This window comes from Salinicola acroporae (genome assembly GCF_003206615.1).
Lineage (GTDB): Bacteria > Pseudomonadota > Gammaproteobacteria > Pseudomonadales > Halomonadaceae > Salinicola > Salinicola acroporae.
This window is the reverse complement of sequence record NZ_PZJW01000004.1, coordinates 168019-283361: the sequence shown is the minus strand read 5'-3', so window position 1 is coordinate 283361 and position 115343 is coordinate 168019. Positions and strand designations below refer to the sequence as shown.

General features: G+C 63.5%; 98 protein-coding genes, 2 tRNA genes, 1 other RNA gene and 1 pseudogene (2 of these 102 only partly in view). 35 read left to right on the top strand and 67 right to left on the bottom strand.

Features of this window, described 5'->3' with window-relative positions; translation table 11 throughout:
* The 21 genes from DOM54_RS06770 to rlmE all read right to left on the bottom strand — a co-directional run.
* A protein-coding gene (locus DOM54_RS06770) for an aryl-sulfate sulfotransferase (RefSeq protein WP_110715595.1) crosses the window boundary here: on the bottom strand, positions 1-486 show its start. It extends 885 nt beyond the left edge of the window; only the first 486 of its 1371 coding nucleotides appear in the window; its start codon is at positions 484-486; its stop codon lies off the left edge, out of view.
* Positions 487-649: 163 nt separating this feature from the next.
* Complete coding sequence (locus DOM54_RS06765; protein ID WP_110715594.1) at positions 650-1282, bottom strand: cysteine hydrolase family protein; 633 nt, start codon at positions 1280-1282, stop codon at positions 650-652.
* A 77-nt stretch (positions 1283-1359) separates the two neighbouring features.
* Positions 1360-2949 (bottom strand): ABC-F family ATPase, encoded by a 1590-nt coding sequence (locus tag DOM54_RS06760; protein WP_110715593.1) that lies wholly within the window; start codon positions 2947-2949, stop codon positions 1360-1362.
* Between the two features lie 181 nt (positions 2950-3130).
* Entirely contained in the window at positions 3131-4645 is a 1515-nt protein-coding gene (gene betC, locus DOM54_RS06755; protein ID WP_110715592.1) for a choline-sulfatase, read from the bottom strand.
* Between the two features lie 287 nt (positions 4646-4932).
* Positions 4933-5754, bottom strand: a complete 822-nt coding sequence (gene eutC / locus DOM54_RS06750; RefSeq protein WP_110715591.1) for an ethanolamine ammonia-lyase subunit EutC — start codon at positions 5752-5754, stop codon at positions 4933-4935.
* Positions 5751-7160, bottom strand: a complete 1410-nt coding sequence (locus DOM54_RS06745; RefSeq protein WP_110715590.1) for an ethanolamine ammonia-lyase subunit EutB — start codon at positions 7158-7160, stop codon at positions 5751-5753. Before DOM54_RS06745 ends, eutC begins: the two co-directional genes overlap by 4 nt.
* Before the next feature lie 109 nt (positions 7161-7269).
* The gene (gene yiaK / locus DOM54_RS06740; RefSeq protein ID WP_110715589.1) at positions 7270-8280 is read right to left on the bottom strand and encodes a 3-dehydro-L-gulonate 2-dehydrogenase; all 1011 of its coding nucleotides are present in this window, start codon (positions 8278-8280) and stop codon (positions 7270-7272) included.
* Between the two features lie 285 nt (positions 8281-8565).
* Positions 8566-8835: a 30S ribosomal protein S15 gene (rpsO, locus tag DOM54_RS06735; RefSeq protein ID WP_071230933.1), complete on the bottom strand. Its 270-nt coding sequence runs from the start codon at positions 8833-8835 to the stop codon at positions 8566-8568.
* A 122-nt stretch (positions 8836-8957) separates the two neighbouring features.
* Positions 8958-9917, bottom strand: a complete 960-nt coding sequence (truB, locus tag DOM54_RS06730; protein WP_110715588.1) for a tRNA pseudouridine(55) synthase TruB — start codon at positions 9915-9917, stop codon at positions 8958-8960.
* Positions 9917-10372 (bottom strand): 30S ribosome-binding factor RbfA, encoded by a 456-nt coding sequence (rbfA, locus tag DOM54_RS06725; protein ID WP_110715587.1) that lies wholly within the window; start codon positions 10370-10372, stop codon positions 9917-9919. The genes truB and rbfA overlap by 1 nt, the downstream gene beginning before the upstream one ends.
* Positions 10373-10439: 67 nt before the next feature.
* Entirely contained in the window at positions 10440-12974 is a 2535-nt protein-coding gene (infB, locus tag DOM54_RS06720; RefSeq protein ID WP_110715586.1) for a translation initiation factor IF-2, read from the bottom strand.
* 27 nt (positions 12975-13001) lie between these two features.
* Positions 13002-14495: a transcription termination factor NusA gene (gene nusA / locus DOM54_RS06715; protein WP_110597716.1), complete on the bottom strand. Its 1494-nt coding sequence runs from the start codon at positions 14493-14495 to the stop codon at positions 13002-13004.
* 84 nt (positions 14496-14579) lie between these two features.
* Entirely contained in the window at positions 14580-15041 is a 462-nt protein-coding gene (gene rimP / locus DOM54_RS06710; RefSeq protein WP_110715585.1) for a ribosome maturation factor RimP, read from the bottom strand.
* 174 nt (positions 15042-15215) lie between these two features.
* A tRNA-Met gene (locus DOM54_RS06705) sits at positions 15216-15292 on the bottom strand.
* A 134-nt stretch (positions 15293-15426) separates the two neighbouring features.
* Positions 15427-15513, bottom strand: a tRNA-Leu gene (locus DOM54_RS06700).
* A gap of 84 nt (positions 15514-15597) precedes the next feature.
* The gene (secG, locus tag DOM54_RS06695) at positions 15598-15978 is read right to left on the bottom strand and encodes a preprotein translocase subunit SecG (protein WP_110715584.1); all 381 of its coding nucleotides are present in this window, start codon (positions 15976-15978) and stop codon (positions 15598-15600) included.
* A gap of 4 nt (positions 15979-15982) precedes the next feature.
* Positions 15983-16732, bottom strand: a complete 750-nt coding sequence (tpiA, locus tag DOM54_RS06690; RefSeq protein WP_110715583.1) for a triose-phosphate isomerase — start codon at positions 16730-16732, stop codon at positions 15983-15985.
* Between the two features lie 79 nt (positions 16733-16811).
* The gene (gene glmM / locus DOM54_RS06685) at positions 16812-18197 is read right to left on the bottom strand and encodes a phosphoglucosamine mutase (protein ID WP_110715582.1); all 1386 of its coding nucleotides are present in this window, start codon (positions 18195-18197) and stop codon (positions 16812-16814) included.
* The gene (folP, locus tag DOM54_RS06680; RefSeq protein WP_476748603.1) at positions 18190-19059 is read right to left on the bottom strand and encodes a dihydropteroate synthase; all 870 of its coding nucleotides are present in this window, start codon (positions 19057-19059) and stop codon (positions 18190-18192) included. Before folP ends, glmM begins: the two co-directional genes overlap by 8 nt.
* A gap of 150 nt (positions 19060-19209) precedes the next feature.
* Positions 19210-21177: an ATP-dependent zinc metalloprotease FtsH gene (gene ftsH / locus DOM54_RS06675; protein WP_110597721.1), complete on the bottom strand. Its 1968-nt coding sequence runs from the start codon at positions 21175-21177 to the stop codon at positions 19210-19212.
* 90 nt (positions 21178-21267) lie between these two features.
* Complete coding sequence (gene rlmE, locus DOM54_RS06670; protein ID WP_110715580.1) at positions 21268-21933, bottom strand: 23S rRNA (uridine(2552)-2'-O)-methyltransferase RlmE; 666 nt, start codon at positions 21931-21933, stop codon at positions 21268-21270.
* Positions 21934-22164: 231 nt separating this feature from the next.
* Here rlmE and DOM54_RS06665 point away from each other — a divergent pair, with 231 nt between their 5' ends.
* Positions 22165-22491 (top strand): YhbY family RNA-binding protein, encoded by a 327-nt coding sequence (locus DOM54_RS06665; RefSeq protein WP_110707090.1) that lies wholly within the window; start codon positions 22165-22167, stop codon positions 22489-22491.
* 208 nt (positions 22492-22699) lie between these two features.
* Here the strand turns inward: DOM54_RS06665 and greA are convergent, their stop codons facing one another.
* The 4 genes from greA to dapB all read right to left on the bottom strand — a co-directional run bounded on the left by greA (position 22700) and on the right by dapB (position 28792).
* A complete protein-coding gene (greA, locus tag DOM54_RS06660; RefSeq protein WP_110715579.1) occupies positions 22700-23176 on the bottom strand; it encodes a transcription elongation factor GreA in 477 nt (158 codons plus the stop codon).
* Complete coding sequence (carB, locus tag DOM54_RS06655; protein ID WP_110715578.1) at positions 23169-26402, bottom strand: carbamoyl-phosphate synthase large subunit; 3234 nt, start codon at positions 26400-26402, stop codon at positions 23169-23171. The genes greA and carB overlap by 8 nt, the downstream gene beginning before the upstream one ends.
* 99 nt (positions 26403-26501) lie before the next feature.
* Entirely contained in the window at positions 26502-27659 is a 1158-nt protein-coding gene (gene carA, locus DOM54_RS06650) for a glutamine-hydrolyzing carbamoyl-phosphate synthase small subunit (protein WP_110715577.1), read from the bottom strand.
* A gap of 311 nt (positions 27660-27970) precedes the next feature.
* A complete protein-coding gene (gene dapB, locus DOM54_RS06645; RefSeq protein ID WP_110715576.1) occupies positions 27971-28792 on the bottom strand; it encodes a 4-hydroxy-tetrahydrodipicolinate reductase in 822 nt (273 codons plus the stop codon).
* 251 nt (positions 28793-29043) lie between these two features.
* On the opposite strand from dapB, the gene DOM54_RS06640 reads away from it, so the two are divergent.
* The 3 genes from DOM54_RS06640 to DOM54_RS06630 are packed head-to-tail and all read left to right on the top strand — an operon-like array spanning position 29044 to position 31980.
* Positions 29044-30144, top strand: coding sequence for an ABC transporter substrate-binding protein (locus DOM54_RS06640; RefSeq protein WP_110715851.1), 1101 nt, complete (start codon positions 29044-29046; stop codon positions 30142-30144).
* Positions 30134-31237, top strand: coding sequence for a FecCD family ABC transporter permease (locus DOM54_RS06635; protein WP_110715575.1), 1104 nt, complete (start codon positions 30134-30136; stop codon positions 31235-31237). Before DOM54_RS06640 ends, DOM54_RS06635 begins: the two co-directional genes overlap by 11 nt.
* The gene (locus DOM54_RS06630) at positions 31231-31980 is read left to right on the top strand and encodes an ABC transporter ATP-binding protein (protein ID WP_110715574.1); all 750 of its coding nucleotides are present in this window, start codon (positions 31231-31233) and stop codon (positions 31978-31980) included. The genes DOM54_RS06635 and DOM54_RS06630 overlap by 7 nt, the downstream gene beginning before the upstream one ends.
* Before the next feature lie 46 nt (positions 31981-32026).
* On the opposite strand, the gene DOM54_RS06625 is transcribed toward DOM54_RS06630, so the two are convergent.
* Complete coding sequence (locus tag DOM54_RS06625) at positions 32027-32956, bottom strand: DMT family transporter (protein WP_110715573.1); 930 nt, start codon at positions 32954-32956, stop codon at positions 32027-32029.
* A 143-nt stretch (positions 32957-33099) separates the two neighbouring features.
* Between DOM54_RS06625 and DOM54_RS06620 the strand changes: the two genes are divergently transcribed.
* Together DOM54_RS06620 and DOM54_RS06615 are read left to right on the top strand one after the other, a co-directional pair.
* Positions 33100-34113: an esterase-like activity of phytase family protein gene (locus DOM54_RS06620; protein ID WP_110715572.1), complete on the top strand. Its 1014-nt coding sequence runs from the start codon at positions 33100-33102 to the stop codon at positions 34111-34113.
* A 303-nt stretch (positions 34114-34416) separates the two neighbouring features.
* Positions 34417-36072: an OFA family MFS transporter gene (locus tag DOM54_RS06615; protein WP_110715571.1), complete on the top strand. Its 1656-nt coding sequence runs from the start codon at positions 34417-34419 to the stop codon at positions 36070-36072.
* Between the two features lie 51 nt (positions 36073-36123).
* On the opposite strand, the gene DOM54_RS06610 is transcribed toward DOM54_RS06615, so the two are convergent.
* Entirely contained in the window at positions 36124-37182 is a 1059-nt protein-coding gene (locus tag DOM54_RS06610; RefSeq protein WP_240613797.1) for a substrate-binding domain-containing protein, read from the bottom strand.
* 191 nt (positions 37183-37373) lie between these two features.
* Here DOM54_RS06610 and DOM54_RS06605 point away from each other — a divergent pair, with 191 nt between their 5' ends.
* From DOM54_RS06605 to DOM54_RS06590, 4 genes are read left to right on the top strand one after another with little or no spacing between them, the layout of a single operon-like run.
* Positions 37374-37880, top strand: a complete 507-nt coding sequence (locus tag DOM54_RS06605) for a formate dehydrogenase subunit gamma (RefSeq protein ID WP_110715850.1) — start codon at positions 37374-37376, stop codon at positions 37878-37880.
* Positions 37880-39436, top strand: coding sequence for a formate dehydrogenase beta subunit (locus DOM54_RS06600; RefSeq protein WP_110715569.1), 1557 nt, complete (start codon positions 37880-37882; stop codon positions 39434-39436). Before DOM54_RS06605 ends, DOM54_RS06600 begins: the two co-directional genes overlap by 1 nt.
* Before the next feature lie 2 nt (positions 39437-39438).
* Positions 39439-42318, top strand: coding sequence for a formate dehydrogenase subunit alpha (gene fdhF / locus DOM54_RS06595; protein ID WP_110715568.1), 2880 nt, complete (start codon positions 39439-39441; stop codon positions 42316-42318).
* Positions 42315-42650, top strand: a complete 336-nt coding sequence (locus DOM54_RS06590) for a formate dehydrogenase subunit delta (RefSeq protein ID WP_240613796.1) — start codon at positions 42315-42317, stop codon at positions 42648-42650. Before fdhF ends, DOM54_RS06590 begins: the two co-directional genes overlap by 4 nt.
* Here the strand turns inward: DOM54_RS06590 and DOM54_RS06585 are convergent.
* The 4 genes from DOM54_RS06585 to grpE form a co-directional block, all read right to left on the bottom strand.
* Positions 42647-43270: a LysE family translocator gene (locus tag DOM54_RS06585; RefSeq protein WP_110715567.1), complete on the bottom strand. Its 624-nt coding sequence runs from the start codon at positions 43268-43270 to the stop codon at positions 42647-42649. The genes DOM54_RS06590 and DOM54_RS06585 overlap by 4 nt on opposite strands.
* Positions 43271-43381: 111 nt before the next feature.
* The gene (dnaJ, locus tag DOM54_RS06580) at positions 43382-44527 is read right to left on the bottom strand and encodes a molecular chaperone DnaJ (RefSeq protein ID WP_110715566.1); all 1146 of its coding nucleotides are present in this window, start codon (positions 44525-44527) and stop codon (positions 43382-43384) included.
* 98 nt (positions 44528-44625) lie between these two features.
* The gene (dnaK, locus tag DOM54_RS06575) at positions 44626-46566 is read right to left on the bottom strand and encodes a molecular chaperone DnaK (RefSeq protein ID WP_110715565.1); all 1941 of its coding nucleotides are present in this window, start codon (positions 46564-46566) and stop codon (positions 44626-44628) included.
* Between the two features lie 153 nt (positions 46567-46719).
* On the bottom strand, positions 46720-47352 hold the full coding sequence (gene grpE, locus DOM54_RS06570; protein ID WP_110715564.1) for a nucleotide exchange factor GrpE: 633 nt from the start codon (positions 47350-47352) through the stop codon (positions 46720-46722).
* 221 nt (positions 47353-47573) lie between these two features.
* Here grpE and recN point away from each other — a divergent pair, with 221 nt between their 5' ends.
* A complete protein-coding gene (gene recN, locus DOM54_RS06565; RefSeq protein WP_110715563.1) occupies positions 47574-49247 on the top strand; it encodes a DNA repair protein RecN in 1674 nt (557 codons plus the stop codon).
* Positions 49248-49330: 83 nt separating this feature from the next.
* On the opposite strand, the gene fur is transcribed toward recN, so the two are convergent.
* Complete coding sequence (fur, locus tag DOM54_RS06560) at positions 49331-49780, bottom strand: ferric iron uptake transcriptional regulator (RefSeq protein WP_071230959.1); 450 nt, start codon at positions 49778-49780, stop codon at positions 49331-49333.
* Between the two features lie 72 nt (positions 49781-49852).
* Between fur and DOM54_RS06555 the strand changes: the two genes are divergently transcribed.
* Positions 49853-50275: an outer membrane protein assembly factor BamE gene (locus DOM54_RS06555; protein ID WP_110715562.1), complete on the top strand. Its 423-nt coding sequence runs from the start codon at positions 49853-49855 to the stop codon at positions 50273-50275.
* Between the two features lie 31 nt (positions 50276-50306).
* Here the strand turns inward: DOM54_RS06555 and DOM54_RS06550 are convergent, their stop codons facing one another.
* Positions 50307-50600 carry an RnfH family protein gene (locus DOM54_RS06550; RefSeq protein ID WP_110715848.1) on the bottom strand — a complete coding sequence of 98 codons (294 nt, stop codon included), beginning with the start codon at positions 50598-50600 and terminating at the stop codon, positions 50307-50309.
* A gap of 11 nt (positions 50601-50611) precedes the next feature.
* Positions 50612-51046: a type II toxin-antitoxin system RatA family toxin gene (locus DOM54_RS06545; protein WP_110715561.1), complete on the bottom strand. Its 435-nt coding sequence runs from the start codon at positions 51044-51046 to the stop codon at positions 50612-50614.
* A 224-nt stretch (positions 51047-51270) separates the two neighbouring features.
* On the opposite strand from DOM54_RS06545, the gene smpB reads away from it, so the two are divergent.
* The 7 genes from smpB (at position 51271) to DOM54_RS06510 (ending at position 62644) form a co-directional block, all read left to right on the top strand.
* The gene (smpB, locus tag DOM54_RS06540; RefSeq protein ID WP_110597749.1) at positions 51271-51750 is read left to right on the top strand and encodes an SsrA-binding protein SmpB; all 480 of its coding nucleotides are present in this window, start codon (positions 51271-51273) and stop codon (positions 51748-51750) included.
* Positions 51751-51826: 76 nt separating this feature from the next.
* Positions 51827-52206, top strand: a transfer-messenger RNA (tmRNA) gene (gene ssrA, locus DOM54_RS06535).
* Between the two features lie 662 nt (positions 52207-52868).
* A complete protein-coding gene (locus DOM54_RS06530; RefSeq protein WP_110715560.1) occupies positions 52869-53066 on the top strand; it encodes a type II toxin-antitoxin system antitoxin in 198 nt (65 codons plus the stop codon).
* Positions 53063-56188: an anti-phage-associated DUF499 domain-containing protein gene (locus DOM54_RS06525; RefSeq protein WP_110715559.1), complete on the top strand. Its 3126-nt coding sequence runs from the start codon at positions 53063-53065 to the stop codon at positions 56186-56188. The genes DOM54_RS06530 and DOM54_RS06525 overlap by 4 nt, the downstream gene beginning before the upstream one ends.
* A 4-nt stretch (positions 56189-56192) precedes the next feature.
* Positions 56193-56825 (top strand): anti-phage-associated DUF3780 domain-containing protein, encoded by a 633-nt coding sequence (locus DOM54_RS06520; RefSeq protein WP_110715558.1) that lies wholly within the window; start codon positions 56193-56195, stop codon positions 56823-56825.
* A gap of 3 nt (positions 56826-56828) precedes the next feature.
* Positions 56829-59876, top strand: coding sequence for an anti-phage-associated DUF1156 domain-containing protein (locus tag DOM54_RS06515; RefSeq protein WP_206019028.1), 3048 nt, complete (start codon positions 56829-56831; stop codon positions 59874-59876).
* Positions 59877-59899: 23 nt separating this feature from the next.
* A complete protein-coding gene (locus DOM54_RS06510; protein ID WP_110715557.1) occupies positions 59900-62644 on the top strand; it encodes a phospholipase D-like domain-containing anti-phage protein in 2745 nt (914 codons plus the stop codon).
* 21 nt (positions 62645-62665) lie between these two features.
* On the opposite strand, the gene DOM54_RS06505 is transcribed toward DOM54_RS06510, so the two are convergent.
* The 6 genes from DOM54_RS06505 to DOM54_RS06490 form a co-directional block, all read right to left on the bottom strand.
* Entirely contained in the window at positions 62666-65056 is a 2391-nt protein-coding gene (locus tag DOM54_RS06505; protein ID WP_240613795.1) for a S8 family peptidase, read from the bottom strand.
* Positions 65057-65208: 152 nt separating this feature from the next.
* On the bottom strand, positions 65209-66195 hold the full coding sequence (locus DOM54_RS06500; protein ID WP_110715555.1) for an AAA family ATPase: 987 nt from the start codon (positions 66193-66195) through the stop codon (positions 65209-65211).
* A gap of 63 nt (positions 66196-66258) precedes the next feature.
* Positions 66259-66360, bottom strand: coding sequence for a glycoside hydrolase family protein (locus DOM54_RS20590; protein ID WP_420852734.1), 102 nt, complete (start codon positions 66358-66360; stop codon positions 66259-66261).
* 20 nt (positions 66361-66380) lie between these two features.
* Positions 66381-66593, bottom strand: a complete 213-nt coding sequence (locus tag DOM54_RS20585; RefSeq protein ID WP_420852736.1) for a glycoside hydrolase family protein — start codon at positions 66591-66593, stop codon at positions 66381-66383.
* Between the two features lie 109 nt (positions 66594-66702).
* Entirely contained in the window at positions 66703-66834 is a 132-nt protein-coding gene (locus tag DOM54_RS20520; RefSeq protein ID WP_276309667.1) for a hypothetical protein, read from the bottom strand.
* An 872-nt stretch (positions 66835-67706) separates the two neighbouring features.
* On the bottom strand, positions 67707-69473 hold the full coding sequence (locus DOM54_RS06490) for an alginate O-acetyltransferase AlgX-related protein (RefSeq protein WP_110715554.1): 1767 nt from the start codon (positions 69471-69473) through the stop codon (positions 67707-67709).
* A gap of 446 nt (positions 69474-69919) precedes the next feature.
* On the opposite strand from DOM54_RS06490, the gene DOM54_RS06485 reads away from it, so the two are divergent.
* Positions 69920-72403, top strand: a complete 2484-nt coding sequence (locus tag DOM54_RS06485) for a mechanosensitive ion channel domain-containing protein (protein WP_110715553.1) — start codon at positions 69920-69922, stop codon at positions 72401-72403.
* A gap of 44 nt (positions 72404-72447) precedes the next feature.
* Here the strand turns inward: DOM54_RS06485 and DOM54_RS06480 are convergent, their stop codons facing one another.
* The 5 genes from DOM54_RS06480 to hemC all read right to left on the bottom strand — a co-directional run bounded on the left by DOM54_RS06480 (position 72448) and on the right by hemC (position 78053).
* Positions 72448-73377 carry an ROK family protein gene (locus DOM54_RS06480; RefSeq protein ID WP_110715552.1) on the bottom strand — a complete coding sequence of 310 codons (930 nt, stop codon included), beginning with the start codon at positions 73375-73377 and terminating at the stop codon, positions 72448-72450.
* Positions 73378-73498: 121 nt separating this feature from the next.
* A complete protein-coding gene (locus DOM54_RS06475) occupies positions 73499-74722 on the bottom strand; it encodes a heme biosynthesis HemY N-terminal domain-containing protein (protein WP_110715551.1) in 1224 nt (407 codons plus the stop codon).
* Positions 74719-76308 carry a uroporphyrinogen-III C-methyltransferase gene (locus tag DOM54_RS06470; protein ID WP_110715550.1) on the bottom strand — a complete coding sequence of 530 codons (1590 nt, stop codon included), beginning with the start codon at positions 76306-76308 and terminating at the stop codon, positions 74719-74721. The genes DOM54_RS06475 and DOM54_RS06470 overlap by 4 nt, the downstream gene beginning before the upstream one ends.
* Before the next feature lie 6 nt (positions 76309-76314).
* A complete protein-coding gene (locus DOM54_RS06465; protein WP_110715549.1) occupies positions 76315-77103 on the bottom strand; it encodes a uroporphyrinogen-III synthase in 789 nt (262 codons plus the stop codon).
* Complete coding sequence (hemC, locus tag DOM54_RS06460; protein ID WP_110715548.1) at positions 77103-78053, bottom strand: hydroxymethylbilane synthase; 951 nt, start codon at positions 78051-78053, stop codon at positions 77103-77105. The genes DOM54_RS06465 and hemC overlap by 1 nt, the downstream gene beginning before the upstream one ends.
* Before the next feature lie 270 nt (positions 78054-78323).
* On the opposite strand from hemC, the gene argH reads away from it, so the two are divergent.
* From argH to DOM54_RS06425, 7 genes and pseudogenes are all read left to right on the top strand, one after another.
* Entirely contained in the window at positions 78324-79736 is a 1413-nt protein-coding gene (gene argH / locus DOM54_RS06455) for an argininosuccinate lyase (RefSeq protein WP_110715547.1), read from the top strand.
* Positions 79726-79833 (top strand): annotated as a pseudogene (gene lptM, locus DOM54_RS20580) (LPS translocon maturation chaperone LptM); the annotation flags it as partial. The gene argH and the pseudogene lptM, both read left to right, overlap by 11 nt.
* A 158-nt stretch (positions 79834-79991) precedes the next feature.
* Complete coding sequence (lysA, locus tag DOM54_RS06445) at positions 79992-81254, top strand: diaminopimelate decarboxylase (protein WP_110715545.1); 1263 nt, start codon at positions 79992-79994, stop codon at positions 81252-81254.
* Entirely contained in the window at positions 81254-82087 is an 834-nt protein-coding gene (gene dapF, locus DOM54_RS06440; protein ID WP_110715544.1) for a diaminopimelate epimerase, read from the top strand. The genes lysA and dapF overlap by 1 nt, the downstream gene beginning before the upstream one ends.
* Positions 82088-82146: 59 nt before the next feature.
* Positions 82147-82887 (top strand): DUF484 family protein, encoded by a 741-nt coding sequence (locus tag DOM54_RS06435; RefSeq protein WP_110715543.1) that lies wholly within the window; start codon positions 82147-82149, stop codon positions 82885-82887.
* Entirely contained in the window at positions 82871-83785 is a 915-nt protein-coding gene (locus DOM54_RS06430) for a tyrosine recombinase XerC (protein WP_240613794.1), read from the top strand. The genes DOM54_RS06435 and DOM54_RS06430 overlap by 17 nt, the downstream gene beginning before the upstream one ends.
* Before the next feature lie 12 nt (positions 83786-83797).
* Positions 83798-84532, top strand: coding sequence for an HAD family hydrolase (locus tag DOM54_RS06425; RefSeq protein ID WP_110715541.1), 735 nt, complete (start codon positions 83798-83800; stop codon positions 84530-84532).
* Positions 84533-84868: 336 nt separating this feature from the next.
* Here DOM54_RS06425 and yihA read toward each other — a convergent pair whose 3' ends face one another.
* Entirely contained in the window at positions 84869-85501 is a 633-nt protein-coding gene (gene yihA, locus DOM54_RS06420; protein WP_110715540.1) for a ribosome biogenesis GTP-binding protein YihA/YsxC, read from the bottom strand.
* 302 nt (positions 85502-85803) lie between these two features.
* Between yihA and DOM54_RS06415 the strand changes: the two genes are divergently transcribed.
* Positions 85804-86442 carry a thiol:disulfide interchange protein DsbA/DsbL gene (locus tag DOM54_RS06415; RefSeq protein ID WP_110597765.1) on the top strand — a complete coding sequence of 213 codons (639 nt, stop codon included), beginning with the start codon at positions 85804-85806 and terminating at the stop codon, positions 86440-86442.
* A 4-nt stretch (positions 86443-86446) separates the two neighbouring features.
* On the top strand, positions 86447-87256 hold the full coding sequence (locus tag DOM54_RS06410; protein ID WP_110715539.1) for an endonuclease/exonuclease/phosphatase family protein: 810 nt from the start codon (positions 86447-86449) through the stop codon (positions 87254-87256).
* Positions 87257-87331: 75 nt separating this feature from the next.
* On the opposite strand, the gene nuoN is transcribed toward DOM54_RS06410, so the two are convergent.
* The 13 genes from nuoN to ndhC form a co-directional block, all read right to left on the bottom strand.
* Positions 87332-88801 carry an NADH-quinone oxidoreductase subunit NuoN gene (gene nuoN / locus DOM54_RS06405; RefSeq protein ID WP_110715538.1) on the bottom strand — a complete coding sequence of 490 codons (1470 nt, stop codon included), beginning with the start codon at positions 88799-88801 and terminating at the stop codon, positions 87332-87334.
* Positions 88798-90324, bottom strand: coding sequence for an NADH-quinone oxidoreductase subunit M (gene nuoM / locus DOM54_RS06400; protein WP_110715537.1), 1527 nt, complete (start codon positions 90322-90324; stop codon positions 88798-88800). The genes nuoN and nuoM overlap by 4 nt, the downstream gene beginning before the upstream one ends.
* A 93-nt stretch (positions 90325-90417) precedes the next feature.
* Positions 90418-92283 carry an NADH-quinone oxidoreductase subunit L gene (nuoL, locus tag DOM54_RS06395; protein ID WP_110715536.1) on the bottom strand — a complete coding sequence of 622 codons (1866 nt, stop codon included), beginning with the start codon at positions 92281-92283 and terminating at the stop codon, positions 90418-90420.
* Positions 92280-92588, bottom strand: a complete 309-nt coding sequence (gene nuoK, locus DOM54_RS06390; RefSeq protein WP_110597770.1) for an NADH-quinone oxidoreductase subunit NuoK — start codon at positions 92586-92588, stop codon at positions 92280-92282. Before nuoK ends, nuoL begins: the two co-directional genes overlap by 4 nt.
* Positions 92585-93196 (bottom strand): NADH-quinone oxidoreductase subunit J, encoded by a 612-nt coding sequence (gene nuoJ / locus DOM54_RS06385; protein WP_110707130.1) that lies wholly within the window; start codon positions 93194-93196, stop codon positions 92585-92587. Before nuoJ ends, nuoK begins: the two co-directional genes overlap by 4 nt.
* Before the next feature lie 253 nt (positions 93197-93449).
* Positions 93450-93998 carry an NADH-quinone oxidoreductase subunit NuoI gene (gene nuoI, locus DOM54_RS06380; protein ID WP_110707131.1) on the bottom strand — a complete coding sequence of 183 codons (549 nt, stop codon included), beginning with the start codon at positions 93996-93998 and terminating at the stop codon, positions 93450-93452.
* Positions 93999-94010: 12 nt separating this feature from the next.
* Entirely contained in the window at positions 94011-94994 is a 984-nt protein-coding gene (gene nuoH, locus DOM54_RS06375) for an NADH-quinone oxidoreductase subunit NuoH (RefSeq protein ID WP_110715535.1), read from the bottom strand.
* Entirely contained in the window at positions 94991-97765 is a 2775-nt protein-coding gene (nuoG, locus tag DOM54_RS06370) for an NADH-quinone oxidoreductase subunit NuoG (RefSeq protein ID WP_110715534.1), read from the bottom strand. Before nuoG ends, nuoH begins: the two co-directional genes overlap by 4 nt.
* A gap of 15 nt (positions 97766-97780) precedes the next feature.
* Positions 97781-99121, bottom strand: coding sequence for an NADH-quinone oxidoreductase subunit NuoF (gene nuoF / locus DOM54_RS06365; protein WP_110715533.1), 1341 nt, complete (start codon positions 99119-99121; stop codon positions 97781-97783).
* Positions 99122-99152: 31 nt separating this feature from the next.
* Positions 99153-99665, bottom strand: coding sequence for an NADH-quinone oxidoreductase subunit NuoE (gene nuoE, locus DOM54_RS06360; RefSeq protein ID WP_110707135.1), 513 nt, complete (start codon positions 99663-99665; stop codon positions 99153-99155).
* A gap of 10 nt (positions 99666-99675) precedes the next feature.
* Positions 99676-101478 (bottom strand): NADH-quinone oxidoreductase subunit C/D, encoded by a 1803-nt coding sequence (nuoC, locus tag DOM54_RS06355; protein WP_110715532.1) that lies wholly within the window; start codon positions 101476-101478, stop codon positions 99676-99678.
* A gap of 85 nt (positions 101479-101563) precedes the next feature.
* Positions 101564-102241 (bottom strand): NuoB/complex I 20 kDa subunit family protein, encoded by a 678-nt coding sequence (locus tag DOM54_RS06350; RefSeq protein ID WP_110715531.1) that lies wholly within the window; start codon positions 102239-102241, stop codon positions 101564-101566.
* 140 nt (positions 102242-102381) lie between these two features.
* Entirely contained in the window at positions 102382-102837 is a 456-nt protein-coding gene (gene ndhC, locus DOM54_RS06345) for an NADH-quinone oxidoreductase subunit A (RefSeq protein WP_110715530.1), read from the bottom strand.
* A 263-nt stretch (positions 102838-103100) separates the two neighbouring features.
* On the opposite strand from ndhC, the gene thiD reads away from it, so the two are divergent.
* Complete coding sequence (thiD, locus tag DOM54_RS06340) at positions 103101-103922, top strand: bifunctional hydroxymethylpyrimidine kinase/phosphomethylpyrimidine kinase (protein ID WP_110715529.1); 822 nt, start codon at positions 103101-103103, stop codon at positions 103920-103922.
* 82 nt (positions 103923-104004) lie between these two features.
* Here thiD and ehuA read toward each other — a convergent pair whose 3' ends face one another.
* The 4 genes from ehuA to ehuB form a co-directional block, all read right to left on the bottom strand.
* The gene (gene ehuA, locus DOM54_RS06335) at positions 104005-104802 is read right to left on the bottom strand and encodes an ectoine/hydroxyectoine ABC transporter ATP-binding protein EhuA (protein ID WP_110715528.1); all 798 of its coding nucleotides are present in this window, start codon (positions 104800-104802) and stop codon (positions 104005-104007) included.
* Entirely contained in the window at positions 104799-105491 is a 693-nt protein-coding gene (gene ehuD, locus DOM54_RS06330; RefSeq protein ID WP_110597782.1) for an ectoine/hydroxyectoine ABC transporter permease subunit EhuD, read from the bottom strand. The genes ehuA and ehuD overlap by 4 nt, the downstream gene beginning before the upstream one ends.
* A 3-nt stretch (positions 105492-105494) precedes the next feature.
* Complete coding sequence (gene ehuC, locus DOM54_RS06325) at positions 105495-106166, bottom strand: ectoine/hydroxyectoine ABC transporter permease subunit EhuC (protein ID WP_110715527.1); 672 nt, start codon at positions 106164-106166, stop codon at positions 105495-105497.
* Between the two features lie 130 nt (positions 106167-106296).
* The gene (gene ehuB, locus DOM54_RS06320) at positions 106297-107166 is read right to left on the bottom strand and encodes an ectoine/hydroxyectoine ABC transporter substrate-binding protein EhuB (protein WP_110715526.1); all 870 of its coding nucleotides are present in this window, start codon (positions 107164-107166) and stop codon (positions 106297-106299) included.
* A gap of 489 nt (positions 107167-107655) precedes the next feature.
* Between ehuB and dtd the strand changes: the two genes are divergently transcribed.
* Complete coding sequence (gene dtd / locus DOM54_RS06315) at positions 107656-108093, top strand: D-aminoacyl-tRNA deacylase (RefSeq protein WP_110715525.1); 438 nt, start codon at positions 107656-107658, stop codon at positions 108091-108093.
* A gap of 105 nt (positions 108094-108198) precedes the next feature.
* On the top strand, positions 108199-108975 hold the full coding sequence (locus DOM54_RS06310; protein WP_110715524.1) for an SDR family oxidoreductase: 777 nt from the start codon (positions 108199-108201) through the stop codon (positions 108973-108975).
* Between the two features lie 185 nt (positions 108976-109160).
* Here the strand turns inward: DOM54_RS06310 and chaB are convergent, their stop codons facing one another.
* Together chaB and DOM54_RS06300 are read right to left on the bottom strand one after the other, a co-directional pair.
* Positions 109161-109391: a putative cation transport regulator ChaB gene (gene chaB, locus DOM54_RS06305; protein WP_110715523.1), complete on the bottom strand. Its 231-nt coding sequence runs from the start codon at positions 109389-109391 to the stop codon at positions 109161-109163.
* Positions 109392-109457: 66 nt separating this feature from the next.
* Complete coding sequence (locus DOM54_RS06300; RefSeq protein ID WP_110715522.1) at positions 109458-111386, bottom strand: ABC-F family ATP-binding cassette domain-containing protein; 1929 nt, start codon at positions 111384-111386, stop codon at positions 109458-109460.
* A 67-nt stretch (positions 111387-111453) separates the two neighbouring features.
* On the opposite strand from DOM54_RS06300, the gene DOM54_RS06295 reads away from it, so the two are divergent.
* Both DOM54_RS06295 and DOM54_RS06290 read left to right on the top strand, forming a co-directional pair.
* Entirely contained in the window at positions 111454-111966 is a 513-nt protein-coding gene (locus DOM54_RS06295) for a TIGR02444 family protein (RefSeq protein WP_162619776.1), read from the top strand.
* Between the two features lie 86 nt (positions 111967-112052).
* The gene (locus DOM54_RS06290) at positions 112053-112802 is read left to right on the top strand and encodes a BamJ family beta-barrel-assembly machinery protein (protein ID WP_110715521.1); all 750 of its coding nucleotides are present in this window, start codon (positions 112053-112055) and stop codon (positions 112800-112802) included.
* 53 nt (positions 112803-112855) lie between these two features.
* Here the strand turns inward: DOM54_RS06290 and DOM54_RS06285 are convergent, their stop codons facing one another.
* A complete protein-coding gene (locus DOM54_RS06285; RefSeq protein WP_110715520.1) occupies positions 112856-113392 on the bottom strand; it encodes a hypothetical protein in 537 nt (178 codons plus the stop codon).
* Between the two features lie 92 nt (positions 113393-113484).
* Here DOM54_RS06285 and DOM54_RS06280 point away from each other — a divergent pair, with 92 nt between their 5' ends.
* On the top strand, positions 113485-114405 hold the full coding sequence (locus DOM54_RS06280; RefSeq protein ID WP_110715519.1) for an AEC family transporter: 921 nt from the start codon (positions 113485-113487) through the stop codon (positions 114403-114405).
* A 181-nt stretch (positions 114406-114586) separates the two neighbouring features.
* On the opposite strand, the gene DOM54_RS06275 is transcribed toward DOM54_RS06280, so the two are convergent.
* Positions 114587-115343, bottom strand: the 3' portion of a protein-coding gene (locus DOM54_RS06275) for a LysR family transcriptional regulator (RefSeq protein WP_110715845.1). 179 nt of this gene lie beyond the right edge of the window; only the last 757 of its 936 coding nucleotides appear in the window; its start codon lies beyond the right edge, outside the window — the gene reads right to left on this strand; the stop codon is at positions 114587-114589.

The window sequence follows — 115343 nt, the reverse complement described above, 5'->3', positions numbered from 1 at the left end:
CCCGTTGAGCTCGCGCATCTCGGCGGTCATCACCAGGTTGTTGCCGTTGGACAGCCGGCGCATGTCGTGATGCTGGTAGACCGGATCCTGCTGGCTGCCCCAATGCCACTGCACCTCGCCGTCCCAGTTCACCTCCGCCACGGCGGCGTTGGTGAGACCGTTGCCGGGGCTGGCGTGCTCGGGGAGCTTGTCGGCCCTCGCCAGCTGCACCAGCAGATGCCCTTTCTCGCCACCGGCCTGCTCGGCGGAGAGCGGGATGGGCGGGAAGCTCTCGTAGTCCCAACGGTGCACTTCGTTGCCGTTCATGTCGATCAGATGGGTCTTGCGGTCGCCGCCGGGGAACAGCACGAAGCCGTTGTAGGCCCGCTCGGGATCGTAGTAGGTCGTACCGGTGGGAAAGCTGCTGGGCAAGGCCAACGCCGTGGTCGCCGTGGCCATCAACCAGGCGCCCAGCAGTACCGCAACGGATCCTCTCCGTGACATCATCGCCCGTCGCTCCTTCGTCGAGTGCCGCCCTGTGCGGGCCTGGCCGGCATGGCAGCATGCCGGCAATCCTTGCCTGACCGATGATAGACATGATTCATGGCCATCGGCTTTCCGATAGACCCTCGCCACACCATTTCTATCCCCGCCCGCCAATGTTTAGCGCCTAGGCGGCGTCCGGCAGCCGTCCGGTAAACTCGGCGATCGTCATCGGCTTGGAGAACATGGGGTAGTCGTAGCGGATCGCGGCATCGTGCTCGGCCTCGCTGGTCGCGGCGACACCGTCGGTCAGCGTCAGCACCTCGAAGCCTTTCTCGTAGCCCGAGCGCATGGTGGATTCCACGCAGCAATTGGTCAGGAATCCGGCCAGCGCGATGGTTTCGATACCCTTGCTGCGCAGAATGAAATCGAGGTTGGTCGAGGCAAAGGTATCCAGCCCGCGCTTGCCCTCGATGACGATGTCACCGGCCTGTGGCGTCAGCGCATCGCAGATCTCCGCACCCCACTCGCCCTTGACGAAGGCGTTGCCGTCGACGACACCCGCGAGGATGCCGTAGGGCTGGGCGGTGATCTCGCCATAGCCGGGTGCGAAGTGAATTGGCGCGTGCAGCACGCTGACACCCGCCGCGCGTGCCGTGGCAACGAGGCGCTGGGTCTTGGTCAGCATGTCGTCACGCGCCATGACGGCCTTGACGGCCTCGTGGAGTACGCCACCGGGCGTGGTGAAGTCGTTCTGGAATTCGATCAGGACCAAGGCGGTCTTGACCGGATCGATGCGCTGGGAGAGGACAGATGTCATGGCGGGAAGCTCCTGGCAGGGATGGGCTCGCTGTCGTTCAGCTTAGTCCATCCCGGGCCACGGAGCGGCGGTAGTGCTCAGCCGTAGACCCCCTGGCTGCGCAGATAGTCATCGTAGTTGCCACTGAAGTCGACGATGCCATCCTCTTTCATTTCGATGATGCGGGTCGCCAGCGAGCCGACGAACTCGCGGTCGTGACTGACGAAGATCAACGTGCCGGGATAGTTGTCCAGCGCCAGGTTGAGCGCCTCGATCGACTCCATGTCGAGGTGGTTGGTGGGCTCGTCCATCACCAGCACATTGGGCTTTTGCAGGATCAGCTTGCCGAACAGCATGCGCCCCTGCTCGCCGCCGGAGATCACCTTCACCGACTTGCCGATGTCGTCGTTGGAGAACAGCATGCGGCCCAGCGCACCGCGCACGGTCTGCTCGCCTTCGGTGGTCCACTGGCGCATCCACTCGAACAGCGTCTCGCCGCTCTCGAAATCGGCGGCGTGATCCTGGGCGAAATAGCCCACTTCCGCCGCATCGGTCCACTTCACTTCTCCGGCGTCCGGGACCATCGTGCCCACCAGGCAGTTGAGCAATGTGGTCTTGCCGATGCCGTTGGGGCCGATGATGGCGATCCGCTCGCCAGCCTCGACCTGCAGCCCGAAACGCTCGAACAGCACGTTGTCGCCCCACGCCTTGGAGAGCTTCTCCACGGTCAGCGCATGGCGGTGGATCTTCTTGCTCTGCTCGAAACGGATGAACGGGCTCACGCGCGAGGAGGGCTTGACCTCCTCGAGCTGGATCTTGTCGATCTTGCGCTGGCGCGAGGTGGCCTGCTTGGCCTTGGACGCATTGGCCGAGAAGCGGCTGACGAACTGCTGCAGCTCGGCGATCTCGGCCTTCTTCTTGGCGTTGTCGGCGTGCAGCCGCTCCCGCGCCTGGGTGGCAGCGATCATGTATTCATCGTAGTTGCCCGGGAACAGCCGCAACTCGCCGTAATCGAGATCCGCCATGTGGGTGCAGACGCTGTTCAGGAAGTGGCGGTCGTGGGAGATGATGATCATCGTCGAGCTGCGCGCCCGCAGGATCTCCTCCAGCCAGCGGATGGTGTTGATATCCAGGTGGTTGGTGGGCTCGTCGAGCAGCAGCACGTCGGGGTCGGAGAACAGCGCCTGGGCCAGCAGCACGCGCAGCTTCCAGCCCGGGGCGACCACGCTCATCGGCTGGGTGTGCTGTTCGAGAGGAATGCCCAGTCCCAGCAGCAGCTCGCCGGCACGCGCCTCGGCGGTATAGCCCTCGAGTTCGGCGAAGCGCACCTCCAGGTCGGCGACCTTCATGCCGTCCTCGTCGCTCATCTCCGCCTGGGAGTAGATGCGCTCACGTTCCGCGGTGACTTCCCACAGCTCCTCGTGGCCCATGATCACGGTGTCGATCACCCGCTCATCCTCGAACGCGAACTGATCCTGGCGCAGTTTACCCAGCCGCGTGGTGACGTCCTTCATCACCTGACCGCCGGTTGGCTCCAGATCCCCACCCAGGATCTTCATGAAGGTGGACTTGCCGCAGCCGTTGGCGCCGATCAGGCCGTAGCGATGGCCACCGCCGAACTTGACGGAAACATTCTCGAACAGCGGCTTGGGGCCAAACTGCATGGTGATATTGGCAGTAGAGAGCACAGCGGGGAATCTCGCGGAAACGGCGTGAATGAAACGACGACAGAGGGAACGGAACGACGACAGCCGAGGCAGGCTCGACTTTCGTCTTGGACGTTCGTCTCATGCGGATTGTACGCGCATGCGGCGCCCGCTCATACGCCGCATGCCGACAGATTGCGCAGAGCGCCCCGTGTTCGGGCTTTCACTCGCCACGAGGGAAGCGCTGGGACTCCTCGACGATGTTGAGATCCATGTGGTTGCGCATGTAGCGCTGCGAGGCGTCCTGCAACGGTTGATGATCCCACGGGTAATAGTGGCCGTTGCGCAGCGCTTCATAGACGATCAGCCGCTGGGCCTGGCTTTCGCGGACTTCGGCATCGAAGCGCTGCATGTCCCAGCGCTCGCGGACCTTGGCCTGGAACGCCGCCAGCGTCTCGGCGTGGTCCGGATCGTCGGCCAGGTTGCGGGTCTCGCGCGGGTCCGCCTCGAGATCGAACAGCTGCGGCGGATCGAGCTCGCAGTGGTTGAATTTCCAGCGCCCTTCGCGAATCGTGACCAGCGGTGCCTGGGTGCCCTCGGCGGCGTACTCCATGTAGACCGGCGCCTCGCGGGTGCCGCCACGGGCCAGCGGCAGCAGCGACTGGCCATCGGTCCAGGGTGCCACCTCGGAGAGGTCGATTCCCACCAGATCGGCCAGGGTGGCGTTGATATCGATCGTGGACACCGGCGTCTCCACCGAACGCGGCTCCAGTCCCGGCGCGGCGATCATCAACGGGACTCTGGAGGAGCCCTCGAACGGACTCATTTTGAACCACAACCCTTTCTCGCCGATCATGTCGCCGTGGTCGGAGCAGACCACGATGATAGTGTTCTCGAGCATCCGGGTCCGTTCCAGCACGTCCAGAATCGAGCCGACCTTGTCGTCGATATAGGAGATATTGGCGAAATAACCGCGCCGTGCCCGGCGCACGTGCTCGGGCTGGATATCGAATTGGGTGTAGTCGTTGGCTTCGAAGACCCGCCGACTGTGCGGATCGAGCTCGTCGAAGGGCACCACATCCTGCTCTGGATCGAGGTGCTCGCAATCCTCGTAGAGGTCCCAGAACCGGCGACGAGCGACATAGGGGTCGTGGGGGTGGGTAAAGCTCACGCACATCGCCCAGGGCCGCGAGTCGTGTCCGCGGGAGAGATCGAACAGCTTCTGCTCGGCGTGGAAAGCGACCTCGTCGTCGTACTCCATCTGGTTGGAGATTTCCGCCACCCCGGCACCAGTCACCGAGCCCAGGTTGTGGTACCACCAGTCGATGCGCTCGCCGGGCTTGCGATAGTCCGGCGTCCAGCCGAAATCGGCGGGATAGACATCGGTGGTCAGCCGGGTTTCAAAGCCGTGCAACTGGTCCGGCCCCACGAAGTGCATCTTGCCGGAGAGGCAGGTCGAATAGCCGGCGCGACGCAGATGGTGGGCCCAGGTCGGCACGGCGGAGCGAAATTCCGCAGCGTTGTCGTAGACGCCGGTGCGCGACGGCAGTTGGCCCGACATGAACGCGGCGCGACCCGGCGCACATAGGTAGCTCGGGGTGTAGGCGTTGTTGAAGTTGACCGCACGCCTGGCCAGCTTCTTCAGGTTCGGCGCGTGCAGGAAATCCGCCGGCCCGTTCTCGAACAGCGTGCCATTCACCTGATCGGCCATCAGCACCAGAATATTCGGTCGCGTCATGCTTCCCCCTGCGTCGTTGTCTTGGCGTTCGAATTACCACCAGCTTGCGCCTCGCGGAAGGATCGGCGCAAACGATCAATTCGACGCCTGAGGCCAAGTGGGGCTTGGGCTAGGCGGTAGGCCGTCAAGCTCCGCTGTCGGAACCTTTCCAACCCCAGTGAATGGCGACGCCGCTTCGGCAACGGCCCGGCACAGCCACCCGCACCGACGGCATCGATGCCGCCAGCCTCGGCAACCTGCAAGGCCACTCTTCCCTGAACGAAGTCGACCGGGCTCGAATGCCAGCGTTACTCAGGCAGCAGCAAGAAATTGCCTTGGCGACCGTCACCGAGCTGCGAGTCCCCTTCGCTGTCGTCCTTGAGTGCGATCCCGGAAGCGCCCAATGCCTGCGCCTCGCGCATCAGGTAGGCCAGCAGCCTGGCGGCGTTGGCATACTTCAGTCCTCGCGGGCGGATATTGGAGATGCAGTTGCGTTCGCTGTCGCGTCGGCCTGTCCGGGGCGCCCAGGTAAAATAGAGCCCCAGGCTATCCGGCGAACTGAGTCCGGGCCGCTCACCGATCATGACGATGCTCATGCGCGCCTTGAGCGCCTCGCCGATGGGGTCGCCGATCGCGACCCGGCCCTGCTCCACCAGCGCCACCGGCCCCAGCGACAGTCCCAGCCGGTCGATCTCCGGCAGCGCGGCATCGAGAAACGGGATGGCCTGCTCATGAATCGCCCGCGCGGAGAGGCCGTCGACCACGCAGATCGAGACATCGCAGGGTTCGGACGTGATGGCCGCAAGCTCCTGCTCGGCGTCTGCGGAAAGTTGTCGGCCGAGATCCGGCCGGCGCAGATATTCGTCGCGGTCGATGGCGCGGCTGTGCAGCCGCAGCGCCAAGGGAAAGCGACGGTCCAGCGCCGGCATCAGGCGTTCGGTATCCAGCGTCATGTGCACCGCGTCGCGGGCCCGGGCGTGGTCGAGTTGAAAGGCCAGTTGGGCCGACGTTGGCAGGCTGCCGCCGACGCGTCCCAGGCCGATTCTGGCATCGGTGAGTTCGCGGAGCCGCTGCCAAGGATTGGTGACCGTGAGCGCTTCACCGGCCGCGGATGGTTGACTCTCCTTCATGACGGCAGCTCCGTGGTGCCCCTCGACCCCAGTACATGCTGGAAACGCGGCGGCAACTCACGATCAAAGGCGATGCCTTGAGCGTGGCGGTAGATGCCGCTGCTCTCCAGCCACTGCTCGAACTCCGGCGCCGGACGCAGCCCCAGCACCTGGCGCAGGTAGAGCGCGTCATGGAACGACGTGGTCTGGTAGTTGAGCATGATGTCGTCGGAGCCGGGAATGCCCATGATGTAGTGGCATCCCGCCGCACCCAGCAGCGTCAGCAGCATGTCCATGTCGTCCTGGTCGGCCTCGGCGTGGTTGGTGTAGCAGACATCGCAGCCCATCGGCACGCCGAGCAGTTTGCCGCAGAAGTGATCCTCCAGCCCGGCGCGGATGATCTGCTTGCCGTCGAACAGATACTCGGGGCCGATGAAGCCGACCACGGTGTTGACCAGCAGCGGCTCGAACTCCCGCGCGACCGCGTAGGCGCGCGCCTCCAGCGTCTGCTGGTCGAGCCCGTGATGGGCATTGGCGGAAAGCGCGCTGCCCTGACCAGTCTCGAAATACATCACGTTGTTGCCGAGGGGGCCGCGATTCAACGACAGTGCCGCTTCGCGCCCCTCCCGCAGCAGGGCCAGGTCGATGCCGAATCCGCGATTGGCCGCCTCGGTGCCGGCAATCGACTGGAACACCAGATCCGTCGGCGCGCCGCGCTCGATCGCCTCGATCGCGGTAGTGACATGGGTCAATACGCAGCTCTGGGTGGGGATTTCGTAACGGGAAATGACCTCGTCGAGCATCTTCAACAGCGTCACCACCGTGGAGGTGTTGTCGGTGGCGGGATTGATGCCGATCACGGCGTCGCCACTGGCGTAGAGCAGGCCATCGAGAATGCTGGCCGCGATGCCGGAAGCGTCGTCGGTGGGATGATTGGGCTGCAGCCGCGTCGACAGCCGGCCCGGCAGGCCGATGGTGTTGCGAAAGCGCGTGACGACCTCGCACTTGCGTCCCACCAGCACCAGGTCCTGAACGCGCATCAGCTTGGAGACCGCCGCGACCATCTCCGGCGTCAGGCCAGGGGCCAGCCGTCCGAGCGACTCGCCGTCGGCGCGTTCGGAGAGCAACCAGTTGCGGAATTCGCCGACGCTCAGCGAGGCAACCGGTGCGAACGCGGCACGATCATGACGGTCGAGGATCAGCCGCGTGATCTCGTCCTCCTCGTAGGGAATCAGCGGCTCTTCCAGGAACGTGGCGAGAGGCAGCTCCGCCAGCGCCATCTGGGCAACGGCTCGCTCCTCGGCGCTGGCAGCCGCAATCCCGGCCAGGGCATCTCCGGAACGGTGAGGCGTGGCGGCGGCCAGCAGCGCGCCAAGACCATCGAACCGATACCGCCGGCCGTCGAGATCGAAAACATGCTCACTCATGGCATCACACCTGTTGTCGTTGTTCGAGTACAAGGAGTGACCTTCAGTTTATGCCATAAACGCCCTAACGCCTGCGAGCGGCATGTCGTCGCCTTCGCGTGGCTTGCGGCTAGCTCTTCGCCAGCGCCAGGACCTCCTGCCAGAGGCCGTCGTCCAGCGTCAGCGGCGCCTGGCTGCGACGCCGGCGCCAGGTCGAAGCCCCTGGCCAGCGCACCGCCCGGCCGGGCTCGTCGGGCGTGGCGCTCGCCAGATGGTGCTGGATACCCTCGACGATGGCGTCACAGGCGGCTCGCCCGCCGAGCTGCGCGGGGTCGAACAGCATGAATATCTGGCAACTCCCTCCCCCACTGCCGCGTTCGACCCGATCGATACCGTGGCTCGGCCGGCCCTGTGCCAGCAGCGCAGCCAGAGCGTCGAGCAGTATGGACAGTCCAGACCCTTTCCAGTAACCGGTCGGAAGAAGGCGACGCGTCGCCTCGATCGCCGCCGGATCCCGCGTCAGTTCGCCGTCCGTATCGAAGCCACCGTCGACGGGAAGCTGCTCGCCGTTGAGTCGCATGGTCTGCAGCTTGCCGTAGGAGAATTGGGACATCGCCATGTCCAGCACCAGTGGACCGTCGTGATGGGGAACGGCCATGACCAGAGGATTGTTGCCGATCGACTGGGTGGCGGCACCCCAGGCCGGCATGCACGACTCCGTGTTGGTCCACATGATCGCCGCAAACCCCCGTTCGGCTGCGTGCCACCCGTAGCTGCCTCCCCGCATCCAGTGGGTCGTGTCACGCAGCGCGACCAGCCCCATGCCGTGCTCGCGCGCCAGGGCCATACCCCTTTCGGTGGCCTGGATCGCATTGCGAATGCCGATGCCGAAGTGGCCGTCGAGCACCTCGATGGCGCCGAGTCGCTGGACGGATTCCAGCGAGGCGTCGATGTCGACCCAACCCCGGCGGACGTAGTCGACGAAGCGGGGAATGCGTCCGATACCGTGAGAGTGCACCCCCTCCCGCGTGCTCTCGGCATGAATACGTGCACAGAGCGCAGCATCGTCGGGGCCCAGCCCCGCCTCGAGCAGGACCCGGTGCAGGGTGGCTTGCAATGTTGCGAAATCGACCGTCGCCATTGGACATCCTTTAGTAATACATCATACATATATCCAGCGACCATAGCGGCCGCGGTCACTCCTGCGTATTCGCCTTTAGTGGGGGGATGGGACATCGCCAGTCTTCCAACGACGGCGATGGGTTGGGCGACGAGCCTTGGCACCGGAATGCGGAGAGACACGGGATCACCCGCTTCGAGGCCATGAAAAAAGCCCTGCCGATGAATCGACAGGGCTTCTCGACGATGACGAGGCGTCACCGGCTTTCGCTGATACCAGGGCCGCCGTTGCTGGCGACCGGGCGACTCAGCGACGCAGGCCGAGCTTCTTGATCAGCGATTGATAGCGATCGAAGTCCTTGCCCTTCAGGTAGTCCAGCAGCTTACGGCGCTGGTTGACCATGCGGATCAGACCGCGACGGGAGTGGTGATCCTGCTTGTGATCCTTGAAGTGGCTCTGCAGGCCGTCGATGTTGGCGCTCAGCAGCGCAACCTGAACTTCCGGGGATCCGGTGTCGCTCTCGCCCTGACCGAACTCTTTGACGATCTCGGCTTTCTTTTCAGCGGTTAGTGCCATGAAAAACTCTCCAGCAAGCAATATGCCTGAATGATGAATATCTCGGAGACCACGCATATTTGCAGCCTCCCGTTTAACCGTCACGGGGACGGGTGCATCGAATCGATGCCGCCAGCTTGGGCTCAGGCGCCTGTCGAAACCTGCCTCGACTCGACAGGATCCGAGCCCAGTGCTGTCGTGTCGACCAGACGCCGGGGAGCGATTTCCCCCGGCGCGGTCAATTCGACCAATCCCAGAAAGGATTCGTCGCGATACAGTCTTGCCGTCGCGCCCGGCGCCAGCTCGGTGTCCGACACCGCCGCCCGCTGCCCCAGCAGCAGTCGCCGGGCCACGGTTTCCGTCACGCTGAGCGTCGGCAGATGCTCGAGCATGACATCGACCGGGAGCAGTTGCGCCAGCCGTTCCTCGCCGCTCATCGCCTCGAGCGTCTCGAAGGATAAGCGCCTTTCGCTGTCGAAGGGCCCGGTTTCCAGACGCTCCAACGCCGTGATGTGGGCGCCAAGCCCAACCGCGGCGCCGATATCCTCGGCCAGGGTCCGAATGTAGGTGCCCTTGCTGCAGCGAACCTGCAGCCAGACGCCATCGGGCTCCCATTCGAGCGGGCGCATATCATATATCGTTACGCGGCGCGGCGCACGCGCTACCGTCTCGCCCTGACGCGCCAGCTCGTAGAGCTTGCGCCCCTGATGCTTGAGCGCCGAATACATCGGCGGGATCTGTTCGATCTCACCGCGGAACCGCTCGAGCGCAGCTTCGACGATGTCACGATCCAGCGTGGCGGGCAGCGCCTGGCGCGCGATCACCTCGCCTTCGGCGTCCCCGGTCTCGGTCACGGCCCCGAACTGGATTCGGGTCCGATAGACCTTGTCGGCCTCGAGCAGGTGAGCGGAGAACTTGGTCGCCTCGCCCAGGCAAACCGGCAACAACCCGGTCGCCATCGGATCCAGCGTCCCGGTGTGACCCGCCTTGCGCGCCTGGAACAACCGTCGGGCGCGCTGCAGCGCGTGATTGCTCGACATCCCTTTGGGCTTGTCGAGCAGCAGCACACCGTTGATGGGCAGCCCCTTGCGACGCCGTGCCATCAGCGGGACTCTCCATCTCCGTGCCGGGTATCGCTCTGCCGGGATTCGTCGTCCTGGCTCGCGCCATCCGCAGCCGCCGCTTCGTCACTCTCCTGCGGGCGGTTGCTGGCAACGGCTTCGTCGATCAGCGCCGACAGCTTGTGCCCGCGCACGACGCTCTCGTCATAGTGAAAGCGTAGCTCGGGTACATGGCGAAGCTTGATACGGCGCGCGATCTGCGAGCGCAGGAAACCGGCGGCCCGCTTGAGCACAGCCAGGTTTTCCTTGACCCGAGCCGAATCGTTTTCGCCCAGCAACGTCACGTAGATGTCGGCGTAACCGAGATCCCGACTGACCTTGACCGAGCTGACCGTGACCATGCCCAGGCGCGGATCCTTGATCTCGCGTTGAATCAGCACGGCCAGCTCCTGTTGCAGCTGGTCGGCGACCCGGTCGGTTCGTTTGAATTCGCGCATCGTTGCCTCTCGAGATTCCGCCGGCGCCTATTCCGTAGAAACCTGGGCGCCGGCGGGATCCTGTCACTTACAGGGTACGCTCGACCTTGACCTGGTCGAAGACCTCGATCTTGTCGCCGATCTGGACGTCGTTGTAGTTCTTGACGCCGATACCGCACTCCATGCCGTTGCGCACTTCGTTGACGTCATCCTTGAAGCGACGCAGGGATTCCAGCTCGCCTTCGTAGATGACCACGTTGTCGCGCAGGACGCGGATCTTCTTGTTGCGGTGGACGGAGCCCTCGACGACCATGCAGCCCGCGATCGCCCCGATCTTCGGCGCCTTGAACACGTCGCGCACTTCGGCGATACCGACGATCTCTTCCTTCCACTCCGGTGCCAGCATGCCGCTCATGGCCTGCTTGACCTCGTCGATCAGCTGGTAGATGACGCTGTAGTAGCGCAGATCCAGCCCTTCACGCTCGACGATCTCCCGTGCGGAGGCATCGGCACGCACGTTGAAGCCGACCAGAATCGCTTCACTGGCCAGTGCCAGGTTGGCGTCGGTACCGGTGATACCACCGACCCCGGAGGAAACCACGGCGACCTGGACTTCGTCGGTGGAGAGCTCTTCCAGTGCGCCACGGATCGCTTCCAGCGAGCCCTGGACGTCGGCCTTGAGCACGACGTTGACCTTGGCCACCTCGTCCTGGCCCATCTGGCTGAACATGTTCTCCAGCTTGGCCTTCTGCTGACGCGCCAGACGCACCTCGCGGTATTTGCCCTGACGGAAGTTGGCGATTTCACGCGCCTTCTTCTCATCGGTCAGCACCATGAAGTCTTCACCGGCTTCCGGCGTGCCGTCGAGCCCCTGGATCTCCACCGGCATCGACGGGCCCACCGACTCGACCTGCTTGCCGAGCTCGTTGGTCAGCGCACGCACGCGGCCGTAGTGCAGGCCAGCGAGGACGATGTCGCCACGCTTGAGCGTACCGTTCTGGACCAGCACGGTCGCTACCGGACCACGGCCCTTGTCGAGGCGAGACTCGACCACGACGCCTTTGCCCGGCGCTTCCGGCACGGCCTTGAGCTCGAGCACTTCGGAAACCAGCAGCACCGATTCCAGCAGTTGGTCGATACCTTCGCCGGTCTTCGCGGAGACCGAGACGAACTGGGTATCGCCGCCCCACTCCTCGGAGATCACACCGTGCTGAGAGAGCTCGTTGCGAATCCGGTCGAGATCGGCGCCTTCCTTGTCGATCTTGTTGATCGCCACGACCAGTTGCACCCCGGCGGCCTTGGCGTGCTCTACCGCCTCGACCGTCTGCGGCATGACGCCATCGTCGGCGGCAACCACCAGGATGACGACGTCGGTGGCCTGGGCACCACGAGCACGCATGGCGGTAAAGGCCGCGTGGCCAGGCGTATCCAGGAAGGTGACCCCACCATGTTCGCCTTCGACGTGGTAGGCGCCGATGTGCTGGGTGATACCGCCGGCTTCGCCGGTCGCGACCTTGGTGCGACGAATGAAGTCGAGCAGCGAGGTCTTGCCGTGGTCGACGTGCCCCATGACGGTGACGACCGGCGAGCGGGTAATCTCGTCGCCTTCATAGGAGATGCCTTCGAGCACTTCGGTCTCGAGCGCATCTTCCTTGACCAGCTTCGGCTTGTGGCCCATCTCCTCGACCACGATCGCGGCAGTGTCCTGATCGATGGTCTGGTTGATGGTCACCGCCGCGCCCATGTTGAACATGGCCTTGATCACTTCGTTGGCCTTGACCGACATCTTGTCCGCCAATTCCGCGACGCTGATCGATTCCGGCAGCGCGACTTCACGCACGATCGGCTGGGTCGGCTTCTGGAATCCGTGCTGGTTGTCGCCGCGACCGCGACGGCTACCCCGACGCTCGGCCCGCTTGACCTTCTTGGCACCGCCACCGCGACGACGCTCGGAACGGTCGTCGTCGTCGTCTCGACGGCCACGACGGCCCTGATCGCGCTCCTTGTCCTTCTTCGGATGGGCGCGACGGTTCTCCGTCCGCGGCTCCTTGGGCGGTGGCTCGACGAACGGCTGGCTGCTGGACGTCGGCTCCTCGTCTTCCACCTGCGGCTCCTGGGGAATGTCATCCCCCGGTGCCTGAGGCTCGGGCGCGGGAGCGGCCGCCTTGTTGGAGCTCTCCTGGCCGGCGGTCAGATCCGACGTCGGCGCGTTGGCCGCCGCTTCCGCCGTGGCCGCAGCCTGCTCGGACTGCTGCTGCGCCTGATCGGCCATGTCGCCGACGAGCTGACGCGGGCCCGCATCCTCGGCCGGTGCTTCCTCGACCGGCTCCGCATCCCGCTTGACGTAGGTGCGTTTCTTGCGCACCTGCACCTCGATGGTCTTGCCACGCTCGCCCGAACGGATCTTGCTGCGGGTATTGCGTGTCAAGGTGATGCGATTGCGCGGGCCGCGGCCACCACCATGACTCTTGGTCAGGTGATCGAGCAGACGTTGCTTGTCCTCTTCGGAGACCGCGTCGCTTTCCTTCTGATGCGGCAGACCCGCATCCTTCATCTGTTCAAGCAGACGGGACACATCGCGTCCCACCTTGCCGGCAAACTCTTTTACGGTCATGTCTGACATTACGACCCTCCTGAACCCGTGACCACGTTACTCTTCGCTCTGAAACCAAGGCGCACGGGCAGTCATGATCAGTGCCGCTGCGCGCTCCTCGTCCACGTCGTCGATATCCTTCAGATCCTCGATGGACTGTTCTGCGAGGTCCTCCATGGTGACGATGCCACGGCTGGCAAGAATGAAAGCCAGGTGGCGGTCCATGCCGTCCATCGTGAGAAGGTCTTCGGCGGGCTGAGCGCCATCCAGTTGCTCTTCCGATGCGATGGCCAGGTTGAGAAGCTCATCCTTGGCCCTTGCACGAAGTTCCTCGACCAGATCCTCATCGAACTCTTCGATCTCCAGCATCTCTTCGACCGGCACGTAGGCCAGTTCTTCGATCGTCGTGAACCCTTCCTCGACCAGGATGCGGGCGACGTCTTCGTCGATCTCGAGATGGTTGATGAAATATTCGACCAGGCTGTCGACTTCCTGCTCGCGTTTACCCTCGGCTTCATCGATGGTCATGACGTTGAGCGTCCAGCCCGTCAACTCGCTGGCGAGCCTCACGTTCTGACCGCTACGACCAATGGCCTGAGCGAGGTTGTCCTCGCCGACGGCGACGTCCATCGAGTGGGCGTCCTCGTCAACGAGGATGGAGGCGACTTCCGCCGGCGCCATGGCGTTGATCACCAGTTGCGCGGGGTTGTCGTCCCATAAAATGATATCCACGCGCTCGTTGCGCAGCTCGTTGGATACCGCCTGCACGCGCGACCCGCGCATGCCGACACAGGCGCCGACTGGATCGATCCGCCTGTCGTTGGTCTTGACCGCGATCTTGGCCCGCGCACCGGGGTCGCGAGCCGCGCCCTTGATCTCGATCAGCTGCTCGGCGATCTCCGGCACCTCGATCTTGAACAGCTCGACCAGCATGCCCGGCTTGGTCCGCGACAGGATCAACTGGGAGCCACGCGCCTCCGCGTCGACTTTCCACAGCAGCGCGCGCACACGCTCGTTCATGCGGTAGCGCTCGCCGGGGATCATCTCGCCACGGGGCAGGAAGCCCTCGGCGTTCTCGCCGAGATCGATGATCAGCCCGTCACGTGTCGTTTTCTTGACGATACCCGCAACCAGTTCGCCTTCCCGCTCGGAGTACTGCTTGACGATCTGGGCACGTTCGGCCTCGCGCACCTTCTGCACGATCACCTGCTTGGCGGTCTGCGCGGCGATACGGCCGAAGGCCACCGACTCGACCTGCTCTTCGACCACGTCGCCGACGGCCAAGGGAGGCTCGCGCGTTTCCGCTTCGGAGAGCGGAATCTCGCGATCTTCGCTGAGATAGTCTTCGTCTTCGACCACCACCCAGCGACGGAAAGTATCGTACTCGCCGGTGCGGCGATCAATCTGGACCCGGACGCTGACGTCCTGTCCCTCGAAGCGCTTGCGCGATGCGCTAGCCAGTGCCGCCTCGACAGCCTCGAAAATGACGTCTCGGGGCACGCTCTTCTCGTTGGAGATGGCGTCAACGACCAGCAGTATCTCTTTGCTCATGCCTATGCCTCGCCGAAAAACCGGTTCTTGGTTTCGAATTCTTGGTCTCGAATTACTGAGTCATCGAACAACAGGTGATGGAATTCAGTCGTCGAACTGCGGGACGACGCGAGCCTGATCGATGCTTTCGATGGGAAAGCAGTACTCTTCCGAATCGATGTGCAGCAGCACCTCGTCGCCATCGATGCCGGCCAGGCGCCCCTGGAACTTGCGACGCCCATCGAAGGCGGTGCGTAGCTTGAGCTGCACCACATGACCGCTGAAGCGCGAAAAATGATCGAGCGTGTAGAGCGGGCGATCGAGACCTGGAGAGGAAACTTCCAGGCTGTAGTTGCCCGAGATCGGATCTTCGACATCCAGCACGCCGCTGACCTGACGGCTGACACTCGCGCAGTCGTCGACCGAGATTCCATCGGGGCTGTCGATGTAGATCATCAGCTTGGAATGCTTGCCCTGAGCCAGATAGTCGAGGCCCCACAACTCGAAACCCATGGCGGTGACCACAGGTTCGATGATCGCATACAGTGCTGCGTCCTTGGTGACCACAAACGACTCCTACAGCAGTTGCATCAGGCACCTGACCGGGAGTTGAGAGAAATGCAAGGTGCTAGGTGGCTGACTGGCATTGACGTCGGCAGCGCCATCAACGGCGACGAGCGCTGGCATCGACAAGGCTGCTAACAAAAAGCCCCTTCTCAGGAAGGGGCCTTTCAAAAAACTTGGTAGCGGGGGCCGGATTTGAACCGACGACCTTCGGGTTATGAGCCCGACGAGCTACCAGACTGCTCCACCCCGCAACATCAGGTTGGCGATTATAGGAACGGCCTTGAGATGGGTCAAGGAAGGCCGCGATATCGCCGAATCCTCAGCAACAAGAATTCATCAGTACCGTCCAGCGGTTCAAGTCGAAAAGACCGGAAAAACTTGACGATGGTGCCGAAGGCGGGACTTGAACCCGCACGACCGTAAGGTCACTACCCCCTCAAGATAGCGTGTCTACCAATTCCACCACTTCGGCATCAGGGGCGTGCAACGCCTGCGCGCCACACTCAATTCGCTGCATTCATAGCTTTCATCGAAGGCAGCGAATTTTCCTTTCCACTCAAGGATTTGACGATTCCTGATCGCCACCTTCCTCGAGTGCTGGCGCAGCATTATTCCCGCTTTGGGCACCATCGTCAAGGGTCGGAGCACCATTATGTTGCTGCTCGATCACCTGGGCATCCGGAATACCGCTCTGCGGCGCGCTGCCGGCATTGGCGGCGAAGTACGCCAGGCCCAGCGAGGTCACGAAGAAAAGCGCCGCCAGGCCACCCGTCAGCTTGGACAGGAACCCGCCGCTGCCGCGAGAGCCGAACACCGTCTGCGAGGAGCCGCCGCCGAATGCGGCGCCCGCTTCGGCGCCCTTGCCCTGCTGAAGCAGGACCAGAACCACCAGCGCAATGGCGACGAGAACGTGTAACAACAAAACTGCTATCTGCATGAAATCAACCTGCTGACTGACAAATCGCTTTGAAATCGGCGACCTTGAGCGAAGCTCCACCGATCAGGCCGCCGTCGATATCTTCCTGGGCGAGCAACTCCGGTGCATTGCTCGCGTTCATGCTACCGCCATACAGCAGGCGTAGCGCATCGGCCAACCCCGAGTCGTAGCTTGCCTGATAGCCGCGAATCGCAGCCATCATCTGCTGGGCCTGCTCCGGCGTGGCAGTGCGCCCGGTCCCGATCGCCCACACCGGCTCGTAGGCAATCGTCATCATTCGACGCTGTCCGGGCTCAAGCCGGGCCATGACATGGCCGACCTGACGCAGCACGACCTCCTCGGATCGACCGGCGTCGCGCTCCTCGAGGGTCTCTCCCACGCAGAGAATCGGCTTGAGCCCCGCGGTGAGCGCAGCAAGGACCCGCTCGTAAACCTGTTCGTCGCTTTCGTGGTAGAGCTGGCGACGCTCGGAGTGGCCGGCCAACACGTACTCGACACCGAACTCGACGAGCATCTGACCACTCACCTCGCCGGTGCGAGCCCCGGAGGGCAGCGGATTCAGCGTCTGGGCGCCCAGCGCGAGAGGCGTGCCCGCAAAAGCGCTGCGCGCCGCATCGAGATAGGGAAACGGGGGATGGATCACCACATCGACCGGCGACGAAAACTCAATCCCGGCAAACGTCCGACCGAACGTCTCGATCAATTCTGCCGAGCCGTTCATCTTCCAGTTACCTGCGATCAGCGGCTTGCGCATGCTACCTCCCATCGGTGGAGCGACATGGTATAAGAGCCTTGACAACAAGACAACAATTGCTGTCGGCGACCCGATCAGCTCAGGCGATCAAGGTTTCGACACTATCGGCGATCCGCCGTGCCAGTGCCTGGACATCGAATCTCGGCCGGCCTTCGACCATGACCCTGATCAACGGCTCGGTGCCCGAGGGCCGCAGCAGCACTCGACCACCGCCGCCCAGCTCCTCTTCGACCGACTTCACGCTCCGGCACAACGCCTGGTTCTCCAACAGCGCCCGGGCATCGGAACCCGGGGGCAGGCGAACGTTGACAAGTGCCTGTGGCGCCTTCTCGAACCCTTCGAGCAACTGATCCAGAGGCACCCCCTCTCGCACCATGACCGCCAGCACCTGCAGCGCGGAGACGATGCCGTCGCCAGTGGTCTGCACGTGACGGCAGACGATATGCCCCGAGGCCTCTCCGCCCAGCAGCCAGTCGTTGGCCAGCAGCCGCTCGACGACGTAGCGATCTCCCACCTTGGCCCGCTCGAAAGGAATCCCCTGCTTCTCGAACGCCGCGGCCAGCCCGAAATTGGTCATCAGCGTGCCTACGACGCCGCCATTGAGCTTGCCTCGCGCATGGAGGTCCCGCGCGATGATGTAGAGAATCTCATCGCCGTCCACCGCCTCGCCCCGACGGTCGATCATCAGTACGCGATCGCCGTCGCCATCGAACGCAATGCCCAGGTCGGCCTGACACGACAGGACAGCCTCGCGCAAACGCTCGGAGTGGGTCGACCCCACGTCGCGGTTGATATTGAGGCCATCCGGCTCTCCACCGATCACGCTGACATCGGCGCCGAGCTCCCGAAAGACATTGGGGGCGATGTGATAGGTCGCGCCGTGTGCGCAATCCAGGACGACGCGCAGGCCGTGCAGCTCGAGACGATTATGGACCGTGGACTTGCAGAACTCGATGTAGCGACCGGCCGCATCGTTGATTCTCACCGCCCTGCCAAGCTGGTTCGGCGCCATGGTCTCCAGCGGTTTCTCGAGTTCGTCCTCGATCTCCGCCTCGACCTCGTCGGCTAGCTTCAGCCCTTCCGCCGAGAAGAACTTGATGCCGTTGTCCTGATAGGGGTTGTGCGAAGCGGAGATCACGATGCCGGCGTCGGCACGAAAGGTTCGGGTCAGGTAAGCGATACCCGGGGTCGGCATCGGCCCCAACAAGGAGACATCGGCCCCTGCGGCCGATAGCCCCGCCTCCAGCGCAGACTCGAACATGTAGCCCGAGATACGAGTGTCCTTGCCGATGATCACCTTGGGCCGCGGCGACTGGGAAGATCGCTGCCGGGTCTGATGGGAGGATAGCTTGCGAGACAGCACGCGCCCCATCGCCCACCCCAGCTTGAGCATGAAATCGGCGGTGATCGGATACTCGCCGACGGTGCCGCGAATACCGTCGGTACCAAAATAACGTCTACTCATGATCGCTCCGTTCCTGAAGCACAGCCCAAGCCATGCCGATCGCGTCGACCGTGGCTGCCACATCGTGCACTCTGACTATTCTAGCGCCACGCTCGACCGCCATCACGCTCAACGCGAGACCTCCAGCCAGGCGCTGATCGACCGACCGGCCCAGCGCCTGGCCGATCATGCGCTTGCGCGACATCCCGACCAGCAGCGGCAGATCGAGCGCTTCGAGCGCACTCAGCCGGTTGAGCAGTTGAAGGTTGTGTTCCAGCGTCTTGGCGAAGCCGAAGCCCGGATCGATCAGCAGCCGCTCACGCGGAACACCCGCCTGCTCGCAGGCGGCGACGCGCTGGCGCAGGAAGTCGATCACCGCCACCTCGATCGGCTCGGCGTAGTACGGCGCCTGCTGCATCGTGCCCGGCTCTCCGCGCATGTGCATGAGACACACGGGCAATTCGGTGGCCGCCGCCGCCGCCAGCGCTCCGGGTCGCGTCAGCGCGCGCACGTCGTTGAGCATCCCCGCCCCGGCCGCAGCGGCTTCGCGAATCAGCTCCGGGGTACTGGTGTCGACCGAGACCAACGCGCCGAACTCCCGCACCAGCGCCTCGACCACCGGCAGCACCCGATCACGCTCCTCTTCCAGAGGCACAGGTTCGGCGCCGGGGCGCGTCGACTCCCCGCCGACATCGATGATATTGGCCCCCTCCCGCAGCAGCCGTTCGGCATGACGGCGCGCATCGTCCAGCTCTCGATGCCGGTTGCCATCGGAGAAGGAGTCGGGCGTCACGTTCAGAATGCCCATGACGCGCGGGCGCGAAAGATCGAGATCGTGATGGCCGCAGCGCAATCGAACGCCGATAGAGGAAGAATCAGTCATGGAAGGTCGTCGCTGGCAAAAGCGCCCACTCTAGGTAGGCCGGTACGGTTTCGCAACCGCCTCACAACGCAGCAGGGCGCCATATCTGACGCCCTGCTGGTTGATGCCGAGTCGTTCGAACCCGAATCGGCTGCGAACCGCCGGATCACCTCAAAGCCCTGACGGCCCGCCCAGAGGATCCGAAGGGCGGCGGTTACCAGGCTCGTCATCCGACGTGCCTTCATCGCCTGGCTGCGGCTCAGGATCGCTGACCGGCCGGCCAGAACCCGAACTCGGGCCATCGTCACCCCAATCCTTCGGCGGACGCGGCGGGCGACCTTCCATGATGTCCTTGAGCTGGGCAGCGTCGATGGTCTCGTACTGCATCAGCGCTTCGGCCATGAGGTCGAGCTTGTCGCGATTGTCCTCGAGAATCTTGCGCGCCATGGCATAGCATTCGTCGATGATGCGACGCACCTCCTTGTCGAGGCGGGTCGAAGTCTCACCAGAACTCAGTTTGCCGCCACCCTGACCGGGACCACCGAGGAACTGGTGGGACTCGTCCTCGTCGTACATCAGCGGCCCCATCTCCTCGGAGAGCCCCCACTTGGCCACCATGCTGTGTGCGAGTTCGGTTGCCCGCTTGATGTCGTTGGAGGCACCGGTGGTGACCCCATTCGGCCCAAGCGTCATCTCTTCGGCGATCCGGCCACCGAACAGCGAGCAGAGCTGGCTGATGATCTGCTGACGGGAATAGCTGTAGCGGTCTTCCTCGGGGAGGAACATGGTCACGCCCAGCGCACGCCCACGCGGGATGATGGTGACCTTGTAGACCGGGTCGTGCTCGGGCATCACCAGACCGATGATGGCATGACCGGCTTCATGATAGGCCGTGTTGAGCTTGTCCTTCTCGGACATCACCATGGACCGACGTTCGGCGCCCATCATGATCTTGTCCTTGGCCAGCTCCAGCTCTTCCATACCCACGGTGCGTCGATTGCGTCGTGCCGCGAACAGCGCCGCCTCGTTGACCAGGTTGGCCAGGTCGGCCCCCGAGAAACCCGGTGTGCCACGAGCGATGATGCTGGCCTGGACACCGTCGGCCATCGGCACCTTGCGCAGATGTACGTTGAGGATGTGCTCACGGCCCCGAATGTCGGGCAGCGGCACGGTGACCTGACGGTCGAAGCGGCCCGGACGCAGCAGCGCCGGATCCAGCACGTCGGGACGGTTGGTGGCGGCAATGACGATGATGCCGTCGTTGGCCTCGAAGCCATCCATCTCGACCAGCAACTGGTTCAGGGTCTGCTCGCGCTCGTCATGACCGCCGCCCATGCCGGAGCCACGATGGCGACCGACGGCATCGATCTCGTCGATGAAGATGATGCACGGCGCCTGCTTCTTGGCCTGCTCGAACATGTCACGGACGCGGGAGGCACCCACACCGACGAACATCTCGACGAAGTCGGACCCGGAGATGCTGAAGAACGGCACCTTGGCCTCACCGGCGATCGCCTTCGCCAGCAACGTCTTGCCGGTACCCGGGGGGCCCACCATCAACACGCCACGGGGTATCTGGCCACCCAGGCGCTGAAACTTCGAAGGATCCTTGAGGAAGTCGACCAGCTCGACCACCTCCTCCTTGGCCTCGTCACAGCCGGCGACGTCGGCAAAGGTGGACTTGATCTGATCCTGGCTCAGCAGCTTCGCCTTTGACTTGCCGAAGCTCATCGGGCCGCCCCGGCCACTGCCACCACCCTGCATCTGCCGCATGAAGAAGATAAAGATGCCCAGAATCAACAGGATCGGGAAGCTGGCGATCAGCAAGCGCGTCCACAAGCTCTGTTCCTCGGGCTTCTGGCCGACGACCGTGACATCATGCGCCAACAGATCGTCCATCAGCTTGGGATCCTGGGCGGCGGGGCGAATGGTCTGGAATTGCGTGCCATCCTTGCGCTCACCGTTGATGGTGTAGCCGTCGATGGTCACGCTGCGCACTTGGTCGTTCTGGACCTGCTGCACAAACTGCGAATAGCTCGTCGTGTGCGGCGAGCTATCGACGCTAAAGTTGTTGAACACCGTCAGCAGCACGGCTGCGATGACCAACCAGAGAATTAGATTCTTCGCCATGTCGTTCAAGACACCACCCTCGTAGTACGAATCTTGCTGCCTGCGCTTGCCGTGATCTGACACTACACCAGATGGGGGCGTTCAACCACGCTTGCAAGCCTAGCCATGAAATCCCTGCGCCAGCAGGTAGACTTCTCGGGATCGAGCCCGGGAAGCCTCCGGCTTGCGCGTGACCACCTTGCGGAAACTGCCGCGCAGCTCTCGCAGGTAGTCATCGAATCCTTCGCCCTGAAATACCTTGGCCAGAAAATGACCGCCGGGTGCCAAGGTCTGCCGCGCCAGATCGAGCGCCAACTCGACCAGATACATCGCCTGGGGCTGGTCTATCGCCGCCATGCCGCTCATGTTCGGGGCCATGTCGGACAACACCAGGTCGACGGAGCGCCCCCCTAGCGTAGCCAAAATCGCCTCCAGTACCGACGCTTCGGTAAAGTCGCCCTGGATGAAGTCGACGCCGGCCAGCGCATCCATCTCCAGGATGTCCGACGCGATCACCACCCCGTCGCTGCCGACCTTCTCGGCGGCGACCTGGCTCCACCCTCCCGGCGCAGCCCCCAGGTCGATCACCGCCATGCCGGACCGGAGTAACTTGTCACGCTCGTCGAGCTCCAGCAACTTATAGCTTGCACGCGAACGATAACCATCCTTCCAGGACTGCTGGACATAACGGTCGTCGAAATGCTCTTTCAGCCAGCCCGCGCTGCTCTTGCTCTGGCGCGTCGAGGAACCGGCGTTGTCGGGACTGGGCCTGGAGGAGCGCGCCACTGGAGATCACCTGAAAAAAGCTCGAAGAAAGGATGGAGATGCGGACTGAAGACCGGTTGCGGGAGAGAAGATGCCGGCAGGGAATCACCATCACCGCTACAGGGGCCGCACGCCAACGACATCTTTCCCGCGGCGACCGAAACCCGTACCATGTCGCGTTTCGACAGTGCGGTGGTGAGACCGATTGCAGCACCGCTGTAAAATATCGCGAAGTCCAACGGTCAGACTACCATGAGCCTATCATCCGCACAAAAGAAAGCCTTTCGCAGCATCGGCCATCACCTGCAGCCGATCGTCACGGTGAGTGAAAACGGCTTGAGCGAGGGCGCTCAGCAGGAGCTCGAGCGCGCCCTGCGCGATCACGAGCTGATCAAGATCAAGCTGGCGATTCCCGAACGGGAAGAGCGCCAGGCCATGATCGAGGAGCTGATCGAGCTCTCCGGCGCGGAACTGGTCCAGTCGCTGGGCAAGACGGCGCTGCTCTACCGCCACAACCCGAAAGCCAATCCCAAGCTCTCCAACGTTCAACGCGCCGAGGAGCATCACGGACGGCACTGAGCAGCCGGGCTATGCCCGGAGCTGGAAGCTGGAAGCTGGAAGCTGGAAGCTGGAAGCTGGAAGCTGGAAGTCGACAGAATCCCGCGACCGTACAGACAAAAACACCCCGCAGCCAAATCACTGCGGGGTGTTTTTCTTCCAGCTTCAGGCTTCCAGGCGCGCAGCGCCGCTCTTCAAGCTAATCACTTTTCACTTCCGGCGCAGCCGGTCACAGATGCTCGACGCCGGAGATCTCGTACTCCACGTCCCCGCCCGGCGTGCGAACGTTGACCACGTCGCCCTCGCTCTTGCCGATCAGCGCACGGGCGATCGGCGAGGTGACCGAGATCTTGCCGGCCTTGATGTCGGCCTCGTCCTCGCCGACGATTCGGTAGCGCACCTCGTCGTCGGTCTCGAGATTGAGCAGTTCGACCGTCACGCCGAAGATCACCTTGCCGGTCTTCGGCATCTTGGTCACGTCGATGACCTGCGCCGCGGACAGCTTGCCCTCGATCTCCTGGATACGCCCCTCGATGAAACCCTGCTGCTCGCGGGCGGCGTGATACTCGGCGTTCTCCTTGAGATCGCCGTGCTCGCGAGCTTCCGCGATGTCGCTGATCACCCGGGGGCGATCGACGCCCTTCAACTGCTCCAGCTCCTGGCGCAAGGCCTGCTCGCCGTGGACGGTCATCGGGACTTTATTCATGGACTGCTCCTGCATGCTGTTCCTGCAGCCGCCGCACCGTGATCTCGTTGCCATACTCCAGCGCCATGCAGACGGCGCGCGCCCCGGCCAGCGTCGTGGCATAGGGGACCTTGCGCGCCAGTGCGGTGCGCCGGATGACCGAGGAATCATTGATCGCCTGACGGCCTTCCGTGGTATTCACGATATAGGCGATCTCGTCGTTCTTGAGCAGATCGACGATATGCGGACGGCCTTCAAAAACCTTGTTGACGACGGCAACGGACAGACCGGCCCCTTCCAGAGCCCTGGCCGTACCCCGCGTTGCCACTAAACTGAAACCCAAGGCTAGCAGAGATTGGGCCACCTCGATAACACCTTGCTTGTCCGGCTCGCGCACGGAGAGGAACGCCTTGCGCTCCCCGGTCAGTCTCGGAATCGCTTCGCCGGCGCCCAACTGCGCCTTGTAGAAGGCCTCGGCAAAGGTCGCGCCGCTGCCCATCACCTCGCCGGTGGACTTCATTTCCGGCGACAGGATCGGATCGACCCCCGGGAACTTGTTGAACGGGAAGACCGCTTCCTTGACGCTGTAGTAACCCGGAATGATCTCGCGGGTGAACTGCTGCTCGGCCAGGGTCGTGCCGGCCATGCAGCGCGCCGCCACCTGTGCCAGCGAGGTGCCGATGCACTTGGAGACGAACGGCACGGTGCGCGAGGCGCGTGGATTGACCTCGATGACGTAGATCTCGCCATCCTGCCACGCCAGCTGCACGTTCATCAGGCCGACCACGTTGAGCTCGACCGCCATCTGCTTGACCTGGTCGCGCATCGCGTCCTGAACCTCCGCCGGCAGCGAGTAAGGCGGCAACGAGCAGGCGGAGTCACCGGAGTGCACGCCGGCCTGTTCGATATGCTGCATGATGCCGCCGATCACCACCTGCTCGCCATCGCTGACCGCATCGATATCGATCTCGATCGCCGCGTTGAGGAAATGGTCCAGCAGCACCGGCGAGTCGTTGGAGACCTTGACCGCGTGGGTCATGTAGCGCTCCAGCTCCTCGGCGGTGTAGACGATCTCCATGGCGCGACCGCCGAGCACGTAGCTCGGTCGCACCACCAGCGGATAGCCGATCTTCTCGGCCTTGGCGAAGGCCTCATCGAAGCTGCGTGCAGTGGCGTTAGGCGGTTGCTTGAGGCCCAGCTTGTCGATCATCTGCTGGAAGCGCTCGCGATCCTCGGCGCGGTCGATCGCGTCCGGAGTGGTGCCGATGATCGGTACGCCGGCGGCTTCCAGCGCCCGTGCCAGTTTCAGCGGGGTCTGACCGCCGAACTGGACGATCACGCCGACCGGCTTCTCCTTGTCGGCGATCTCGAGCACGTCCTCCAGGGTCACCGGCTCGAAATAGAGCCGATCGCTGGTGTCGTAGTCGGTGGAGACGGTCTCCGGATTGCAGTTGACCATGATGGTCTCGTAACCGTCTTCGCGCATCGCCAGAGCCGCGTGCACGCAGCAGTAGTCGAACTCGATGCCCTGGCCGATCCGATTGGGTCCACCGCCCAGCACCATGATCTTCTGGCGATCGCTGACGTCGGCCTCGCACTCCTCTTCGTAGGTGGAGTACATGTAGGCGGTGTCGGAGGCGAATTCAGCGGCACAGGTATCGACCCGCTTGTAGACGGGACGAATGTCGAGCTGCTGACGACGGCTGCGGAACTCACCCTCCGAGACGCCGAGCAGCGACGCCAGCCGGGCATCGGAGAAACCCTTGCGCTTGAGACGATATAGCTCGTCGGCACTGAAATCGTGCAGCGAGCGCTGGATGATCGCCGCCTCGCTCAGGATCAGATCCTCGAGCTGGACCAGGAACCAGCGATCGATATTGGTCAGCGCGAACACCTCGTCCACGCTCATGCCGCTGCGCATGGCGTCGGCGATATAGAAGATGCGGTCGGCGCCGGCGGCCTGCAGCTCGCCCTTGATCAGCGCCATGTTCTCCGGACCGAAGTCGGCCACCTTGGGGTCGAGCCCGTCGACACCGATCTCGAGCCCGCGCAGCGCCTTGTGCATCGACTCCTGGAAGGTGCGGCCGATCGCCATCACCTCGCCGACAGACTTCATCTGGGTGGTCAGGCGGTCGTTGGCCTGGGGGAACTTTTCGAAGGTGAAGCGCGGGATCTTGGTGACCACGTAGTCGATCGACGGCTCGAACGAGGCCGGCGTGGCACCACCGGTGATGTCGTTCTGCAGCTCGTCCAGGGTGTAGCCCACCGCCAGCTTGGCGGCGATCTTGGCGATCGGGAAACCGGTGGCCTTGGATGCCAGCGCCGAGGAACGGGAGACGCGCGGGTTCATCTCGATCACGACCATGCGCCCGGTGTCGGGATCGACGCCGAACTGGACGTTGGAGCCGCCGGTCTCGACGCCGATCTCGCGCAGCACCGCAAGCGATGCGTTGCGCATGATCTGGTACTCCTTGTCGGTCAGCGTCTGCGCTGGCGCGACGGTGATGGAGTCGCCGGTATGCACCCCCATGGGGTCGAAGTTCTCGATCGCGCAGACGATGATGCAGTTGTCGTTCTTGTCACGAACGACCTCCATCTCGTACTCCTTCCAGCCGAGGAGGGACTCGTCGATCAGCAGCTCGTGGTTGTTGGAGAGTTCGAAGCCGCGATCGCAGATCTCCTCGAACTCCTCCTTGTTGTAGGCCACGCCGCCGCCGGAGCCGCCCATGGTGTAGGAAGGCCGGATGATCACCGGGAAACCGAGCGTGGCCTGGATCTCCCACGCCTCGTCCATGGTGTGCGCCACTTTCGCCTTGGGGCACTCCAGGCCGATGTTCTTCATCGCCTTGTCGAACAGGTCGCGATCTTCGGCCTTGTTGATGGCATCGGCATTGGCACCGATCATCTCGACCCCGTACTTCTCGAGCACGCCATGCTTGTCGAGGTCCAGCGCGCAGTTGAGCGCGGTCTGGCCACCCATGGTCGGCAGGATCGCCGACGGGCGCTCACGCTCGATGATCTGCTCCACTGCCTGCCAGGTGATCGGCTCGATATAGGTAGCGTCCGCCATCACCGGGTCGGTCATGATGGTCGCCGGGTTGGAGTTGACCAGAATGACGCGGTAGCCCTCTTCGCGCAGTGCCTTGCAGGCCTGGGCCCCGGAGTAGTCGAATTCGCACGCCTGCCCGATGACGATGGGGCCGGCGCCGATGATCAGAATGCTGTCGAGATCCGTACGTTTTGGCATGCGCTAACACTCGTCGAAAATGGTGGTGTCGGCGGCTGGCGCCGACCCAAGAAGACTGAATTCCAAACGGCCAAGGCCGTGCTGCGTTTCGCTGACGGCTTATACCGCATCCCGCTGGCGGGCCTGCATCATCGTCACGAAGCGATCGAACAGCGGCGAGACGTCCTGCGGCCCCGGGCTCGCCTCGGGGTGACCCTGGAAGCTGAACGCCGGCCGATCGGTCAGCTCGATGCCCTGCAGGGTGCCATCGAACAGCGAGCGATGAATCGCACGCACGTTATCGGGCAGGCTGGTCTCGTCCACCGCGAAACCGTGGTTCTGGCTGGTGATCATCACCTGCCCGCTGTCGAGATCCTGAACCGGGTGGTTGGCGCCGTGGTGACCATGATTCATCTTCACCGTCCTGGCGCCGGCGGCCAGCGCCAGCAGCTGGTGACCCAGGCAGATACCGAAGACCGGGACATCCGTCTCGAGCACTTCGCGGATTGCACTGATGGCGTAGTCGCAGGGCTCGGGATCACCCGGCCCGTTGGCCAGGAATACGCCGTCCGGATTCATCGCCAGCACCTCGCTGGCTGGCGTCTGCGCCGGCACCACGGTCAGGCGGCAGCCACGCGAGGCGAGCATGCGCAGGATGTTGTGCTTGATCCCGTAGTCGTAGGCGACCACGTGGTACGGGCGCTCACCCTGGGTGGTGTCAGCATAGCCCTGGCCCAGCGTCCACTCGCCCTCGGTCCACTCGTGGACCGACTCACAGGAGACCTCCCTGGCCAGATCCATCCCCTTGAGGCCCGGGAAGGCCTGGGCTTCCGCCAGCGCCCGCTCGACGGCGTCATCGCCCCGGGCAGCGTCGCCGGCCAGGATGGCCCCGTTGAGCGAGCCCTTGCTGCGCAGGATGCGCGTCAAGCGACGCGTGTCGATGTCGGCGATGCCGATGACGTTCTGCGAAGCCAGATACTCGGAGAGCGTGGTCGTGCTGCGGAAATTGCTGGCGATCAGCGGCAGGTCGCGAATGACCAAGCCGGCGGCACAGATGCGGTGCGACTCGACGTCCTCGACGTTGATGCCGGTATTGCCGATGTGGGGGTAGGTCAGGGTCACGATCTGGCGGGTATAGGAGGGGTCGGTGAGAATTTCCTGATAACCGGTCATGGCGGTATTGAAGACCACCTCCCCGCTGGTCTGCCCATCGGCTCCGATCGCGACGCCGTGAAATACACTGCCGTCTTCGAGAGCCAGTATCGCGGGTCTGTTCAAGGCAACATCCTCCTTAACTGGTCATCAACAAATTGCGTCGAGGTGTAGCATCACGCCCCTTCATTCACTGACCGGGAGCCGCCGCAAGGTCGTAAAAAAGCGGGACGAAATCCGGAAAACCGGTTTCATCCCGCTCATTGTCCTGTTGCTGCATCATCTGCGGCGAATCTCTACTGCCTGCGGCACTGGCCCGGCCAAATTGGCGAAATGATACCGGAAAGCGGCGACCGGCTCCAGTACCGATCGCGATTCGATCCTATGACACTCCGACCAGCACCCCGCCGGCAGCCGATCTCCGCCTCAACCGAGCGTCAATCCTTCAGGCCCAGCACGTCCTGCATGTCGTAGCGCCCGGCCTCGCGCGCGGCGAGCCAGCGCGCCGCGCGTACCGCGCCCTTGGCGAAGGTCATGCGGCTGGAGGCCTTGTGGGTGATCTCGATGCGCTCGCCCTCGGTGGCGAACATTACCGTGTGTTCACCGACGATATCGCCCGCCCGTACGGTGGCGAAGCCGATCTCCTTGTCGGTGCGCGGCCCACACTGCCCGACCCGCTCGAATACGCCGTACTCCTTGAGCGGGCGCGCCAGGGCACCGGCCATCACCTCGCCCATCTTCAGCGCGGTACCCGAAGGTGCATCGACCTTGTGGCGATGGTGGGCCTCGAGCACCTCGATGTCGTAGCCCTCGTCGCCCAGCGCGCGGGCGGCGGTGGCGAGCAGATTGAGGGTCAGGTTGACGCCGACGCTCATGTTGGGCGCGAAGACCATCGCCACGCGCTCGCGGTAGCCGTCGAGCTCGGCCAGTTGGGCCTCGTCGAGGCCGGTGGTGCCGATCACGATCGCCTTGCCGTGGTCGGCACAGAAGGCGAGGTTGGCCAGGGTGGTGGCGGGAGAGGTGAAGTCGATCAGCACATCGAAGTCGTCAGCGATGGCGGCCAGATCGTCCGTGGCGGCCACGCCCAGGCGCCCGAGGCCGGCGAGTTCGCCCAGGTCGGCACCGACCAGCGAGCTGCCGGCGGAGACGCTGCCGCCGGCCAGGCTGACACCGTCATCCTGCTGCACGGCACTGATCAGGGTGCGGCCCATGCGGCCGGCGGCGCCGACGATGGCGATACGGGGGGCGTGAGAAGGCATGCGGTCTCCAGCGGTGGGTGAGCGTCGCGGCAGTATAACAACTGCCGCCGGGGCCCGCGCCACGCCTGTCGGCGCCCCTGCCAAGCCCGAGCGCCGCGCTGGACGCCCCGCCCAACCCTGCGACATACTAGCGCGCCATCGCAAATAAGAATCATGCGTAACAAATTCATCTGCCCCACTGCCCGGATCTCATCGTGACTCAGCCACGCTCTCTCTTCGCCGGATATGCCGCAAGGCTCGCCCGTCTCGTCATCATCAGCCTCGCCCTCGGCGGTGCCGCCAGCGCCTGGGCCGGCCCGATCACGGTGACCGATATCGCCGGGCGCCAGGTGACCGTCGAGGCCCCGGTGCAGCGCGTCATCCTCGGCGAGGGCCGCCAGATCTACCTGCTCGCCGCGCTCGAGCCCGACAACCCGTTCGCCCATGTGGTGGGCTGGCGCCACGACCTCGCCGAGGCCGACCCGGACAACTACGCCGCCTACGCCGCCAAGTTTCCCGAGATGAAGCAGATCCCCACCTTCGGCGGCTTCAAGGATGGCACCTTCGATGTCGAACAGGCCGCCAGCCTGCATCCGGACGTGGTGCTGATGAACCTGGAGGCCAAGGCCGCCACCGAGGATGCCGGTTACGACACCAAGCTGGCCGCGCTGGGCATCCCGATCGTCTACGTCGACTTCCGCGAGAAGCCGCTCGAGCACACCATTCCCTCGATGCGCCTGATGGGCCGACTGCTCGGCGACAGCCAGCGCGCCGAGGCCTTCATCGGCTTCTCCCAGGCGCAGATGGCCCGGGTCACCGACAAGATCGCCGCCGCCGACCCGGCGCGACCCAAGGTGTTCATCGATCGCGCCGGCGGCTACTCCGACGATTGCTGCATGAGCTTCGGCCCCGGCAACTTCGGCGAATACGTCGAGCTGGCCGGCGGCCACAACATCGCCGACGGCATCATCCCCGCCACCTTTGGCACCCTCAACCCGGAGCAGATCATCGCCGCCAACCCCGATCAGGTGGTGGTCACCGGTGGCAACTGGGGCGCCTACGTGCCCGGCGGCAACTGGGTCGGCGTGGGCCCGGGCGCGGACATGCAGAAGGCCCGGGCCAAGCTCGAGAACCTGACCCATCGCACCGCCATGAGCGGCATCGCGGCGGTGAAGAACGGCCAGGTCCACGCCATCTGGCATCAGTTCTACAACAGCCCCTACTACTTCGTCGCCGTGCAGCGCCTGGCCAAGTGGTTCCACCCGGAACTCTTCGCCGATCTCGATCCCGAAGCCACCCTGCGCGAGCTGCACCAGCGCTTCCTGCCGGTGGACTACGCCCCCGGTTACTGGGTATCCCTGCATGACGACTGAGAGTTCCCGCGTGGCCGCCGCGCCGTCGCGTGCGGCGGCCTTCCCCCCGGCCGCGGCCGAAGACGCCAACCTCTATCGCCGGCTGGTGCTGCGGCGCCAGCTGATCCTGGCCGCGCTGACCCTGGCGCTGTTCGCCAGCCTGTGCGTCGACCTTGCCCTGGGGCCGGCACGCTTCGGTCTCGACCAGGTGATCGCGGCGCTGTTCACCCCGGGCTCGGTCGAGGATTCGCTGCGCGTGATCCTGTGGCAGATCCGCATGCCGGTGGCGCTGATGGCGCTGGTGGTGGGCGCCAGCCTGTCGATCGCCGGCGCGCAGATGCAGACCATCCTTAGCAATCCGCTGGCCAGCCCCTTCACCCTCGGCATCTCCGCCGGCGCCAGCTTCGGCGCCGCGCTGGCGCTGGCCTTCGGAGTGACCCTGGTGCCGGCGCTGGTCGACTACGCGATCCCGCTCAACGCCTTCATCATGGCGATGCTGACCGCGCTGGCGATCCACTTCCTGAGCATGCGCCGCGGGGTGACGATCGAGACCATCGTGCTGCTGGGCATCGCCATGGTGTTCATCTTCAACTCGCTGATGGCGCTGATCCAGTTCTTCGCCAGCCAGCAGGCGGTCTCCGCGCTGGTGTTCTGGACCATGGGCAGCCTGACCAAGGCGACCTGGCCCAAGCTCGGCATCGCCTTCGCCGTGCTCGCGATGGTGGTACCGCTGCTGGCCCGCCACGGCTGGGCGCTGACCGCCATGCGCCTGGGCGACGCCAAGGCCGAGAGCCTGGGCGTCAAGCCGCGGGCGCTGCGCCTGGAGGTGCTGATCATGGTCTCGCTGCTGGCGGCGATCGCCGTCTCCTTCGTCGGCACCATCGGCTTCGTCGGGTTGGTCGGGCCGCACATCGCGCGCCTGCTGCTGGGTGAGGATCAGCGCTTCTTCCTGCCCGGCTCGGCACTGTGCGGGGCGCTGATGCTCTCGGTGGGCTCGGTGCTGTCGAAGGTGATCATCCCCGGCACCATCATTCCGATCGGCATCATCACCTCGCTGGTGGGGATTCCGTTTTTCCTGTTCTTGATCCTCAACCACAAGAAGAACGCATGGTAACGCTGACGCTCGACCGCCTCTCGGCACGCTACGGCCGCCGCCAGATCCTCGCCGACATCTCCACGCCGACGCTGCACGGCGGCCAGGTGGTGGCCCTGCTCGGCCCCAACGCGGCGGGCAAGTCGACCCTGTTCCGGCGCATCCTGGGGCTGCTCGAAGGGGATGGCGAAGTGCGCATCACCGGCACCCGCAGCGAGCGTCCGATCGCCTACATGCCCCAGGACAACGGCGCCACCGCGGTGCTGACGGTCTACGAAGCGGTCCTGCTGGCGCGCATGCAGGGGCGTCGTCTCAAGGTGGCGGATGCCGATCTCGCCGAGGTCGACAAGGCACTGGCGGCGCTCGGCATCGATACCCTGGCCGGGCGCGACATCGGCAACCTGAGCGGCGGCCAGCGGCAACTGGTGGGCGCGGCCCAGGCGCTGGTGCAGTCCCCCGACATCCTGCTGCTGGACGAGCCCACCTCGGCGCTCGACCTCCACCGCCAGATCAGCCTGCTCGGTATCTTGCGCCGGCTGGCCCAGGAGCGGAACATGCTGATCATCGCCGCGCTCCACGATCTCGGCCACGCCCTGCGCTTCGCCGATCAGGCACTGGTGATCGAAAGCGGGCGGCTGGTCGACTGCGGCCCCTGCAAGCAGGTGGTGACACCGCCGATGCTGCGCCGCACCTTCCAGGTCGAGGCGCGCATCGAGCCCTGTTCCCAGGGAAGACCGCAGCTGATCGTCGAAGCCGCCATCTAGCTACTGCCCGGAAACTGCCTACCCGCGGCGACTTCTCGTACACGACCTAGTCCCCCGCGCCCTGCTCACTGGTGCCCAGGCGGCGCCGTGGCCACCCCAGCCGCCGCCCCTCCAGCGCCGCCAGCATGGCACCTCCCAGCACCAGCGGCAGGGCCAGCACGAAACCGCTCGAGAGCGGCTGCCCGAACAACCACAGATCCGCCAGCAGCGGCCAGATCAGCGCCACGTACTCGAACGGCGCCAGCTTCGACACCTCGGTCATGCGCAGCGCCAGCGTCATGCAGATATGCGCCGCGCCGCCGAACAGCCCCGCCAGCACCAGCAGCGCTAGCGTCGGCCAGGCAACCGAGACCCAACCCAGGGTGGCGGTGGCGAGCCCCGCCAGCGTGGTCACCAGCACGAAATAGAACGCGATCGAGGCGGGCGTCTCGGTGCGTGAGATGCGCCGTACCGTGAGCAGCGCCCCGGCGGTGAGCAGCGCGGCGGCGATGCCCAGGGCATAACCAGTGACGCGCGCCGGGGTCGGACCGCCGCGCAACTCGGGCAGGATCAGAACCCCCACCCCGACCAGCACCAGCGTCAGTGCCGCCAGCCGGTGGCGGGTGAGGCGCTCGCCCAGCAGCAGGATACCGCCCAGCGCCAGGGCCACCGGCGCCAGTTGGGCCAGCAGGGTCGCCTCGGCCACCGGCAGCCGCGCCACCGCCGCGAAGGAGGCGAACATCGCCGCCGCTCCCAGCCCCGAGCGCAGCAGATGACCGAGTGGACGCCGGGTGGCCAGGGCGCGCGGGAACTCGCGCCGCCACAGCATGAAGACGACGATCGGCAGCAGCGCGAAGGCGGAGCGGAAGAACACGGTCTGCCCCAGCGGCACCTCGTCGCTGACCGCCTTGACGCAGACCAGCATGCCGGCGAATAGCAGCCCCGAGAGCAGGCGCAGCAGAATGCCGGCCAGCGGCCGGTCCGTGGTGTCGTGCATGGTAAAGACGTCTCCTCGGGGACGGGATGATTCGGCTTCAGCGAGCGCGACATCATACCCGGGTGCGCCGCGTCGCGCCGGCGGGCAACGGTGTGGATCGCCATGAACTAGAGTAGGAAAGTCCCCTGATCACCGGAGCCGTCATGTACGCGCATTCCCGATCTATACGCTCTTCTCTCGCCTCAATCGCCCTGCTGGCCCTCGTGGCGCTGGGGCTGGCCGGCTGCAGCGCCACGCCTCATCGCACTGCCATCGCGCCGGTGGAGCTGCTGGCGAGCACACCGAACATCGAATGGTGCGGCACCCTGGCGCTGCCGTCGGAGTGGCAGGACGGAACCCCGGTGGGCGGACTCTCCGACCTGGGCTGGGACGAGGACGAGTCGATGCTGTTTCTGGTCTCGGATCGCGGCTGGCTGCATCGGGCGCGACTGACGTTCAGCGGCAGCGGCGAGTTGCGCGACTACGAACCGCTGGATACCTATCCGTTGCGGGCCGAGGATGGCGCCATTCTGGCGCATGCCAGCAGCGACGCCGAGGCGCTGACGCTGGAGAACGCCGACGACGGTCTGCGCGGCAACACCCAACTGATCATCGGGTTCGAGGGAGCGCCGGGAAGCGACGCCCGCTGGCAGCGCTTTCTACCGTCGGGTATCGCCAGCGAACCGGCACGGCGTCCGGCTGGCCTCTCGGATAGCGATTCCAACGGCGGCCTGGAATCGATCGCAATGCTGCCCGGCTACGGCTTGGTTGGCGGCATCGAGCAGCCGCCGAAAGGCTGGCCGGCGAAGATGACCCGGCTTTTCACCCTGGACGGTTCCCGGGAGTGGCGTTACCCGCTGGCGGCCAATGCCAACAGCGCCCTGACCGCCCTCGAAACGCTGGATGACGACCTGCTGGCGCTGGAGCGCGCCTACACGCCGCCAGCCTCGCTGGTGATCCGGCTGCGCCGCGTCCATCTCGCCGACGATGGCAGCGTCGAAATCACCGAACTGGCCAGACTCTCCAACGGCGATGGCTGGTCGCTGGACAATTTCGAAGGCCTGACGCGCATCGGTCATCACCGCTACCTGATGGTCAGTGATGACAACTTCAGCCTGATGCAACGTACCCTGCTGACCTGCTTTGCCGTTACCGAACCCGATACGGCGACGTCGTGACGCCGGCACACATGACCATTTTCAGCACGGGGGCCGACTTCCCCGCCCATCACTCTTCGACTTTCACGCCCTCTTCTAGCCTTCACCTATGCACGGCCAAGCATAATGATTTCCGCTAGTTGTCATTTCCACCCGCGGATTCGATCCTGCCGACTCTCGTGGATGAACACGGCAACAATAAGAAAAACTGTTCATATATTCTTCGCTCAAGCCCAAGGGCGCTCCTGCCGATGTAGAGCACGCAGTGTCTTCCCGGTAGCGCCGGCAGCGCCATCGACACGATAATCAAGAAGAGGGTTCAGGATGAGTGGGATCAATCAGGCCGCGCTGGAGACCGGCGGCAACACATCGGCGGGATTTTTCTCCCGCGAGAGAACGGTAGCGGGACCCAACTTCAACCGCTGGCTGGTGCCGACCGCGGCGCTGGCCATTCACCTGTGTATCGGCATGGCCTACGGTTTCTCGGTATTCTGGCTGCCGATGAGCCAGCAGATCGTCGACGCCCCGGCCAGTTGCAGCAATCTCGGCCTGTTGCAGGCACTGACCACCACCAGCTGTAACTGGAGCGTGGCCCAGGTCACCTATGTCTTCGGTATCTTCATCGCCATGCTCGGCGTCTCCGCGGCGATCTGGGGCGCCTGGCTCGAGCACGCCGGCCCGCGCAAGGCCGGCTGTATCGCCGCGCTGTGCTGGGGCGGCGGCCTGATCGTCGGCGGCATCGGGGTCATGCAGCATCAGCTGTGGCTGGTCTATCTCGGCTGTGGCGTGCTCGGCGGTATCGGCCAGGGACTGGGCTACATCACCCCGGTCTCGACCCTGATCAAGTGGTTCCCGGATCGCCGCGGCATGGCCACCGGCTTCGCCATCATGGGCTATGGCGGCGGCGCCATGGTCGGCGCACCGCTGGCGGTGGTGCTGATGAACCACTACTCCACGAACGGCGGCACCGGCGTGGCCATGACCCTGATCACCATGGGTGTGATCTACGCCATCGTCATGGCCTGCGGCGCCATCGGCTTCCGCGTACCGCCCAACGGCTGGAAGCCGGCCGGCTGGACGGCGCCGAAGAAAGCCAGTGCCAACGCCATGATCGCTCACGGTCACGTGCACCTGAACACCGCCTGGAAGACCAAGCAGTTCTGGCTGATCTGGGGCGTGCTGTTCCTCAACGTGACCGCCGGGATCGCGGTGATCTCGATGGCAAGCCCGATGCTGCAGGATGTCTTCGGCGGCGCCCTGGTGGGTCTGGATGACCGCGACGCGGTGCTCAGCGCCGCGCAGCAAGCCGCCGTGGTGGCCGCCGCGGCCGGCCTGGTCGGCCTGATCAGCTTGTTCAACAGCGTCGGCCGCCTGTTCTGGGCCTCGCTGTCGGACAAGATCGGACGCAAGAACACCTACTACTGCTTCTTCGCGATCGGCATCGTGATGTACTGCCTGCTACCGATGTGGGGCCACCTGGGCATGGCCGGGCTGTTCGTGATCTCGATCTGCGTCATCCTGAGCATGTACGGCGGCGGCTTCGCCACGGTGCCGGCCTATCTCGCCGATATCTTCGGCACCCAGATGGTCGGCGCCATCCACGGCCGCCTGCTCACCGCCTGGACCGCTGCCGGCCTGGTCGGCCCGCTGATCATCGCCGCCCTGCGCCAGGCCCAGCTCGATGCTGGCGTCGAGCCCAGCCTGGTCTACGATCGCACGCTCTACATCATGGCCGGCCTGCTGTTCCTGGGCCTGATCTGCAACGCCCTGGTCAAGCCGGTCAAGCCGGAGCAGCAGATGAGCGAAGAGGAACTGGCCCGCGAGCGCGCGCTGCAGAAGGAAGATAGTGTCTCCTCCAATGCCGAGACCGCGGCTCGCGGCAGCTTCGGTATCGGCGGCGTTCTGGCCTGGCTCGGCGTGGGCGTACCGTTCCTGATCGGCCTCTACATCGCCCTGGCCAAGGCGGCTGCGCTGTTCTGATTCCGGCGCACCACCCTTGAACGATGGCCGGACACGATCGTGTCCGGCCCGCTACCCGCGATCTCCCGCCAGTAGCGCCTCGAACGTCTCCACCTCGCCACACCGATCCGCCGCGTAGCCGGTCAGTGACTCGAGCTGGGCGAGAAATTCCCGGGATCCCATGAACGCCAGCAGCTCCTGGACCTTGGGCTGTCGCAGTCGATCCTCGGGGCAGACCAGCAGGTAGTGTTCGGTGGAGAGCGGCTCGAAATCGAGCCCGAACTGCGCCGCCGCCGCTTCCAGACCAAACCCGACATCGGCCATGCCCGAAGCGACGTAGGCCGCCACCGCGGTATGCGTGAACTCCTCCCGTTCGGCGCCCTGGATCTGGGCCTCGCCGATCCCTTCCTCCTCCAGCAGCAGATTGAACAGGATCCGCGTGCCGGAGTGCTCGTCGCGATTGATGAAGCGCACCCCGGGTCGGGTGAGATCGCTCAGCCCCCCGATGCGATCGCGATCCGCTGCGCGCAGGATCAACCCCTGACGCCGGGTCACGAACCGGATCACGCGCAACTTCTGGCGCCCCAATTGCCGCCGGTAGACCTGCATCACCCGCATCGCCAGTCGCGGGCAGGTGGGAAGATGAAAGCTGGCCAGGTCGCACTCGCCGCGCTCCATGGCGTTCAACGCTTCCTCGGGATGGCAGTAACGCAGGTCGAGCTCACTGCAGCTCCCCGGCAGCAGCGCCACCGCGTAACCGTGGGTGGCGTGCAGCCGCAGCACCGGGTGGGCGCCCGCCAGCAGCTGCTGCAACTGGTTGTTGAGCTCCGAGGCCATACTGTCGATCTGCGGCCCCAGACGCGCCTTGACCCGCTGCTCGGACCACGACAGCGTCTCGCCCAGCGGCGACAGCCAGGTGCCGTGACCCTTGCGCATGTCCACCAGTGCCATGCCGAAAAAGTTTTCGGCGCGATTGAGCAGATTCCAGGCGTGGCGGTAGGAGATCCCCGCGGCTTGGGCCGCATGGGTCAGCTTGCCGCTCTCGCGCAGATTCGCCAGCAGCGCGAACAGTACCGGATCGAGCAGCTCGCCCTCGTCGCTGCGAAACAGCCACGCGGGGGTGATATTCAACTTTTTTCTAAGCATTTTCGTTCATATTTTGCGCGCTCGATGGGAGTGCTAGTTTGGGCTTCAGCGGCATCCACTTAAATCAGTTAAGAACAATATTTCATATAAGACGATGGACTGACGCGGGCTCCTGACAAACCCGATCGCGGCAGGCCATGTACACGACCAGCCACCGACTCGATGAGAAACAGGCCATGTCACACCCCACTCCGCAGCCCGCCGACACGGCGCTGGCGGCGCAGCTCCAGGCCGTGATCGACCAGCACGCCGCGCGCCCCGGGGCCATGCTGCCATTGTTGCACGCCATCCAGGCGCAGCACGGCTATATCCCCGACGCCGCCGTACCCATGATCGCCGAGGCGCTGCGCCATACCCGCGCCGAAGTGCACGGCATCATCAGCTTCTACCACCACTTCCGCACCCATCCCCCGGGGCGCCACGTGATCCAGGTGTGCCGCGCCGAGGCGTGTCAGGCGGTGGGCGCGCGGGCGCTGGAAGCCCACGTCAAGTCCGCGCTGGGGGTCGACTATCATGAGACCACGGCGGATCGCGAGTTCACCCTGGAGCCGGTCTACTGCCTCGGCAACTGCGCCTGCGGGCCGTCGCTGCGGGTCGACGACGAGATCCACGGGCGCGTGGACGCCGCCGGCTTCGATCGGCTGGCGGCGCAGCTGAGCGCCACCGTGGTGGAGGTGAAGTGATGACGACCACGATCTATGTGCCCTGTGACACCACCGCCCGCTCGCTCGGCGCCGACGCTGTGGCGGCGCGCCTGACACGCGCCGCCGAACGCCTGGGCGTGGCGATCCAGCTCAAGCGCAACGGCTCCCGCGGGCTGTTCTGGCTGGAGCCGCTGGTGGAGGTGGAGACCGCGGCGGGCCGGGTGGCCTATGGTCCGGTCGCCCCCACCGACGTCGACGCCCTGGTCGACGCCGGCCTGTTCGAGGGCCGGCAGGAGCACGCGCTGGCCCTCGGCGACATCGAAGCCCATCCCTATCTGGCACGCCAGCAGCGCCTGACCTTCTCGCGCATCGGTCTGACCGACCCGCTCTCGCTCGAGGATTACACCGCACGGCAGGGCTTCGCCGGCCTGAAACAGGCGCTGGCGCTGACGCCCCAGGCTATCGTCGACGAGGTCAAGGCCTCGGGGCTGCGCGGACGTGGCGGCGCGGCCTTCCCCACCGGCATCAAGTGGCAGACCGTGCACGACACCCCGGCGGCGCAGAAGTACATCGTGTGCAACGCCGACGAGGGCGACTCCGGCACCTTCGCCGACCGCCTGGTGATGGAGTGCGACCCCTTCATGCTGATCGAGGGCATGACCATCGCCGGGCTCGCCGTGGGTGCCACCCAGGGCTACATCTATCTGCGCTCGGAATATCCGCTGGCCCAGGCGATGCTCGACGAGGCGATCGCCCGCGCCGAGGCCGCCGGCTACCTGGGTGAGAACATCCTCGACAGCGGCCACGCCTTCCACCTCGAAGTCCGCCTGGGCGCCGGGGCCTATATCTGCGGCGAGGAGACCTCGCTGCTGGAGAGCCTGGAGGGTAAGCGCGGGCTGGTACGCGCCAAACCGCCGCTACCGGCGATCGAGGGTCTGTTCGGCCAGCCCACCGTGGTCAACAACGTGCTCTCGCTGGCCGCGGTGCCGTTCATCCTCGACCAGGGCGGCCAGGCCTACGCCGACTACGGCATGGGCAAGTCCCGCGGCACCCTGGCGCTGCAGCTGGCCGGCAACGTCGCCCGCGGCGGGCTGGTCGAGCTGGCGTTCGGCACCACTCTGCGCGAGCTGATGGAGAGCTTCGGCGGCGGCACGCGCAGCGGCCGCCCGCTCAAGGCGGTGCAGGTGGGCGGCCCGCTGGGCGCCTATCTGCCGGAGAGCCAGTGGGATACCCCGCTCGACTATGAAGCCTTCGCCGCCTTCGGTGGTGTGGTCGGCCACGGCGGCGTGGTGATGTTCGACGACAGCGTCGACATGGGCGCCCAGGCGCGCTTCGCCATGGAGTTCTGCGCGGTGGAGTCCTGCGGCAAGTGCACCCCGTGCCGGATCGGCGCCGTGCGCGGCGTCGAGGTGATCGACCGTATCCGTGCCGGCGACGCCGCCGACGACAATCTGGTGCTGCTCGCCGACCTGTGCGAGACCATGGTGGACGGTTCGCTGTGTGCCATGGGGGGCATGACCCCCTTCCCGGTGCAGAGCGTGATGAAGCACTTTCCCGATGACCTGACCCGGCCCCAGGCCGAAGGCGGGAGGTAAGCATGTTGCAATATTTCGAACCCGACGCATCCCACGCCGCCCAGTTCGCCCGCGACCTGGGTACCCCGGCGCGTTTCTCCGAGACCCAGGTGGCACTGACCATCGACGGCCACAGCATCAGCGTGCCCGAAGGCACCTCGGTGCTGCGCGCCGCGGCGCTCGCCGGCATCACCATTCCCAAGCTGTGCGCCTCGGACAACCTCGAAGCGTTCGGCTCGTGCCGCCTGTGCGCGGTGGAGATCGAGGGCCGCCGCGGTCTGCCGGCCTCCTGCACCACGCCGGTCAGCGAGGGCATGGCAGTCACCACCCAGAACGCCCGGCTGGCCAAGCTGCGGCGCAACGTGATGGAGCTCTATATCTCCGATCACCCGCTGGACTGTCTGACCTGCCCCGCCAACGGTGACTGCGAGCTGCAGGACATGGCCGGCGCGGTGGGCCTGCGCGAGGTGCGCTACGGCTTCGAGGGGGCCAACCATCTCGACGCCGAGACCGACGCCTCCAACCCCTACTTCAGCTTCGACCCCAGCAAGTGCATCGTCTGCTCGCGCTGCGTGCGCGCCTGCAACGAGGTCCAGGGCACCTTCGCCCTGACCATCGAGGGGCGCGGCTTCGACTCCAAGGTCGCCGCCGGGCAGAACGAGCCGTTCATGGACTCCGAGTGCGTCTCCTGCGGCGCCTGCGTGCAGGCCTGCCCCACCTCGACGCTGATGGAAAAGAGCGTGATCGAGCAGGGCGTGCCCGAGCACAGCGTGGTCACCACCTGCGCCTACTGCGGCGTCGGCTGCTCGTTCGAGGCGCAGATGAAGGGCGACCAGCTGGTGCGCATGGTGCCCTACAAGGGCGGCGACGCGAACCACGGCCACTCCTGCGTCAAGGGGCGCTTCGCCTTCGGCTACGCCACCCACAAGGATCGCATCAAGGAGCCGATGATCCGCGACTCGATCGATCAGCCGTGGCGTGCGGTCTCGTGGGAAGAGGCGCTCGGCTTCGCCGCCCGGCGTCTGCGCGAGATCCAGACCCAGTACGGGCGCGAAAGCGTCGGCGGCATCACCTCCTCGCGCTGCACCAACGAGGAGACTTATCTGGTGCAGAAGCTGATCCGCGCCGCCTTCGGCAACAACAACACCGATACCTGTGCGCGGGTGTGCCACTCGCCCACCGGCTACGGGCTGAAGACCACTCTGGGCGAATCCGCCGGTACCCAGACCTTCGATTCGGTGATGAAGGCCGACACCATCCTGGTGATCGGCGCCAACCCCACCGACGCCCACCCGGTGTTCGCCTCGCAGATGAAGCGCCGCCTGCGTCAGGGGGCGACCCTGATCGTCGCCGACCCGCGGCGGATCGACCTGCTCAAGACACCCCACGGCGGCAAGAGCCTGCACCTGCCGCTCAAGCCCGGCACCAACGTGGCGCTGGTCAATGCCCTGGCCCACGTGGTGGTCACCGAGGGGCTGGAGGATCACGACTTCATCGCACGACGCTGCGAAGGCGACGCCTACCAGCAGTGGCGCGCCTTCATCAGCGAGCCGCGCAATGCCCCCGAGGCGCTGGAAGCCGAGACCGGCGTGCCGGCGGCCACGGTCCGCGAAGCCGCTCGCGCCTATGCCACCGCCGGCAACGGGGCGATCTACTACGGTCTCGGCGTGACCGAGCACAGCCAGGGCTCGACCATGGTGATGGGCATCGCCAACCTCGCCATGGCCACCGGCAACATCGGCCGCGAAGGGGTCGGCGTCAACCCGCTGCGCGGTCAGAACAACGTCCAGGGCTCCTGCGACATGGGCTCCTTCCCGCATGAGCTGCCCGGCTACCAGCACGTCGCCGACCCGGCGGTGCGCGAGAAGTTCGAGGCGGTCTGGCACACCCCGCTGGACGACGAGCCGGGGCTGCGCATCCCCAACATGTTCGACGCTGCGATCGCCGGCACCTTCAAGGCGCTCTACGTGCAGGGCGAGGATATCGCCCAGTCGGACCCCAACACCCAGCACGTGGAGTCGGCCCTGCGCGCGCTGGACTGCCTGATCGTGCAGGACATCTTCCTCAACGAGACCGCCAAGTACGCCCACGTGCTGCTGCCGGGGGCCACCTTCCTCGAGAAGAACGGCACCTTCACCAACGCCGAGCGGCGTATCAACCGGGTGCGCCGGGTGATGCCGCCGGTGGCCGGCAAGGAGGACTGGGAGGTCACCCAGGACCTGGCCAACGCCCTGGGCTATCCGATGCACTATACCCATCCGTCCGAGATCATGGACGAGATCGCCAGCCTCACGCCGACCTTCACCGGGGTCAGCTACGCCAAGCTGGAAAAACTCGGCAGCATCCAGTGGCCGTGCAACGACGCCTTCCCCGACGGCACGCCGACCATGCATGCGCTGGACTTCCCCATCGGCAAGGGCAACTTCGCGATCACCGAGTACGTCGCCACCGAGGAGCGCGCCAGCCGACGCTACCCGCTGCTGCTGACCACCGGCCGCATTCTCAGCCAGTACAACGTGGGGGCCCAGACCCGGCGCACTGCCAACAGCGCCTGGCACGCCGAGGACGTACTGGAGATTCATCCCTCGGATGCCGAGGTCCGTGGCCTGTACGACGGCGACTGGCTGGGCATCAGCAGCCGTGTCGGACGCACGGTGCTGCGCTGCCGGGTCAGCGATCGCATGGCGCCGGGGGTGGTCTACACCACCTTCCACCATCCCGGCAGCGGGGCCAACGTGATCACCACCGACAACTCCGACTGGGCCACCAACTGCCCGGAGTACAAGGTGACGGCGGTGCAGGTGGAGAAGGTCTCTCAGCCTTCGTCCTGGCAGCAGCATTTCCAGCGTTTCGACGAACGCCAGCAGCGTTATCTGGAATCCGCAGAGGTGGCGCTCAAATGAGCGCTGCCGGCCACTCTTCCGGTGCCAGGGAGCGCGAGATGAGCGATTCGAGCATGAATGATTCGAGCCATGGCGGACCCACCGCGCCGCTGATCAAGATGGTCAACCAGATCAGCGCCAACAATCTGCACCATGGTGATGACACCCAGGCGGCCGAACGGGTCGCCACGCACCTCAAGAAGTTCTGGGCACGCCCCATGAAGCGCGACATCATCGCCTACGCCGACGCGGATGGCAGCGAGTTGAGCCCGGTATCGCGTCTCGCGATCGCCCAGCTGAAGACCATGTCGTCGACCGTCAAGGACTGGGAAGAGACCTCCGACGCGGGCTAGCGGCTGGCATGGACCAGGGTATTGACGCCCAGCCCGCCCAGCACACCACCGCCGAGGCGCTGCAGCCAGCGCGAGCCTCGGCTACTGCCGGCGGTGAACCAGCGCCGCAGCGGTGCGGCCAGCAGTACCGTGACCACGTCGGCGGAGGAGAAGATCAGGTTGGTGGCCACGCCCAGGCCGAGCAGTTGCCAGGTCATGGCGAGATCGGCCTGGGGCTGCACGAACTGCGGCAGGAAGGCGACGAAGAACAGCGCGGTCTTGGGGTTGAGCACCTCGACCAGGAAGCTGTCGCGCAGCACTCGCCGTGCGGAGGCACGTGATCCAAGCGGCGGCGCCTCGCCCCCCAGGCCCTGACGCCACAGTCGCACGCCCGCCCAGAGCAGATACACCCCGCCGATCACTTTCATCGCCACATAGGCCGGGGGCACCGCCGCGAACAGCGCCGCCAGCCCCAGCGTCGCTGCCACCACATGCACGTAGCAGCCAAGATGCACGCCCAGTACCGCGAACCAGCCGGCTCGCTTGCCGCGCCCCAGGGTCTGCGCGGCGGTATAGAGCATGGCCGGACCGGGCAAGTAGGCGAAGCCCAAAGCGGCCAGGGCGAAGGTCAGCAGATCCATGATGATGACATCTCCAGAGCGAGACCTTCGACTGTAGCGCGCACCATCACAAAGACACAGCCCCGCTCAGGCGAACCCGGGCGGGGCTTTGTCAACTGAACGGCGACGATGTCAGGGCTTCATGTCCTCGAAGAAACGCTTCACGCCATCGAACCAGCCCTCTTTCTTGGGCGAGTGTCGGCTGGCGCTGCCCAGGCTGTCCTGGAACTTGCGCAGCAGATCTTTCTGCTCTTCGTTGAGGTTGACCGGGGTTTCGGTCACCACCTTGCACAGCAGATCGCCGGCCGGGCCGCCGCGCACGGGCTTGACGCCCTTGCCGCGCAGCCGGAACAGCTTGCCGGTTTGGGTCTCGGGCGGGATCTTGAGCTTGACGCGGCCCTCCAGCGTCGGCACCTCGAGCTCGCCACCCAGCGCCGCATCGACGAAGTTGATCGGCACTTCGCAGTGCAGATGCCGGCCGTCGCGCTCGAAGATCGGGTGCGGCTTGATCTCGACCTGGACGTAGAGATCCCCCGCGGGGCCGCCGTTGAGCCCGGATTCGCCTTCGGCATTGAGCCGGATGCGATCGCCGGTATCCACTCCGGCCGGGATCTTCACCGATAGCGTGCGGGTCTCGCGGACGCGGCCTTCGCCATGACACTTGCGGCAAGGCACCTTGATGCTCTGGCCGCTGCCGTGACAGGTCGGACAGGTCTGCTGGACGGCAAAGAAACCCTGCTGCATCCGCACCTGACCCTGGCCGTGGCAGGTCGGGCAGGTCTCCTTGCTCGACCCCGGCTCGGCGCCATTGCCGTCGCAGTGCCCGCACTCGACGTGACGCGGCACGCGAATGTCGACGGTGGTGCCGAACACAGCGTTCTCGAGGTCGAGCTCGAGGTTGTAGCGCAGGTCGCTGCCGCGTTGCGGCGCATTGGGATTGCGGCGGCCGCCGCCGCCCCCGAAGATGTCGCCGAAGACATCACCGAAGATATCGCTGAAGCCACCGGCTCCGGCGCCGCCGAAACCGCCGCCGCCAAATCCGCCGGCCTGGCCGTCGACGCCGGCATGACCGAACTGGTCGTAGGCCGCGCGCTTCTGATCGTCGGAGAGCACTTCGTAGGCATCGGAAACCTCTCGGAATTTCTCCGCTGCCTGCTGATCTTCCGGATTGCGATCCGGATGGTACTTCTGCGCCAGCCGACGATAGGCTTTCTTGATGTCCTTGCCGTCGGCGCCCTTGTCGACGCCCAATACTTCGTAGTAGTCACGTTGGGACATTACTGAGTCCGCCTCCGTGTCGGTGCCGTGCAAACAGCAACGCGGGAGTCGTCCTGGCTCCCGCGCTACTGCCGATCACACGGCGTCAGACGTCGTGGTTATTGCTTTTTCTGATCGTCGTTGACTTCTTCGAACTCGGCGTCAACCACGTCATCCTCTTTCTTGCCGCTGGCCTGGGTGTCGTCGCTCGGCTGCTCGGCCTGCGCGCCGGCACCTTCACCCTGCTCGGCATACATCTTCTGCGCCAGGTTGCCGGACGCTTCGGTGAGCGCGTCGAGCTTGGCCTGGATGGCATCCTTGTCGTCGCCCTTGAGCGCTTCCTCGAGCTCGCCGATGGCGGTCTCGATCTTGCTCTTTTCGTCGGCGTCGACCTTGTCGCCAGCCTCTTCCAGCGTCTTGCGCGAGGCGTGGATCATGCCGTCGGCCTGGTTGCGCAGTTGGACCAGTTCCTCGAACTTCTTGTCCTCGGCTTCGTGGGCCTCGGCATCCTTGACCATCTGGTCGATCTCCTCGTCGGAGAGACCGCTGGAGGACTTGATCACGATCGACTGTTCCTTGCCGGTCGCCTTGTCCTTGGCCGTGATGTTGAGAATACCGTTGGCGTCGAGATCGAAGGCAACCTCGATCTGCGGCACACCACGCGGCGCCGGCGGAATGTCGGCAAGGTCGAAACGGCCCAGCGACTTGTTCTGGCCAGCCTGCTTGCGCTCACCCTGCAGCGCGTGAATGGTCACCGCCGTCTGGTTGTCTTCCGCAGTGGAGAAGGTCTGGGTCTTCTTGGTCGGGATCGTGGTGTTCTTCTCGATCAGCGGGGTCATCACGCCACCCAACGTCTCGATACCCAGCGTCAACGGCGTGACGTCGAGCAGCAGCACGTCCTTGACGTCACCGCCGAGTACGCCACCCTGGATCGCGGCGCCCATGGCCACGGCTTCGTCCGGATTGACGTCCTTGCGCGCTTCCTTGCCGAAGAACTCGGCGACCTTCTGCTGCACCATCGGCATGCGGGTCTGGCCACCGACCAGGATCACGTCGTGAATCTCGCTGTTGGAGAGACCGGCGTCTTCCATCGCAGTCTTGCACGGCCCGAGCGAACGCTGGACCAGATCCTCGACCAGTGATTCCAGCTTGGCGCGAGTGACCTTGATCGCCAGGTGCTTGGGACCGGTGTTGTCTGCCGTGATGTAGGGCAGGTTGACTTCGGTCTGCTGGGCAGAGGAGAGCTCGATCTTGGCCTTCTCGGCAGCTTCCTTCAGACGCTGCATGGCAAGGCTGTCGCCGGACAGATCGATGCCGGAGTCGCTCTTGAACTGCTGGACGAGATAGTCGATCAGCTTGAGGTCGAAGTCCTCGCCACCCAGGAAGGTATCACCGTTGGTCGCCAGCACCTCGAACTGCTTCTCGCCATCGACGTCGGCCACTTCGATGATCGAGATGTCGAAGGTCCCGCCACCCAGGTCATAGACCGCGATGGTGCGGTCGCCGGTGGAGCGGTCCATGCCGTAGGCCAGCGCGGCCGCGGTCGGCTCGTTGATGATGCGCTTGACCTCGAGACCGGCGATGCGACCGGCATCCTTGGTCGCCTGACGCTGGGAGTCGTTGAAGTAGGCCGGCACGGTGATGACCGCTTCGGTGACTTCTTCACCGAGATAGTCCTCGGCGGTCTTCTTCATCTTTTTCAGCACTTCGGCGCTGACCTGCGGCGGAGCCAACTTGTTGTCGTTGACCTTGACCCAGGCGTCGCCGTTGTCGGCTTCGACGATCTCGTAAGGCACCATCTTGATGTCTTTCTGGACGACATCGTCCTTGAACTTGCGGCCGACCAGACGCTTGATGGCGTAGAGCGTGTTGGTCGGGTTGGTGACCGCCTGACGCTTGGCCGCCTGACCGACCAGTGTTTCGCCGTCATCGGTATACGCGATGATGGAAGGCGTCGTGCGGCCACCTTCGGCGTTCTCGATCACACGAGTCTTGTCACCATCGAGTACGGCGACACAGGAGTTGGTCGTACCCAGGTCGATGCCAATGATGCGTCCCATAATTCCTCACCTCTAACTATTCGTTGACGACTCAATTCGTTTGGATGACGGCGCTTGCTGCGCGATTGCTTGCTATGTGGGGGCTGGCCGGCGCCTTTCAAGTCCCCACCGACACTCAGTTGCAGTATCGGCCCGGCCGCGGCGCCCGGCCCTCTACCCCGCCGCCTTGCTGACCACGACCATCGCCGGCCGAATCAGCCGGCCGTTGAGGGTGTAGCCCTTCTGCATGACGTCCATCACGGTATTGGGTTCCAGTTCCGGATTGGGAACCATGGTCATGGCTTCGTGGAACTGCGGATCGAACGGCTCACCCTGCGGATCGAGCTGCTCGACACCGAACTTGCCCAGTACGTCGAGCTGCATGCGGAGCGTCATCGAGACACCTTCGCGGTGGGTCTCGTCGACCTCCTGCATGCTCTCCAGCCCCTTCTCCAGGCTGTCGACCACCGGCAGCAGCTCCTTGACGAACTTCTCGAGCGCGAACTTCTTCGCCTTGTCGGCGTCCTGCTCGGCGCGACGACGCGCGTTCTGCGCCTCGGCAGCGGCGCGCATCGACTGATCCTTGGCATCCGCCAGCGCCTGCTCGAGCTCCTCGACTCGGGCGGCCAGAACCTCGGCCTCGGGGTTGGCCTCCCCCTCGAGGTCATCCGCCTCGTGTTCGAGCGACTCCGCGAACTGCTCCAGATCGCCGTCCAACGTCTCGTTGGTGGACTGGTGCTGGGGCTCGCCGTCGCGTTCGGCGCGCTCGAGTTCTTCGTCTACGGGGTTCTGCGGATCTCTAGCCATGAATCTCTCCTGGCAAGGTGTTGTGACAGCGATTCGACAAGCGTCGGAAGTTGTCTGCCTATATGGGGCTATCGATTCAGATCTCAAGCGTTTCGTCACCACACCATCACGACAGCCGTTGAAGGCCATTTTCGACTACTGTATAAACAACCAGAAACCTGAATGACCGATCATCCACCGCCCGCTGACCGTATCGCCGCCATCGCCCCGCAGGAGGCCGCATGCTGATCCAACTCGCCATTCGTGACTTCGCTATCGTCGACACGCTGGACCTGGAGTTTCAGGCCGGCATGACCGCCATCACCGGCGAGACCGGAGCCGGCAAGTCGATCCTGCTCGGCGCGCTGGGCCTCTGCCTGGGAGAGCGGGCCGATGCCGGCGGCGTGCGCCACGGCGCCGACCGCGCCGATCTGAGCGCGCGCTTCGACATCGCCGAGCGAGAAGACGCCAGGGCGTGGCTGGCCGCCCGCGAACTGGCGACGGACGACTGTCTGCTTCGCCGCGTCGTCACCGCCAACGGACGCTCCAAGGCGTGGATCAACGGCCAGCCCTGCACCATCGCCGACCTGCGTGAACTGGGCGAGTGCCTGATCGACGTGCACAGCCAGCATGCGCACCAAGCGCTGCTCAACGAGGATACCCACCGTCGCCTGCTCGACGACGCCGCCGGTCATCACAAGGCAGTCGCCGAGCTTGGCGATCTTCATCGGCAGTGGCATGCATTGCGTCGGCAGTATCGCCAACGCAGCGAGAATGACGAGGAGCGCCAAGCCAAGCGCCAGTTGCTGCGCTATCAGGTCGAGGAGCTGGATCAACTCGATCTCCAGGCCGACGAACTCGCCGGCCTGGAACAGGAGCAGGAGACCCTGGCTCACCTCGAGGAGAGCCTGCGCGAGGCACAGTTCGCGGCGGACAGCTGCGACCACGACGAACATGGCGCGTCGACGCTGCTGTCACAGGCGACCCAGCGGCTGTCCAGGGTGCCGGGCAGCGACCGCGGTGCGCTGTCGGAGGCACTGGGCATGCTCAACGATGCCCAGATCCAGATCGAGGAAGCGGCCCGTGAACTGCACCATTTCGTCGAGTCGACGGAGCTCGATCCGCAGCGGCTGGCCTGGGTCGAGGAACGCCTCGGCGAGATTCACCGTATCGCGCGCAAGCATCACGTCATGCCGGAGGAGTTGAGTGGGCTGCATCGCCGGCTGCGGGAAGAGCTGGAAGCGCTCGACGGCGGTGACAATGACCTCGAGACGCTGAGGGCCCGGCTCGACGACCTACGCCAGCAATACCGCAACAGCGCCAGGGAGATCAGCGAAACGCGACAGCGCACCGCCAAGGTCTTCGCCCGCCAGGTTCAGGAGCAGCTGGCGTTTTTGGGAATGGACAAGGCGCGCTTCGCCGTCGATGTCTCGCCGCTGGAGACGCCCCAGCCCCACGGCCTGGACCGGGTCAGCCTGCAGATCAGCGCCAACCCGGGCCAACCGACCCGGCCGCTGGCCAAGGTCGCCTCGGGCGGCGAACTCTCTCGCGTCAGCCTGGCGATTCAGGTCGTTGCCGCCAGCCACAGCACCCTGGCGACGCTGGTCTTCGACGAGGTCGACGTCGGCATTTCCGGCGCTACCGCCGAGATCGTCGGGCAACTGCTGCGCCGGCTGGGCAGCAATGCCCAGGTCATGACCGTGACCCACCTGCCGCAAGTGGCCGCGCAGGCGCATCAGCACCTGCATATCGAGAAGCACTCCAGCGACGATGCGACCCGCACGCTGATGTCTCAACTGGACGAAGCCGGGCGAGTACGCGAACTGGCGAGGATGCTGGGTGGCGTCAAGCTTTCCAATCGCACACTGGCTCATGCGCGCGAGATGCTGGCGGCCAGTCAGCGTTCGGCCCACTGATTGAAAGCCCTTCAGACGAGAAACGCCGACCCGAGGGTCGGCGTCTTGGTATTCTGTCGCGCTCCAGCGGGCGCTGCGCGGGCTTACTTCTTGATGCCATCCTGGCGCGTGGCCTTTGAGCCACGGGGGCGCACGTAGAGTACCAACGCGTGCTCGACCAGCTCGTAGCCGTGCTCTTCGACGATCTCCCGCTGCCGGCGCTCGATCTCCTCGTCGTAGAACTCGACGATCTCGCCGGATTCGAGGTCCACCATGTGATCATGGTGCTCTTCCTGGGACATCTCGAAGACCGCGTGCCCGCCGTCGAAGTTGTGCCGGACGACCAGCCCTGCCGCTTCGAACTGGGTCAATACGCGATAGACCGTGGCCAACCCGACATCCTCTCCAGACTCCAGCAGCGCCTTGTAGACGTCCTCGGCACTCATGTGGAGCTCTTCTTCCATACGAGTCGCTTCGAGGATCTGCAGAATCTTGACGCGCGGCAGAGTGACCTTCAGCCCCGCCTTACGCAATTCTTGGTTTTCGTCGGCCATGGTCGCTCTTCGCAGTAGCGTCTCGTGTCGGGTATGATCAATCCACGCAACGATAGTGAAAGACGGACTCAAATGCAAAATCTGATCAGAACGGTCGTACTCCTTATTGCAGTCTCGCTCATCGCCGGCTGCAGCTACTTCGGCGTCTATAAAAGGGACATCCCGCAAGGCAACCTCATCACCCAGGACATGGTGTCCCAGCTTCATCCCGGCATGAGCCGTTCGCAGGTGGCCTACATCATGGGCACGCCGCTGATGGAAGCGCCCTTCTCATCGGACCAGTGGGATTACGTCTTCTATCTCGACAAAGCTTACGGCGGTACGGTGGAAAAGCGCCTGACACTGACTTTCCAGGACGACCAGTTGGTCGACATCGCCAAATCCGGCGACATGGACTCGGATGTCGAACTGAATCAGGACGGCGGGCCCGGACCTGCCGTAGAAGGCGCCGGCGAGGGCACGTCGGTTCCGCAGATCGGCCCCAGCGGCATCTAGACCCCGCCTAGCTCACGGCCGGGTGGGCAGTTCAACGCGAGGCGTTGGCTACCCGTTCACGCCGGGCCTGCTTGGGATCGAGTTCCAGTGGCCGGTAGACTTCGATGCGATCGCCAGCCATCGGCTGGTACGTCTCCGGAGAGGTCAGACGCTCGCCGAAGATCCCCAACGGTGCCTGGGTGAAATCGATCTCCGCCCAACTCGGGTGTCGGCTCGGCAGTTCCGCCAGCATGACAGCCTGCCGGGCGTTGATGCCGGGCTCGAGCGTCAAGCGCACGATTGCCTGGTAGGCGGGCGTGGCGAAGGCGACTTCGATAGCACCCATCGGCATAACCGCTAGCGTCCGTAGACCTGGTCGGCGCGGCGCGTGAAGGCGTCGACCAACTGGCCCGCTACCTGTTGGAACAGTCGGCCGAACGCCATGCCCAGCAGGCGATTGCTGAATTCGAAACTCATCTCGAGTTCGATCTTGCAGGCGTCTTCTCCCATGGCGCGAAAATGCCACTGTCCGCTCAGCCGCTTGAACGGGCCATCGACGAGCGACAGATCGATTCGCTGGGGCCGCTCGAGGTCGTTGCGTGTCGTCACGCTCTGCTCCACGCCGCCCTTGGCCAACGTCATTCGACCAATCAGATAGCCGTCTCCCTGCTCGACGATGCTGGCCCGTCGACATCCGGGCAGAAATTCGGGATAACGCTCGAAATCATTGACCAGCTCAAACATCTGTTCCGGTGTATGCCGAACGAATGCGGACCGATTCACGCTGGGCATAGGGGTCTCCACTGATTTATCGCCACGACATGCGTATCATGGGGCATCGTTTTCAATGGCTTGAATGGTATCACGGCTGCCCTCATAACTAGACTTCACACGATGCCTTGCGCATGAACCCTCGCGGCGCATGATGTGATGAACATAGCGCACGGCGCGCCGGACCGCAGGTCATGGAATGCATCGGCAGTGGGGCATACCGGATAACGCCGCAAAGAGGTGTCATGGGTAAGAAAAAAGGCAACGCGCCTAGCAGCAACACGATCGCCCAGAACAAGAAGGCTCGGTTCGAATATCACATCGACGAGACCTTCGAGGCAGGCCTTTCACTGGCTGGCTGGGAGGTGAAGAGCCTTCGCGCAGGCAAGGCCCAGTTGACCGACACCTACATTCTGGTCAAGAACGGCGAAGCGTGGCTGCTGGGCAGTCATATCATGCCGCTCAACACGGCCAGCACTCACGTGCTTGCGGACCCGACCCGGACGCGCAAGCTGCTCTTGCATCGCAAGGAGATCGCCAGAATATTCTCCAGAACCCAGGAGAAGGGGCACACCTGTGTGCCGCTCAAGCTCTACTGGAAGCAGAATCTGGTCAAGTGCGAGCTGGCCTTGGTGCGCGGCAAGCAATTGCACGACAAGCGCGCCACCGAGAAAGAGCGCGACTGGAACCGCGAGAAGGCCCGGGTCATGAGGGACCATGCCTGAAACGACGCTAAATACTTGAGACAGCACTTGATATGGCGTGGGCTCGTCGCCATCTGTTAGACTGTACGAGTTGTAAGGGGGCGACATGGCTTCGACGCCGGTGACAATCCCTGAGGTGCATGCCGAGAGTGTAACGTATCTCGTAAATCCAACGTTGCAATTGAATAGTCGCAAACGACGAAAACTACGCTCAAGGCGCACTGGCAGCGTAAAAACTGCTAGTTGTTAGCCTGGCCCCAAAGCGATGTGCCCATTCATCGCGGCGGGGATACGAGCTAAAGCTGATGGGACCGCGGATGTCAGCGCTCTCCTGACATTCGTTAAACCTTAGAGAGATCGCAAGGTGCCATCCTGCCCGTCGGAGTGCACTGAGTTAAATCAAAAGACGGAACTAAGCATGTAGAGCTGATGGGCGAGTGCCGGCGGACGGGGGTTCAATTCCCCCCGCCTCCACCAATACCCAAACCCCAACCCTTCTCGGTTGGGGTTTTTCATTTCTGGGACTGCGTATCTGCTCGGGCTTCAGGAACCGTCTCAGACTGCACAGAATGGCCACCCAACGTATCCAGCATCAGAATCCGCTCTCTCCAGCCGGATATTCTCCGGCACCCTCATCGGCCGAAATGGGCGAAGTTGGTGACCAGAGAATGCCAAAAAATTTATAACCAATTACTTATCTACACATCTAGCGAAAGGTGTGATTAGGAAACTGGTTGGGCGAAGGAAACAGGGCTCGCGCCCTCAGCCCTATCCGTCGCCCCACCTGCTCTGGCCCGGGGACCACAAGGCAATGATCTTGCTATCTTTTTACAGATGAGCGTTCATAGGTCCACGCACCCTAGACGCGAGGTTTCAGATGGTAGCGATCACCCTAGTATAGTCAGCAGATATAGCCGCACTTGGGGCTCGCCCCGTTAAGGCACTCGGGGGAGGACATCACGCAGAGTGGTTAATACACAGCCAAGGCTGTTAAGGCGCTGCTGATGCACACCCTCCCCAACTCTCCAAGCACTTGTTTACAAAGTACCTTCAGGTGCAGCCCTCATTGCCTTCCGATTGTGCTGGGCACTCCGATAAAGTATATTGCAGTACATTTGCAGGGTCTCCTGGAGAGGGATATGGCCACTACTAAAACCGCAACGCTGACCTTTCGAATCGACCCAAGTCTGAAGGAGGCTTTGCGCATCGCTGCTCACCAGGAACACCGCTCCATCGCCAACATGGTGGAAGTGCTGATTCGGGATTACTGCGAGCGGCATGGTATCACCGTCGAAAGCCCTGGAGAGACCGACAACAGTGGGGAGCATTCAGCATGATCAAGACAGTTAAACAGGCCTGCCGCTTTAATCCGGTCATTCAGGATTATCGGATGAGTTCCGGGATCGAGAACCTGACGGACCTGATTAACGACGCCGGGGATGGTCGCGAATTCTTCTCCAGAAACTTCATCACTCACGGCATGGAACAACTGTTCCGCGAGGGCATGCTCCGCCTATCCGGCAAGTCCGATCAGGCGGTGTTCGAACTCACCCAGGCCATGGGTGGCGGTAAAACCCATATGATGATCGCCCTCGGTTTGCTGGCTAGGCATGCACACCTGCGCCCCGAGGTCTTGCCGGCGGAGCTGAATGAACGCGTCGAGTTCGGCAACGCACGCATCGCTGCTTTCAATGGCCGAAACAATCCGGACAACTACATCTGGGGTGAAATTGCGTCCCAGCTTGGTGAAGAGGAAGCGATCAAGCCCTACTGGGTCAATGGCCCCAAGGCCGTGGACCAGCGCATGTGGAAGGAAATCATCGGCAACCAGCCCACCTTGATCCTTCTCGATGAGCTTCCGCCCTACCTACAAAATGCCTCAACCCAGATGTTCGGCAACGGCACTCTGGCAGATATGGCGGTCTATAGCTTGAGTGCACTGATGAGCGCCGCCCTGGAGCTGCCGAACTGCTGTATCGTCATCGCCAACCTTTCCGGCAGCTACAAGGCACAGACCAAGGCACTGGCCGAAGCCGTAGACAATCTCCAGCAGGAAGCTCGCCGCCAGGCCATGACCATCACGCCGGTGCAGCTGGCCGGCAATGAAATCTACGAGATCCTCAAGAAGCGCCTGATCGACGAGCTCCCCGATGAAGGCACCATTGCGGAAATTGCGGAAGAATATGCACAGCAAGTCAAGAAGGCCGAGGATGGCGGCTATATCGTCGCGGCCAGTATCGAACAAATCGCCGAGCAGGTGCGAGAAACTTACCCCTTCCACCCCTCGTTCAAGCACCTGGTCGCCCTATTCAAAGAAAATGAAGGCTTCCGCCAGACCCGCGGTCTGATGCAGTTCACTGCACGACTGCTCAAGAGTGTCGATCAGCGGGAGACCGATGATGTGTTCCTGGTGGGCACCCAGCACCTCGACTTCAACGACGCTCAAGTCAAAGATGAAATCGAGCGCATCGCTCCTAACCTGATACCTGCGATCACTCATGATATTGCCGATGATGGCGACTCGATCGCAGAAATGATTGATAACGAGCTCGGGGAAGATGCGGCGCAGCAAGTCATGACTTTGCTGCTGGCATCGTCCCTGTCTCGCGCAGTAGGCGGACGCATCGGACTATCCGAAAGCGAGGTCATCGAGTTTCTGGCTGCGCCAAACCGCAAAGCGGACGCCTTTCTCGACGCCTTGCAGCGGCTACGGGAACAGGCATGGTACCTGCATCGTGAAGAACAGCGGCTATTCATTAAAGAGACTGAGAACCTCTCGCGCCAGATCGAGCGCAACGCCAAAGAGGTGCCTCAGCCCAAAATCGATCAGGCGCTGATCAATCGGCTGATCGGCATTCTGCAGCCGATGCGCAAGAAGGCCTATCAGGACGTACAGGTGCTACCACAGCTGGACGAACTAAAACTGAGCGGCCCTCGCGTGCTGATCGTCATCAAGCCAGATGGCAAGGTGCCGCCCAGCGAGCTGCAAAACTTCTTCGACTATCAGCAGGAGAAAAACAACTTGCTGGTACTCACCGGGCAGGACAGCCATCTCACCGATGCCGTCGAGGACCGCTTGCGTGAGCTCTACGCCATCGAGCAGATCAATAAGCGGCTCAAACCGGGAGACACCCTGTACGAAGAAGCCCGCGATCGTATGGAAGAGGCCGAGGATCGATTCAACAAGGCGCTCTCCGCGGCTTACAACCGCGTTTATTTCCCCAGCGTCGACGAGATTGACGGTCGCGAGTTTCTGGCGCCCGTCACCATTGATAACGGCTTAAAACTGGGCGAAGGCGACCAATCCGCCGAAGCACAAATTGAATCCCTGCTAGCGAGCCCGCGCGCCAACTACAAGCTGGCGATGGACCTGACCGAAGACTTTAGCCAGTACTTTGCCATGGCCGAGGAATACCTCTGGCCTGCGGGCAAGGAAAACCGTCGTACTCCGTGGAAGGACGTAGTTTCTCGTGCAAAAAGTAATCCTGCCTGGCCATGTATGCCGGGTGCTAGTGGTATGGACACCCTTAAAGCGGAGGCTCTCAAGCAAGGTCGCTGGCGGTTGGGCGAAGATGGCTACATCGAGAAAGGCCCCTTCCCAAAAGAGAAAACCAGCGTCAACGTTTCTCTTGTGAGCACCCTCCCTGAGACGGGGGAATCCATCCTCAGCCTGACGCCACGCCACGCAGGCGAAAGCCCGGTGGTGTATTACTCCACCAAGCCCGACTTTTCCGAAAGCGACCCGCAGGTGGATGACTTGGAAAACCTCCACACCGCCGAGGGCACGCTCTATTTTTTGGTCAAAGACCCCACCGGCAAATATGACGTCGGCACACCGGCGCGCTGGTTGGCGGATTTGAAAATTCGCCATCAGCTGTCCCCCGCTGGCGATAAACGTACTGTTACTCTGCAGTGCACCCCCATCGCCGAGATGCACTACACCCTCGATGGCTCCAATCCCAAGGACGGCAAGTTCTACGAGGAGCCTTTCGAAATCGGCCCCCAGGCGGCGCGACTACTGGTCCACGCCAAAGCCGGCGAGGCGACAAAAAACGCCGATTTCCAGATTCCCGCCAGCGGTGACAAGCGGGTCCAGATCGACGACACCAAGCCAGCGCGTCTGGGTAGCGGGAAACGTGTAGCCCTGGATACGACAGACCGTGTTTTTGGGGTTATCAATCGTTTCCGGGACCAAGCGGGTACCCAGTTCAAGGGAGTACGGATTGAGATCGGGGAAGGTGAAAATACCGTGACCGTACGCTTCCAGGAGCGGGAGATCACGGCCGCTATGATCGAAGGCACCGTCAACAGTATGAGAGGCGTGCTGAAGGAGGACCAAGCACCGGTGGCCATTACGGTCTCGGATGGTATCCAGTTCGAAAGCGGCTTCGAGGCCAAGGAGTTCGCCAAGATAGCCGGCATGGAACTGCGTCCAGGCGATGTCGCCCAGGAGGAATAGCACAATGCCCACAGCGCGCGCCAGTCGCAGCCCTCATGGCAGACCGAGCAACGACAAAACCCGGCGTCAGGGATCACCCCAGACGCTGGGTTTCGGCGTGCCCGCCACCTCCGACCCGCACCACTTTAAGGTCATTATCCCCAAAGCCAACACCGGCCGGGTACAAATCAGCGAATACCTGGGGCTACAAACCCAGAGCGCGGAACTCGCAGTGATTGATCGTGTGCTGCTGGAACGTCCGCGCTGGACCGCCATCCGTGCCGAAGTACAACGCGCCTTCAACGCCCGGCTTAAAACACATAACCTCAAGGCATCCGCTTGGAAGGCGGGGGAAAACCCGGTGGATCGTCTGCTGGGCAAGGAGCTCTGCGTACTGGCATGGGCGGTGGAAGGGATGGATATGGACAAGATCCCTGTGGCCGTGCGCAACTGGCTCGCCTTGCGGCCGGAGGAGCGCTGGTGGCTATTCGGCATGACCGCCATGAGCACAGGCGGCGTCAAAGACGGCTACAAAGGTTGGCGGTTGGCTCTGCGCCATGCTCTGGGGGACGTGGCCCAGAGCGAGCTGCTTCAGCCCCAGGCCCGTAAGGAAATTTCCCGACAAGGTCTAGATTTAGACCTGTTCGATAGTGAGTAACCCATGATGGAAGTCGTAGCTGAAACAAAAACCAAGGCCCTGACAGCATTCGCACTTGAGAACGCCCCGGCGCTCATCGAAACTGTTTTCCCCGCGCAGAAGGTGTCATTCGAAGCGCAGTCCGAGCGCAAGGCGGTCGCAGCTCAGACGCTGACAGGGCTCGGTTCGTATTGGAAGGGACGCAAGCCACTCATTCTGGTGCGCGCCATCGTACTCGGCTCACTACTGCCGAAGACCGGCGACAGCGAGAAGGACCTCGAGATCTTCGAGAAGTTGATGGCCTTTGACGACCACGGTCTCGCACGCCGTGCTTTTGTTCAGAACGATCTCAAGCCGAAGCACATCGCTTCGCGTATCTCGCTTTCGAACCCATGGGACTACTTCACGTTAACGGGGCGCGATGAGCTCTCCGCAGATGACCGCCTTCTGAACCTTGAGTGCCCGTTCGACGCGGAGGAGGAAGGCATCTCGCTCCGTTGGGATCGGGACACTTCGGATGAGGCCAAGCTTCAGCTCATAGAGCGGGCGCTGGGAACATTCTCGACCTACGAAGAGAAAGCCAGCTTCTGCAAGCGGCCTGAAGAAGTTGATCAGACTTGGCTCTATGCCCCGGTCTGGCCCGCGGTGAACGACCACTACGCCCAGTGGGGGATCAAGGTTGAATCATTGCCGGAGCTCGTGGAGCAAATGGGCATGTTGCGTTTTGGGCGTCGGCCACGTGTCGGTGACACCTTCTCAGGTGGCGGCTCCATTCCTTTTGAAGCCGCACGCACAGGCTGTGATGCATATGCCTCCGACCTGAACCCTATAGCCTGCATGTTAACGTGGGGCGCATTCAACATTGTCGGCAAGGACTCGAAGGCACGAAGCGAGATCGAAGAAGAGTACCGTCGTGTCGCCAGAACGGTCCAGTCAGCGGTAGACGAGCTTTCGATTGAGAAGGACGAAAAGGGGAATCGCGCAAAAGCGTTTCTGTATTGCTTGGAGACTCGATGCCCCGAGTCTGGCTGGCTAGTGCCCATGTCGCCAAGTTGGGTGATATCAAAGAACGACAATGTCATCGCGAAACTGGTTCCGAATCACAACGAGAAGCGGTTCGAAATTCGCATCAAGAACGGCGCTACCACAAAGGAAATGCGAGAAGCCAGCCTGGGCACAGTGAGAGGCGGTGAACTGCAGTACGAGCTAGATGGAAAAAGCTACCGCATTTCAATTAGAACTCTGCGTGGGGAATATCGCACTCCTGAAGGCAGTACAGGTAACCGCCTTCGCAAGTGGGGGAAAGAGGATTTCATTGCCAAGCCCGATGATGTGTATCAGGAGCGGCTCTACGCGATACACTGGATTTTGAAAGGAACAGAGAACGACGGCAGACCAAAGACCTACTTCGCGGCACCCACCGACGCGGATCTTGAGAGAGAGCGTCATGTACATCAGATTGTTGAGCAGAACCTGCCTACTTGGCAGAAAGAAGGTCTAGTGCCTAACATGGCTATCGAGCCCGGCGACAAGACAGACGAGCCGATACGAACGCGTGGGTGGAGCCACTGGCATCACTTGTTCAATCCCCGGCAACTGCTTCTATACGCAGAGCTGATGAAGCACATCAGCCCCACGCTCGCGCTTCGACTTTGCCAGGTAATCAATACAAGCGCTCGCCTAACGCGCTGGACCGTCGGTGACGGCCCAGGTCGAAGTGGTGGAACAAAACAGGTATTTGACAATCAGGCTTTGAACGTCCTCTTCAATTATGGATGTCGAGCGTCTGTCTATCTTCTCGACTCACTCTATGCCGATGTTCGAGGCTCAGTCTTGCCTACTCACGCTAGCTTCAGCCAAGAGTGTGTTCCCGCCAGTCAAATCTCGCAAGATTGCGACATCTTCATTACCGACCCGCCCTACGCCGATGCCATCAACTACCACGAAATTACCGAGTTTTTCATTGCGTGGCTACGCATGAACCCGCCCAAGCCGTTCGATGATTGGGTGTGGGATTCACGACGCACTCTAGCGATCAAGGGATCAGACGACGATTTCAGGCGGGGCATGGTCGACGCCTACCGGGCTATGGCCGAGCACATGCCAGAAAACGGCATGCAATGTGTCATGTTCACCCATCAGGACACCGGCGTCTGGGCCGATATGGTCAGCATCTTCTGGGCGGCGGGCCTTCAAGTTGTGGCCGCTTGGTACATCGCCACCGAGACCACTTCAGAGCTCAAGAAAGGTGGCTATGTTCAGGGCACTGTGATCTTGATGCTTAGGAAGCGCCCTGAGGGTGATCGGGCTGGCTTCAAGCAAAGCATTCTGCCCGCCGTGCGCGCCGAGGTGCAGCGTCAGATCGAATCCATGATGCATCTCAATGAAGAGATTAAGGATAAACACGGTGAGCCGGTATTCAACGACTCCGACTTGCAAATGGCAGGTTACGCTGCCGCACTGAAGGTGCTGACAGCCTACACCACCATCGGCGGCGAGGATGTCACCAGCTTTGCTCTGCGTCCGCGCAACAAGGGCGAGGTTACAGTGGTCGATGAAATTGTGCAGCAGGCAGCCGAGGCAGCCAATAGCCTGCTGGTGCCAGAGGGGTTAGGCGCTGAGACCTGGGCTCGGCTGTCCGGCATCCAGCGCTTTTACCTACGCATGATGGATATGGAAACCACTGGCGCGTCCAAACTGGATAACTATCAGAACTTCGCCAAGGCCTTCCGGGTACAGGACTACGCCAGGGTCATGGGTGACATGAAAGCCAACGCGGCTCGCCTCAAGCGGGTGACCGAGTTCACCTCAAGAGAACTCACGGACGGCACTGAAATCGGTCCTACCTGGTTGGGCCATCTGATTATTGGCCTACAACAGTTGCTGGCAGAAATCGAGCCACAAGCGGTGATTCAGCAGTTTCAGCAAGATATGCCGGACTTTATGGAGGTTCGCCCGCTACTGATTGACATGCTCGGGCTTATGGAGAGAAAAGCTCCGGAAGCAACGGTCCGTGAAGCCGCCGAAGTACTCGGTGCTCGACTTAAAAACCTGAGGGCACTGGGACAGTAATGTCAATGGATGGATGCTAACCCATGACCATACGCCGGTTTTCCTCCCGCACCCATCGGCTGGATAGCTCATTCCTGCTGGAGCACCTCAAGGGCGCGCGCAGCTATAAACGCATCGCAGGCTATTTCACCAGCTCACTGTTTGAAGTCGCCAATGAACTATTGGAGGCGATCCCTGAGGTCAAGATTGTCTCCAATGTAGACATCCACCCGGACGACCTCAAAGTCGCCCAGTTGCGCGAATCCAAGATGATTGGCCGCTGGAACGAACAGGGGCTGGAGGCTGAAGCGCTGCTCAACCGTGAACGCTATCGCCGCCTGGATGCCTTCCTGGTGCAGCATGGCCAAGCGGTGCGTGTGGCGCCGGATAGCATCTGCGGTTTTCTGCACGGCAAGGCTGGCGTCATCGAACTGGCTGATGGACGCAAGCTTGGCTTTATCGGTTCGATGAACGAAACCCGTAACGGGTGGCAACGCCACTACGAAATTCTTTGGGAGGATGAATCAGCCAAAGGGGTGGCGTGGATCGAAGAGGAGTTTGACTTCCTTTGGAATGCCGCCCGACCGCTTCCTGAGGCAGTGATCCGTGAAGTGCGCAGGCGTGGCTATCGCCGGGAAGTGCTGTTTGACGAGATAGGCGATGACGAGGATTTGGCACCGGCGGCGCTGGTGGAATCACCTCTTTATCGGGAAGGCCTGTTCCTTCAGCCCTGGCAGCAAGGGTTTGTCACCGAATGTCTGCGCCACTATCACAATCACACTATCGTGCGCTTGTTATTGGCGGATGAAGTGGGGCTGGGCAAGACACTTTCTCTGGGTGTTGCCGCACTGGCGTTGTGCCTTCTCAGCGACAAGGAACAGAAAGCGCGCCGGCCGGTAGTGATCTTCGCTCCGGCGACACTCTGTGAGCAGTGGCAGACGGAGATGACTGATAAACTCGGCATCCCCGGTGCCCGTTGGGATACCCAGAAAAAAGTCTGGCTGGACTATGATGGCCGCACAATATCCGCCGCAGGCCGCGAGCAAATCGCCAAGTGCCCGTTGCGCATTGGGATTGTCTCCACTGGTTTAATGACGCGTGATTCCCTGGAAAAACAACATTTACTGGGTTTGCGTTACGGCCTGGTCATTCTCGACGAGGCCCATAAGGCCCGCAGCCGCCAGGGATTTGGTCGCGATGCGGGCACTCCCAACGAGCTGCTTGCGTTTATGCGAGAGATCTCCGCAAGGGCAGATCACGTTTTGTTGGGTACAGCCACCCCGATCCAGACCCGTTCAGAAGACCTATGGGACCTGATGGGCATTCTCCATCAAGGCAAGGGTCAGTTTGTTCTGGGCAACGATTTCGCCAAATGGCACCGCCCGCGGGAGGTGCTACCCATACTGGCTGGAGAGCAAGAAGTTATTGAACCCTCGTTTTCCTGGGAACTCCTTCGTTCACCACTCCCGGTTGTGGACTCAACGCAAGAACCACGGGCTCGGCGCTTATACAGTGCCATCCGACAGGATCTTGGGCTCACAAGCGATGATTGGCAGACGGCAAAGCCATTCACTGATTTGACCGAGGACGCGCGCGAAGTACTGGAAGATGAACTCCACCGCGAGATGGCCGGTGCGACCTTTTTTCAACGGGAAAATCCGCTCGTGCGTCATATCGTGCTGCGGAAACGGACAACACTGGAAGACGCTGGCCTGCTAACCAAAGTAGGCGTGGATGTTCATCCGGATTCCAGCCTGGCCAAGGAAATTCATCTGTTCAACGCCCTGTTCGAAGGTAAGGCGCTGCGTACCAGCGAGGACTTCCGCCAGGCCTATATCGAGGCGCGCAATTTCGGCAAGGCCTTGACAAAGCGCGGTAAAGGTGGCGGCTTTATGAAAAACCTGATGGAGCAGCGTATTTGCTCCAGTATCGCCGCTGGGCTCAGTACTGCACGCATGCTATTGGAAGGTCGCACCGTACATGAAGAGGAAGACGAGCAAGAAGTAGACCTGACCTTGGAAACGGGGGAGGAGCGCACGGTGCTGCAGCGTCTGATCGATCGCTTGGAGCGTATTGAAAAAGACCCCAAGCTCAGCGCTGTGATTCATTACCTGGAGCGCGAAAAGTGGCTCGACCACGGCGTCATCATCTTCAGCCAGTACTATGACACCGCCAAGTGGGTCGCCGACGCACTCGCGGACCGTTACCCGGATGAAGCCATCGGCTTATATGCCGGTGCTGGACGCAGCCGCCTCTATCAAAAAGGTGACAGCGTCTTCAGCGAACGCGAAATATTGAAGAAGATGGTTGCGGAGCATGAGATCCGAATCATGGTAGCTACGGATGCCGCCTGTGAAGGCCTCAACCTACAAACACTGGGAACTCTGATTAACATCGACCTGCCATGGAACCCCACCCGCCTGGAACAACGCATTGGTCGTATCAAGCGTTTTGGCCAAGTGCGCGAGAAAGTCGATATGCTCAATCTTGTCAACGAAAAAACCGTAGACGAGACGGTATATGAACGACTCTCGGAACGAATGCGTGATCGCTACAACTTGTTCGGCTCACTGCCGGATACCATCAAGGACGAATGGATTGATGACATCGAAACCCTGGGCGAGAAGATGGATGAATATATCAACGCTCAGAAAGAAGCAACCGGATTTGACCTCCGCTACACCACGACCATGCAGCCCTCTGAAAAGGACTGGAGGGATTGTTCTGATGTTCTGTCACGAAGGGATTTTGCGCAATTTATGAGCACTGGGTGGGGAGCAAGCCGCTAAACATCCGAGGAGATTCATCGGCTATATTTCCGTACTGACTTCAACCGCAGTCTCAACCAGGTTCTCAACAACGGAATATATGTCGATACTCTCGTCGGGCACGTCAACACTGACAATCAGGCTGTAGCGCACGGAGTTTTGCCACCGATCCTGAGCAGTCCGATATTTCCACCAACCGCCCACTGGATACACAGCTGTGGTGTGCATATCGGCCAAGTCCGCAGCCGCGCCTGTCCAGATATCGGAATGCAATGCACCCCGGGTGCGCAACTGAAGCCCAAGTTGCCAACCATCATTGGCTCCTTCTGGACCACTGTAATCTTCAGTTTCTTCATTCGCCTTTTGATTGATTGATGCCCGGAAATTTTCCAGCGACTGGCCAGGACGGATAACCTCGAAGCGAAGCCCGTGAGACTGGTAGCTGTAACGTCGACGATACCCTCGGCGCCCTGGATTGGGCTCAATAAAGTAGGACAACGTTACCCGGAGCTTCACCTCCAACTCAGGCGATAATTGCTGTAATACCTCAATAGGCCATGGCAACTGGTAGAGCTGCATCTCATTCAGCTTGGGATCATCTGAGTTCGAAGCATCAGCATCTTTGGCAAAGGGCTGCAAACTGTCCTGAGCAATGAGCGTCAAGGCATGACTGGCGCTGTATCTGGCACGCTCGAGATCGGGCACCCCGTAGCCAACACACCTGAGCATGGTCTCCTTGGACAGCTTTGGGCTGTGTTGCTGGTGCAAGAGCCCGAAGCGTTCCCACATTTTGGGCGTCCACTCGGCCGAATGCGCTATAAGTGCACGAATTGTTTCAGGCCAATATTCCGGATATTCAGCCATGAGTATCGCAGCTTGCCTTGAAACCAAAGCACACGCAGCACTGGTATCGGCAGTGGTCTCGAACAGCTGCCCTGTAGTTCTGCCAGATGTTGTTAACAACGAAATAACGTCAGCGTTCGAAACTTCCGTAGCATCTGGTGAGAGCAGCCGATTACCGCCCTCTGCAACTACATCCGGCTTATAGGGCGCATGCTTCCTCCAGGCCCAGTTAACTGCGGAACGAGTTGCAGGCGCGACATCACCCGATTCTGCCAAAGGTGACCATCCATTGAAGCTTGGATCGTCATTAGTGGTCTTTTCAGTATAAGCACCGACCGTGAGAGCATTCCACGCCTGGGCAGGGTCCTCTATCTGAGCAAGGTGGACTTGCTCCCAGCAATCCAGATCCGGTGAGATGTCTCCATTGTTACCCGCTGAAATCACAAAAAGTCGCTGTTTACCGTCTTCCATACCTGAGGAAAACTGATCAATTTCAGCAGACCAAGAAGACGGCTGTCCGCCTTCTCTCTCCGGCGCAGCAGTTACTGCGAGCGAGTACACACGAGAGCAATCCGGCATGCCTACTTCCAGCTTTGCTGCCGTGCCTACAGTAATGGCTCCGTACAGTTCGGGATCGTTGTTACCGGCAGGGGGTAAAATTCGTGCTGATTCGATTCGATGATTCAGCATTATTGGCTCACTACTCACCAAGGCCGCATGCAAGTCACCGAACGCTGCCAATCCAGCTTGCCGAGACCCATGGTCATTAAACGGAGCAAGGGGATTCGTCGGGTTAAAGTCATCATATCCCGGCCAATCCGGGTGCCATCGTTCCGCCTGTTGCTCCGTGAATATCTCACCAAGAAGAGGATGGTTGTAGTTGACGCCTGTGTCCAAAATCGTCACGACGGCCGATGCAGTCTCGCCGAGATGAAGCCGTCCTTTCAGGTCCTCAGCCCACTCATGCTGTTCTTTGGGCGATAACGCAATAAGGACATTCGGCGTTTCCTTGGCCGGCCTGAGTTCTTCGAGGTTGGCGATCAATTCCGGTGCTCTCTCGAGCTGATGGGCAGAAACTTTGATCAGAATTACTACGCTGTCAAAGAAACTGAGAGAGGTATTGCCCAACTGAGCTCCAATCCGCTCAGCCAATTGATGCGCGATCTGAATAGGGTCCTCGTCTTCGGGTCGTTTCTTTAACCAGAGCTCCCACCACACCTGCTGCTGTGGATCAGCTGGATAGAGTGACACATCATCCGTCCAGAATGATCGTAAATCTGCAAGCTTGATCTCGAAGATGCTATCAATCAGATTGTGATTTCTGGGGCCACCCTTCCCATCCTTATCAGGGTCCAAATATTGGTCAATTTTTCGCTGAAATACGTCCCGTCGCGATTCAGGAATAAAGACAACGGCCACTTCACGACCATCAACCTTACGACATGATCGAAGCTTAAAATCACGACTGGTATCCAGACTGTCCAGCGGCAGGTCGCAACCTGGCGCCCCTATGATCTCAACATAGATGCCTATATCTTCTGTGACAGGCTCAGGTGCCTGCTCTCTTTGACTTTGAAACTGAGAGAGCACACCTGAATATCGGTGAGATAAGGATCGACCATGTGAATTACGGTCTTGTGGAGGAATGACGGGATTACGACCGGTACGACGTGATCGAAAAGCCTCATGGCTTGCGAACCCGTCTAGCAGGATATGTGGCTTCCGTTCCGCCATTGGACCTCTTATTGTTTTCCAGACTGACGGCGTTTAATCGCTTTCGTGATCAACGCTGTAGTAATATTAGTGTTGTGATGCAAAACGGCTTCTTTCGCAGCGTCTTCACAGGCGCGGGTTACCTCCGCCGAACTCAATCCATCCGCTGCATCAGTGATATCGGCCCACGCCAATGAATTGGTATCAAATACAGCCAAGCGATTTTCGATGAGCTTTCTGATTTGATCTTGTCCTGGCTTTTCAAATCGGATGATATCGTCAAACCGCCGATAGAGTGCTTTATCAAGCAACTCGGGATGATTGGTAGCAGCCACTATGATGCTTTCGGAAGCATCCTGCTCTACAAACAACAGAAATGAGTTCAAAACCCTGCGGATTTCCCCAACATCATTCTGAGCACCACGCTGTGTTCCAATGGCATCAAACTCATCAAAGAGATACACAGCACGGGTTTGTTTTATGTGATCAAATATCAACCTAAGCTTGGCCGCTGTTTCCCCCATAAACCGGGTAATCAAGTTATCGAGAACGATGGTGTACAAAGGCAATTTCAGTTCGGTAGCCAAAACTGCGGCTGACATCGTCTTACCTGTACCTGGAGACCCCGTGAACAACAGCTTACGTCGAGGAAAAAGCCCGAACTGAGCAAGCCGGTCCTTTTGGCGTTGTTCCAAGAGAACTTGCTCAAGACGTTCGCTAACTTCACTAGACAACACCAGCTCGCTGCCGCGAGCCGTAGAATGCGTTAGCTCAAGAAGCCCTTTAAGGTCGCCTTTCGGTTGCTGAATCAAAGGGGTAGGCTTGGCGGCCGCAAGCCCCATATTCTTTACACCCTTTTGAGACCTCTCGACCATCGTTTTTATGTCGCTCGCCAGTTTATGGTGCCCCTGACGTGCTTCTTTTGCTGCCACCTGCAAAGCAATAGAATAGAACCGCTGATCGTCGCGATCAGCGTGGCTCTTAAGTAACGCTTTTATTTGCTCAGCTGTAGCCATGGTTTCCTTGTGCCCCCTCGGGTGCAATAATAGACGATCTTATCCGTTGATAAAACAATAGATTCAGGGCCTTAGGTACATCCCCGACTCAGCAGTACGCCTTTTTACCAAGCCCCTCAACCGCTTACCTCCAGCCCACACCCATCGTCTGAATTGAGGAGGCACCTCAGCATGCGCCTCCCGATTCACCTTCCTCCGCAATGTGGACCGCTGCAGCGCCCCGGCCCGGCCCCCAGGTTGAAAGTGAACGACACCAGCGCATCGTACTGGCCATCGGTCAGGGGCCCGTCGATCAGCCGCAGGACGGCGCGTTCGGCCGCCTGGACATCCCGGCGCAGCAGGTCCTCTGGCTCGGTGACGCCCTGCCCGTACCGGTCCCGCTCATGATCCCGAACCAGATGGCCGTAGCCGATGGTCGGATACCCCGCCGGGCAAATTTAGATGGTCGGGCTGAAGCCTTCGAAGCGCTTGATCAGGTCCAGCCCGTCTTGGGTGATATGCCGCATCTCACTGCCCTAGCGCCTTGGCCAGGGCGCGCTGGCCAAACCAGAAGCTCATCACGGCCGCGAACAGTGCCTGGGTCTCCGAATCCCAAATCTGCGGCAGAGTCACCACGAAGGCGGGTCCCTGGTTGGCCATCAGCACTTACAGGGCGCTGAGTTTCACGGCGGTGAAGAGCTGGAAGAAGGCTTAGGTGATCACCGGGCACACCGAGGCGCGCAGGCCATCTACCTATTTCCTGTGGCGCCATAGCCCCTCCCAAAAACACAACGACCGCCCGATGGCGGCCGTCAGATTGGATCGCTGTTGGAATCAGCGGTTGGGGGTTTCGACTTCGATGCAGGTGATGAAACCTCGGCCATCGAGTTGGTGTTCGACCCGCTGGAGCAACCACTCTGTCCACCGGGTCGCGCAGCCCAGTCAGCCGAATCTTGCACTCAACCTGCAGCGCCGGATTGCCGATCAGGGTCGGCGACAGGATGGCGTTGCCGCGGCGCAGGGGTTCCAACTTGACTGTGGCAGCGCGGGTTGCCGCCTCGGCGTCCGAATAGGGGTGGCGCAAAGTGTAGATCGGTTTGCCATCTCCCACCAGCACCGGCACTCGATCCGCGCCGTTCGGGTCGTGCCACCAGGCGCGCACCGCCTGGTATTTGCCGCGCGCTGTCTGGGTCATCCGGTGCCGGCTGGCGTCCGTGGCAGTGATGGGGATGGTGGGCAGGTCTCCTGCCTTAGCCTCGCCCCTAGGCACGAGCCACGGGCTTGGCCACGGCGCCGTGCTCCCGTACTAGGCGGATCAGCAAATGTAGATAGGATTCCTCGGTTTGGTCCAGGTGCATGACAGGTACGTCGGCCAGAGACTCCGTCACCCGTGGGGACAAACCTTATTTGATGGCGATGGTGGCCACCAGGTCGCTCAGGCTCAGATCGTGCCACCAAACAGCAAAAAACACCCGGACGGGTGCTTTTTTTGTGGCCTGAGCCCAGACATCCCGGCAGTGGACCGGGCGACCTCACCCCGCCAACAGTCTCTTCATGAAGTCGTGATAGGGTTCGCAGGATTCGAATCGGCTCATCCTCTCCATCAGCTTGACTCGCCCGCCCGCCGGCATCGCCCGAGTCACCCGCTCGAGTTCAGCCTCGGCCAGCGTCTTCACGATCCGCCCGGGTGTTGCCAGATAACGCTCGTTGGTCTGCAGGATCACATGGTCCGCGGCTTCGCGATCAACGATCTCGTGCACGTAACTGCCCGGCAGATTGACCACGACGACCCGCCGGAAGACGTTGGCAAACAGCGTCGCGAAGCCACCCGCACCCGCCGATGATCCCCCGAAGATGACCAGGGTTCGGGCGTGGACAGGGTGGGTGTTCTCGAAAATCGTGATGTTGCCGGTCCCCGGCAGATAGTTGGAAAAACGACAGAATACGCCGCTCTTTTCCCGGAAGACCGCGACGGTGGACGAGGATTTGGCCGGCGGCTCACTCTTCGATCCCAGATCGCCCACCACGTCCCGTTTCTCGAAGACGTACTGCGACTCGAAGTCATCGTCGAATCCGAAGTGGCGCATGCAGGCGGCAAAGGCAATGTAGGCACCGCGACCGCTCCAGTGGGTGTCCGTGGGGTAGTAGCTATCCGCTTCCGCCTGCATCGCGGTGACGGGGTTGCAGTACTCTATCCCGCCCTCCTCCAACAGCGTCGATACCTGCTCCGTGATGGTAACGTCAGCTCTCGCGTATGGATAATACTCTGGCCTGACCATCTCCTTGGAGTTGGCGATCAAGAACAACAGGGAACGCTGCCGTTGTAACGGCCCGAGCCCCGCGGCGAAAAACCGCCACTGCGACCTTTCCTCGTCACTCAGGCGCTTCCGACCCGTGAACTGGTCGACGCTCGCGTTGGTGTCGTTGGCGAGGAACAGCCAGCCTTCCCGCCCCTCGACCACCTCCATCACCGGCGTCACCGACAGCCTTGCGCACGGCTGCAACTCATCACTCCCGCTGCGGACGCCAAGGGTCACTCCCGCGGCAACATCCAGCGAGTGCTCGAACCGCCAGGTGCCGGCATCCATCCCCGTTTGCGGCTCTCGCTCGAGGGTCAGAGAAGATTCACCCTCGGGGTAGATGGCGATCAGTTCGGGCTGCTGATCCGCGGGCGCATCGACCCACCCTCTCACCCGATAACGGCGAAAGGTCTCCAAAGCCGCAATCTGCCGCTGGCCGTCGACGACCTCCCAGTGCAGCCGGGGGGCGGTCTGCAGCGGCTGGACTACCACTTGGTACTTCTTGGCCTTATGACTGGCAATGACGCTCTTGAGGTCTACCAGCACCGGGTCATCGGGGCGTGCCTCCAGCGCCAGGTCCACCACGCCGAGCGCCGCCGTGAATTGCTTCGCCGCGAGCAGGGCACGGGCCTGACGCAGATAGACCTGAGGAGGAAAGCTTGGTTGGTGATCGAGTATCGATTGCCACCGCTGGACTGCGCTGGACCAGTCGCTGCGCCTCATCGCCGCCTCGGCATAGGCGATGCTCAGCTTGAGCGGCGGCTGGGGGGACTTTTGCAGCACGACCGCCATCAGCGCTTCCTGCCTGGCCGTGTCACCGGCGCCCTCGTAGGCCTGCATCAGCGCAGAGGAAAGATCCAGACTGTCGATGCCGGCCCGAAACGCTGGCTCCAGCAGCGCGATGGCACCACTGAAATCATGATCTCCCAGCCGCGCTTCGGCTTGGACAACCAGCTCGGGTACCTGCTCGATGCGCTCGGCGAAGGATGTTGAACTCATGACAGTCCCTGGTGATTGGCAACGGAAGATGGCGAGCGGAAGACGTCGTTCAAGACGTCGAAACGAAGCACAGTGTGCCGCACTGTCCTCTCGATTGATCGTCACTATATCCCAGCGCGAATCTGACCCGACATCGCCCGTCGAGCATGAAATTTGTCAGCGTGGCGAGATCATCGATGACAACGTCTCCTCAAGAGGGAATCAGCGGTGATTGGCGCCGAGGATCGGCGGGACACGACCTCAATGCCGTATGAAAAGCCGAGTTCGACGCCTGCGATTCTGGCAAACACGTCTAGATCGGCTAGCCTCACAAGACACCCGGATTCACGTCCGACACGTCGATTTGTCGGTCGCGATAAAGTGTTATCCTAAAAATGGTTAGGGGTCGTCGAGCGATACCAAGACGCCCCAGGGAACGATTCGATCACTAGACAGGAGGTTGGAGCTTGATAGTCCTTCGCCCCGATCGCTGGCTCAGTCGCTGGCTGTTGTTATTACTTTTGATATTCGCTGGCCCGACACTGGCTCAGGAAAGTGGCTCCGAAGGGCAGAGTGCTCAGGATGGCCCGGCTTATTCCACCATGGCGGACTTGCTCGAGGACTCCCAGTCGCGGCAGGCGCTGATCGATCAGTTGCGGCAACTGGCCGCTCAGCAGGAGTCCGGCAATACCCAGGAATCCGGCGCGAATGACGCTGGCGGTGGCACCACGGAAGCCTCCGCAAGCGACCAGGAATCGACGGCCTCGAACGACAGCGACAAAGGCGCTTCCGCCACGGATTCCTTCCCGCGCAGGATGGCGCAGATGACCAGCGATATCGCGGGCGATATCGGCGGACAATTCACCAGCCTCGCGGCCATGATCGGCGGCTTCTTCACCAGTGGCGACGCGGCGGCCAGCAGTGGCCCCTCGTTCAACATGAACGACTTCCTCAGCGCGGCGATCGATCTCGCGCTGGTCATCATCGCGACCGTGGCCGCCTTCCTGATTCTGCGCCGGATCGCGAGCCCGCTGTTCTCGAAGTTCAGCCAATGGGCCATGCATGGGGACGGTCGTAGCCACCTGCTGCGCGTCATCGTCGGCGTGGTACTGGCCGCCATTGTCGATGTCATCGTCGTGGTGCTTGCCTACGTGGCCGGCAATCTGGTCGCGACCTTTCTTGTCGGCGAGAGCGGCAGCCTCAACACCCGGTTCTCGCTGTTCCTCAACGCCTTCCTCATGATCGAGCTGTTCAAGTGCGCGCTACGCGTCCTCTTTTCGTCGCATCACGAAGGACTGCGGCTGGTATCGATCGACGCCGCCCAAGCGAAGCGCTGCAACCGCTTCCTGGCAACGCTGGCCGGGTTCATCGGCTACGGCATGCTGGTCGCCGTGCCGATTCTGAACGCCAACATCTCGCTCGCGTTCGGTAAGGCCGTGAGCGTGTTGATCATGCTGATCGCGCTGATCTGGGCGATAGGCGTGATCCTCCGTCATCGTACCGGCGTCCGTGACATGATCATCGCCAAGGCCGATGCGGCACAGATGTCCGCCTCCCGCGTGGCGCTGCGCCTGTTCGCCCGAGTCTGGCACGTTCTCGCGCTGCTCTACGCCATCATGGTGTTCGCCGTTACCCTGCTGCATCCCGAGACAGCGCTGCCATTCGTGCTGATCGCGACGCTCAAGACGATTGTCTACATCGGTATCGGCATGCTGGTGTCCGGCCTGCTGACCCAGCTCATCGGCCGACGTATCGACCTCGGCGAGAACATGCGTGCCCGTCTCCCCCTGCTCGAGGCTCGCCTGAACTCCTACATCCCGACGCTGCTGAAGATCATCCGCGCCATCATCCTGATCGCCGTGGTGATGTACACGCTCGATGCCTGGAAGGCGTTCGATCTCGCCGCCTGGTACGCCAGCGACTCGGGGGCGCACGCCGTCGCGACGGTGATTCAGGTGATCCTGATCCTGATCATGGCCGCCGTCGTCTGGATCGGCCTGGCCAGCCTGATCGAGAACTATCTCAACCCGGACACCGGTGGCGGCGCCCCCACCGCGCGCGCCAAGACCTTGATGAGCCTGTTCCGCAACGCCCTGGCCATCACCCTGATCATCATGACCGTGATGATCGTGCTGTCGCAGATCGGCATCAACATCGGGCCGCTCATCGCCGGCGCCGGGGTGCTGGGTCTGGCCATTGGTTTCGGGGCTCAGAAGCTGGTGCAGGATGTCATCACCGGCGTCTTCATTCAGCTCGAGAACGCCATGAACACGGGCGACGTGGTCACCGTGGGCGGGGTCACCGGTACCGCCGAACGCGTCAGCATCCGCTCGGTGGCGATCCGCGACCTGTCGGGCACCTACCATATCGTGCCGTTCTCATCGGTCGACACGGTCTCCAACTACATGCGCGAATTCGGTAATCACGTCGGCGAGTACGGTATCGCCTATCGCGAGAACATCGATTACGCCATTGAGCAGCTGCAGGCGGCGTTCGACGACCTTCAGGCCAGCGAGGAACATGGCCACAAGCTGCTGGCGCCGATGACCGTCGCCGGTGTCGTTGCACTCGCCGACAGCTCTGTCAACATCCGCGTGGTGATCAAGACCACGCCTGGCGACCAGTGGGGCGTCGGCCGGGCCTTCAACCGCTTGGTCAAGCTCTACTTCGACAAGGCCGGTATCGAGATCCCGTTCCCGCACACCACGCTCTACTTCGGCCAGGATCGCACCGGCTCGGCACCGCCCGCCAACCTGCGCATCATGCAGGAAGACTTCACGATCGACGGAAGCGCTGCCGGCCAGCCCAAGTCTCACCAGACCGGGGCGCCTGCAGCAATCGAGGGTGAAAGCCAGTCGAAGTCGACACCGGACCAGGAGGCCAAGGATCGCACGCACCGCAAGCCTACCGACGACGATGTCGATGGTGACGAGGCCGAAGATCCTCGCTGAGTCGATCCTGCCCGTTTTTTCAGGCCGCCCGCGGGCGGCCTTTTTTATATCCGTTCGTCTCCGGCATCCGCTGAAGCGGCGCCCAGCATCGCCGCGCCACGCACGCCGCTCGAGGCACCCAGCCGAGAGCCGACGACTTCCGGCGTCTCGACGCCCGGGAACAGGTGCATCGATATCGCCGCCGGCAGCGCCGTCAACAGTCCCTCCACGGTCGCCAGGCCGCCCCCCATCACGATCACCTGCGGCGACAGCAGCTTGACCACGTTGGCCAGGGCGCCACCCAGCAGATCGAGGTGACACTCCCGGGCGCGCTGCGCCGCTTCCTCGCCCACCTCCCAGGCCGCGTGCCACTCTTCGGCGGACTCCGAAGCCCCACCAAAATGACGATGCAACCTTACCAGGCCGGGCCCGGCGACATAGGTCTCCAGGCAACCCGCCAGGCCGCAGCCGCAGGCGATGCACGGCAGGTCGTAACGTCTCGCCAAGGCGGCGGATAGCGGCAGATGCCCCCATTCGCCGGCGAACCGGCCTGCACCGCTGAGAAGTCGGCCATCGACGATGGCGCCGCCCCCAGCGCCCGTCCCCAGGATCGCGCCGAAAGCGTGCCTCGCCCCCTCCGCCGCCCCACCGGGACCGACTTCCGATACCATGAAACAGCGGCTGTCGTTCTCGATCACGAAGGCTCGATCGAGGACCGCGGCCAGCGCCGTCTCGAGCACCAGCGGACGCAGTCCAGGCAGATTCGCCGTGATCAGGTGACCGCGCTCATCGAGCACGCCCGGGAACCCGAATCCCAGCGTACCCCGGCCAGCGCAGCGTCGGTCGGCCTCCCGCACCATCGTGGCCAGCATCGACAGAAAGGCCTTGGCATCGTCGGACGGCGTCGGTTCACGCCAGTGATCGAGACATGCCCAGTTCCGGTCATAGATCGCGATCTCGGTCTTCGTTCCACCGACATCGATACCGTAGTGCATGGGATCTTGCTCCTCGTGAAGATACCGTTTCGCTCGGGCGGACGGAAAAATCCCACCAGCCCATGGCCACAAAAAAGGCGCCCGCAGGCGCCGAGGAGAGCAATCGGTCGGAGGCCGAAAGTCAGCGTGTCATGTCGCTAGGCTGCGGCAGTGCGGGTAGCGACTTGTCCAGCAGCGTCACGCTCTGGCGATAATAGAGCTGGCTCTTGCTGTGATCGCCGAGGTTGGCGTACAGCCTTGCCAGCTCGGCGCAGACGACGCCACTCGGACGCTGGCGCTGGCTCGCTTCGAAGTACTCCTGTGCCTTGCCCCAATAGGCATTGCGCAGCGACAGACGGCCGAGCGTCAGCAACAGATCGGGGTCATTGGGCCGCTCCTGCAGCCACTTCTCGGCGTAGACCAACTGGCGCGCCGCATCGACATTGAGCAGACCGTAACGCAGCACCAATCGCGTATCCCAGTGCTCCTTGAGCGCATTCCGCAACAGGCGCTCGGCGTCTCCCTCTTCACCGCCCTTGATCAACGCTTCGGCATAGAGCCCCACCAGCTCGACGTCGCCGCGCAGATTATCCGGCATGTCCGCCCACAGCGAGCGGACCCGGGGCAGGTTGCCCTCCTGTTGCGCAGCCTGGACCAGCAGTTCCCGATAGACGCGCTGATCGAGTGCCTGGCGCTCGTCTTCGGTGATCAGGCGGTGCTTGTCGAGACGCGGCAGTAGCCGGCGCATGCCGTCCCAGTCGTTGACACTCAGATAGGCCTGCTTGAGCAGCTTGAGTACCTGCGGGTGTTCCGGCAGTTGCTGTTCGAGGCGCGTCAGTGTCGCCAGCGCCTCCTCGAACTGCTGTCGATCCAGCATCAACTGCGCCTGCACCAGACCGACCGCGGTGTCGGCGCCCTCGGTGCTGTGATGCGCCCGCTTGAGCAGAACGTCAGCCTGTTCGTAGCGCCCCTGGTAATGGGCCGCCAGCGCTGCGGAGAGATAATTGACCAGCGGCGTGCCGGAGTCGTCGGCCGCCTTGGTCAGTGACTTCTCGGCCCGTTTCCAGCGTCCCTCCGCCAGCGCCACCAGTCCTCGAACGGTACGCTTCATCGCCGTGCGGTGACGCGTGCGGCTATTCCACACCTTGAGCCGGCTGACCGGGCGACGCAGACGCATCAGCGCCCGCAGCAGGAAATGCAGTATCAGGAAGGAAGCGAGCAGCAGGACGCAGCCGAACCAGAACGAGGTCTGGACCGACGTATCGCCAACGCGAATGAACCAGTAACCCGGCAGCGACTGCATCAACTGCCCGAATAGCGCGCCGACCGCCAGACCGAAGACGATCAGCAGGATCAGCTTTCTCATGCGCCCTCTCCCTGTGCCGATCCCTGGTTCGCGCTACCGCTTTGCGAGTCGCTGCCCTGGGAGCCGCCCTGCGCCCCCCCGCCATTGCCGAAGCGTTGCTCGATGAAACGCTTGAGCAGCTGCGAGGATTCGCTGATGTCCGGCAGCTCCGGACGCACATCCTGGTCACGCAGGCTTTTGAGCTTGTCGATCGATTTGGCGACGCCGTCGTTATCGGTGGCGTAGTAGCCCTGGACCAGCTCGGTCGCCTTGTCGAGGCTGGCCTGATAGAGCTCGGGCTCGGACTTCAGCAGTGCCAGTTGCGCCTGCTCCAGCAGCAGACGTACGTTCTGGCGCAGGTAGGATTCCTGTTCCGGCGTGATCAAGGCTTCCAGCGGCTGATCGTGGCGCCGCACGGTCACCAGATCCTTGAGTTCGCGCCCCAGCGTCGCCAACTGCTGGCGCCAGCCGCCGCTGGGCTTGGCGTCGCCCTTGCCGGCGGCGATCTCCTCGATGTCTTGCTTGAGCGGCAGCCGCGCCAGTTGCTCCTGCTGCGCCATCAAGGCGAGATAGAGACCGGTACGGTCGATCACCGGCACCGAGTCGAGGGAGGCAAGCTCGGACTGAATGGCGCGACGAACCGGCACCAGAGCCGGGTTGTCGGCGTCACGGAGTCGATCATCCGCCGCCTTCAACAGCGCCTTGGCGCCCTTGACGTCGCGCTCGAGCTGAAGCCGCTGGTTGGCCAGACGTAGCAGATATTCGGCCTCGGCGTGCAGCCACTCGCGCGGATCGGCCTGCTGCTGCTGGGCCAACTCCTTGAGCACCTTGTCCAGCGTGTTGTCGAGACTCTGACGATACTGATCGAACTCGCCACGCATCATCTTCAGGTTCTGCTGGCGGCTCTGGTCAAGCTCGCCGACCTTCGATTCGAGTTGATCGAGGGTCGTGCTGTTGGTGCCGATCTGGCTCAACTGCGCCTGCTGTGCCTGCAGTTTCTGCCACCCCCGGTAACCGACGAACGCCACGACGACCGCCAGCAGGATCACCAGGATCAGGGCCAGCAAGCCCAGTTTGCCTCCAGTGCCGCGCTTGCCGCCTCCCGAGCTCGCGCCACTGCCGGGAGGTGGCTGGCCGCCACCCGAAGCGGCCTTGCCGGCAGGGCTGGAGGAATTGCTGGTGGGCTTGGACTGGGCGGCGGATGTCGCCGGAGGAGTAGCGCTCGATGTCGGGGTCCCGGCCCCTCGACCAGCCCCTGCCTTGGACTTGCCTGCCGATTTCGACTTGCTGCCGGTAGCGGGAGCGGGCTTGTCGGTTGCGTCGGTGGAGGCGCTGGACGCGCTCGTCACATCGCTCGCGGTTCCCGGCTTGCCGGTCGCATCGTCGGCGGCAACCGGCTGGGCGACATCGGGCTTGATCGGGTCGGTCGCCCCCGCCTTGTCGGCTGAATCGGCGGATGATGGCGCCCGGTCATTGCCGGTGTTCGCTGTCTCGGACGCCTCTGCCTTCGACCCCTGCCCAGTCGGCTTGGCCTGGCCGTCCGGCGCCTTCTCGCCATCGGAGGCCGGAGCCGACTGCGGTTGCTGATCTTTGCTCTGCTTGCTCATCTATCGCTAGCCTTTTCCGTGATCACCCTGATCGAAGGTGGCGCCCTGTGGACCGAGCACCGCGCGAATCTCTGCGTTCAATGCCGCGGGAGAGGCACCCGACGCCACATGAAGCGAGCCGAATCCCAATTTCCCCGCCAGTGTAGCCAACCGCGGACTCGAGACGATTAGCGGTTGGTTCAACGCAACCGGGCCACACCACGTGACCAAATGTTGCAATATTTCCCCGCTGGTCACCACCAATGCGGCGAAATCGCCATGTTCGAGCCACCCCTTGGCAGGCGGCGAAGGCGCTCGGTAATGGCGCCGGTAGAGCACCAGGACCTCGACATCGGCTCCCCGCTCTCGCAGCCGTTCCGGCAGTAGTTCCCGGCCCGACTCGCCGCGTGCCAGCAGCATGCGCTTGCCCGCCACCGCCTTGAGCGACGCCACTTCCAGCAGCGCTTCGCTGTGCTCGCCGCTGGCCCGTGGAGGAAGGACCGCCGGCACGCCCAGCTCCGCGTGGAGCCGCTCCGCGGTAGCTTCGCCGACGGCGTAGAAACGCAGCCCCTGCGGCAACTGCGGCCAGTATGACGCAATGGCCTCGGCAAGACACGTCGCCGCCTGCGGGCTGACCACGATGATGCCGTGGAATTGATCCAGATCGAGTATTGCCGCCCGGCCGCTGTCCGACAGCGCCACGGGCTCCAGGCGCAGGATGTCGAGCGCGGCCGTGACCAGGCCGCTCCGTTCCAGCGTTCGCGCCAGTACCTCGCCACGCTCGCCGGGACGCGTCAGCAGTACGCGGCCCGCCATCACTCGCTGCCAGCGCCCCCGTAGACTTCGGCGAGGATCTCGCCGGCCCCCTGGGCCAGCAGCTCTTCCGCCACCCGAATTCCCAGCGACTCGGGCTCCATGGCCGACCCTCGGCCCTCGGCGCGCAGGACGGTTGAGCCGTCCGGATGCCCCACCAGTCCACGCAGCCAGAGCGTATCGCCATCGTTCTCGAGCATGGCGTAGCCACCGATCGGCACCTGGCAGCCGCCATCCAGGCGCGTATTGAGCGCCCGTTCGGCACGCACCCGGGTTGCCGTCGCAGTGTGGTCCAGCGGCGCCAGCAGGGAGACCAGCTCGGCATCGTCATGACGACACTCGATGCCCAGCGCCCCCTGGCCGCAGGCTGGCAGGCTCTCCTCCGGCGTGAGCTCCGCGGTAATCCGGTCGGCGAGCCGGAGCCGTTCCAGCCCCGCCGTGGCGAGGATGATCGCCTCGAAATCGCCAGCGTCGAGCTTGCCCAGGCGCGTCTGGACGTTGCCCCGCAGCGAGAGCACCTCCAGGTCTGGCCGACGCGCGCTGACCTGCAGGCCGCGGCGCAGGCTTGAGGTGCCTACCCGCGCGCCCTGGGGCAGCGCATCGACGCTGGCGTAGGCGTTGGAGACGAAGGCGTCGGTGGGCGCTCCACTTTCCAGGATCACCGAGAGTCCGAGTCCCTCGGGGAACTGCATCGGCACGTCTTTCATCGAGTGAACGGCCAGGTCCGCCCGACCGTCGAGCATCGCCTCCTCGAGCTCCTTGACGAACAGCGCCTTGCCGCCGACCTTGGCCAGTGGCATATCGAGGATCTGATCGCCGCGGGTGGAGAGCGGTACCAGCTCGATGGTCAGGTGCGGATGATGGTGTTCGAGCAGCGCCTTGACGTGTTCGGCCTGCCATAGCGCCAGGGCGCTCTTGCGGGTTGCGATTCTCAATCTGTTAGCGTCGAGCACGCCATTCTCCGAGTGGGATGGACGCCCCGAAACGCCTGGGCAGGCGCTTCGGGATTCGTCATCAAGTGGGTGTTCGTCTGCGCGAACCTCATTGGCCCATGATAAAGCAGTCACCCACCGAGTAAAAACGGCTACCGGAAGCCGCGCGGCAGACCGTGCATCCCGCTCTTCGACCGCAAGTTTCAGCGTCCTATGCCGACGCTGTCTCTGATACACTCGGGCAATCGTTTCGCAGTTTTCACCCGTAGACCACGCAGAGCTCGATTTTCGATGACGCAGGCAACCAACCAATCCTGGGGCGGACGTTTCAGCGAGCCCACCGATGCATTCGTCGCCGCCTTCACCGCTTCGATCCCGTTCGACAAGCGTCTCTATCACCACGATATTCGCGGTTCGATCGCCCACGCCACCATGCTGGCCCGGGTCGGCGTCCTGACCGACGACGAGCGGGACCGTATCGTCGATGGGCTCAACGCCATCGAGGCGGAGATCGAACGCGGCGACGTCGAGTGGTCGATCGCCCTCGAAGACATCCACATGAACATTGAAGCGCGGCTGACCGACAAGATCGGCATCACTGGCAAGAAGCTGCATACCGGACGCTCGCGCAACGACCAGATCGCCACCGATATCCGGCTCTACCTGCGCGACGAGATCGACGCCGTGGCCGCCGAACTCGCGCGCCTGCGCAGTGGCCTGATCGAGCTGGCCGACCGCGAGGCGGATACCATCATGCCCGGGTTTACCCACCTGCAGACGGCGCAGCCGGTGACCTTCGGCCACCATCTGCTGGCGTGGCAGGAGATGCTGACACGGGATCACGAGCGCCTGCTCGACTGTCGCAAACGGGTCAACGTGCTGCCGCTGGGCGCGGCGGCGCTGGCCGGCACCACCTACCCCATCGACCGCCACGTCACCGCCGAACTGCTGGGCTTCGACCGGCCGGCGGAGAACTCGCTGGATGCGGTGAGCGATCGCGATTTCGCCATCGAGTTCACCGCCTTCGCCAGCATCCTGTTGATGCATCTATCGCGGATGAGCGAAGAGATGGTGCTATGGGCCAGTGCCCAGTTCGATTTCGTCGATCTACCGGACCGTTTCTGCACCGGCTCGTCGATCATGCCGCAGAAGAAGAATCCTGACGTGCCGGAACTGGTACGCGGCAAGACCGGCCGGGTCTACGGCCACCTGATGAGCCTGTTGACGCTGATGAAGTCCCAACCGCTGGCGTACAACAAGGACAACCAGGAAGACAAGGAGCCGCTGTTCGACACCCTCGACACGGTCAAGGGCTGTCTGCGCGCCTTCGCCGACATGGCACCGGCGCTGGTAGCCAAGCCGGACAACATGCTCGAGGCGGCGCGCCGGGGCTTCTCGACCGCTACCGATCTCGCCGACTATCTGGTCAGGGCCGGTGTCGCGTTTCGCGATGCCCACGAGATCGTCGGCAAGGCGGTCGCCTACGGCATCGAGCAGGGCAAGGATCTCTCCGAGATGTCCCTCGACGAGCTCAAGCGCTTCTCCGATGTGATCTTTGATGACGTATTCGAGGTGCTGACGCTGGAAGGGTCGGTCGCCGCCCGCAACCATATCGGCGGGACCGCGCCCGACCAGGTTCGCGCCGCCGCCCAGCGCGCCCGCGATGCGCTCGCCACGTTGCAGGAGAGCCGTCATGTCGCGTAACGCCGCACTCGCCATCGTCCTGGCCACGATGCTGCTGGCGCTGGCCGGTTGCGGCCAGAAAGGCCCGCTCTACCTGCCCGGCGACAGCGAGGCTTCGAAGACCTACGACCCGCAAGGGGATTACGAACCGTCGCAGCCAGCCTCCTCCAGGCAGACGCCCGCGAAGCGCGACCCCGACGCATCGTCTCGTCAGCCGGCAGCGCCCCAGGCAAGCCCGGCGCCGGCAGCCACCTCGCCGACCGCCGAGGAGCTGCCGTGACCCCCGACAACTTCCCCGTCCGCGATGGCGTGCTGCATGCCGAGGGTATTGCGCTGGATCAACTGGCCGAGCAGTACGGCACGCCTTGCTACGTCTACTCCCGGGCCGCCCTGACCCGGCACTTTCGAGCCTACAGCGACGCCCTGGGCGACATGCCACATCTGGTCTGCTATGCGCTCAAGGCCAACTCCAACCTTGCCGTACTCGACGTGCTCGCCCGTCTCGGTGCCGGCTTCGACATCGTCTCGGTGGGCGAGCTGGAGCGCGTCCTGGCAGCCGGTGGCGATCCGGCCAAGGTGGTCTTCTCCGGAGTCGCCAAGCAGGCCGACGAGATGGCACGCGCCCTGGAAGTCGGCATCAAGTGCTTCAACGTCGAATCGCGGCCGGAACTCGAGCGCCTCGATCGCGTCGCCGCCGAGCGCGGCCAGGTCGCCAACATCTCGATCCGGGTCAATCCGGACGTCGATGCCAAGACCCATCCCTACATTTCCACCGGGCTCAAGGCCAACAAGTTCGGCGTGGCCGCGGAGGAGGTGTTCGACCTCTACGCCTGGGCCGCCGAACGGCCGAACCTCAAGGTCGTTGGGCTCGATTGCCATATCGGCTCGCAGTTGACCGAACTCTCGCCCTATCTCGATGCGTTGGATCGTCTACTCGCGTTGATCGACCGACTCGCCGATCACGGTATCGTGATCGAGCACCTGGACATCGGTGGCGGGCTGGGCGTCACCTATCAGGATGAGCGTCCGCCGGCGGCTGGCGATTTCGTCCACGCGGTGCGAGAACGCCTGCGAGGTCGTGAACTGGCCTTACTGCTCGAGCCGGGCCGCTCCATCGCCGCCAACGCCGGCGTGATGCTGACCCGAGTCGAGTATCTCAAGCCCGGCGAGACCAAGAACTTCGCCATCGTGGATGCCGGCATGAACGATCTGATCCGGCCATCGCTGTACCAGGCGTGGCAACGCATCGAACGCGTCGATACCCGTCCTTCGCGGCCAAGCGCCATCTACGACGTGGTCGGCCCGATCTGTGAAAGCGGCGACTTTCTCGGCCAGGAGCGCGAACTGGCGATCGCCGAAGGGGATCTGCTGGCGGTGCGTTCGGCCGGCGCCTATGGCTTCGCCATGGCATCCAACTACAACAGCCGCGGCCGTCCTGCCGAAGTCCTGGTCGACAGCGATCGAAGTCATCTGGTCCGTCGTCGCGAGAGCCTCGACTCGCTGTGGGCGCTGGAGTCACGGCTGCCGGGGGAGAGCTGATGCTGCTGAACTTCACCAAGATGCACGGCCTGGGCAACGACTTCATGGTGGTGGACCTGATCACCCAGCGGGCCTACCTGCGGGACGACCAGATTCGTCAATTGGCCGACCGTCACTTCGGCATCGGGTTCGACCAGTTGTTGCTGGTGGAGCCGCCACGCAAGCCGGACATGGATTTCCGTTACCGGATCTTCAACGCCGACGGCGGCGAGGTGGAGAACTGCGGCAACGGTGCCCGCTGCTTCGCCCGCTTCGTCATCGACCAGCGCCTGACCCACAAGCGCGAGTTCCAGGTCGAGACCCTGGGCGGCCCGTTGTCGCTGAAGGTCGACGACGACGGCCGGGTGCGGGTCGACATGGGCACGCCACGTTTCGCGCCGGCGGATATACCCTTCGTCGCCGATCGCGACGAGACATCGCACCATCTCGATATCGACGGCCGGACCGTCACGTTCAACGTCGCCTCGATGGGCAACCCGCATGCCGTGTTGCAAGTCGACGACGTCGACGCCGCCCCGGTCGGTGAACTGGGGCCGAAGTTGCAGCGGCACCCCAGCTTTCCGCGCCAGGCCAATATCGGATTCATGCAGATCGTTTCCCCTCACGCCATCCGCCTGCGCGTCTACGAGCGCGGCGTCGGCGAAACGCTGGCCTGTGGTACCGGCGCCTGCGCGGCGGTGGCCTGCGGTATTCGCCGAGGTGTGCTGCAGAGCCCCGTCGACGTCGAACTGCGCGGCGGCCGCTTGACGCTCGAGTGGAAAGGTGGCGAAACGCCCATCGTCATGACCGGCCCTGCCGAACGCGTCTTCGAAGGGCGCGTTGCCTTGAACTAATAAAAAGATACGGCGGGACAGGCTGCTGTCTCGTCAGGGATTCACAGGAGAACCAACGCATGTCACGCGCCCAGGTCCCCGAGCCTCGCCAGACACTGGATCCCGATCGGGTTGCCGAATGGCTGGCGCAACATACCGATTTTTTCGTCGGCCGAGAGGGACTGCTACAGCAACTCAAGGTGCCTCACCCCCACATTCCAGGCGCCGTATCCCTACTGGAGCGGCTGGTGCACGACCTGCGCCACCGAGCCGAGGACGCGGAGTGGCGGCTCGAGAACCTGCTCGAGTCGGCGCGCTACAACGAGGCGCAGTATCGCCGTACCCGCGAACTGGTGCTGGGCCTGATCGAGGCCGAGAGCGCCGATGCCCTGGCCGAGGCGCTGTCGACACAACTGGCCGAGCGCTTCCGTACCCAAGGCATCGGGCTGTGGCTGGAAGCGCCGCCAGCCTGCCACGCCACGCCCCGGGATACCAACGCCTGGCAGCCGCCCCGGTTCGCCTTGACCGACGCTGCGCGTCAGCGTCTGGAACTGCTGCTCAATGAACAGACCAGCCGCTGCACCACGCTTGACCGGGAAGACTGGGAGGCCTTGCTGCCGCACTGCACCGCCCCGCCGGAATCCGGCTCCTGCGCCATCACCCGCCTGACCCAGGGGGAGTCGCTGGGCTTCCTGCTGCTGGCCAGCCACGATGGCGAGCACTTCCGGGCCACCCTGGATACGCTGTTCACGGAGTACCTGGGAGAAGTGGTCAGCCGACTGTTGCGGCGTGCCGAGGCCTCCCGTGCAAGCCGCACTTGACGCCTTCCTGAAGCGGCTGGCGCAGCGCGCCAGTCCGGCGACGGTGGATGCCTATCGCCGCGATATCGGCGGCCTGATCGGTTATCTCGAAACCCAGGACGTGCACGCCTGGCACCAGCTCGACGTGACGTTGCTGCGCCGCTACCTGGCCCACGAACGCACCCGTGGCATGGCGCCCAGGACCCTGGCGAGGCGGCGCGCCGCGCTGTCCCGTTTCGCCGATGAGCTGGTCAGGCGGGGCGAGCTGGATCACAACCCGGTACAGCTGACCCAAGCGCCCAGACAGCCGCGCCATCTGCCGAGCCCGGTGGACGTCGACCTGCTCGGCCGATTTCTGGATACGCCTCACGACGGCGACCCGCTCGAGGTACGCGACCAGGCCATGCTGGAGCTGTTCTACTCCTGCGGGCTACGCCTGGCCGAGCTGGCGGCGCTCGAACTCTCCAGCCTCGACGAACGTCACGTGCGGGTCGTCGGCAAGGGCGGCAAACCGCGCCAGGTACCGCTGGGCAGCCGCGCGAGCGACGCCATCCGAGCGTGGCTCGGGTTTCGCAGCGCACTGGCGGGAGAGGGCGAGACCGCGCTGTTCATCGCCCAGCACGGCGGTCGCCTGGGTCATCGCTCGATCCAGGCCCGCCTGGCCGACACCGCCCGCAAGCGTGGCCTGCCGGAACACCTCCATCCGCACCGGCTACGCCACTCCTTCGCCAGCCATCTGCTGGAATCGAGTCAGGATCTGCGCGCGGTACAGGAGCTTCTCGGCCACGCCAATCTCTCCACCACGCAGATCTACACGAGGCTGGACTGGCAGCAGCTCGCCGAGGTCTACGACAAGGCCCACCCTCGCGCACGGCGCAGGCCGGCTGCCTCCTCGGACGAGAGTTCAGACAACCGCTAGGGACCACTCGCCATGCCGCTGGACGCCATCACCTTCGACCTCGACGACACGCTGTGGCACAACGGCCCGGTCATGGCCCACGCCGAGCCGACCCATTATCGATGGTTTGCCGAACAGATCGACGCCCATCGTGGCCCGACCGCAACGCCGCTGGCCGAAGCCTTTCCGCTTGAAGCCTACCAGTCCCTGCGCGCATCGCTGATGCAGCGTTATCCCATGAGCCGCGGGGATCATAGCTGGATTCGCGAACGCGCCATGGTCGAGCTGCTGCTCGAGCATGGTCTGCCACTCGCGGACGCGCAGCGCTGGGCGAGAGCGGGATTCGAGCACTTCATGACACTGCGTCACGACGTCTCGCTCTACCCGGAGGTCGTACCGATGTTCGACGCCTGGGCGCGCCGCTATCGGCTCGGCATCATCACCAACGGCAATGTCGACGTGCGCCGGCTGGCGCTGGATCATCATTTCGACGTAATCATTCTGGCTGGCGAGATGCACGCTCCCAAGCCCGACTCACGCCCCTTCCTGTCCGCCGTGGCCTCGCTCGGCACCCAGCCCTATCGCGCCCTGCACGTGGGTGACAACTGGGAGGAGGACGTGATGGCGGCCCAGCGTCTCGGCATGCATGCGGTGTGGATCGATGCCAAGAACGAGGGCGAGCGCGAACTGCCGCCGCGAGTGCATCGCGTGACGCATGTGAGAGAGTTGCCGGAGATCGTTGCCCGGCTGGACGAACAACCGCGCTGATAGCGCCTCCCCAGTGCCTCCCCGATGGCGGGGTCAACGGCACCTGACTCACGACATTGCTGGAATTGGCCACCATTCGACGCCTGTTCAGGGCGGCGCTACGCGCGGAATCGATGAGCCGGGTCTTGCATCATGGATGATGCAAGAGGTGCGTTGGGCAGGATGCCCTTTCGCGCCGACCCGAGCTCAGCGATGGCGCGCGAAGGGTTTCGCCGCCCTGGGCGTCAAAAAGGGGAGTGCGAGGGGCTTGCCCCTCGCATCAACGAGCAAAAGGGTGGCCAGTACTCGGTCAGTGGTAAGTGGGAAATTCAAATGAGTCGCCAACCCGAGGGAGCTTCAACGGGCCAACCACCGATCCATCACGGAATAAGCCTGATCCAGCCCCTGGCGCTTGAGCGCGGAGAACAGCTGCACGCTGACCAGGTCCTCCCATTCGGCCAGGCGCTGCTTGACCTGCTGCAGCGAGGCCTTGGCCGGCCCCTGTTTCAGCTTATCGGCCTTGGTCAGCAGAATGTGCACCGGCAACGCGCGGTCGTCCGCCATCTCCAGCAGCTGGATATCGAAATCGCTGAGCGGATGACGCACGTCCATCAGCAGGATCAGGCCGGCCAGCGAGCGGCGGTGCTGCAGATAATCGGCGAGATGGGCCTGCCACTCCTTCTTCATCGCCTCCGGCACCTTGGCGTAACCGTAGCCCGGCAGGTCGACCAACCTGAGCTGTTCGTCGTTCTGCAGGGTGAAGAAGTTGATCAACTGCGTGCGCCCCGGCGTCTTTGAGGTCCGTGCCAACGCCCGCTGCTGGGTCAGTGCATTGATCGCACTGGACTTGCCCGCGTTGGAGCGGCCGGCGAAGGCGATCTCGACCCCGCGATCCGACGGGCACTTGGCCAGCGCCGGCGCGCTGATCAGGAAAGTCGCGGTCTGGTAATTGCGGCGCTCGGGCGTGGCGGTCATGGTGGGCTCGATCATCTTGAGGCGTTGGCGCCGCGCAGTGTATCACGCGTACTCGCCATCGGCTGAGCGCCAACGTCATCCCCCGGTCCGCTGCCGCTGTCTCCCGGCGGCGGGCATTGGATGCCCTACGCTTTTCCGGCCATTTCTGTCAGGCTATGGGAAAGTGATCGGTAGCAGGCTAGCGAGGGAACCTCGCGGCCCTCTGAGGCTCCAACAGGCGTGGCGCGTCATCAACCGAGCCGAGGCCCCGTCGCCTGGCAGTGATTTCCTTGAAACCTGTTTCACAACAACTTATCGACCTTCAGGAGCAGTAACGCATGATCAAGTCTTTCGTGGCGCTATTGGCCGGGCTGACGTTCTCGGGCGCGGTGATGGCGGCGGACATCGTCGAGGGCCAGGACTATCAAGTCGTCGACGAACCGATGAAAACCGAGGTGCCGGCGGACCAGATCGAAGTCACCGAAGTGTTCTGGTACGGCTGCCCGCACTGCTACGCGCTGGAGAAGCCGCTCAACGAGTGGGTTGCCCAACTGCCGGACGACGTTACCTTCGATCGCATGGCAGCGCCGCTGGGTCGGGTCTGGGAGCAGCACGCCATCGCGTTCTACGCAGCCCGTCAGCTCGGCATCGAGGACGAGATGCGTCAGGACTTCATGGACGCCATCCACAAGCAGGGCAAGCGGCTGACCGACAAGGACGACATCGCCGAATTCTTCACCCATTATGGCGTCAGCAAGGAGGAAGCCCTCAAGGCGCTCGACTCCTTCGGCGTCAAGAGCGAGATCCAGCAGGCTTCGGCCAAGATGCGTGGCTACCAGTTGATGGGCGTGCCGGACCTGATCGTCGATGGCCGCTATGTGGTCACGCCCGACTCCGCCGGCTCGCTGGAAAACATGCCGAAGATTGCCAGCGCCTTGATCGAGAAAGTCCGCGAGGAACGCACCGAGAGCGAGTGACGCCATGTCTCTAGCCGTCTCGACACCCGCCAGCGAGATCGCGTCGACGTTGAAACTGCTGACCTGCAACCTGCAGGTCGGCATTCACACTTCGGCCTATCATCACTATTTCACGCGGAGCTGGCAGCACCTGCTGCCCCATCCCAAACGCAGCTCGCGACTGGATATCGTCGCCAGTACCCTGTCGGCCTACGATATCGTCGGCCTGCAGGAGGTCGATGGCGGCAGTTTCCGCTCCAGTCACGTCAACCAGGTCGAGTATCTCGCCCATCGCTCGGCGTTCGATTTTCACTTCCAGCAGCTCAACCGCAACCTCGGTCGCGTCGCCCAGCACAGCAACGGGCTGCTCTCGCGCCTGACGCCCAGCCAGGTGGACGAGCACCGCCTGCCCGGCATGCGCGGGCGCGGCGCGATCCACGCCCGCTACGGCGAAGGGCCGGATGCACTGCACGTCTTCGTCGCTCACCTGGCACTCAGCCAGCGTGGTCGCTGGCGCCAGTTGGACTATCTCGGCGAGATCGTCGAGCCGCTGCAACATGTGGTGGTCATGGGCGATCTCAACTGCACGCCGGAGCAGTTGCTGGCACACCCCCGGTTCTGCAAGGCCCTGGATCTCAATCCGCTCAAGTCGCAGCTCAGCTATCCTGCCTGGCAACCCCGCCGCGCGCTGGACCACATCCTGCTCTCCGCATCGCTCAAGGCCGAGCAACCGCGCGTGCTGGAAGCGATGTTCTCGGATCATCTCCCCATCGCCGTGGACATCCATCTGCCGGCCGGCTGCCGCCGCAGCATCGGCCTCGCCACCGGCGCCTGACACGAAAAAGCGCCCTGTGGCGGGCGCTTTCTCGGGCGTCGATGGGAGGCGCTCGACGGCTGGCGATCGTCACCGTCACCCCGCGACCCAGTTGACCCAATTGATCATCGGTGTCGGGTAGAGCCCCAGCAGGATCACCAGGGTGGCGACGCCCAGCACCACCATCCCGCCGGCGCGCTCGGCCCAGTCGTGGGTCGCATCGCGGCGCTGCATGCCGGGCTCATGCAGGAATAGGGTCACCATCACCCGCAGGTAGTAGTAGAGCCCGATGGCACTGCCGACCACCACGCTGCCGACCAGCCACCAGCGATGCGCCTCGACCCCGACCCCGATGATGTAGAACTTGCCGATGAAGCCGGCAGTGAACGGAATCCCCGCCAGCGACAGCATCGATACCGTCATCACCGCCGTGAGGTAGGGCCGCCGCCAGAACAGGCCACGGTAGTGGTGCAGCGGGCTGGCATCCGCCGTGCCGCCGGTGGCGATGTAGGGGCTCGACACCAGGGTGACGACGCCGAACGCGCCGAGCGTGGTGAGAACGTAGGTGACCAGGTAGATGCCGACGGTCTCGACCGCCAGGCCCTGGTTGACCACCAGCGCCACCAGCAGATAGCCGAAATGGGCGATCGACGAGTAGCCCAGCAGGCGCTTGAGGTCGTTCTGGGTCAGCGCCAGCAGGTTGCCCACCAGCATGGTGATCACGGCGATGAAGCCGAGCAGGTCGTGCCACCAGTTCTCGTGGAAGGCCAGCGTCGATTGGAACAGTCGCAGCAGCACCAGGAACACCGCCACCTTGCTGGCGGTCGCGAGAAACGTCGTCGCCGGCCCGGGGCCACCCTGGTAGACATCCGGTGTCCACAGGTGAAAGGGGACGATGGAGAGCTTGAACGCCAGTCCCACCAGCAGCAGGCCGGCACCGGCCAGCAGCCAGGGGTCGCTGCCGCGAGCCGATAGCGCCGCCCCCAGTTCGGCGAAGTCCAGCGTGCCCGTCACCGCATAGAGCAGCGCCATGCCGAACAGCAGGAATGCGGTCGCCGCGGCCGACAGCACCATGTACTTGATGCCGCTCTCCAGCGCACCACGGTCCCGGAAGGTGTAGGCGAGCATCCCGAACAGCGGCATCGACAGCAGCTCGATACCGAAGAACAGCGTCGTCATGTGACGCGCCGAGACCAGCACCAAGCCGCCGGCGGCGGCGCTCGTCAGCAGCAGATAGAACTCGTCCCGTGGACCTTCGTAGCCTTCGAGGTAGTGGTGAGCCAGCGTGACGCAGGCCAGCGTCGACATCAGCACCAGCACGCCGCCGAAGCGGGAAAGATCGTCGACCACCAGGACCGAAGTGACGTCGACCGAACCCAGCGTCCAGCCGAACAGCAGCGCCAGCAGTGCCGCATTGAGACCGACGGCAGTGAGAATCGCGCTCAAGGCGTGATTGCGCTTCCAGGCGATCGAGAGCATCACCACGATCACGGTCAGGCAGACCAGAATCAGCGGGGAAATGGCGAGCAGGGTCGTCAGGACACCATGATTGGCGACATCGCTCATTGGACACCTCCCGTCATCGCCGCGGCTTGCTGAACGCTCTGCTGTACCACCTGCATGGCGCCGGCCGAGGTATCCAGCAGTGGCTGGGGATAGACCCCGAAGAACACCACCAGCGCGACGATGCCGAACAGCAGTATCGTCTCGCGACGATCGAGGCCGGCCAGCGGCGTCTCCTCCACCGGCGGCCCGTAGTAGACCCGCTGCATGATGAACAGCGAGTAGACGGCGGCCAGGATCAGGCCGGCGCTGGCGATCACCACCACCCAGGGTGCCACGCCGAAGGCACCGAACATCACCATGAACTCACCGACGAAGTTGGCGGTGCCGGGCAGGCCCAGCGACGCTGCCACGAACACCAGCGCGAACCCCGGCAGGCCGCGGATACGTCCCCACAGCCCCCCCATCTGGCGCATGTCGCGAGTGTGCAGTCGCTCGTAGAGCTGCCCGGAGAGGATGAACAGTCCGGCGGCGGAGAAGGCGTGCGCCACCATCAGCGCCACCACGCCCTGCAGCGCCAGTTCGGTACCGGCATAGATACCGATCAGGACGAAGCCCATGTGGGAGATGCTGGTGTAGGCGATCAGGCGTTTCAGATCCTGCTGGCCGCAGGCCAGGATGGCGCCGTAGAAGATACCGATCAGGCCCAGCGTCATCGCCACCGGCGCGAACGCCTGGGAGGCCTCCGGAAACAGCGGCAGCGCGAAACGCAGCATCCCGTAGGCCGCCGTCTTGAGCAGGATACCGGCGAGGTCGACACTACCGGCCGTCGGTGCCTGGGCGTGGGCATCCGGCAGCCAGCCGTGCAGCGGCACCACCGGCAACTTGACCGCGAAGGCGACGAAGAAGCCGAGCATCAGCCACCAGGCCGTGGTCTCCGATAGCGGCGTGTTCAACAGATCCGCATAGGCGAAGGTGTATTCGCCAGTCGCCCCGTGATGCGCGAACACCAGGCCCAGGATGGCGATCAGCATCAGCAGGCCGCTGGCCTGGGTGTAGATGAAGAACTTGGTCGCGGCGCCGATGCGCGAACTGCCCTGGGAGCCGCTGTGCCCCCACAGCGCGATCAGGAAGTACATCGGCACCAGCATCATTTCCCAGAACAGGAAGAACAGGAACAGGTCGATGGCGAGAAAGACCCCGACCACCCCGCCCAGGATCCACAGCAGGTTGAGGTGGAAGAACCCGACCCGACGGACGATCTCCTTCCAGGAGCAGACCACCGCCATGGCACCGAGCAGGCCGGTCAACGCGATCATCAGCAGCGACAGGCCGTCGATCGCCAGATGCAGTTGAATGCCGAAGCGCGGGATCCAGTCCGCCTGCCACTCCAGCGTCCAGACGCTGGCGGCGCCCTCCGCCGGCAGCTGAAAGTCGCTGCTGACCCAGAGCCCCAGCACCAGCGCCAATTCCAGCAGCATGGTGCCCAGTGCGATCCAGCGAGGCGCCTGGTCGCCAAAGCGTTCCGCCTGCCAACAGAGCAGGCCGCCAATGAAGGGGATCAGTATCAGCCAGACCAGAGTCATGAATCAGCCATCCGCGATAGAGTGAATTCCGTTGGCGCCCGAGCTGGGGTCATCGGGGCCTCGACGCCGTGTAACCTGTCTGCGCGCATCTCGTCAGCCCACCAGCAGGAAGACGAGCAGCAGCGTCGCTCCCAGCACCATCGATACGGCATAGTGACGCATCAGGCCCGTCTGCGTCGTGCGCAGCCCCTGATGGGAAGCCCGGGCCAGCCACGGCAGAATGTTGCACAGCGAGTTGATCCAGTCGCCCCGGTTGACCCGGACCACACCCTGGTAGGGACGCACGAACAGCCAGTCGTAGAGCGCGTCGAAGCCCCAGGCGTTGTGCCAGAACGTCCACAGCCGGGCGCCGCGCGGGTCCGCCATGCCACGGCGAATCAGATCGCGTCGGCGCTTGAACAGCCAGCCCGCGATCAGTACGCCGCCGACGGCCACGATCATGGCGGTGAATTCGAGGATATGGACTCCCAGGCCCTCGGCCACCGGACCGGGTGGCAGCACCTCGTCCAGCGGCGGGGTCAGCTGCGCGCCGATGGCCGTCGACATCACGATCAGCACCACCAGCGGTATGCCATGCACCAGCCCCTTGCCAGCGTGGGCACTGCGGGCGTTGTCGCTCTTGGGCTTGCCGTGGAAGGTACCGAGGATCAGGCGAACGGTATAGATCGATGTCAGCAGCGCGCCGAGCAGCCCGGCGAGCATCAGCACGCCATGGCCGGAAGCGAGTGCCGAGACGAGGATGGCATCCTTGCTGTAGAAGCCCGCCGTCACCAGCGGCAGGGCCGCCAGCGCCGCCCCGCCGACGATGAACCCGGCGTAGGTCAGTGGCAGCTTGCGCCACAGCCCACCGAGACGGCGCATGTCCTGCTCGTGATGGGTGCAGATGATCACCGAGCCGGCGGAGAGGAACAGCAGCGCCTTGAAGAAGGCGTGGATCATCAGATGGAAGATCGCCGCATCGAACGCGCCGACGCCCAGCGCCAGGAACATGTAGCCGATCTGGCTCATGGTCGAGTAGGCGAGCACCCGCTTGATGTCGGTCTGCGCCAGCGCCGCGAAGCCTGCCACCAGCAGGGTCAGCGCACCGACCACCCCTACCAGCAGCAGTACGTCCGGCGCCATCAGGAAGATGCCGTTCATCCGCGCGATCAGGTAGACACCCGCCGTGACCATGGTCGCCGCGTGGATCAATGCCGACACCGGCGTCGGGCCCGCCATGGCGTCCGCCAGCCAGGTGTGCAGCGGCAGCTGTGCCGACTTGCCCACCGCGCCACCGAGCAGCATCAGCGCCGCGAGCTGCGGCATCAGACCGCCCTCGGCCCAGATCTCCGGTGCCCGCGCCAACAGCGTCTGCAGGTTGAGCGAGCCGAGCTCGAGGTAGAGCAGGAACATGCCGATGGCGAGGAAGACATCGCCGGTACGGGTGATGACGAACGCCTTGAACGCCGCCCAGCCGTTGGCCGGCGTGCGGTAGTAGTAGCCGATCAACAGGTAGCTGCAGAGCCCCACCCCTTCCCAGCCGAAGTAGAGCAGCAGCAGGTTGTCCCCCAGCACCAGCAGGATCATGCTGAACACGAACAGGTTCATGTGACAGAAGAAGCGGGTCACGCCATCCTCGCCACGCATGTACCAGGCCGCGAACAGGTGGATGAAGAAACCGACGCCGGTAATCACGCCGAGCAGGGTCAGCGACAGGCCATCCAGCATCAACCCCACGGTCGGCTGGAAATCGCCCACGCTGATCCAGTGCCACAGGGTCAACGTCTGCGCCGACTTGCCCTGGTCGTAGAAATCGATGCCGACCCACAGCGTGCACAGTGCCGCCAGGCCGATGGAGGCGACGCCGACGGTCGCGCTGGCTCGCTCGGAGAGACGCCCGTACGACAGCGCCAGGATCAGCGATCCCAGTAAAGGAAAGACGAACGTGAGTGTCAGCAAGACATCGTGAAAAGTGGTCATCCGCGCAACCTGCTAGCCGCATCGATATCGAGAGTCTTGAAGCGCCGGTAGAGCTGCATCAGCAGCGCCAGACCCACGCTCGCCTCTGCCGCCGCCAAGGTGATGATCATCAGGAACATGACCTGACCATCGGCCTGCTGCCAGTGGGTCCCGCCGACAATGAACGCCAGGCCGGCGGCGTTCATCATGATCTCCAGGCTCATCAGCACGAACAGCATGTTGCGCCGCGTCATTAGTCCTGCCAGCCCCAGCACGAACAGAATCGCCGCCAGCCACAGGCCGTGCTCTACCGGAATGCCCGTCATGCCTTGCCCTCCTGCGCATCGCGACGCGCCTCGCGAGTGGGGTTCGATGTCTCGCTGGTCGACGCCTGGTCGTTCAGCTCACGCTGGCGCTCGCGGGCGAGGTCGGCTTCATCGTGCGCTTCACTGCGCCCCAGGTGAGACGCCGCCACCAGCGCCGCCAGCAACAGCATTGCCGCCAGTTCGACGATCACCAGATAGGGGCCGAACAGCGATATGCCGACCATCTTGGCCGTCAGCGTCTCGCCGCTGATGGTGCCGTCATAGTCGCCGCTGGCCAGCGTCACCACCATCACGACCAGCAGGACCGCCGTCAGGATCGCCGGGCCCATCCACGCTCTGGGCTGGAGCCAGGCCCGCTCCTGTTCCACCGCCGACTCGCCCAAGTTGAGCATCATTACCACGAACACGAACAGCACCATGATCGCGCCGGCATAGACGATGATCTCCAGCGCCCCGGCGAAGGGGGCGCCGAGGGCGAAGAACACCATCGCCACCGCGATCAGCGACACGATCAGATAGAGCAGCGCATGGACCGGATGGGTGCCTGTCACCACGCGGAGGGTGGCGAGAATCGCGACCAGGCCACTCAAGTAAAACGCGATTTGCATATCTCTCTCCCTGCTCTGGTCAGCACACCACCCCCGACACGACCTGGAATCCGTTGACGGTCTCGCGGGCCAGAGCCAAGGCCAGGCCCGCGCCCTTCGGGCCAGCGCAATTGCCGCCTCCACGTGGGTCGCGAGGCGAAAGCATTCGAGGAGAGGACCTGGCTCGCGTGCGAGTTCACCTGGGGGTAAATGCGCACGCCGAAAGTGTTTCCAGCCAAGTTCGGCCGACGCGCGGCGGATCGTAGACGGATTCTCATGGCATCAACGACTTGACGTCGATGGGTTCGGCCTCGTTCTGCGCCTCGCCCTTGTCCTTGCCGGCAATCGACAGGCCGGCCACGCGATAGAAGTTGGTGTTGTGGTCCTTGCCCGGGCCATCGATCAGCAGGTCCTGCTTCTCGTAGACGAGCTCCTGTCTTCGGAACTCGCTCATCTCGAAGTCCGGCGTCAACTGGATCGCCGAGGTCGGGCACGCCTCCTCGCACATCCCGCAGAAGATGCAGCGCGAGAAGTTGATGCGAAAGAATTCCGGATACCAGCGGCCATCCTCCTTCTCACCCTTCTGCAACGAGATGCACGCCACCGGACAGGCCACCGCGCACAGGTTGCAGGCCACGCAGCGCTCCTCGCCGTCCGGGTCGCGGGTCAGCACGATTCGCCCGCGATAGCGCGGCGGCAGGTAGACCTGCTCCTCCGGATACTGCAGCGTCTCGCGCTTGCGCCAGGCGTGCGAAAACACCATCCACAGCGTGCGCAGTTGCGTGCCGGTGCCGGACACGATCTTCCGGATCTGACTCAGCATGGTCGCTCTCCCTTACACGCCCGGGTCGATGAGCAGAATCATCGCCCCGGTGATCAATAGATTGACGAGTGTCAGCGGTAGACACACCTTCCAGCCGAAGCTCATCACCTTGTCGTAGCGCGGCCGCGGCAACGCCGCCCGCAGCAGCACGAACAGGATGACGAAGAACACCGTCTTGAGCAGGAACCAGACGATCGGCGGCAGCAGCGGCCCATGCCAGCCGCCAAAGAACAGCGTCACCAGCAGCGCCGAGATCAGCACGATGCCGATGTACTCGCCGACGAAGAACATGCCCCATTTCATCCCGGAATATTCGATGTGGTAGCCGTCGGCCAACTCCTGCTCCGCCTCCGGCTGGTCGAATGGATGGCGGTGGGTCACCGCGATACCGGCGATGATGAAGGTGCAGAAGCCGAAGAACTGCGGCACGATGAACCAGACGTTCTCCTGGGCGTTGACGATGTCGCGCATGTTGAACGAGCCGGTCATGGCGACGATGCCCATGACCGCCAGGCCCATGAAGACCTCGTAGGAGAGCGTCTGGGCGGAGGCACGCAGGGCACCGAGGAGCGCATACTTGTTGCTGCTGGCCCAGCCGGCGAACAGCACCGCATAAACGTTGATACCGGCCATGGCGAAGAAGAACAGGATGCCGATGTTGAGATCCGCCACCCCCCAGCCGGGCGTGATCGGGATCACCATGAACGACAGCAGCAGCGAAGCCATGGCGATCGCCGGCGCCAGCACGAAGAAGGTACGGTCGGCGAACGGCGGGATCCAGTCTTCCTTGAAGAAGATCTTGAGCATGTCGGCGGCGATCTGCAGCAGCCCGAAAGGCCCGACCCGGTTGGGGCCGTAGCGATCCTGCCATAGCGCCAGCAGGCGCCGCTCGATCATGCTCAACAGCGCCCCGGAAACGACCACGACCAGCAGAATGACCACGGCCTGAACCATGGCGATCAACGTCGCCTCGACTTGCGGCGTCCACCAGCTCATGGGCGCGCCTCCCCGGCTGGCGCCTGGCTATCGTGCTCCGCTTTCGCGACCTGTCCCCAGCGCAGGACACTTGGCGTCAGCCCTCCGGTGACTTCCTCGATCGCGCCGCTGGGCAGGCCGACCAGCCCCGGCGGCAGGCCCTTGCTCAGGCGCGCCGTCAGGGTGAAGACGGTGTCGCCAACCGAGATCGTCACCCGCTCCCCGGCTGCGAGGCCGAGCCGAGCCGCATCGGTGTCATTCAACGTCGCCTGTGGCGGCGCCATGCGCTCGCGGATCGGTTCGGCACGGCGCGACATCTCGTCGCCGCCGAACAGCTGGGGCAGATCGATCACCTGCCAGTGGCCCTCGCGCGGTTCGAACGCGTCGGGGATCTCGCTGCAATAGTCGCCACCGGCGGCGGCCGCGGTGAACAGTCGCTTGCCTGGATCGCCGGCGCGCAGATGACCGCCGACCTCGTCCTGGAACTTGTTCCAGGCCTGCGGGGAGTTCCAGCCCGGCGCCCAGGCGAAGGCGACCTCTCGGCGCGGCTCGCGATAGCCGGCATAGCCTTCCATCGAAAAGGCGAACGGCGTATCGAGGTCCACCGGCGCTCGCGGCTCGTTGACGTTGAGATTGGCACGCATGGCAGTACGGCCACTGTAGCGGTGGGGCTCGCGGGCCAGCTTCAGGCCGTGGATGCGAAACATCGCCTCCGGCGTGTTCTGGTGCAGCGGCGCCAAGGCGGGAGCATCCTCGGCAACGGCCTGGGTCAGGTCGTCGAGCAGGATGGTCTCCATCGGCTGGCGCTCCAGCGTGGCGTGAAGCGCATGCAGCCAGCGCCAGCTCTCGCGAATCCGGGTATCCGGGCGCAGGTAGCTGGGGTCGAAGACCTGGTAGAACCGCTGGGCACGACCTTCGAGGCTGACCAGGGTGCCGTCGCTCTCGGCGAAGGTGCCTGCCGGCAAGCCGACGTCGGCGCGCTCCCAGGTCGGCGTACGCTGGTGGTCGATCACCACCAGCGCACTGGCCCGGTCCAGCGCGGCGTCGACCTTCGCCGCCGGCAGCCGCACATAGAGATCGTTCTCCAGGATCACCACACCATCGGCGTCACCCTGCTCAAGCTGGGCCATCGCCCAATCGAGGGATTCGCCACCCAGCAACCCGAGCCCGACGCTATTGGCCTCGCGGCGAACGAGGGTCAGGCCGGCGTCCGGACGCTGGCGCCGTCCGAGCGCCCGAGCGATGTTGCCGGCCGCTTCCAGGATCGCCATCGAACCCAGCGACTCGCCGGCGATGACCAGCGGCTTCTCCGCCGCCAGCAAGGCATCGGCGATGCGCTCGGCCAGTCGCGACGTCTCTTCGTCGAGGCCGTCGACGACCGGCGCGGTGGAATCGAGGGCGTGCGCCACGGCGAACCCGAGCCGAGCGATATCATCAGGCGCGAGTCGCCCGGCATGGGCGGCGATGCCGTCGAGCTTGGTCGCGTCCGGCGTGGCCAGGAACAGCGGATGGCCGGCATCCTGGGCGACGGTCTTGACCGCTTCGGCGTTCCACTCGGGGATGCCGCGCTCGGCGCCCAGCTCGGTGCCCTTGCCACGCACCGCCTGGCGCACCGACAACGCGACACGGGCGGCGCTCTGGATGAGGTCTTCACCGAGCACCAGGATCGCGTCGCACTGTTCGATCTCGCGCAGGCTCGGCGTGGCCAGCCCAGCCTCGCGGTTGAGTGCTTCCATCCGCCGGATCCGCGCCAGCTCTCCGGCCTCGATACCGGTGGAGAAGTTGGCCGCGCCGACCAACTGACGCAGCCGATGGTTGCTCTCCAGGCTGGCCCGGGGTGAGCCGATGCCGATGATCCGCTTGGCGCCACGCAGGCGATCCGCGGCAAGATCGAGCGCCTCGTCGATTTCCATTGCCCGAGCTTCACCACCGCTCTCCCGGCACTCGGGGCGTGTCGGCCGATCCTTGCGGTTGACGTATCCGTAGCCGAACCGCCCGCGGTCGCAGAGAAAATAGCCGTTGACGTCGCCGTTGTAGCGGTTCTCGATCCGGCGAATGTCGCCGTAGCGCTCGCCGGGGCTGATGTTGCAGCCGCTGGCGCACTGGTGGCAGATGCTCGGCGCAAACTGCAGGTCCCACTTGCGGGTGTAGTGAGCCGAGTGGGTCTGGTCGGTGAACACGCCGGTCGGACAGACCTCGGTCAGGTTGCCGGAAAACTCGCTCTCCAGCGTGCCGTCGGTGACGCGGCCGAAGTAGACGTTGTCGTGGGCGCCGAAGGCCCCCAGGTCCTCGCCACCGGCGTAGTCCTGGTAGAAGCGCGTGCAGCGATAGCAGGTAATGCAGCGGTTCATCTCATGGGCGATGAACGGCCCCAGGTTCTGGTTGCGATGGGTGCGCTTGCGGAAACGGTAACGTCGCCGGTCATGACCGGTCATCACCGTCATGTCCTGCAGGTGGCAGTGGCCCCCTTCCTCGCAGACCGGGCAATCATGAGGATGATTGACCATCAGGAACTCGATCACCGTCTCGCGGAAGGCCTTGGCCTCCTCGTCGGCGATGGAGATGTAGGCGTCGTCCTTGACCGGCGCCATGCACGACATCACCAGCATGCCGCGGTCGTCGTCGGCGTCCTTGTACTGCTTCACCGCGCACTGGCGGCACGCGCCGACGCTGCCCATCGCCGGATGCCAGCAGAAATAGGGAATATCCAGTCCCAGCGAAAGGCAGGCGTGGAGCAGGTTGTCGCTGTCTTCGACTTCGTAGTCGCTGCCGTCGACGTGAATAGTGGCCATGGCGTCGAACTCCTCCTACACGCTGCCGACCGGGATCGGGTCCGCGTGCGCTTCACCCTTGGGTCGGGTGATGCCGCGCTCGAACTCGTCACGGAAATAGTGGATCGCGGATGCCAGCGGCATCGCCGCCCCCGGCGCATGCGCGCAGAAGGTCTTGCCCGGCCCCAGGTCGCGGGCCATCTGCTCGAGCAGCTCGATATCGCCGCCCTCGCCCTCGCCAGCCTCCAGCGCCCGCAGCAGCTTGACGCTCCACGGCAGGCCGTCGCGGCACGGCGTGCACCAGCCGCAGGACTCACGGGCGAAGAACTCCTCCAGGTTGCGGGTCAGCGAGACCATGCTCTGGTTGTCGGCAACCACGGTCAGCAGCCCCGTTCCCATGCGGCTGCCGGTCTTGCCGATGGTGTCGAAATCGAGCGCCAGCTCCAGGTGTTCGGGCAGCAGGAAGCCGGTACTGCCACCGCCGGGTAGCCAACTCTTGAGGGTCAGGCCGTCACGCATGCCGCCGGCGAGCTCGAGGATCCGGCTGCCGGTGGTACCCATGGGCAGCTCCCACAGCCCGGGATTGTTGACCTTGCCGGAGACGCCGTAGAGCTTGGTGCCACCGTCGCGGCTGAGATCGCCGGAGAGCGCCTGGAACCAGTCGGCGCCGTGATTGACGATGCCCGGCACGTTGCACAGCGTCTCGACGTTGTTGACCACCGTCGGCAGCCCCCAGGCGCCGGACTGGCCGGGGAACGGCGGTTTGGCTCGCGGATTGGCACGCTTGCCCTCGAGCGAGTTGATCAGCGCGGTCTCTTCCCCGCAGATATAGCGCCCGGCACCGGTGTGCAGGGCGATATCGAAGTCCCAGCCGCTGCCGCGCACATCACTGCCCAGCCAGCCATCGGCGCGGGCGTCGGCCAGGGCACGCTGGATCGAGGCGGCGGCCAGGTGGTACTCGCCGCGCAGGAAGATGTAGCCCTGTTTCGAGCGGTTGGCGTAACCGGCCAGGATCATGCCCTCGATCAGCAGGTGCGGCTGCTGCTCCATCAACAGGCGATCCTTGAAGGTGCCCGGCTCCATCTCGTCGGCGTTGCAGACGATATAGCCACGCGGCACGTCGGCGCCCTTGGCGGTCAGGCTCCACTTCATGCCGGCGGAGAAACCCGCGCCGCCACGGCCGCGAAGATTGGCCCCCTTCACCTCCTCGGTCAGCGACTCGTAGGTGTACTGTTCCAGCGCCTTGGTGACCGCGGCATAGCCCTGGGTGTCGAGATACTCCTCGAGCAGCACCGGCGACTGGTCGTCGTGCAGGCGCCAGGTCAGCGGATGGGTCTCGGCGCGGCGTTCGCCGGCTGACTGCAGAATGCGACTCACGACTCGCCCTCCCGACTCAGGTTCTTGATCGTCATGCGTACGCCTCCAGCAGCCGGGGGATCTCGTCCGGGGTCACCGGTCCGTGCAGATCCTCGCCGATCAGAATCGTGGGCCCGCGATCGCAGGCGCCGAGACAGCAAACTGGCAGCAGCGTGAAGCGGCCATCTGCGGTGGTCTGGCCCATTTGGATACCGAGATGATCGATGAAGGCGTCGCGCAGGGCCTCGTAATCGGTCAGGAAACAGGAACTGCTGTCGCAGATCAGGATGACGTGACGGCCGACCGGCTGCCGGAAGATCAGGCTGTAGAAGGTCGCCACGCCCTCGACGTCGGCGACGCGAATGCCCAGCGTCTCGGCGATCGCCGGGATCGCGCCATCCGGCACGTGGCCGTGGCGCTTCTGCACGATCTTCAGCGCCTCGATGCTCGCCGCCTGCGGATAGGGATAGTGCGCCCGCTCCTCGAGAATCGCCGCACGGTCGGCGGGGTCGAGAACGAAGCCGTCGCTGGCGATAGTCGTCCCAATAGTCGCGGTAGTAGTCATGATGGCTGCCTCATCGGTCCACGTCGGCCATGACGAAGTCGATACTGCCCAGGTGCGCGATCAGATCCGGCACGAACCCGCCGCGCATGACGGCGGGGATCTGCTGCAGATGCGGAAAGCTGGGCGTGCGAATGCGTGTCCGGTAGCTCATGGTGCTGCCGTCGCTGGTCAGGTAGTAGCTGTTGATGCCCTTGGTCGCCTCGATCATCTGCATCGACTCGGCGGCCGGCAGCACCGGCCCCCACGAGACCTGCAGGAAGTGGGTGATCAGGGTCTCGATATGCTGCAGCATCTTCTCCCGCGGCGGCGGCGTGGTCAGCGGATGGTCCGCCTTGTAGTCGCCGGCGGGCATGTGATCGATGCACTGCTGGAGAATGCGCACGCTCTGGCGCATCTCCTCGATCCGCATCATGCCGCGGTCGAAGGCGTCACCGTTGACGGCGGTGGGCACCTCGAAATCGAAATTCTCGTAGCCGGAATAGGGGCGCTTCTTGCGCAGATCGAAGTCGAGCCCGGTGGCACGCAGGTTGGGGCCGGTGACGCCCCACTCCAGCGCCTGCCGGGTATCGAAAGCGGCAACGAAGCGAGTGCGATCGCGCACGATGGCGTTGTCCATCATCGCCTTCTCGTACTCGGCCAGGCGCTTGGGCATCCAGTCGACGAAGCCCTGCACCAGCTTGTCCCAGCCCTTGGGCAGATCATGGGCGGTGCCGCCGATGCGGTACCACGCCGGGTGCATGCGGAAACCGGTGATCGCCTCGATCACCTCGTAGGCCTTCTGGCGGTCGGTGAAGGTGAAGAACACCGGCGTCATGGCGCCCAGATCCTGTAGATAGGTCCCCAGGAACAGCAGGTGGCTGTTGATGCGGAACATCTCCGCCATCATCACCCGGATCGTCTTGGCGCGGTCGGTGACGGTGATCCCGGCCAACTTCTCCACCGCCAGCACGTAGGGCAGGTTGTTCATCACCCCGCCGGTGTAGTCGATACGATCGGTATAGGGGATGAAGCTGTGCCACGACTGACGCTCCGCCATCTTCTCGGCGCCGCGGTGGTGATAGCCGATGTCCGGCACGCAGTCGACCACCTCCTCGCCGTCGAGCTGCAGCACGATGCGGAACGCGCCATGGGCCGAGGGGTGGTTGGGCCCGAGGTTCAGGAACATGAACTCGGTCTCTTCCCCCTCGCGCTTCATGCCCCAGGCCGCGGGGTCGAAACGCAGCGCCTCCTGTTCGACCTCCTGCCCCTTCACCGTCAGCGTATAGGGGTCGAATTCGGTGGCGCGGGCGGAGTAGTCCTTGCGTAGCGGGTGACCGGTCCAGGTCGGCGGCATCATGATCCGGGTCAGATGCGGGTGGCCGCTGAAGTGGATGCCGAAGAGATCGAAGACCTCGCGCTCGTACCAGTTGGCATTGACGAAGATGTCGCTGATCGAGGGCAGCGCCAGATCCCGCTCGTGCAGTGCCACCTTGATCATCAGGTCGGCGTTCCGCTCCACCGACAGCAACTGGTAGAAAACGGTGAAATCGGATGGCGGCAACCCCCGGCGATGGGTCCGCAGGCGCTCGTCGACGGCGCTCAAATCGAAGAGCATCGAGAACGGACCGGTCACGCGCCGCAGAAAACCGAGTACATCGCGTAGTTGCTCGCGGGCCACCCAGATGACCGGCATGCCGGTCAGCGTCGCCTGCGGCGTAAAGGCGGCCTCGCCGAATTGGCGCGCCAGTTCGGCCATGACGTCGGGCTGACCGGCGTCATGGGAGGCGCTGGAAGTCGTCGCGCTCTCGTTGCGAGAATCATCGGCTGCGGTCATGGTCTGGCGGGCCCCCGGTGCAGAATCAATGGTCGAAAACGACCACAAGGATCAATGGCAGTAACGATCGACGTGGACGACCGGGCTAGATGCCATCGGGGGTGCGCAGCTCCTTGACCGCAATGCGTCCGTCGCGATGCTTTTCACGCTGCGATGGCATCTCGGCACGATAGACGCCCTGGTCCCCGACCACCCAGGAGAGCGGGCGACGCTCTTCCTGGATCGAGTCCTGCAGGAGCTGAAGACCTTGGAGAAACGCCTCGGGACGCGGCGGGCAGCCGGGCACATAGACATCCACGGGCAGGAACTTGTCGACCCCCTGAACCACCGAGTAGATGTCGTACATGCCGCCGGAGTTGGCGCAGGAGCCCATCGAGATGACCCACTTGGGCTCGAGCATCTGGTCGTAGAGCTGCTGGATGACAGGTGCCATCTTGATGAAGCAGGTGCCGGCAATGACCATAAAGTCGGCTTGCCGTGGCGAGGCGCGGATGACCTCGGCCCCGAAACGAGCGACGTCGTGGGGCGCGGTGAACGCCGTGGTCATCTCCACGTAACAGCAGGAGAGCCCGAAGTTGTAGGGCCACAATGAGTTCTTGCGCCCCCAGTTGACAGCCGAATGAAGCACGTCCTCGAGCTTGCCCATGAAGACGTTGCGATGAACCTGCTGTTTCATCGGATCATCGACGATCTCGCGCTCGCCGAGTGGGTAACGATCAGCCGAGGAATCGCCTCCCTCCGCACGGGTCAGGGTGTACTGCATAGTGGGCCTCAACAAACCTGATAGAAAAACGGTCGAGGAAGCGCAGATCAGTCACGGATGTCTGGCTCCCATCTTTATAATCTTGTTGATCGACACCGCAATCCCGTTTCACGAGTCGCGTCTCGAGGCAACGGGCGGTGTCAGCGTGCACGACGCTCGACTCCCGGCACGGCAGCCAGCTCGCGGGCACGCGACGCGTCTTCGCGCCCGCGCTTGCGCGGCGCCCAGTCGAGCGCGCCGACGCGAGCATCGTAGACCAGGCCTGCCAGAAGAATAAGGATGAATACCGCCGCCCCGGCGAATCCCGTCCAGCCCACCTCGCGCACGGAGACGGCCCAGCCGAACAGGTAGACGGCTTCGATGTCGAAGATGACGAACAGCATGGCAACGAGGTAGAACTTGACCGAGAACCGCTGACGCGCGGATCCGGCGCCAACGATGCCGGACTCGAACGGCAGGGACTTGCTACGTCCATGACTCTTGCCACCGAGCAGGCTGGCAGCGCCGATCATCAATCCACAAAGCGCCACCACGGCAACCACGAAAAGACCGGTGGCCCAGTAGCTGGCAATCCATGCGGAGACCGGATCGGACATGCCTTCCCTCTCAGACGTGATGGAACCCGAACATGGTGGATATCGAATCAAACTGACAGGTTCGTAAGTTTACGAGTTTACACGATGACGACTGGGTAACAAGTCTGCTAATTAGTCCTATTGCAGCCCGTCGGTAAATCTGGCGGGCCGCTATCGGACCATCGTCTTCGCCACTCTGATCTTCGATCCACCTTATCGCCATTGGGCAATGACAGCATCTTGTCTTAGGCTAGACGCTTTCCCGCTGCTTGCAATGTCCACACATGGTTTCTCGCTCGATTCCCAATGCCTTGACGATCGCCGGGTCCGACCCGTCCGGTGGCGCCGGACTGCAGGCCGACATCAAGACGTTCTCGGCCCTCGGCGTCTATGCCACCAACGTGATTACCGCCGTGATAGCGCAGAATACGCGAGGCGTGGTGGCGGTGGAGCCGGTATCGTTAGAGCTGATCCGCACGCAACTGGACAATCTGCTCGACGACGTCGAGATCGACACGGTCAAGATCGGCATGGTTGCGAGCCGCGAGGTGGCGCAAACGATTGCCGCGGCGCTGACGCGACGCCGGCCGCGCTGGATCGTGCTCGACCCGGTGATGGTCGCCAAGAGCGGCGACCGACTGGTGGACGACGAGGGGCTGCGCGCCGTGCGCGACATCCTGGTCCCGCTGGCCGACGTGATCACGCCCAATCTCCCCGAGGCTGCGGCCCTGCTCGGGACCGAGTTGCCGCGAGACCTTGCTGCCATGGAGGCGATGGTGGGCGACCTCGCGGCACTGGGGGCCCCTTACGGCCTGCTAAAGGGGGGCCATTTACCGCTGGATCGCTGCCCGGACCTGCTGTGGGTGCCGAACGCCACGCGCTGGCTGGATGCGCCACGGCTGCGGACGCGTAACCTCCATGGCGCGGGCTGCGCGCTCTCATCGGCGATCGCGGCCCACCTGGCGCACTTGCCGCTCACCCACCCCGACGTCGAACAGGCCATCGGCGCCGCCAAGCAGTGGCTTCTACAGGCCCTGGAGGCCAGCGACCGACTCACTGTGGGACAGGGCAAGGGGCCACCACACCACTTTCACGCCTGGTGGTAGACAACGAGCCGCGAAGATCAGGGTGTTGCCGTTGAGCGAGAAATGCCAGCGTCGCAGGCATTTCTCGCCCGAAGCCCTTAGCTCAATCGTCCGGGTCGAGAACCGCCTTCAGGAAGGCCTTGGTACGCTCCTCCTTCGGGGCGGTGAAGATCTCCTCCGGTTTGCCCTGTTCCTTGATCCGCCCCTTGTCGAAGAAGCAGATACGGTCGGAGACCTGGCGCGCGAAATGCATCTCGTGGGTCACCAGCAGCATGGTCAGGTCGTGCTCGTCGGCCAGCGTCCGGATGACGTTCAACACCTCCCCCACCAGCTCCGGATCCAGCGCAGAGGTCGGCTCGTCGAACAGCATGATCTTGGGCCGCATTGCCAGCGCCCGGGCAATGCCCACCCGCTGCTGCTGGCCACCGGAGAGCTGGTGAGGATACTTGCTGGCTTGGTCGGTCAATCCCACCATCTCCAGCAGCTCCATGCCGCGCTGCTTCGCTTCGGCCTTGCTGACGCCTAGCACCTGGACCGGCGCCTCGGTCAAGTTGCGCAGCACCGTCATATGCGGGAACAGATTGAACTGCTGGAATACCATGCCCAGGTGGCTTCGCATCTGGCGCAGGTGTTGCTCGCCAGCCGGCTCGAGTGATTCACCCTTGCGCTGGTGCCAAAGTGGCTCGCCGCCGACATAGACGACACCGCCGTTGATCTCCTCCAGCGTCATCAGGATGCGCAGTACCGTCGACTTGCCCGAGCCGGAGGGGCCGATGATCGTCACTTTCTCGCCTCGCTGGACCTCGAAATCGAGCTCGTCGAGAACCACATGATCGCCGAAGCGCTTGACGACCTTGTCGAATCTGATGATGGGGTCGCGATTGTCGGTGGCGTCGTTCATTTGAGGGAGAGGCCTCGCTTGGGCAGATGGGTATCCAGGTAGCGCACGCCGAAGGAGGCGATGATCGTCATCACCAGATAGAGGCCGCCAACCATGGAGAGCGGGATCAGGTAGCCACCGGTGCGATCGCCGATGATCTTGGCCACGCCGAGCATCTCCAGCACGGTCACGACCGACAGCACGGGCACATCCTTCATGATCGAGACCAGGTAGTTGCCCAGCGCGGGAATGATACGCGGGATCGCCTGCGGCAGGATGATGTGGGTAAAGGTCCTGGCGGACGCCAGGTTGAGCGCGCGAGCCGCCTCGCGCTGCCCCTTGGCCACCGCCTCCAGGCCAGCACGGTAGACCTCCGAGGTATAGGCGCTGTATTGCACGCCCAGCGCCAGCGCACCGGTCAGAAATGCCGGCAGCGTCAACCCGAACTCGGGCAGCACGTAGAACAGGAAGAACAGCTGGATCAGCAGCGGGGTGTCGCGAATGAACTCGGTCACCAGCTTGGCCGGCCAGCGGATGAAGCGGGTCGGCGCGCTTTTCAGCGCCGCCAGCACCAGCCCCAGGATCAGGGCGATGAAGAAGCCGACCACGGTGGCCTGCAGCGTCACCACCAGACCGTGCAGCAAAATCGGGAAGATCGAGACCGCAAAGGCCCACTGGCTGCTGGTATCCCACTCGATGCCGAAAAACATGCGTTATCTCCCCGCCGCGCGCCAGCGGCCAACGTAGCGTTCCAGCAGCTTCATGCAGGCCGTGAGCACCAGCGCCATGCCGAAGTACATGAACAGGACCAGGGTATAGACGGTCACGCTGTCCTGGGTGAAATTACGGATCTGCTCGGCCCGAAAGGCCATGTCGCCCAGAGAGATAAGCGATACCAGCGCCGTATCCTTGAGGTTCTGGACCGCGAGGTTGCCGAAGGTCGGCATCATCTCCGGAATCGCCTGCGGCAGGGTGATGCGCCACAGTCGCTTGCGCCCGGTGAAATTGAGCGCGGTCGCCGCTTCATACTGCTCCTTGGGTACCGCCTGCACGGCGCCGCGGACCACTTCGGCGCCATAGGCACCGATATTCAGCGCCAGCGCGACGACCCCTGCCACCACCGGCGGAAAACGCAGGTCGAGCCCGATCGCCTGCCCCATGATGGGTAGCGCGAAGTAGATCCAGAACAGTTGGACCAACAGGGAAGTGCCGCGGAAGATCTCGATATAGGCAACGCTGATCCCCTTTACCAGGGGGTTGTGGGACAGCTTGCCGAGACCGAACAGGAAGGCACAGAGAGCTCCCAGGATCGTCGAGTAGACCGTGAGCTGCACGGTCACCCACGCACCCTGGGAGAGAGGGGCGAGATAGCTCGTCCATTCCATCGGGAAGACCCCGCAGTCGCTGACGAAGGGCCCCGGCAATACCGGGACCGTCAATCACGGCACGCATGCCCGCTCGAAGACGACCTCAGCGGACATGCGCAGTCATATCGCGTTCAGAAACTGGCTGAATTCACGAATCCGCGGTGCAGAGTTCTTCCGTGGTGTGATGGCTCGAACCATCGACATCGGCCTGGCTGAAACCGTAGCCCATCAGAGCTTCGCGCCATGCGTCCGTCTGCTTGTACTTCTCCAACGCCTGGTTGACCGCATCGCGCAACTCGGTGTTGTCGCTGTTGAACGCGAACGCGCCCCAGCTTCGCACTTCCTCGCCATCGATGACCGGATCCTTGAAATCACCGGCGGACTCGACGTCGCCACTCTTGTCGGCCAGCTCGCTGACCGTCAGGCTGGTGGCGGCGTAGGCATCTGCGCGGCCGGTCGATACGGTCGAGATCGCATCGGCGTTGCTGGAGATGGTGACCATGTTGTCCTGCGGCACGCCGAGCGCCTGCAGCATGTCGAGCTGGTCGGCACCCGCCATGATGGCGACCTTGGCATCACCGTCGACGAAGTCACTGAAGGCGTGCAGATCCTTCGGATTGCCCTCCTTGACCAGCAGCCCTTCCCCGTAGGATGAGTTCGGCTCGGAGTAGATCACCTGCTGGCAGCGATCCGGCAGCACTGCCATCTCGGCCGCGGCGATGTCGAAGCGATTGGCCTGCAGGCCGGGGATCAGCGAGCTGAAGTTGGTGGTGACCCACTCGATGTCGTCGACACCCATCTCGTTCATGATATGACGGATGACGTCGGGCCCCGCGCCCTTGGCCTCCCCGCTCATGTCCATGTAGCCGTAGGGAATTTCGTTGGCCACGGCAATCTTGACCGAGCCGGAGTCCTTGATCTCCTGAAGTGAAGCAGCCTGCGCGACCCCGACGGCCAGGCAGGAAAGCACGGAACCGGCAATCAGTGTCGTGACGCCTTTATTGATGTTGTATCGCATCGTTCAGATTCTCCGTCTGCAAGATTCAGACCCGCATTGGCGGGTCACCCTCGACTCGAGTTCTCGATGATGGGCGCGTGACCGCTTGTCATCACGCCCAGGCCGGCGAGGCCTTGGTATAATTGTCATGATCTACGACCCACAAACCAGGACAATTCTTAAAAGTTTGGTCCGCTTGGATAGTAGCACCACCCCAGCAGCGGGCGTCAAAGCCTTTATTGACTCATGACAATAGCACTCCCGTAGCCTCCCCGGCTGGGGATTCGGCCCCGTTTTTTCGCTGCCGGCAATGGTCAGAGCGCCAGATTTCGCCCGTCTCAGGCTATCATCGCTCCCTCGAGACGCCAGTAACATAAACATACGTTCTAGTAGCGTCCGTTTTCAATAACGCTTTGCTTGCTATTGATCTCGATCATTCCATTGTCGGTCCGGCGTGCTAACCTTTCGCCCATCTTTTCACCCCGGTTTTCAAAGGGATGCCAAGCTGCGATGCGAGCTCTGATTCAACGGGTCAGCCAGGCGTCGGTAAGCGTCGAGGGCGAGATCGTGGGAGGTATCGGTACGGGGTTGCTGGCACTCGTCGGGGTCGCGGCGACCGATGACCGAGCCCGAGCCGATCGCCTGCTGCACAAGCTGCTGCACTACCGCGTGTTCGCCGACGACACTGGCCGCATGAACCGCAACCTGCAGCAGATCGATGGCGGCTTGCTGTTGGTGTCCCAGTTCACGCTGGTGGCAGCGACCGACAAGGGCCTGCGCCCGAGCTTCTCCAGCGCCGCCCCGCCGGCACACGGGCAGGCGATGTTCGACTATCTGGTGGCCCAGGCCTTCCAGGCATGGCCGAGAGTCGAGACAGGCCGGTTCGGCGCCGAGATGCAGGTGACTCTGACCAATGACGGTCCAGTGACATTCATGCTGGAGACATAGGGGCTTCGACGATTCGGCTGACAATGGCGGTCGCCCGGCTCGGCGCCGCCTCACACGACAGGGAACGCGGCACACGCCGTGAGCGAAAAAGAAAGGAATCTGACCATGACCATACCCCTTGCCATCATCACCGGCGGCGCCCAAGGCATCGGACGCGCCACGGTGGAACTGCTGCTGAACGAAGGCTGGCGGGTTGCCGCCATGGATCGCGACGCCGAGGCCGTGGCGGAACTCGACGAGGCGCATCCCGCGTCGACACTTCTGTCCATGGCCGTCGACATCAGTGACGAGCTGCAGGTCAAGGAAGCGTTTCACCACCTCACCCATTGGCAGCGGGAGAACGACCAGTCCACGGGAGTGGATCTGCTGGTCAACAATGCTGGGCTGGCCGACCCGGTCTGCGGGCCGATCGAGGCGCTGTCGCTGGCGGACTGGCGGTTATGGCAGGAGAGCCATTTGACCGGCGCCTTCCTGTGCACTCGCGCCGCCGTCCCCGGCCTGCGCCAGCGCCATGGCGCCATCGTCAATATCGCCTCGACCCGAGCGCTGCAGTCGGAGCCCCATTGCGAATCCTACGCGGCCGCCAAGGGCGGACTGCTCTCCATGACCCACGCATTGGCCGTCAGCCTGGGCCCGGATATCCGCGTCAACGCGATCTGCCCGGGCTGGATCGAGACCGGGCCGTGGCAGAAAAACGGTCGCCAGACGCAGGCGGACCACCGCGATATCGATCGCGACCAGCATCCGGTGGGTCGCGTCGGCGAACCGGCCGATGTCGCCGCCACGGTGGCTTTTCTCGCCAGCGACAAGGCGGGCTTCATCACCGGCCAGCACATCAGCGTCGATGGCGGGATGACCAAGAAGATGATCTACGCCGAGTGAGCCGGACGGCAAGCTATTGCGCTCGGCCATGCGGCGTTGGAAATTCGCTCAAAATACTCATTTGCAAAAGCAAACTCCGTCTTTTCGCGAATTTCCGCCTTGCTTGGCCATCGCTCATAACGCTTGCCGAACCGCTCACCATTTAACAAAACCTCCCGACAAGCACTTATCCCGGAGGGGTGGCGTCATGCCTTGGGATGCCACTTGCCGTCGTCGCCCTTGGCGTACTTGGCTTCGACGGCCTTCCACGCCACGGCGTGGGCGACCTCCTCGCGGGAGCTGTCGCCCCGCCGGTCCTCGGGATTCTTGTACGCTTCCCAGGCGTTGTTGAACGCCTCCTGGTAGATCGTGCGGGCGTGCGGCGGCAGCACCTTGCGCGCGCTGTCGGGGATATCGTCGCGGGAATCGTAAGGCATGGACTCTCTCCTTGAGTACGAGATTCCTGCTCAGTGTAGACGCTCGGGACAGGCGTCAAGAGCGGCTCAGGATTCCGCCTGAATGAGCTCCGCCTCCAGCGCTTCCAGCGCCTCTTCCGCCGCCATCCACTCGCTCTCGAGCGCCTCGACCTCGGCCTGACGTTCGCCCTGCTCACGCACCAGCTTTGCCAGCTCCTCCTTGCGCCCGGCGTCATAGATGGCCGGATCGGCCAGCCGCGCATCCAGTGCCGACAGCGCCGCCTGTGCCTTGTCGAGCCGCTTCTCCGCCGCGTCGCGCTGCTTGCGCAGCGGCTTCATCTTCTCACGCCGTTCGGCGGCCGCCCGACGCACCGCCTTGCGATCGCCGCCCTCCGCCGGCCGCTTCTCCTGACGCGCCTCCTGCTTCAGATCGCGTCGGCGTTCCGTCTCGCGGGACTTGAGCCACTGATGATAGTCGTCGAGATCGCCGTCGAAGGGGTCGACCCGACCATCCACGACACGCCAGAAGGTGTCGACGCTGGCCCGCAGCAGATGGCGATCGTGGGATACGATGATCACCGCGCCTTCGTACTCCGCCAGCGCCTCGGCCAGCGCCTCGCGCATGTCCAGATCGAGATGGTTGGTCGGCTCGTCCAGCAGCAGCAGGTTGGGCTTCTCCCACGCCACCAACGACAGCGCCAGTCGCGCCTTCTCCCCGCCGGAGAAGCGCGAGACGTCGCCGAACACGTCATCGCCACGGAAACCGAAACCGCCCAGGAAGTTGCGTATCGAGAGATCGCTGGCCGTCGGCGAGAGCCGCTGCACGTGCATGAACGGCGTGGCGGTCACATCCAGATGCTCGAGCTGATGCTGGGCGTAGTAGCCCACCACCAGGTTGTCACCCGGCACGCGCGAGCCAGCGAGTGGTGGCAGGTCACCGATCAGGGTCTTGATCAGCGTCGACTTGCCGGCCCCATTGGGCCCCAGCAGACCAATGCGTTCACCGGGCAGGATCGAGACCTTCACCTCATCGAGGATCGTGCGGTCGGGATAGCCCAGCGCCGCCTGGTCCAGCGACAGCAGCGGCGAGGAGGTCTTGTCCGCGCAGGGTAGTCGAAAGCGAAACGGTGAATCGGCGCGGGCGGCAGCGATGCTCTCCATTCGCTCGAGCATCTTCAGACGGCTCTGGGCCTGGCGCGCCTTGGTCGCCTTGGCCCGGAAGCGCTCGACGAAGCCCTCGATCTCGGCGCGCCGGGCCTGCTGTTTCTCGAATGCCGCCTGCTGCTGGGCCAGCCGCTCGGCGCGGGCGCGCTCGAAGGCGCTGTAATGGCCGCGATAGAGCATCAGCTGCGCCTGGTCGATATGCAGGATGTGATCGCAGACCGCGTCGAGAAAATCACGGTCGTGGGAGATCAGCATCAGTGTGCCGGGATAACGGGTCAGCCACTGCTCGAGCCACAGCAGTGCATCCAGGTCCAGGTGGTTGGTCGGCTCGTCGAGCAGCAGGATCTCCGAGGGAGTGAATAGGGTCCGGGCCAGCCCCACCCGCATCCGCCAGCCACCGGAGAACGCCGCCAGCGGACGATAGAGGTCCGCCTGCGCGAACCCCAGGCCGGCCAGCAGTTGCTCGGCCCGGGACCGGGCGGTATAGCCGTCGAGCGCCTCGATCTGGCCATGCAGCGATGCCTCGCGCTGCGCGTCGCCACTGGCCTGCGCCTCGGCCAGCGCCGCTTCCGTCTCGCGCAGGGTCACGTCGCCGTCGAGCACGAATTCCACCAGCGGCCGCTCGATCGCCGAGACTTCCTGCGCCATATGGGCGATGCGTTTGCCACCGGCAATATCGACGCTGCCGGCATCCGCGCCCAGCTCTCCCCGGATCAGTGCAAACAGGCTCGATTTGCCGGCGCCGTTGGCACCGACAATGCCGACCTTCTGGCCTTCGTGCAGCACCAGGTCGGCACCCTCGAACAGCCGGCGGGTGCCGCGTTGCAGGGCGAGTTGGCGAAATGCGATCATGCCGGGCTCCAGGGCGCGTCGAATGGGCGCTCATTCTACCAGCCATCCGCCACCGGTATGGAGTGCCATGCCCGTCGACGATCTGTCCGATTCGCTCTGGGCCTACGCCCTGGACCGCTACGCCCGCCCCGGCGTCGAAGCCGAATGCCTGAGGCTTCAGGATGAACATGGCTGGGATATCTGTGAACTGCTGTGGGTCGCCTGGCTGAGCGAACGCCGGCTGCGCCCCGATCCCGAAGCCGGTCAGGCCCTGGCCACAGCGAGACACTGGCGACACACGATGACCGTGCCGTTGCGCAGTCGCCGCCGGGAGCTGAAGGCCGAGGTTTCGCGCCACCCCCGACTGGAGCCGCTGCGCCAGACCCTCAAGCAGGCGGAGCTGCAGGCCGAGCGAGAAATGCTCACGCGACTGGCCGCCTTGCCCGCCCTCGCCGCCGCCACGGATGCGGCTCTCGAACAGGCGCTGGACAGTTGCCGAACGCTGCGCGAGATCCCGCCCGAGGATTACCCGCCGTTACGCCATCTGATGGCACGCTGGATAATCGACGCCCCGGATGCGGAACCAAAAGCCACCTGTTAGAGTCACATCACGACTATCCACCGGTGTTTGAGGCTTCTTTCGCATACTGGCCAGCATCGGTTTCATTCCTGACCCAAGGAGTTTGCATGAAACGTTTGGTAACCGCCGTCGCCCTCGGCAGCATCATGACCATGCCGTTGACGGCCCTCGCCCAGGACAAGGTCGACCTCGACAGCGATCAGGCGAAGCTCAGCTACAGCATCGGTGCCACACTCGGTCAGGGCCTGTCCAAGGACATCAAGGATCTCGACGTCGATGCGTTCGCGGCAGCGATCAAGGATGTCTATGGCGATGACGACCTGCAGATGAGCCAGGATGAGATCAGCACCACCCTGACCCAGTATCAGCAGAAGAAAGTGGCCGAACAGAAGGCCGAGCAGAAGAAAGTCGCCGACGAGAATCGCAAGAAGAGCGAAGCCTTCCTCGCGGAAAATGCCAAGAAGGATGGGGTGAAGACCACGGATTCCGGATTGCAGTACCAGGTTCTCGAATCCGGTGACGGCGAATCCCCGAGCGCCGACGACACCGTGCGTGTCAACTACGAGGGCACCCTGCCCGACGGTACCGTCTTCGACAGCTCCTACAAGCGCGGCGAGCCGATCTCGTTCAAGGTCGACCAGGTCATTCCGGGCTGGCAGGAAGCGCTGACGATGATGCACGTCGGCGATACCTGGGAAATCACTGTCCCCTCCGACCTGGCCTACGGCCCGGCCGGCACCGGCGGCCCCATCGGCCCCAACCAGGCCCTGCAGTTCAAGGTCGAACTGCTCGCGATCAATCCCGACGATGCCGCCGATACAGGCAGCAGCGACGACGGGGACAACGACGACAGCTAAACGCTCCCCCACCCGTCTTCACCGACGCCGGCCCCACAGGCCGGCGTCGGTGCTTACAGGCAGCGCTGGTCTTCCCGCCCCATCGTCAAGCCGCCCGGCTGCTGGCTGTCGAAATCGAACCAGCTCCCTTTCAGGCCGTGATCGCTAAGCACGACCACCTGGGCCCGCCAGGCATCCACATGCGCGCTGCAGAGCCCCAGATTCCCCTCTCCGACGAACAGCCCATTTCCCTTCGACTGCAACGTGAGACGGCGTGACTGCACGTTCATGTCGCGACCGATGAACTGGACCGTCACCGACTTCGGCGACCGGCCCTGAACACGGGCCTCGAATGTCAGCGTACCGCTCTCGTCATGCGCTTCCTGCAGCGCGAACGCCACCGACGAGTCGACCCCCAGGCTGGCGTGACACCCGCCGTTCAGCAATACGCAACCCTGGGCCGGCGGATACCAGGTCACATCGCGGATCGACTCCCGCAGATAGTAGTAATCAAGCAGATACCAGAGCGCGATGACGATCGTCATCAGGGTGACCCCGATCAGCAGATTGAGCACGCGAGGTCGGGTGGTTTCCTCTTCGTAGGCAGCCATGGACTTTCAGAGACTCCAAGCGTTGGGCATTAGTCGATAGACTGGCCTTCACCGGCGCTACACATCACCGAAGCGCTCGACAAGGATGACACATGAGCGACATCGCGAACGCCCTGGGCCCGCTATTTCTATTGATTTTACTCGGTGCGGGGCTGGGATGGGCACGTTTTCCGGGCGGCGATTTCTGGCCACGGCTCGAACGCTTTATCTACTACCTGCTGTTTCCGGCCATGCTGGTGGCGACGCTAGCCACCGCCGACGTCAGCCAGGTACCGGTCATTCGACTCGGAGTGACGCTACTCGGCACGATGACGCTGATGGGCGCGGGGCTGTGGCTGATGCGACGTCGCCTCCAACTGGCCCCTGCCGCCTTCACCTCCGCCTTCCAGGGCGTGGTGCGCTTCAACACCTATGTCGGCGTCGCCGGTGCCACGGCCCTGCATGGCGCCGCCGGCACCACGGTAGCGGCCGTCGCGGTCGCGCTGATGGTTCCCGTGGCCAACATCCTCTGCGTACTGGCGTTCATCGCTTCCGGCACGCTGGGTAGCGCCAGCCTGGGCCGCAGCGCCATGGCGTTGCTGCGCAATCCGTTGATTCTCGCCTGCCTGCTGGGCATCGCCCTGAACCTCGGCGGCATCGGTCTGCCCGGCTGGAGCTTCGAGGCCATCGGCCTGCTCGGCAATGCCGCACTGCCGCTGGGGCTGGTTGCGGTGGGCGTTGCCCTGCGGCCTCAGGCGCTCTGGCGCAGCGGCAAGGCATTCTGGCTGTCGAGCGGGCTCAAGCTGATCGCGACGCCACTGGTCGTGGCAGCGCTGGCCTGGGCCGTGGGTCTCCATGGCGCGGATCGCGACGTGGCCCTACTGTTCGCCGCGCTGCCGACCGCCACCTCTGCCTACATTCTGGCTCGTCAGTTGGGCGGCGACGCCGAGCTGATGGCCGCCGTGATCACCGGGCAGACGCTACTGGCGATGGTGACCCTGCCCTTGCTGCTGCACACCTTCGGCGTGAGTTGACGGCTGCAAATAAAAAAGATTCTCGTTACGCTTGCATTCACAAATGAGAATGATTAACCTTTCTCTCGTGGCGTCGCCAAACGCCACTGACCACAGCAGCGAATGTCAGGTTCCTGCCATGGTTATCTCCTCATCAAGCTAGTCACGGTCCTTAGTGCCGCCCCGCCAGGGGCGGCTTTTTTTATGCTCGCGGCCGCTGTCCGCCATCGCGTCCACTCAAGGCGTCCCGCTGCCAGGGCCCGCGACCGCGCAGTCGCTCCCGGAGCAACTGGGCCAGCGCCTCGACAGCGGGTTGCGATGCATCATCGATCCCCCGGGCGAAGTGCAGTCGGGCGACGCATCGCCGGATCGGCGGCAGCCCGTCGCTCTCGTCCAGCGCCCGCATCGCCGTGGTGACCCGTTCGCGATCGAGCACGCCGATCGCCATGCCAGTCTCGATAGCCTTCTCCACCGCGTGGATGCTGGTGCTGGTGAAGACGGTCCGCCACGCTCGCTGGATCGAATCCAGCCCCTCGATCGCCAGATGACGATAGGGACACTGCCCGGGATGCACCGCCAGGGGCACGACCGCCTCCCGATGGATGGCGCCCTGAATCGGTGCCGCCCATACTGGCGTGGGATGCCATAGCGTTTCACCGCCCTCCAGCCCCGAGGCATGATCGAGCACGATGGCCAGGTCGAGCTGACGCTTCCGGAGTGCCCGTGCCAGTCGGCCGCTGGTATCGGTGTTGACGTCCAGCAGAATGCCCGGATAGCGCGCCATGAACTGGGGCAAGGTATCGTCGAGCAGCTCGCGGGCATAGTCCTCGGGGATGCCCAGTCGAACGCGGCCACTCAGGCGCTCGCCGCTGAATCGGCTGACCAGGGTGTCGTGAACGCGCAGCAGTTCGCGGGCTTCCTGTAGCAGCACCTCGCCACTCGAGGTCAGCGATACGCCT

Excerpts from the sequence above, each read along its gene's own strand:
- DOM54_RS06585 (WP_110715567.1), bottom strand. The coding sequence starts at position 43,270 with ATGGATCTGCTGACCTTCGCCCTGGCCGCTTTGGGCTTCGCCTACTTG.
- DOM54_RS06415 (WP_110597765.1), top strand. The coding sequence starts at position 85,804 with ATGATCAAGTCTTTCGTGGCGCTATTGGCCGGGCTGACGTTCTCGGGC.
- nuoG (WP_110715534.1), bottom strand. The coding sequence starts at position 97,765 with ATGGCCACTATTCACGTCGACGGCAGCGACTACGAAGTCGAAGACAGC.
- infB (WP_110715586.1), bottom strand. The coding sequence starts at position 12,974 with ATGTCAGACATGACCGTAAAAGAGTTTGCCGGCAAGGTGGGACGCGAT.
- recN (WP_110715563.1), top strand. The coding sequence starts at position 47,574 with ATGCTGATCCAACTCGCCATTCGTGACTTCGCTATCGTCGACACGCTG.
- nuoK (WP_110597770.1), bottom strand. The coding sequence starts at position 92,588 with ATGACGGGCATTCCGGTAGAGCACGGCCTGTGGCTGGCGGCGATTCTG.
- DOM54_RS06530 (WP_110715560.1), top strand. The coding sequence starts at position 52,869 with ATGGCCACTACTAAAACCGCAACGCTGACCTTTCGAATCGACCCAAGT.
- dnaK (WP_110715565.1), bottom strand. The coding sequence starts at position 46,566 with ATGGGACGCATCATTGGCATCGACCTGGGTACGACCAACTCCTGTGTC.
- DOM54_RS06590 (WP_240613796.1), top strand. The coding sequence starts at position 42,315 with ATGAGCGCTGCCGGCCACTCTTCCGGTGCCAGGGAGCGCGAGATGAGC.
- betC (WP_110715592.1), bottom strand. The coding sequence starts at position 4,645 with ATGACGCGACCGAATATTCTGGTGCTGATGGCCGATCAGGTGAATGGC.
- folP (WP_476748603.1), bottom strand. The coding sequence starts at position 19,059 with ATGACTGATTCTTCCTCTATCGGCGTTCGATTGCGCTGCGGCCATCAC.
- nuoJ (WP_110707130.1), bottom strand. The coding sequence starts at position 93,196 with ATGCAAATCGCGTTTTACTTGAGTGGCCTGGTCGCGATTCTCGCCACC.
- DOM54_RS06665 (WP_110707090.1), top strand. The coding sequence starts at position 22,165 with ATGAGCCTATCATCCGCACAAAAGAAAGCCTTTCGCAGCATCGGCCAT.
- DOM54_RS06625 (WP_110715573.1), bottom strand. The coding sequence starts at position 32,956 with ATGCACGACACCACGGACCGGCCGCTGGCCGGCATTCTGCTGCGCCTG.
- DOM54_RS06600 (WP_110715569.1), top strand. The coding sequence starts at position 37,880 with ATGACGACCACGATCTATGTGCCCTGTGACACCACCGCCCGCTCGCTC.
- thiD (WP_110715529.1), top strand. The coding sequence starts at position 103,101 with ATGGTTTCTCGCTCGATTCCCAATGCCTTGACGATCGCCGGGTCCGAC.
- DOM54_RS06745 (WP_110715590.1), bottom strand. The coding sequence starts at position 7,160 with ATGAGTGAGCATGTTTTCGATCTCGACGGCCGGCGGTATCGGTTCGAT.
- smpB (WP_110597749.1), top strand. The coding sequence starts at position 51,271 with ATGGGTAAGAAAAAAGGCAACGCGCCTAGCAGCAACACGATCGCCCAG.
- yiaK (WP_110715589.1), bottom strand. The coding sequence starts at position 8,280 with ATGGCGACGGTCGATTTCGCAACATTGCAAGCCACCCTGCACCGGGTC.
- secG (WP_110715584.1), bottom strand. The coding sequence starts at position 15,978 with ATGCAGATAGCAGTTTTGTTGTTACACGTTCTCGTCGCCATTGCGCTG.
- DOM54_RS06620 (WP_110715572.1), top strand. The coding sequence starts at position 33,100 with ATGTACGCGCATTCCCGATCTATACGCTCTTCTCTCGCCTCAATCGCC.
- DOM54_RS06635 (WP_110715575.1), top strand. The coding sequence starts at position 30,134 with ATGACGACTGAGAGTTCCCGCGTGGCCGCCGCGCCGTCGCGTGCGGCG.
- ehuD (WP_110597782.1), bottom strand. The coding sequence starts at position 105,491 with ATGTTTTTCGGCATCGAGTGGGATACCAGCAGCCAGTGGGCCTTTGCG.
- nuoN (WP_110715538.1), bottom strand. The coding sequence starts at position 88,801 with ATGAGCGATGTCGCCAATCATGGTGTCCTGACGACCCTGCTCGCCATT.
- nuoM (WP_110715537.1), bottom strand. The coding sequence starts at position 90,324 with ATGACTCTGGTCTGGCTGATACTGATCCCCTTCATTGGCGGCCTGCTC.
- DOM54_RS06425 (WP_110715541.1), top strand. The coding sequence starts at position 83,798 with ATGCCGCTGGACGCCATCACCTTCGACCTCGACGACACGCTGTGGCAC.
- fdhF (WP_110715568.1), top strand. The coding sequence starts at position 39,439 with ATGTTGCAATATTTCGAACCCGACGCATCCCACGCCGCCCAGTTCGCC.
- dnaJ (WP_110715566.1), bottom strand. The coding sequence starts at position 44,527 with ATGTCCCAACGTGACTACTACGAAGTATTGGGCGTCGACAAGGGCGCC.
- DOM54_RS06520 (WP_110715558.1), top strand. The coding sequence starts at position 56,193 with ATGCCCACAGCGCGCGCCAGTCGCAGCCCTCATGGCAGACCGAGCAAC.
- DOM54_RS20520 (WP_276309667.1), bottom strand. The coding sequence starts at position 66,834 with ATGGCCAACCAGGGACCCGCCTTCGTGGTGACTCTGCCGCAGATTTGG.
- DOM54_RS06545 (WP_110715561.1), bottom strand. The coding sequence starts at position 51,046 with ATGCCCAGCGTGAATCGGTCCGCATTCGTTCGGCATACACCGGAACAG.
- DOM54_RS06410 (WP_110715539.1), top strand. The coding sequence starts at position 86,447 with ATGTCTCTAGCCGTCTCGACACCCGCCAGCGAGATCGCGTCGACGTTG.
- tpiA (WP_110715583.1), bottom strand. The coding sequence starts at position 16,732 with ATGCGCAAGCCGCTGATCGCAGGTAACTGGAAGATGAACGGCTCGGCA.
- DOM54_RS06350 (WP_110715531.1), bottom strand. The coding sequence starts at position 102,241 with ATGCAGTACACCCTGACCCGTGCGGAGGGAGGCGATTCCTCGGCTGAT.
- DOM54_RS06285 (WP_110715520.1), bottom strand. The coding sequence starts at position 113,392 with ATGGCTGCCTACGAAGAGGAAACCACCCGACCTCGCGTGCTCAATCTG.
- glmM (WP_110715582.1), bottom strand. The coding sequence starts at position 18,197 with ATGAGTAGACGTTATTTTGGTACCGACGGTATTCGCGGCACCGTCGGC.
- yihA (WP_110715540.1), bottom strand. The coding sequence starts at position 85,501 with ATGATCGAGCCCACCATGACCGCCACGCCCGAGCGCCGCAATTACCAG.
- DOM54_RS06295 (WP_162619776.1), top strand. The coding sequence starts at position 111,454 with ATGCCCGTCGACGATCTGTCCGATTCGCTCTGGGCCTACGCCCTGGAC.
- DOM54_RS06490 (WP_110715554.1), bottom strand. The coding sequence starts at position 69,473 with ATGAGTTCAACATCCTTCGCCGAGCGCATCGAGCAGGTACCCGAGCTG.
- chaB (WP_110715523.1), bottom strand. The coding sequence starts at position 109,391 with ATGCCTTACGATTCCCGCGACGATATCCCCGACAGCGCGCGCAAGGTG.
- DOM54_RS06615 (WP_110715571.1), top strand. The coding sequence starts at position 34,417 with ATGAGTGGGATCAATCAGGCCGCGCTGGAGACCGGCGGCAACACATCG.
- argH (WP_110715547.1), top strand. The coding sequence starts at position 78,324 with ATGACGCAGGCAACCAACCAATCCTGGGGCGGACGTTTCAGCGAGCCC.
- DOM54_RS06475 (WP_110715551.1), bottom strand. The coding sequence starts at position 74,722 with ATGAGAAAGCTGATCCTGCTGATCGTCTTCGGTCTGGCGGTCGGCGCG.
- DOM54_RS06765 (WP_110715594.1), bottom strand. The coding sequence starts at position 1,282 with ATGACATCTGTCCTCTCCCAGCGCATCGATCCGGTCAAGACCGCCTTG.
- truB (WP_110715588.1), bottom strand. The coding sequence starts at position 9,917 with ATGGCACGGCGTCGCAAGGGGCTGCCCATCAACGGTGTGCTGCTGCTC.
- nusA (WP_110597716.1), bottom strand. The coding sequence starts at position 14,495 with ATGAGCAAAGAGATACTGCTGGTCGTTGACGCCATCTCCAACGAGAAG.
- DOM54_RS06500 (WP_110715555.1), bottom strand. The coding sequence starts at position 66,195 with ATGGCTACAGCTGAGCAAATAAAAGCGTTACTTAAGAGCCACGCTGAT.
- DOM54_RS06605 (WP_110715850.1), top strand. The coding sequence starts at position 37,374 with ATGTCACACCCCACTCCGCAGCCCGCCGACACGGCGCTGGCGGCGCAG.
- ndhC (WP_110715530.1), bottom strand. The coding sequence starts at position 102,837 with ATGTCCGATCCGGTCTCCGCATGGATTGCCAGCTACTGGGCCACCGGT.
- DOM54_RS06290 (WP_110715521.1), top strand. The coding sequence starts at position 112,053 with ATGAAACGTTTGGTAACCGCCGTCGCCCTCGGCAGCATCATGACCATG.
- nuoL (WP_110715536.1), bottom strand. The coding sequence starts at position 92,283 with ATGACCACTTTTCACGATGTCTTGCTGACACTCACGTTCGTCTTTCCT.
- nuoH (WP_110715535.1), bottom strand. The coding sequence starts at position 94,994 with ATGAGCTGGTGGACGCCGCAAGTCGAGGCGACGTTGATCGCCATGGTT.
- nuoC (WP_110715532.1), bottom strand. The coding sequence starts at position 101,478 with ATGACCGCAGCCGATGATTCTCGCAACGAGAGCGCGACGACTTCCAGC.
- DOM54_RS06435 (WP_110715543.1), top strand. The coding sequence starts at position 82,147 with ATGTCACGCGCCCAGGTCCCCGAGCCTCGCCAGACACTGGATCCCGAT.
- rbfA (WP_110715587.1), bottom strand. The coding sequence starts at position 10,372 with ATGCGCGAATTCAAACGAACCGACCGGGTCGCCGACCAGCTGCAACAG.
- DOM54_RS06515 (WP_206019028.1), top strand. The coding sequence starts at position 56,829 with ATGATGGAAGTCGTAGCTGAAACAAAAACCAAGGCCCTGACAGCATTC.
- ehuA (WP_110715528.1), bottom strand. The coding sequence starts at position 104,802 with ATGAACGACGCCACCGACAATCGCGACCCCATCATCAGATTCGACAAG.
- DOM54_RS06300 (WP_110715522.1), bottom strand. The coding sequence starts at position 111,386 with ATGATCGCATTTCGCCAACTCGCCCTGCAACGCGGCACCCGCCGGCTG.
- DOM54_RS06470 (WP_110715550.1), bottom strand. The coding sequence starts at position 76,308 with ATGAGCAAGCAGAGCAAAGATCAGCAACCGCAGTCGGCTCCGGCCTCC.
- ehuC (WP_110715527.1), bottom strand. The coding sequence starts at position 106,166 with ATGGAATGGACGAGCTATCTCGCCCCTCTCTCCCAGGGTGCGTGGGTG.
- carB (WP_110715578.1), bottom strand. The coding sequence starts at position 26,402 with ATGCCAAAACGTACGGATCTCGACAGCATTCTGATCATCGGCGCCGGC.
- dapF (WP_110715544.1), top strand. The coding sequence starts at position 81,254 with ATGCTGCTGAACTTCACCAAGATGCACGGCCTGGGCAACGACTTCATG.
- nuoI (WP_110707131.1), bottom strand. The coding sequence starts at position 93,998 with ATGCTGAGTCAGATCCGGAAGATCGTGTCCGGCACCGGCACGCAACTG.
- DOM54_RS06480 (WP_110715552.1), bottom strand. The coding sequence starts at position 73,377 with ATGCACTACGGTATCGATGTCGGTGGAACGAAGACCGAGATCGCGATC.
- DOM54_RS06555 (WP_110715562.1), top strand. The coding sequence starts at position 49,853 with ATGCAAAATCTGATCAGAACGGTCGTACTCCTTATTGCAGTCTCGCTC.
- nuoE (WP_110707135.1), bottom strand. The coding sequence starts at position 99,665 with ATGACTACTACCGCGACTATTGGGACGACTATCGCCAGCGACGGCTTC.
- grpE (WP_110715564.1), bottom strand. The coding sequence starts at position 47,352 with ATGGCTAGAGATCCGCAGAACCCCGTAGACGAAGAACTCGAGCGCGCC.
- dapB (WP_110715576.1), bottom strand. The coding sequence starts at position 28,792 with ATGCCTTCTCACGCCCCCCGTATCGCCATCGTCGGCGCCGCCGGCCGC.
- dtd (WP_110715525.1), top strand. The coding sequence starts at position 107,656 with ATGCGAGCTCTGATTCAACGGGTCAGCCAGGCGTCGGTAAGCGTCGAG.
- DOM54_RS06310 (WP_110715524.1), top strand. The coding sequence starts at position 108,199 with ATGACCATACCCCTTGCCATCATCACCGGCGGCGCCCAAGGCATCGGA.
- DOM54_RS06280 (WP_110715519.1), top strand. The coding sequence starts at position 113,485 with ATGAGCGACATCGCGAACGCCCTGGGCCCGCTATTTCTATTGATTTTA.
- ehuB (WP_110715526.1), bottom strand. The coding sequence starts at position 107,166 with ATGCGATACAACATCAATAAAGGCGTCACGACACTGATTGCCGGTTCC.
- DOM54_RS06525 (WP_110715559.1), top strand. The coding sequence starts at position 53,063 with ATGATCAAGACAGTTAAACAGGCCTGCCGCTTTAATCCGGTCATTCAG.
- eutC (WP_110715591.1), bottom strand. The coding sequence starts at position 5,754 with ATGAAGGAGAGTCAACCATCCGCGGCCGGTGAAGCGCTCACGGTCACC.
- DOM54_RS06465 (WP_110715549.1), bottom strand. The coding sequence starts at position 77,103 with ATGGCGGGCCGCGTACTGCTGACGCGTCCCGGCGAGCGTGGCGAGGTA.
- DOM54_RS06510 (WP_110715557.1), top strand. The coding sequence starts at position 59,900 with ATGACCATACGCCGGTTTTCCTCCCGCACCCATCGGCTGGATAGCTCA.
- DOM54_RS06550 (WP_110715848.1), bottom strand. The coding sequence starts at position 50,600 with ATGGGTGCTATCGAAGTCGCCTTCGCCACGCCCGCCTACCAGGCAATC.
- DOM54_RS06630 (WP_110715574.1), top strand. The coding sequence starts at position 31,231 with ATGGTAACGCTGACGCTCGACCGCCTCTCGGCACGCTACGGCCGCCGC.
- rpsO (WP_071230933.1), bottom strand. The coding sequence starts at position 8,835 with ATGGCACTAACCGCTGAAAAGAAAGCCGAGATCGTCAAAGAGTTCGGT.
- fur (WP_071230959.1), bottom strand. The coding sequence starts at position 49,780 with ATGGCCGACGAAAACCAAGAATTGCGTAAGGCGGGGCTGAAGGTCACT.
- greA (WP_110715579.1), bottom strand. The coding sequence starts at position 23,176 with ATGAATAAAGTCCCGATGACCGTCCACGGCGAGCAGGCCTTGCGCCAG.